The 115,343-nt window shown below is 38.3% G+C and carries 102 protein-coding genes, 9 tRNA genes and 1 pseudogene (1 of these 112 running past the window's edge); 63 read left to right on the top strand and 49 right to left on the bottom strand.

Annotation, left to right across the window (positions count from 1 at the left end; translation table 11 throughout):
- Together LW139_RS05745 and LW139_RS05740 are read right to left on the bottom strand one after the other, a co-directional pair.
- Positions 1–464, bottom strand: partial view of a DUF637 domain-containing protein gene (locus tag LW139_RS05745; protein WP_247850736.1) — the beginning only. Its footprint begins 4,831 nt before the window's first position; 464 of the gene's 5,295 nt are visible here — the first part of the coding sequence; the start codon lies at positions 462–464; its stop codon lies off the left edge, out of view.
- Positions 465–479: 15 nt separating this feature from the next.
- Entirely contained in the window at positions 480–2,021 is a 1,542-nt protein-coding gene (locus tag LW139_RS05740; RefSeq protein WP_247850735.1) for a ShlB/FhaC/HecB family hemolysin secretion/activation protein, read from the bottom strand.
- Positions 2,022–2,214: 193 nt separating this feature from the next.
- Here LW139_RS05740 and modF point away from each other — a divergent pair, with 193 nt between their 5' ends.
- From modF to LW139_RS05720, 4 genes are all read left to right on the top strand, one after another.
- Positions 2,215–3,681 (top strand): molybdate ABC transporter ATP-binding protein ModF, encoded by a 1,467-nt coding sequence (modF, locus tag LW139_RS05735; RefSeq protein WP_247850733.1) that lies wholly within the window; start codon positions 2,215–2,217, stop codon positions 3,679–3,681.
- Positions 3,682–4,070: 389 nt separating this feature from the next.
- Positions 4,071–4,823: a 2,3-diphosphoglycerate-dependent phosphoglycerate mutase gene (gene gpmA, locus LW139_RS05730; protein WP_247850732.1), complete on the top strand. Its 753-nt coding sequence runs from the start codon at positions 4,071–4,073 to the stop codon at positions 4,821–4,823.
- Between the two features lie 279 nt (positions 4,824–5,102).
- The gene (locus LW139_RS05725) at positions 5,103–5,243 is read left to right on the top strand and encodes a hypothetical protein (protein WP_166541046.1); all 141 of its coding nucleotides are present in this window, start codon (positions 5,103–5,105) and stop codon (positions 5,241–5,243) included.
- A gap of 20 nt (positions 5,244–5,263) precedes the next feature.
- The gene (locus tag LW139_RS05720) at positions 5,264–5,653 is read left to right on the top strand and encodes a hypothetical protein (RefSeq protein WP_247850731.1); all 390 of its coding nucleotides are present in this window, start codon (positions 5,264–5,266) and stop codon (positions 5,651–5,653) included.
- Between the two features lie 364 nt (positions 5,654–6,017).
- On the opposite strand, the pseudogene LW139_RS05715 reads toward LW139_RS05720, so the two are convergent.
- Positions 6,018–6,485, bottom strand: a pseudogene (locus LW139_RS05715) (Hcp family type VI secretion system effector).
- Between the two features lie 89 nt (positions 6,486–6,574).
- Here LW139_RS05715 and LW139_RS05710 point away from each other — a divergent pair.
- Complete coding sequence (locus tag LW139_RS05710; RefSeq protein ID WP_166541044.1) at positions 6,575–7,381, top strand: tetratricopeptide repeat protein; 807 nt, start codon at positions 6,575–6,577, stop codon at positions 7,379–7,381.
- 78 nt (positions 7,382–7,459) lie between these two features.
- Here LW139_RS05710 and aroG read toward each other — a convergent pair whose 3' ends face one another.
- Positions 7,460–8,512 carry a 3-deoxy-7-phosphoheptulonate synthase AroG gene (aroG, locus tag LW139_RS05705; RefSeq protein ID WP_088493400.1) on the bottom strand — a complete coding sequence of 351 codons (1,053 nt, stop codon included), beginning with the start codon at positions 8,510–8,512 and terminating at the stop codon, positions 7,460–7,462.
- Positions 8,513–8,757: 245 nt separating this feature from the next.
- Positions 8,758–9,486 (bottom strand): nicotinamide riboside transporter PnuC, encoded by a 729-nt coding sequence (gene pnuC / locus LW139_RS05700; RefSeq protein WP_109410029.1) that lies wholly within the window; start codon positions 9,484–9,486, stop codon positions 8,758–8,760.
- Positions 9,487–9,739: 253 nt separating this feature from the next.
- Between pnuC and LW139_RS05695 the strand changes: the two genes are divergently transcribed.
- Entirely contained in the window at positions 9,740–10,627 is an 888-nt protein-coding gene (locus LW139_RS05695; protein WP_166541043.1) for an aminoglycoside 6-adenylyltransferase, read from the top strand.
- Positions 10,628–10,789: 162 nt separating this feature from the next.
- On the opposite strand, the gene LW139_RS05690 is transcribed toward LW139_RS05695, so the two are convergent.
- From LW139_RS05690 to LW139_RS05640, 11 genes are all read right to left on the bottom strand, one after another.
- Positions 10,790–10,865 (bottom strand) — tRNA-Lys (locus LW139_RS05690).
- Positions 10,866–10,896: 31 nt separating this feature from the next.
- A tRNA-Lys gene (locus LW139_RS05685) sits at positions 10,897–10,972 on the bottom strand.
- A 154-nt stretch (positions 10,973–11,126) separates the two neighbouring features.
- Complete coding sequence (gene cpoB / locus LW139_RS05680; protein ID WP_227336570.1) at positions 11,127–11,894, bottom strand: cell division protein CpoB; 768 nt, start codon at positions 11,892–11,894, stop codon at positions 11,127–11,129.
- A gap of 9 nt (positions 11,895–11,903) precedes the next feature.
- Entirely contained in the window at positions 11,904–12,398 is a 495-nt protein-coding gene (gene pal, locus LW139_RS05675) for a peptidoglycan-associated lipoprotein Pal (RefSeq protein ID WP_247850730.1), read from the bottom strand.
- A 46-nt stretch (positions 12,399–12,444) separates the two neighbouring features.
- A complete protein-coding gene (gene tolB / locus LW139_RS05670; protein WP_023581196.1) occupies positions 12,445–13,740 on the bottom strand; it encodes a Tol-Pal system beta propeller repeat protein TolB in 1,296 nt (431 codons plus the stop codon).
- 142 nt (positions 13,741–13,882) lie between these two features.
- Entirely contained in the window at positions 13,883–14,950 is a 1,068-nt protein-coding gene (gene tolA / locus LW139_RS05665) for a cell envelope integrity protein TolA (RefSeq protein WP_109410026.1), read from the bottom strand.
- Between the two features lie 27 nt (positions 14,951–14,977).
- Entirely contained in the window at positions 14,978–15,403 is a 426-nt protein-coding gene (gene tolR, locus LW139_RS05660; RefSeq protein ID WP_072070589.1) for a colicin uptake protein TolR, read from the bottom strand.
- 22 nt (positions 15,404–15,425) lie between these two features.
- Positions 15,426–16,112: a Tol-Pal system protein TolQ gene (tolQ, locus tag LW139_RS05655; protein ID WP_072070590.1), complete on the bottom strand. Its 687-nt coding sequence runs from the start codon at positions 16,110–16,112 to the stop codon at positions 15,426–15,428.
- The gene (gene ybgC / locus LW139_RS05650) at positions 16,112–16,507 is read right to left on the bottom strand and encodes a tol-pal system-associated acyl-CoA thioesterase (RefSeq protein ID WP_166541040.1); all 396 of its coding nucleotides are present in this window, start codon (positions 16,505–16,507) and stop codon (positions 16,112–16,114) included. Before ybgC ends, tolQ begins: the two co-directional genes overlap by 1 nt.
- Before the next feature lie 310 nt (positions 16,508–16,817).
- Positions 16,818–17,225: a DUF4440 domain-containing protein gene (locus tag LW139_RS05645; RefSeq protein WP_166541039.1), complete on the bottom strand. Its 408-nt coding sequence runs from the start codon at positions 17,223–17,225 to the stop codon at positions 16,818–16,820.
- The gene (locus LW139_RS05640; protein ID WP_247850729.1) at positions 17,215–18,585 is read right to left on the bottom strand and encodes an MFS transporter; all 1,371 of its coding nucleotides are present in this window, start codon (positions 18,583–18,585) and stop codon (positions 17,215–17,217) included. Before LW139_RS05640 ends, LW139_RS05645 begins: the two co-directional genes overlap by 11 nt.
- Positions 18,586–18,674: 89 nt before the next feature.
- On the opposite strand from LW139_RS05640, the gene LW139_RS05635 reads away from it, so the two are divergent.
- Positions 18,675–19,562, top strand: coding sequence for a LysR family transcriptional regulator (locus LW139_RS05635; RefSeq protein ID WP_166541037.1), 888 nt, complete (start codon positions 18,675–18,677; stop codon positions 19,560–19,562).
- A 90-nt stretch (positions 19,563–19,652) separates the two neighbouring features.
- On the opposite strand, the gene ybgE is transcribed toward LW139_RS05635, so the two are convergent.
- From ybgE to sdhC, 12 genes are all read right to left on the bottom strand, one after another.
- Entirely contained in the window at positions 19,653–19,937 is a 285-nt protein-coding gene (gene ybgE, locus LW139_RS05630; RefSeq protein WP_166541036.1) for a cyd operon protein YbgE, read from the bottom strand.
- Positions 19,937–20,050 carry a cytochrome bd-I oxidase subunit CydX gene (gene cydX, locus LW139_RS05625; RefSeq protein ID WP_069370099.1) on the bottom strand — a complete coding sequence of 38 codons (114 nt, stop codon included), beginning with the start codon at positions 20,048–20,050 and terminating at the stop codon, positions 19,937–19,939. Before cydX ends, ybgE begins: the two co-directional genes overlap by 1 nt.
- Before the next feature lie 12 nt (positions 20,051–20,062).
- Complete coding sequence (gene cydB, locus LW139_RS05620) at positions 20,063–21,220, bottom strand: cytochrome d ubiquinol oxidase subunit II (RefSeq protein WP_166541035.1); 1,158 nt, start codon at positions 21,218–21,220, stop codon at positions 20,063–20,065.
- Positions 21,221–21,234: 14 nt separating this feature from the next.
- Entirely contained in the window at positions 21,235–22,803 is a 1,569-nt protein-coding gene (gene cydA / locus LW139_RS05615) for a cytochrome ubiquinol oxidase subunit I (RefSeq protein WP_166541034.1), read from the bottom strand.
- A gap of 1,474 nt (positions 22,804–24,277) precedes the next feature.
- Positions 24,278–25,147: a succinate--CoA ligase subunit alpha gene (gene sucD / locus LW139_RS05610; protein WP_072070202.1), complete on the bottom strand. Its 870-nt coding sequence runs from the start codon at positions 25,145–25,147 to the stop codon at positions 24,278–24,280.
- Positions 25,147–26,313 (bottom strand): ADP-forming succinate--CoA ligase subunit beta, encoded by a 1,167-nt coding sequence (gene sucC / locus LW139_RS05605; protein WP_072070203.1) that lies wholly within the window; start codon positions 26,311–26,313, stop codon positions 25,147–25,149. Before sucC ends, sucD begins: the two co-directional genes overlap by 1 nt.
- 161 nt (positions 26,314–26,474) lie before the next feature.
- The gene (odhB, locus tag LW139_RS05600; RefSeq protein WP_109410020.1) at positions 26,475–27,680 is read right to left on the bottom strand and encodes a 2-oxoglutarate dehydrogenase complex dihydrolipoyllysine-residue succinyltransferase; all 1,206 of its coding nucleotides are present in this window, start codon (positions 27,678–27,680) and stop codon (positions 26,475–26,477) included.
- Between the two features lie 13 nt (positions 27,681–27,693).
- Positions 27,694–30,498, bottom strand: coding sequence for a 2-oxoglutarate dehydrogenase E1 component (sucA, locus tag LW139_RS05595; RefSeq protein WP_166541033.1), 2,805 nt, complete (start codon positions 30,496–30,498; stop codon positions 27,694–27,696).
- Positions 30,499–30,741: 243 nt separating this feature from the next.
- Positions 30,742–31,458, bottom strand: a complete 717-nt coding sequence (locus LW139_RS05590; protein ID WP_006537662.1) for a succinate dehydrogenase iron-sulfur subunit — start codon at positions 31,456–31,458, stop codon at positions 30,742–30,744.
- Positions 31,459–31,492: 34 nt separating this feature from the next.
- Positions 31,493–33,259, bottom strand: coding sequence for a succinate dehydrogenase flavoprotein subunit (sdhA, locus tag LW139_RS05585; RefSeq protein WP_109410018.1), 1,767 nt, complete (start codon positions 33,257–33,259; stop codon positions 31,493–31,495).
- Complete coding sequence (gene sdhD, locus LW139_RS05580) at positions 33,259–33,603, bottom strand: succinate dehydrogenase membrane anchor subunit (RefSeq protein WP_006537664.1); 345 nt, start codon at positions 33,601–33,603, stop codon at positions 33,259–33,261. The genes sdhA and sdhD overlap by 1 nt, the downstream gene beginning before the upstream one ends.
- Positions 33,597–33,977, bottom strand: a complete 381-nt coding sequence (sdhC, locus tag LW139_RS05575; protein ID WP_247851203.1) for a succinate dehydrogenase cytochrome b556 subunit — start codon at positions 33,975–33,977, stop codon at positions 33,597–33,599. The genes sdhD and sdhC overlap by 7 nt, the downstream gene beginning before the upstream one ends.
- A 630-nt stretch (positions 33,978–34,607) precedes the next feature.
- On the opposite strand from sdhC, the gene LW139_RS05570 reads away from it, so the two are divergent.
- The gene (locus LW139_RS05570) at positions 34,608–35,891 is read left to right on the top strand and encodes a citrate synthase (protein WP_166541032.1); all 1,284 of its coding nucleotides are present in this window, start codon (positions 34,608–34,610) and stop codon (positions 35,889–35,891) included.
- Between the two features lie 87 nt (positions 35,892–35,978).
- Here LW139_RS05570 and LW139_RS05565 read toward each other — a convergent pair whose 3' ends face one another.
- A complete protein-coding gene (locus tag LW139_RS05565; RefSeq protein ID WP_109410015.1) occupies positions 35,979–36,740 on the bottom strand; it encodes an AraC family transcriptional regulator in 762 nt (253 codons plus the stop codon).
- Positions 36,741–36,841: 101 nt separating this feature from the next.
- On the opposite strand from LW139_RS05565, the gene LW139_RS05560 reads away from it, so the two are divergent.
- The 6 genes from LW139_RS05560 (at position 36,842) to LW139_RS05535 (ending at position 49,157) form a co-directional block, all read left to right on the top strand.
- Positions 36,842–37,972 carry a multidrug effflux MFS transporter gene (locus LW139_RS05560; RefSeq protein WP_247850728.1) on the top strand — a complete coding sequence of 377 codons (1,131 nt, stop codon included), beginning with the start codon at positions 36,842–36,844 and terminating at the stop codon, positions 37,970–37,972.
- A 430-nt stretch (positions 37,973–38,402) separates the two neighbouring features.
- Entirely contained in the window at positions 38,403–42,131 is a 3,729-nt protein-coding gene (locus LW139_RS05555) for a DUF4132 domain-containing protein (RefSeq protein WP_247850727.1), read from the top strand.
- A gap of 25 nt (positions 42,132–42,156) precedes the next feature.
- Positions 42,157–43,266 carry an ATP-binding protein gene (locus LW139_RS05550; protein WP_109410011.1) on the top strand — a complete coding sequence of 370 codons (1,110 nt, stop codon included), beginning with the start codon at positions 42,157–42,159 and terminating at the stop codon, positions 43,264–43,266.
- 98 nt (positions 43,267–43,364) lie between these two features.
- Positions 43,365–45,947: a DUF5682 family protein gene (locus tag LW139_RS05545; protein WP_166541041.1), complete on the top strand. Its 2,583-nt coding sequence runs from the start codon at positions 43,365–43,367 to the stop codon at positions 45,945–45,947.
- Positions 45,934–47,088: a VWA domain-containing protein gene (locus LW139_RS05540; protein ID WP_247850726.1), complete on the top strand. Its 1,155-nt coding sequence runs from the start codon at positions 45,934–45,936 to the stop codon at positions 47,086–47,088. The genes LW139_RS05545 and LW139_RS05540 overlap by 14 nt, the downstream gene beginning before the upstream one ends.
- Positions 47,085–49,157 (top strand): SWIM zinc finger family protein, encoded by a 2,073-nt coding sequence (locus LW139_RS05535; RefSeq protein WP_166541027.1) that lies wholly within the window; start codon positions 47,085–47,087, stop codon positions 49,155–49,157. Before LW139_RS05540 ends, LW139_RS05535 begins: the two co-directional genes overlap by 4 nt.
- 73 nt (positions 49,158–49,230) lie before the next feature.
- On the opposite strand, the gene LW139_RS05530 is transcribed toward LW139_RS05535, so the two are convergent.
- From LW139_RS05530 to seqA, 7 genes are all read right to left on the bottom strand, one after another.
- The gene (locus LW139_RS05530; RefSeq protein ID WP_166541026.1) at positions 49,231–49,974 is read right to left on the bottom strand and encodes a type 2 GTP cyclohydrolase I; all 744 of its coding nucleotides are present in this window, start codon (positions 49,972–49,974) and stop codon (positions 49,231–49,233) included.
- A gap of 225 nt (positions 49,975–50,199) precedes the next feature.
- Positions 50,200–50,406, bottom strand: coding sequence for a YbfA family protein (locus LW139_RS05525; RefSeq protein WP_072070216.1), 207 nt, complete (start codon positions 50,404–50,406; stop codon positions 50,200–50,202).
- A gap of 372 nt (positions 50,407–50,778) precedes the next feature.
- The gene (locus LW139_RS05520) at positions 50,779–51,072 is read right to left on the bottom strand and encodes a type II toxin-antitoxin system RelE/ParE family toxin (RefSeq protein ID WP_166541025.1); all 294 of its coding nucleotides are present in this window, start codon (positions 51,070–51,072) and stop codon (positions 50,779–50,781) included.
- Positions 51,065–51,307, bottom strand: coding sequence for a type II toxin-antitoxin system ParD family antitoxin (locus LW139_RS05515; protein ID WP_166541024.1), 243 nt, complete (start codon positions 51,305–51,307; stop codon positions 51,065–51,067). Before LW139_RS05515 ends, LW139_RS05520 begins: the two co-directional genes overlap by 8 nt.
- A 155-nt stretch (positions 51,308–51,462) precedes the next feature.
- On the bottom strand, positions 51,463–51,945 hold the full coding sequence (locus LW139_RS05510; RefSeq protein WP_166541023.1) for a DUF1456 family protein: 483 nt from the start codon (positions 51,943–51,945) through the stop codon (positions 51,463–51,465).
- Between the two features lie 146 nt (positions 51,946–52,091).
- A complete protein-coding gene (gene pgm / locus LW139_RS05505) occupies positions 52,092–53,732 on the bottom strand; it encodes a phosphoglucomutase (alpha-D-glucose-1,6-bisphosphate-dependent) (protein ID WP_166541022.1) in 1,641 nt (546 codons plus the stop codon).
- A 74-nt stretch (positions 53,733–53,806) separates the two neighbouring features.
- Positions 53,807–54,358, bottom strand: a complete 552-nt coding sequence (gene seqA / locus LW139_RS05500) for a replication initiation negative regulator SeqA (protein WP_072070220.1) — start codon at positions 54,356–54,358, stop codon at positions 53,807–53,809.
- Positions 54,359–54,819: 461 nt separating this feature from the next.
- Between seqA and ybfF the strand changes: the two genes are divergently transcribed.
- The 4 genes from ybfF to fur all read left to right on the top strand — a co-directional run bounded on the left by ybfF (position 54,820) and on the right by fur (position 57,549).
- Positions 54,820–55,602: an esterase gene (gene ybfF / locus LW139_RS05495; protein ID WP_227336560.1), complete on the top strand. Its 783-nt coding sequence runs from the start codon at positions 54,820–54,822 to the stop codon at positions 55,600–55,602.
- A gap of 203 nt (positions 55,603–55,805) precedes the next feature.
- Entirely contained in the window at positions 55,806–56,114 is a 309-nt protein-coding gene (gene ybfE, locus LW139_RS05490; RefSeq protein WP_109410031.1) for a LexA regulated protein, read from the top strand.
- 271 nt (positions 56,115–56,385) lie between these two features.
- On the top strand, positions 56,386–56,913 hold the full coding sequence (gene fldA / locus LW139_RS05485) for a flavodoxin FldA (RefSeq protein WP_109410002.1): 528 nt from the start codon (positions 56,386–56,388) through the stop codon (positions 56,911–56,913).
- Positions 56,914–57,102: 189 nt separating this feature from the next.
- On the top strand, positions 57,103–57,549 hold the full coding sequence (gene fur / locus LW139_RS05480; RefSeq protein WP_006537692.1) for a ferric iron uptake transcriptional regulator: 447 nt from the start codon (positions 57,103–57,105) through the stop codon (positions 57,547–57,549).
- A gap of 78 nt (positions 57,550–57,627) precedes the next feature.
- On the opposite strand, the gene LW139_RS05475 is transcribed toward fur, so the two are convergent.
- From LW139_RS05475 to nagE, 4 genes are all read right to left on the bottom strand, one after another.
- A complete protein-coding gene (locus tag LW139_RS05475; protein WP_166540961.1) occupies positions 57,628–58,467 on the bottom strand; it encodes a DUF817 domain-containing protein in 840 nt (279 codons plus the stop codon).
- A gap of 482 nt (positions 58,468–58,949) precedes the next feature.
- Positions 58,950–60,344: a chitoporin ChiP gene (gene chiP, locus LW139_RS05470; protein WP_099075900.1), complete on the bottom strand. Its 1,395-nt coding sequence runs from the start codon at positions 60,342–60,344 to the stop codon at positions 58,950–58,952.
- 640 nt (positions 60,345–60,984) lie between these two features.
- Positions 60,985–62,652 carry a glutamine--tRNA ligase gene (glnS, locus tag LW139_RS05465; protein WP_109410000.1) on the bottom strand — a complete coding sequence of 556 codons (1,668 nt, stop codon included), beginning with the start codon at positions 62,650–62,652 and terminating at the stop codon, positions 60,985–60,987.
- Between the two features lie 197 nt (positions 62,653–62,849).
- On the bottom strand, positions 62,850–64,892 hold the full coding sequence (gene nagE / locus LW139_RS05460; RefSeq protein WP_166540959.1) for an N-acetylglucosamine-specific PTS transporter subunit IIBC: 2,043 nt from the start codon (positions 64,890–64,892) through the stop codon (positions 62,850–62,852).
- Positions 64,893–65,246: 354 nt separating this feature from the next.
- Here nagE and nagB point away from each other — a divergent pair, with 354 nt between their 5' ends.
- From nagB to fghA, 13 genes are all read left to right on the top strand, one after another.
- The gene (gene nagB, locus LW139_RS05455; RefSeq protein ID WP_109409532.1) at positions 65,247–66,053 is read left to right on the top strand and encodes a glucosamine-6-phosphate deaminase; all 807 of its coding nucleotides are present in this window, start codon (positions 65,247–65,249) and stop codon (positions 66,051–66,053) included.
- A 126-nt stretch (positions 66,054–66,179) separates the two neighbouring features.
- On the top strand, positions 66,180–67,343 hold the full coding sequence (nagA, locus tag LW139_RS05450; RefSeq protein WP_109409531.1) for an N-acetylglucosamine-6-phosphate deacetylase: 1,164 nt from the start codon (positions 66,180–66,182) through the stop codon (positions 67,341–67,343).
- 9 nt (positions 67,344–67,352) lie between these two features.
- Entirely contained in the window at positions 67,353–68,585 is a 1,233-nt protein-coding gene (nagC, locus tag LW139_RS05445) for a DNA-binding transcriptional regulator NagC (protein ID WP_166540957.1), read from the top strand.
- Between the two features lie 412 nt (positions 68,586–68,997).
- Positions 68,998–69,074: transfer RNA gene (locus LW139_RS05440), tRNA-Met, on the top strand.
- A gap of 8 nt (positions 69,075–69,082) precedes the next feature.
- Positions 69,083–69,167, top strand: a tRNA-Leu gene (locus LW139_RS05435).
- A 27-nt stretch (positions 69,168–69,194) separates the two neighbouring features.
- Positions 69,195–69,269 (top strand) — tRNA-Gln (locus LW139_RS05430).
- 41 nt (positions 69,270–69,310) lie between these two features.
- Positions 69,311–69,385, top strand: a tRNA-Gln gene (locus tag LW139_RS05425).
- 20 nt (positions 69,386–69,405) lie between these two features.
- Positions 69,406–69,482: transfer RNA gene (locus LW139_RS05420), tRNA-Met, on the top strand.
- A gap of 5 nt (positions 69,483–69,487) precedes the next feature.
- Positions 69,488–69,562, top strand: a tRNA-Gln gene (locus tag LW139_RS05415).
- A gap of 50 nt (positions 69,563–69,612) precedes the next feature.
- Positions 69,613–69,697: transfer RNA gene (locus LW139_RS05410), tRNA-Leu, on the top strand.
- Positions 69,698–69,935: 238 nt separating this feature from the next.
- Complete coding sequence (locus tag LW139_RS05405) at positions 69,936–70,211, top strand: metal-sensing transcriptional repressor (protein ID WP_166540956.1); 276 nt, start codon at positions 69,936–69,938, stop codon at positions 70,209–70,211.
- A 21-nt stretch (positions 70,212–70,232) separates the two neighbouring features.
- A complete protein-coding gene (locus LW139_RS05400) occupies positions 70,233–71,345 on the top strand; it encodes an S-(hydroxymethyl)glutathione dehydrogenase/class III alcohol dehydrogenase (protein WP_109409529.1) in 1,113 nt (370 codons plus the stop codon).
- Between the two features lie 54 nt (positions 71,346–71,399).
- Positions 71,400–72,230 carry an S-formylglutathione hydrolase gene (gene fghA, locus LW139_RS05395; protein ID WP_227336558.1) on the top strand — a complete coding sequence of 277 codons (831 nt, stop codon included), beginning with the start codon at positions 71,400–71,402 and terminating at the stop codon, positions 72,228–72,230.
- A 53-nt stretch (positions 72,231–72,283) separates the two neighbouring features.
- Here the strand turns inward: fghA and ubiF are convergent, their stop codons facing one another.
- Positions 72,284–73,471, bottom strand: a complete 1,188-nt coding sequence (ubiF, locus tag LW139_RS05390) for a 3-demethoxyubiquinol 3-hydroxylase (protein ID WP_247850725.1) — start codon at positions 73,469–73,471, stop codon at positions 72,284–72,286.
- Between the two features lie 205 nt (positions 73,472–73,676).
- Between ubiF and miaB the strand changes: the two genes are divergently transcribed.
- From miaB to LW139_RS05360, 6 genes are all read left to right on the top strand, one after another.
- Positions 73,677–75,107: a tRNA (N6-isopentenyl adenosine(37)-C2)-methylthiotransferase MiaB gene (gene miaB / locus LW139_RS05385; protein ID WP_166540953.1), complete on the top strand. Its 1,431-nt coding sequence runs from the start codon at positions 73,677–73,679 to the stop codon at positions 75,105–75,107.
- A 28-nt stretch (positions 75,108–75,135) separates the two neighbouring features.
- Positions 75,136–76,197, top strand: coding sequence for a PhoH family protein (locus LW139_RS05380; protein ID WP_247850724.1), 1,062 nt, complete (start codon positions 75,136–75,138; stop codon positions 76,195–76,197).
- Positions 76,190–76,657: an rRNA maturation RNase YbeY gene (gene ybeY, locus LW139_RS05375; protein WP_075671597.1), complete on the top strand. Its 468-nt coding sequence runs from the start codon at positions 76,190–76,192 to the stop codon at positions 76,655–76,657. Before LW139_RS05380 ends, ybeY begins: the two co-directional genes overlap by 8 nt.
- A gap of 71 nt (positions 76,658–76,728) precedes the next feature.
- A complete protein-coding gene (corC, locus tag LW139_RS05370; protein ID WP_023581153.1) occupies positions 76,729–77,610 on the top strand; it encodes a CNNM family magnesium/cobalt transport protein CorC in 882 nt (293 codons plus the stop codon).
- A 7-nt stretch (positions 77,611–77,617) separates the two neighbouring features.
- On the top strand, positions 77,618–79,141 hold the full coding sequence (gene lnt, locus LW139_RS05365; RefSeq protein ID WP_166540952.1) for an apolipoprotein N-acyltransferase: 1,524 nt from the start codon (positions 77,618–77,620) through the stop codon (positions 79,139–79,141).
- Between the two features lie 71 nt (positions 79,142–79,212).
- Positions 79,213–79,899 carry a hypothetical protein gene (locus LW139_RS05360; RefSeq protein WP_247850723.1) on the top strand — a complete coding sequence of 229 codons (687 nt, stop codon included), beginning with the start codon at positions 79,213–79,215 and terminating at the stop codon, positions 79,897–79,899.
- 8 nt (positions 79,900–79,907) lie between these two features.
- On the opposite strand, the gene LW139_RS05355 is transcribed toward LW139_RS05360, so the two are convergent.
- The 4 genes from LW139_RS05355 to LW139_RS05340 form a co-directional block, all read right to left on the bottom strand.
- The gene (locus tag LW139_RS05355) at positions 79,908–80,411 is read right to left on the bottom strand and encodes a protein disulfide oxidoreductase (RefSeq protein WP_166540950.1); all 504 of its coding nucleotides are present in this window, start codon (positions 80,409–80,411) and stop codon (positions 79,908–79,910) included.
- Positions 80,411–81,142 carry a DsbA family protein gene (locus LW139_RS05350; RefSeq protein ID WP_109409522.1) on the bottom strand — a complete coding sequence of 244 codons (732 nt, stop codon included), beginning with the start codon at positions 81,140–81,142 and terminating at the stop codon, positions 80,411–80,413. Before LW139_RS05350 ends, LW139_RS05355 begins: the two co-directional genes overlap by 1 nt.
- On the bottom strand, positions 81,142–83,181 hold the full coding sequence (locus LW139_RS05345; protein WP_247850722.1) for a protein-disulfide reductase DsbD family protein: 2,040 nt from the start codon (positions 83,179–83,181) through the stop codon (positions 81,142–81,144). Before LW139_RS05345 ends, LW139_RS05350 begins: the two co-directional genes overlap by 1 nt.
- Positions 83,182–83,266: 85 nt before the next feature.
- A complete protein-coding gene (locus LW139_RS05340; RefSeq protein ID WP_109409520.1) occupies positions 83,267–83,656 on the bottom strand; it encodes a metal resistance protein in 390 nt (129 codons plus the stop codon).
- 365 nt (positions 83,657–84,021) lie between these two features.
- Between LW139_RS05340 and LW139_RS05335 the strand changes: the two genes are divergently transcribed.
- From LW139_RS05335 to nadD, 8 genes are all read left to right on the top strand, one after another.
- Entirely contained in the window at positions 84,022–84,915 is an 894-nt protein-coding gene (locus tag LW139_RS05335; RefSeq protein WP_109409519.1) for an amino acid ABC transporter substrate-binding protein, read from the top strand.
- A 114-nt stretch (positions 84,916–85,029) separates the two neighbouring features.
- Positions 85,030–85,770, top strand: a complete 741-nt coding sequence (locus LW139_RS05330) for an amino acid ABC transporter permease (protein ID WP_109409518.1) — start codon at positions 85,030–85,032, stop codon at positions 85,768–85,770.
- A complete protein-coding gene (gene gltK, locus LW139_RS05325) occupies positions 85,770–86,444 on the top strand; it encodes a glutamate/aspartate ABC transporter permease GltK (RefSeq protein ID WP_072070241.1) in 675 nt (224 codons plus the stop codon). Before LW139_RS05330 ends, gltK begins: the two co-directional genes overlap by 1 nt.
- The gene (locus tag LW139_RS05320; protein WP_166540948.1) at positions 86,445–87,170 is read left to right on the top strand and encodes an amino acid ABC transporter ATP-binding protein; all 726 of its coding nucleotides are present in this window, start codon (positions 86,445–86,447) and stop codon (positions 87,168–87,170) included.
- Positions 87,171–87,497: 327 nt separating this feature from the next.
- Positions 87,498–90,080: a leucine--tRNA ligase gene (leuS, locus tag LW139_RS05315; protein WP_166540947.1), complete on the top strand. Its 2,583-nt coding sequence runs from the start codon at positions 87,498–87,500 to the stop codon at positions 90,078–90,080.
- Between the two features lie 12 nt (positions 90,081–90,092).
- Entirely contained in the window at positions 90,093–90,641 is a 549-nt protein-coding gene (lptE, locus tag LW139_RS05310; protein ID WP_109409515.1) for an LPS assembly lipoprotein LptE, read from the top strand.
- Complete coding sequence (gene holA, locus LW139_RS05305) at positions 90,638–91,672, top strand: DNA polymerase III subunit delta (protein WP_166540946.1); 1,035 nt, start codon at positions 90,638–90,640, stop codon at positions 91,670–91,672. The genes lptE and holA overlap by 4 nt, the downstream gene beginning before the upstream one ends.
- A complete protein-coding gene (nadD, locus tag LW139_RS05300; RefSeq protein ID WP_247850721.1) occupies positions 91,665–92,336 on the top strand; it encodes a nicotinate-nucleotide adenylyltransferase in 672 nt (223 codons plus the stop codon). The genes holA and nadD overlap by 8 nt, the downstream gene beginning before the upstream one ends.
- Positions 92,337–92,346: 10 nt before the next feature.
- Here the strand turns inward: nadD and LW139_RS05295 are convergent, their stop codons facing one another.
- Complete coding sequence (locus LW139_RS05295) at positions 92,347–93,093, bottom strand: YbgA family protein (protein ID WP_247850720.1); 747 nt, start codon at positions 93,091–93,093, stop codon at positions 92,347–92,349.
- Between the two features lie 514 nt (positions 93,094–93,607).
- On the opposite strand from LW139_RS05295, the gene rsfS reads away from it, so the two are divergent.
- The 10 genes from rsfS to crcB all read left to right on the top strand — a co-directional run bounded on the left by rsfS (position 93,608) and on the right by crcB (position 102,567).
- On the top strand, positions 93,608–93,934 hold the full coding sequence (gene rsfS / locus LW139_RS05290) for a ribosome silencing factor (protein WP_006537732.1): 327 nt from the start codon (positions 93,608–93,610) through the stop codon (positions 93,932–93,934).
- 2 nt (positions 93,935–93,936) lie between these two features.
- Positions 93,937–94,407: a 23S rRNA (pseudouridine(1915)-N(3))-methyltransferase RlmH gene (gene rlmH / locus LW139_RS05285; RefSeq protein ID WP_004246050.1), complete on the top strand. Its 471-nt coding sequence runs from the start codon at positions 93,937–93,939 to the stop codon at positions 94,405–94,407.
- A 39-nt stretch (positions 94,408–94,446) separates the two neighbouring features.
- Positions 94,447–96,342: a peptidoglycan DD-transpeptidase MrdA gene (gene mrdA / locus LW139_RS05280; RefSeq protein ID WP_227336553.1), complete on the top strand. Its 1,896-nt coding sequence runs from the start codon at positions 94,447–94,449 to the stop codon at positions 96,340–96,342.
- 5 nt (positions 96,343–96,347) lie between these two features.
- Positions 96,348–97,460, top strand: coding sequence for a peptidoglycan glycosyltransferase MrdB (gene mrdB / locus LW139_RS05275; protein ID WP_072070249.1), 1,113 nt, complete (start codon positions 96,348–96,350; stop codon positions 97,458–97,460).
- 10 nt (positions 97,461–97,470) lie between these two features.
- Positions 97,471–98,508: an endolytic peptidoglycan transglycosylase RlpA gene (gene rlpA / locus LW139_RS05270; protein ID WP_247850719.1), complete on the top strand. Its 1,038-nt coding sequence runs from the start codon at positions 97,471–97,473 to the stop codon at positions 98,506–98,508.
- Between the two features lie 121 nt (positions 98,509–98,629).
- Positions 98,630–99,841, top strand: a complete 1,212-nt coding sequence (gene dacA, locus LW139_RS05265) for a D-alanyl-D-alanine carboxypeptidase DacA (RefSeq protein WP_210812886.1) — start codon at positions 98,630–98,632, stop codon at positions 99,839–99,841.
- 200 nt (positions 99,842–100,041) lie between these two features.
- Positions 100,042–100,305, top strand: a complete 264-nt coding sequence (gene ybeD / locus LW139_RS05260) for a DUF493 family protein YbeD (protein ID WP_036912266.1) — start codon at positions 100,042–100,044, stop codon at positions 100,303–100,305.
- A 162-nt stretch (positions 100,306–100,467) separates the two neighbouring features.
- The gene (lipB, locus tag LW139_RS05255; RefSeq protein ID WP_109409508.1) at positions 100,468–101,109 is read left to right on the top strand and encodes a lipoyl(octanoyl) transferase LipB; all 642 of its coding nucleotides are present in this window, start codon (positions 100,468–100,470) and stop codon (positions 101,107–101,109) included.
- A 104-nt stretch (positions 101,110–101,213) separates the two neighbouring features.
- Positions 101,214–102,179, top strand: a complete 966-nt coding sequence (gene lipA / locus LW139_RS05250) for a lipoyl synthase (RefSeq protein ID WP_198630170.1) — start codon at positions 101,214–101,216, stop codon at positions 102,177–102,179.
- Positions 102,180–102,192: 13 nt separating this feature from the next.
- Positions 102,193–102,567: a fluoride efflux transporter CrcB gene (gene crcB / locus LW139_RS05245; RefSeq protein WP_109409507.1), complete on the top strand. Its 375-nt coding sequence runs from the start codon at positions 102,193–102,195 to the stop codon at positions 102,565–102,567.
- 242 nt (positions 102,568–102,809) lie between these two features.
- Here crcB and cspE read toward each other — a convergent pair whose 3' ends face one another.
- Together cspE and LW139_RS05235 are read right to left on the bottom strand one after the other, a co-directional pair.
- Positions 102,810–103,019, bottom strand: coding sequence for a transcription antiterminator/RNA stability regulator CspE (gene cspE, locus LW139_RS05240; RefSeq protein ID WP_023581133.1), 210 nt, complete (start codon positions 103,017–103,019; stop codon positions 102,810–102,812).
- Positions 103,020–103,216: 197 nt separating this feature from the next.
- Positions 103,217–103,690, bottom strand: a complete 474-nt coding sequence (locus LW139_RS05235) for a methylated-DNA--[protein]-cysteine S-methyltransferase (protein WP_109409506.1) — start codon at positions 103,688–103,690, stop codon at positions 103,217–103,219.
- A 283-nt stretch (positions 103,691–103,973) separates the two neighbouring features.
- On the opposite strand from LW139_RS05235, the gene LW139_RS05230 reads away from it, so the two are divergent.
- From LW139_RS05230 to LW139_RS05195, 8 genes are all read left to right on the top strand, one after another.
- Entirely contained in the window at positions 103,974–104,198 is a 225-nt protein-coding gene (locus LW139_RS05230; protein ID WP_072070255.1) for a glutaredoxin family protein, read from the top strand.
- A gap of 11 nt (positions 104,199–104,209) precedes the next feature.
- Positions 104,210–104,629 carry a class Ib ribonucleoside-diphosphate reductase assembly flavoprotein NrdI gene (gene nrdI / locus LW139_RS05225; protein ID WP_166540939.1) on the top strand — a complete coding sequence of 140 codons (420 nt, stop codon included), beginning with the start codon at positions 104,210–104,212 and terminating at the stop codon, positions 104,627–104,629.
- 5 nt (positions 104,630–104,634) lie between these two features.
- Positions 104,635–106,761 (top strand): class 1b ribonucleoside-diphosphate reductase subunit alpha, encoded by a 2,127-nt coding sequence (gene nrdE / locus LW139_RS05220; RefSeq protein ID WP_247850718.1) that lies wholly within the window; start codon positions 104,635–104,637, stop codon positions 106,759–106,761.
- A 24-nt stretch (positions 106,762–106,785) separates the two neighbouring features.
- Positions 106,786–107,754, top strand: a complete 969-nt coding sequence (nrdF, locus tag LW139_RS05215) for a class 1b ribonucleoside-diphosphate reductase subunit beta (protein ID WP_109409503.1) — start codon at positions 106,786–106,788, stop codon at positions 107,752–107,754.
- Positions 107,755–108,374: 620 nt separating this feature from the next.
- Positions 108,375–109,574 (top strand): glycine betaine/L-proline ABC transporter ATP-binding protein ProV, encoded by a 1,200-nt coding sequence (gene proV, locus LW139_RS05210; RefSeq protein ID WP_109409502.1) that lies wholly within the window; start codon positions 108,375–108,377, stop codon positions 109,572–109,574.
- Positions 109,567–110,766 carry a glycine betaine/L-proline ABC transporter permease ProW gene (proW, locus tag LW139_RS05205; protein ID WP_247850717.1) on the top strand — a complete coding sequence of 400 codons (1,200 nt, stop codon included), beginning with the start codon at positions 109,567–109,569 and terminating at the stop codon, positions 110,764–110,766. The genes proV and proW overlap by 8 nt, the downstream gene beginning before the upstream one ends.
- Positions 110,767–110,887: 121 nt before the next feature.
- Positions 110,888–111,883 (top strand): glycine betaine/L-proline ABC transporter substrate-binding protein ProX, encoded by a 996-nt coding sequence (proX, locus tag LW139_RS05200; protein ID WP_166540936.1) that lies wholly within the window; start codon positions 110,888–110,890, stop codon positions 111,881–111,883.
- Positions 111,884–112,171: 288 nt separating this feature from the next.
- The gene (locus LW139_RS05195) at positions 112,172–112,522 is read left to right on the top strand and encodes a ribonuclease G (protein WP_109409499.1); all 351 of its coding nucleotides are present in this window, start codon (positions 112,172–112,174) and stop codon (positions 112,520–112,522) included.
- 83 nt (positions 112,523–112,605) lie between these two features.
- Here the strand turns inward: LW139_RS05195 and LW139_RS05190 are convergent, their stop codons facing one another.
- The gene (locus tag LW139_RS05190; protein ID WP_166540935.1) at positions 112,606–114,939 is read right to left on the bottom strand and encodes a TonB-dependent hemoglobin/transferrin/lactoferrin family receptor; all 2,334 of its coding nucleotides are present in this window, start codon (positions 114,937–114,939) and stop codon (positions 112,606–112,608) included.
- Positions 114,940–115,343: the final 404 nt, after the last annotated feature.

Below are 115,343 nucleotides of genomic sequence, written 5' to 3'. Positions count from 1 at the left end.
GTAATTGCTGGGGTATTTATAAACGAACAACCATCACACGTAATACCATTTGGATTAGCAATAACAACTTTCGCTTGTTCTCCCGCAACTTCTAATTTTCCTTGTAATTGTGAGCGCCCATTTCCTACCACTTCATTAATAATTAAATGAGCAGCACTTCCTTTTAAATTAGTATTGGCATTCACTTGTTTGGCTAATTGTGTATTAACAGAAGTTGTCGCATTATTAATTACAACACCTTGCTTGCTAACATTGAACGAATGAAACTTATTATGAGAAATACCAAGATCATTAGGTGTTGAAATATTAATAATAGGAACAGTATTTTGCTGATTGACTTTAATCGTTTTATCGGAGGGCGTAATTGCTAAACTCCAAGCTGGATGTAATGGATAAATAGCAATTACATAAGCTATGCTATAACTTATTAAACGTTGTTTCCAAGAAATATCCTTTTCACACATAAAAACTCCTAACATTTAAATAGCAAGAGAAATGGACCAATATAAAGACCAGCAATCTGGCTTTAATGATTTGGGATAAAACACAGGTTTATTAATTAAAATTTGAGAAGAAAAAGTGGAATGATAAAAAGAAGCACCTATTGCACTTCCAATTATTTTATTCTTTTCTGTTTCATATTGATCTGAATGGGCGACACCATAATCAAGTGCAAAAATAAAATTCCATTTACTTAAAAACGAAGTTATTGGTGATATATTTATTTCATTGCGCCAATAAAACCCACTATTAGCATTAAAATTTATTTCTTTATATCCACGAACAGCTTTTATTCCATCTATTGCTATTTTTTCCGAACCATAAAGATTATCAGGCGTATATTGACTATGAAATGAAGTAAGATAGGAAAACTGATCAGTGAATAAATATTGATAGCTTAAATTTAAACTTAGTTTTCGATAATGACTACGAGGTGAATTGTCAGCAATATAATCAGGTGTCGCGCCAAAAAGAGAGATCCCAAACTCAGCAGTTGGATTAATGATTAAATATCCATTATGTAAACTTAAAGTATATTCAGGGCTAAATGATAAAGAAGTCAATGTGGGACTATTTATTAATAATTTTTGTTGTGCTAACTGCGTTTTTGCTTTCTTATGCTTTAACGTTCCCTTTAGTGTTACTCGTTGTTTATTATCTCGATAGACTAAACGACTAATATCAAATTGCTGATCTTTATTTTTGTTTTTATAAATATATTTGTGATTATTTTGGAAGGAATAAGATGAACTACTATCAGATAACTGGTATTGATAAAACCAATAACCATAAGGGATATTAACACTTGCAGTATAAGCACGAGAATAGTGAGCATGAGGGAAATCTGTATTTGTTTTTAGTGAAAAAATCCACTGCTCACCCAAGCCAAACAAAGAATCTATTGTTGTTGTATTAGTAAGTAAGATCTTTCCTGTTGTTTCTGTTCCCGAATTATCAATTGTTAATCGATTCTTTAAAGGAAGTTTTTTAGCTTTTCGATTAATGGTTACAGATGAATATCCCACACTATCGCTTGGTTGAATATCCAATGTATATTGCGTTGTTGTTAATCGATTAAGCTGTTCTAATCCATGTTCTAAATCTCGTAGATTTAAAATTTTTTCTTTAAAGGAAGGAAAAATAATATCAATTAATCTAGATGAAACACCATTGATAGAAATATCTTTTATTCTACCTTCAATAATCTTTATTACTAACTTATGATTAGAAAGATCTTGCTCTGGAATAATAGCTTGTGAGGTAACATAACCTTTTTCAATATAATTATTAGTAATTGATTTAGCGACCTCATGCATATCATTTAATGTTAGACATTGTTGTAGATACGGTGAAATTACTTTAGATTTCTGTCTATAATCTAATAAAGTATTTTCTGTAATATCAACTTTATTAATAAGAAAGCATTTATTATTTACATTTTCATCATTCAAAGAAAAACTATTTTTGCTAACGAGTAAAAATATAAAGAAGAATAAGTTTATTTTTTTAAATTTATGCATATATAAGTCATCCTTAAAGAGATGTTTATATATTTACATAGGAAACGCATTTTAAAGGTTATCATTAAATAGTAGGTGTATAAGACTTTTGGAAAAAGTTCTTTCAGCAAATATTGACAAGTTTCTATTAACCCTATATTGCTAGATACTTAACTTGCACTTAGCTTACATTAAAAAAATAAGGCTAATAATAATGAAACACTTACAACTCAACAAAACACAATTCCGCTTAAGCGATAAACTTTGTTTACAAATTGACAATTTAGCCATAAATGAAGGTGAGAGTTGGGCATTTGTAGGCAGTAATGGAAGCGGCAAAACCGCCTTAGCAAATGCATTATGCCAAGAAGGTATTTTGCTCTCTGGTGAATTTATCAGCACATTTTCTCGTCCAATTAGTCTCTCTTTTGAAAAACTGCAAAAAATGATTGAAGAAGAGTGGCGTCGGAATAACACAGATTTATTAAGTGAAGGTGAAGAAGATACTGGCTTAACTGTTACTCAAGTTATTCAAATGCAGGTAAAAGATGATGACAGATGCTTTTTATTAGCAAAGCAATTTGGTGTTGAATACCTTTTATCAAGACGTTTTAAATATCTATCTACAGGTGAATCTCGAAAAATATTGCTTATTCAACTTTTAATGAATAAACCTGATTTAATCATTTTAGATGAGCCTTTTGATGGGTTAGATGTTGATTCTCGCCGTGCTTTAAATGAATTGTTAACACTATTACATCAACAAAATCTGACTATCGTACTCATTCTAAATCGTTTTAATGATATTCCTGATTTTATTCAGTATGCAGGTCTACTCATTAATTGCGAACTAGTCGCCAACGGTGAGAAAGAACAGGTTTTATCTGACTCTGTTATTGGGCAATTATCTCACAGTGAAACTCTTGAAAATCTCACATTACCTGAACAAGATTCGCCTGATGCCATTCCTCAATTATCACCGACACTTTCCCCTATCGTGCTAAAAGATGGAGTAGTGAGCTATAACGATAAACCTGTTCTTCACCATTTAAGCTGGGAGGTAAAACCTCAGCAACATTGGCAGATTTTAGGCCCTAATGGTGCAGGAAAATCGACATTATTAAGTTTAATTACGGGCGATCACCCTCAAGGCTACAGCAATGACTTAACGCTATTTGGTCGTAAAAGAGGAAGTGGTGAAACAGTATGGGAAATTAAACGCCATATTGGTTATGTCAGTAATGCCTTACATCAGAGTTACCGTGTTTCTTCAACGGTAAAAAATGTCATTATTTCAGGTTTCCATGACTCTATTGGCATTTATCAAGCGATTACAGATAAACAGCTAAAACTTGCTGATGAATGGTTAGCGTTAATTGGTTTAACTGCACATGCTAATCATCCATTTCATGCCTTATCTTGGGGTCAGCAACGCTTAGTGTTAATTGTTAGAGCATTAGTTAAACACCCTACCTTACTTATTCTTGATGAGCCATTGCAAGGATTAGACACAACGAACCGGCTCTTAGTACAGCGTTTTATTGATATCATGATAAGCCACAGTAATACGCAACTTTTGTTTGTGAGCCACCATCAAGAAGATGCGCCATCGTGTATTACTCATCGATTGACTTTTATTAAAGAAGGCGAAATTTATCGTTACCAGCAAGAAATTTGTTAAATGTTGATTTTTACTGTCATAATCAGGGCAATGATTTTAGAAATTAACGCTAAACTTAGGTCTGAATTTTTATTTAAATCGACATTTTCTTGCTTATTATTTGAACAATAATAAATAAAGAATGTGTCGTTTTTACAGGCGCTATTTTCGTCTATTTTTTATACAAAACGGATATTTTGTTTTTTTACGCCGATCCCGCTAGATTAATAGCTTGAACGATTAAGCAAAAGGTGTGACAACTGTGCAATAATTCATCGAACAAACGACATTTTTGACTTAATCCCCCTTGTTTTGTCACTTATGTTTGGCGTTCTTGTCGATGATCCATATAATGATTGAAGTGCTAATTTTAAACTTATATTAAGAAAGTAATTATAGGAGTCTAAACTATGGCAGTAACTAAGCTTGTGCTAGTTCGACACGGTGAAAGTGTATGGAACAAAGAAAACCGTTTTACAGGCTGGACTGACGTTGAGCTGTCCGAAAAAGGCCGTAATGAAGCGCAAGAAGCAGGTAAACTGCTGAACGCTGAAGGTTTCGTTTTTGACTATGCATATACTTCTGTTCTGAAACGCGCAATTCACACCCTGTGGAACATTCTTGATCAAGTTGATCAACAATGGCTGCCAGTTGAAAAATGCTGGAAATTAAACGAACGTCATTACGGTGCTCTGCAAGGCTTAAACAAAGCTGAAACTGCTGAAAAATACGGTGACGAGCAAGTTAAACAATGGCGTCGTGGTTTTGCTATCACTCCACCAGAATTAACTAAAGACGATGAACGTTTCCCAGGTAAAGATCCTCGTTATGCATCTTTAACTGCGGCAGAACTGCCATTAACAGAAAGTCTAGCATTAACTATCGACCGTGTAACACCATACTGGGAAGAAGTTATCAAACCACGTGTTGCTTCTGGTGAGAAAGTTATTATTGCAGCTCACGGTAACTCACTGCGTGCTCTGGTTAAATACCTAGACAACATGAGCGAAGACGAAATTCTTGAGCTGAATATCCCAACAGCTGTACCTTTAGTTTACGAATTTGATGAAAACATGAAACCAATCAAACGTTACTACTTAGGTAATGCTGACGAAATCGCAGCAAAAGCAGCCGCTGTTGCTAACCAAGGTAAAGCGAAGTAATTTTGCTTTAAATCTATTAATTTAGGTTTATATGATAAATACCGCTAGAAATAGCGGTATTTTTTTATATTAAATTTCTAAATTTCAATTTTTTCATATTATTTTTTATTTTATATAAAAAATATAATATTTAACTCGATAGCCTTAATTAAAAAATATTAAATTATCACTTACAGTTATTAAATATTTAATATATTGTCACCATTGGATTTTAAGTCATTTAATTATTTATAAATATAAAACGCTTATAACAAACGCATATTAAAATAGGGATATTTTATGTCTGAGTGTAATTATAACTCTTATGGAGCTTGGTGGTATTGTTCTCCAGAAGGGCGAATTTTAGAACTTCATGAACAACCTTTTTATACAGAAAGGCAGCACTATCTCGCTCACTCAGAAAAGGGTATGAAAATCTAAAAAATAAATCATTAGAAGAAATGGCTGAGGCTATTTCAGATCAAGCCGTATCAGGTACTCTCGGCCTAATTGAAACAACAGCACTAGGTCTAGATAGATTATCTGATGTTTATCTTTATCACCATTTATTACGAGCACCTCCCTCAAAAAATCTCGTTTTTGATAGAGATGTCGAAGCAATACATCTTTTAGTTTATGCTAAAAATCCTTCTGAAGTTGTAAATATTGCAGGAACTATTATTGGTGAGTATATTTATGAAAATTTAGACGAACAACAAAAAAATGAATTAAATAAAATACTAAATACAAGAGAATTATCCATTGATACAGGTGCAACAAAATATAAAGTTAATGAACTTGCATACTATAATGGATTTAACGAAGTACCATCCTTTATAGAAATACCGTAGTAAGAAAATTACTATTATCCATAATTATTTATCTAATTACCAGAAGTGCAATTTTAAGATTAAACATATTTAAATCGAAAGCAAGTTTAAAAAACAAAAAAAAATTATCAAAAGGATGGATAGATATTACAGTTGTTTTAGTGAGCTCTTATGGTTTTATAGAAAAATTAGATAGAGCATCTAGACGATTACGTGCTCTTAGCCCGGAGTTATATTATAGATTAGATAATAAGCAACTATCTCTAACTTATCTTTTTTTTGAAGAGGATATTAGCCCTATTCTAAATATAATAGAGAATAAAAACTCGCATGATACATACGAGCTTTTACAAGCTTATGTTACTTTATTAAATTCAAAAAATAATTAATCTGCGATACTATATCCTGATGTTCCTGCAATATGGTGACTACAAGTTATGTCCCTATATTGCACAAGAACAGACTCTTCCGGTTGGGAACTATTACTATCTATACTATGTGGGTAACGAGTAGAATAATCGACAATAGAAGCTTGATTTAATACGATAGTATAATATTTTTCATTTTTACCGTGCTGTGAAGTTCTATAAAAATCAAAGGTTAATTTAAGAACTTCATTATTAGAAATGGCAACTAATAACAAAGGTGATGATTTATCAATATTTTTAATAAACTCTATTGGATGATGGGATACATTTTAATTTCTTGTTATCGTGCTACTATATTCAATAATAATAATTTCATCTTCCTTTCCTTCTTGGCATTTATTCCCAATAGAGTCAATTGTTCCACATCCTCTTGAAATTAATCCTTGTTGTTTCCCTTCAATTATTAAATAAATTAAGTTTCCCATTTTAATTTTTTAATCCTTTAATTATAATAACCTTAAATATACTACTATAATAAAACATTAAAAATCAAATAAAGAATAGGGATATTAATATGAAATTAAAAATAGTTACCATTCTATTTATTATTATTATGTTTATAATAATGTTTGTTTTATTTCCGTTTAAGGAGGATAAAATAAATAATCCTTCTCCCTCTCTATTTAAACAAAGCCTTTCACATTATCAGCTTTACTTAGGCGATATTTATTTTGATAAGAATGATAAAAATAAAGCCCGCAAATTTTATTTATTATCTGCTTATAACGAGAATGCGGAGGCTCAAGCAAAAATAGGTTCTTTCTACATTAATGGAAATTTATATTTCCCTAAAGATTATGAATTGGCCATGAAGTGGCTACTAAAATCGTCTAGTAAAAATAATCCTACTGCACAGTTTTATATAGGATATATGTATGATGATGGTTTAGGTGTTATACAAAATTACTATATAGCAATTGAATGGTATTTAAAATCTGCAGAGCAGAATTTTAGTAGAGCACAGAATAATCTAGGTCTTTTATATTTAGATGGTCTTGGTACTAAACAAGACTACGAAAAAGCAATGGAGTGGTATTTAAAAGCAGTTAGTAATGGGCATATCAAAACAAACAATAATATTGCTTATTCATATCAACATGGCTTAGGAGTTGATCAGGATTATCAGAAAGCAATGATCTTCTATTTAAAGGCGGCTGAAGATAATGATCCCTCAGCTATTTATAATATTGGTTATTTATATGAAAAAGGATTGGGTGTCATTGCTGACAAAGAAAAAGCATGTGAATGGTATCAAAAGTCATATGAGCTTGGATTTAAACCCGCTAAATTTAGACTTGATCTATTAAAGATACATGACTAACTTACTTTCTTTTTCATAAAAAAATACCGTTGATTAATTATCAACGGTATTACAGTTTGTATATTAAGATAATATCAGTTAACCGCGACGAGCAACAACCGCATCTGCTAGTTGGCGTAACAGTATTTCAGTATCATCCCAACCAATACAAGCATCGGTGATACTTTTACCGTAAACCAAAGGTTCACTGCTTTCTAATGACTGGCTACCTTCCACTAAATGACTCTCAATCATAACGCCGATTAATGCTTTTTCACCTGAGCTAATTTGTTGGCAAATATCAGCACCAACTTCCATTTGTTTCTCAAATTTCTTGCAACTATTGGCGTGACTGAAGTCAACCATCACGTTTTGTGGTAAACCTGCTTTTTTAAGCCCTTCTTTTACCGCTGCTACATGTTCAGCGCTGTAATTTGGTTCTTTACCACCACGTAAAATAATGTGGCAATCACCATTACCTGCAGTACGTACAATGGCTGAATGACCCCATTTAGTGACAGAAAGAAAACAGTGTGGCGATCCCGCAGCATTGATTGCATCAATAGCAACTTTAATAGTTCCATCTGTGCCATTTTTAAAACCAACAGGACAAGACAAACCAGACGAAAGCTCACGGTGTACTTGAGATTCTGTAGTACGAGCACCAATTGCACCCCAACTCATTAAATCAGCAACATATTGAGGCGTTATCATATCTAAAAACTCGCCAGCTGTTGGCAAGCCACTATCGTTGATGGTTAATAAAAGATTACGAGCAATACGTAAACCTTCATTAATATCAAAGGTATGATCCATATGAGGATCATTAATTAAACCTTTCCAGCCTACTGTTGTACGTGGTTTTTCAAAATAAACACGCATAACAATTTCAAGTTTATCTTTAAGCTCTTCTCTAATGAGACTTAAACGTTGCGCATACTCCAACGCAGCTTTCGGATCATGAATAGAACAAGGTCCAATTACCACTAATAGACGATCATCTTTTCCTGCTAGGATTTGATGAATAGCTTCACGGGCATGACGAACTGTAAAAGCCGCATTATCAGTTGCTGGAAACTTTTCCAATAAAGCAACTGGCGGTAAAAGTTCATTAATTTGTGTTATTTTAAGGTCATCATTTTGATAATTCATTCCCGTGTATCCACTCTTTTATGTTATCTAGTCAATGTTATTATTGCTTTCCCAATCTAACCATTCGTTTTCTATCTGTAAACACCCTTTCACCTTAAAGCTCCTATAGTTGTTTTTCTAAAAAATCGTCAAAAATGGAAATAGCGCATTTAAGCAAAATAATGATTCAAAATTGCGTTAAGTATAAGAATAAAAACAATGAATAGTAAGGCTGGAGAGAAAGATAACTCTACCAGCCTTTTTTATTAGGAGAGATAATTATTTCTGCTAGAGCGTTTTGCTGTTTTGATCCACAAACGAGAACCGTTAATAGCGATAGCCAGTAAAATGATATATTCAACAGACATGGCATAAACACCTTGCTTGTAAAATATAACAACACTAATCACGTTGATAACCGACCAAACTAGCCAGTTTTCAACTAATTTCCGTGTCATTAAAATCATCGCCACAATCGACAGGACGGTCATTGTAGAATCCCAGAATGGGTAAGCATCAGGTTCAAGCACTGGCGTAGCTAAATTTGTACCAAAGACATTTAGTATATCAACAGCAACAACAGCTAAATAACCAAATACAGTATCAATATTAAAGGTCAAAGCGACAATAGCAGCTATTGAAACAACAATTAAAAAGAGACGATGGCTTGGTTTTAACCAACGAATTCTTAGTTCCGCTTGCTCAAAATCATTTACTCTACTCCATGCGTACCAGCCATAAATATTAGCTGCAAAGAAGAAAATTTGAAGGAGTAAGCTTGCGTATAGCTGAATTTGGAAAAAAATAATGGCAAATAAAGTGACGTTAATCAGTCCAAATAAGTAATTAATTATTTTTTCCTGACTTGCAAGCCATATACACAAAAGACCAGCTATAGTGCCCACAGCTTCAATCCACGAAAGTGGGTATCCACCTTGCCCAAGTGGAATATTGACTAAAATATTATTGATACTAAACCAACTCATGACATCCATTTTACAACCCCGACTTAATCATAGAAAAAAACAAAGAAAATATGGGTTATTGCGACATCTTTGCAAAGTAGTAAAGATATATTATAAATTCATATTTATAATGGTACTTAGTTTTTAATATTAAACATTATGTTTCTGATTTAAAAAAATAACAAACAAATGTTTTATATACTAAACAAATTATTCTAATTTTACTTTTTAAACAATAAAAACGACAAATAACTTTATTACATTTTACTTATTAGAGAGAAATATGGAGCCAACAACACGTTTAATCGATCGCATACTATCTTTTGCTCTCCTCGATCCTAGAATTGAGGCAGTAGTACTAACAGGATCGCTAGGACGCAATAGAAAGATAGACAGTTATTCTGATATTGATATAGAGCTTATCGGTTATGGTGCGACAGAGCTCGCAAAAAACCAACATTGGTTATCACAATTCGGTGATGCTCTTGTCAGCTTACAGTTGGAGTGTGAAGATCCCAAAAGTAAGTTTTGGCCTATTTATTTACATGTTTTAGCTCAAGGTCGCAAAATGGACATTATGATGGCTGAACCTGAGCGTATTTTTAACATGAAAACAGAAGGACTTAGCCCAGTTTACCAGCGTGGATATCAAATCTTACTTGATAAAACGAGTTTATGTGACGGGCTTCCTGAAATTAGCGCTATAACGCCTCCTACGCTTTCAAAAGAGCAAGCATGTAACAATGCTCAAGAATTCTGGTTTGAGGCGACACAAGTCGCTATAGCCATTCTACGCCATGAGTTTTGGTTTGCTAATTATCGTATCAGTGATATGCGTGAATGGCTGATAGCATTACTTGAACAAGTTGCACTGCACGATACCCCAACACAAGATGTGTGGTATCAAGGGAAAAACTTAAAAGAATGGCTACCTAAATTTTATTCATTGCGTTCATTGGAAAGTACTCTTGCAATGAGTACTCCCTATGAAGCGGCAGCAACACTTTCAATTATGATGGCATTTTTTCTTGATGCATCGAAACGCCTCAATTACCCTATTGATACAGCAATAAAAACACAAGAATTAGTCAGCAATTGGTTAATCGATAATGAATTTTTGACTGAAAATGAATACACCCAAATCACGTCATCAATTATTTGTCATTACTGATTTGAATGTCATTTCAAATTAAGACTAGGTAGTTTTTTCATTTTGAGAAAACTATCTTTATTGTTTAATAAAGCAATGAATTGCACTATCAAAAAATAGAAAAATAACTAAGAGTTTGTTTACTGTTTAGGGAATGATAAATATATAGGAAGGAGTTTGAAATGGTGGGCCGTGGGCGATTCGAACGCCCGACCAATTGATTAAAAGTCAACTGCTCTACCGACTGAGCTAACGGCCCATTTCAATAAAAACGGATTGGTGTTCGAAAATGGTGGGTCGTGGGCGATTCGAACGCCCGACCAATTGATTAAAAGTCAACTGCTCTACCGACTGAGCTAACGACCCTTTTTCGAACTTGCCACATTCTCTGTGGCAACGGCGGGTAATAATACTGATTTAATGTTTTTGTGCAACGTTTTTTTTCAAAAAAAAGTTCAACCGTTGAAAAAACAATCATTTAACCCCGAAAATGCAACATTTTACATTACGGGGTCAATAATTAGAGTGCCGCTAGCTGCTTTTGTGCTAATTTAGCGCCCGCACTATTTGGATATTGCTTAATCACTTGTTGATAAATAGCTTTAGCATTATCCTTTTGCCCTTTCTCTTGCATGATCAAACCAATTTTATAAAAGGCTTCACTTGCTTTTTGAGATTTTGGATAGTTTTTAACAACAATAGCAAATGTACTTGCTGCCTGATCCTTATTACCTTTTAAGTAATACATCTGACCCAACCAAAAATGTGCATTTGATTGATAGCTAGATTTTGGATAGTTATTGATAAAGTTGTTTAATTCAACAATTGCTTTATCGTAATCTTTAGAATTCAATACGATATCAATTGCTGCATTATAATCGGCCTTCTCATCACCTTGTCCTGAGCTAGTTGCAGCAGGTGGTGTTGAAGAAGCAGTATTATCAGGTTGAGTGGCTTCAGTTGATGTTGAAGCTCCGCCACTAAGGCCATCTAACTGTTGATAGATATTGCGTTGGCGTTCAACAACTTGATTTAACTGGTATTGATTTTCCTGAATTTGACCACGTAACATATCAATATCACGCTGAGAATCAGCGAGTTGTTGCTGTAATTGGGTCAAAAGCTGGCTGTGAGCATTTGAAAAACGCTCAAGTTGGGCGAGTCGTTCATCGGTCGAACCTGAACCGATATTACTGATTGGCGCTTGGGCAATAGCGGCTACAGGAGCCGCTACGCCAACCAGTAACAACAGACTCATCAAGAAAGGTCTGAAGTTACTGTTGTTCATGCCGTTCTCTTAGTAATCCAGTACTGCACGACGGTTTTTCGCGTAAGCGGCTTCGTCATGACCCAGTACAGCTGGTTTTTCTTTACCGAAAGAAACGATTGACAGTTGATCAGCAGATACGCCTTTACCTTGCAGGTACATTTTCACAGCGTTAGCACGACGTTCGCCCAGAGCGATGTTGTATTCTGGAGTACCGCGTTCGTCAGCATGACCTTCTACAGTGATACGTACTGATGGATTTGCACGCAGGAATGCAGCGTGTGCGTCTAACAGGTTAGCGTAGTCTGAGCTAATGTCATATTTGTCGAAACCGAAGTAAACGATGTTTTGTTGTTTCAGTTGTTCTAATTGCTGACGTGCTAATTCTTCAGCAGTAGGACCTTGTTCAACAACTGGTACATTGTTTGTATCAGTTTGATCTTCGTTTTTGTTTGAGCTACATGCTGCAACAGCAACGAGTGGTAATGCTAACATCAACCCTTTAAACACTTTGTTTAATTGCATCTCTATTTGTTCCTTTATTTTGTTTGCCATACATAATTTTTATGCATCACATAAACGGTGACCAGGCAGGTGATTTAACCTGACCATCAGTCGCCGGAAGACGCGCTTTGAAACGTCCATCAGTCGATACTAGCTGCAAAATGGTGCCTAAGCCTTGTGTAGAGCTATAAATAACCATTGTGCCGTTAGGCGCGATGCTTGGCGTTTCATCCAGAAACGTATCTGTTAGATATTGTACGGAATTCGTTTCCAGATCCTGCTTAGCGATATGTTGCCTACCGCTTTCAGAACTCACCATAACTAAGAAACTACCATCTGGGCTTACTGCAGGATTTTGGTTTTGTTTACCTTCCCACGTAATACGCTCTGGTGTTCCACCGTTAATATTAACTTTGTATATTTGTGGACGTCCACCTTGATCTGAAGTATAGACTAAGGTTTGTCCATCTGGCATCCAATTTGGCTCAGTATTATTGCTTCTGCCATTGGTTACCTGTGTCATATTCCCACTTGCTAAATCCATAACATACAGATTTAAGCTACCACTCTTAGAAAGAGCAAAGGCAAGTTTAGAGCCATCAGGTGAAAACGAAGGTGCACCATTATGTCTTGGGAATGATGCAATTTGGCGAATTTCACCTGTTGCTAATGTTTGTACCACTAAAGCAGATTGACCGCTTTCAAAAGTTACATAAGCCAGTTTAGCACCATCTGGTGACCATGCTGGTGACATTAATGGCTGTGATGAACGATAAACACGATCTTGGTTAAATCCATCATAGTCAGAAACGCGCAATTCATAAGGATATGCGCCCCCATTAGTCACAACAACATAAGCAATACGTGTACGGAATGCGCCACGAATACCAGTCAGTTTTTCGAACACTTCATCACTGGCCGTATGAGCAGAATAACGTAGCCATTTAGATGGGACTTTAAACTCGCTTTGAGATAAAACCGCGCCTGGAGAACCAGCAACGTCAACTAACTGATAGCTTACTAAATATTGGCCATCCGCTGACGGTTGTACGCGTCCAACAACAACAGAATCAATCCCTAATGCAGTCCATAATGCAGGTTGGACTTCAGAAGCCGTGACAGGCTGTTGAGGTATACGTGATACATCAATAGGATTAAATTTTCCGCTATTACGTAAATCAGCTGCAATCACACCAGCGATATCTTCTGGCATTTGACCAGTGCCTTCCCATTTAAAAGGAACGACACCAATAGGGCGTGCAGTATTCACCCCTTGTGTAATTTCAATTCGAACTTCAGCGTTAGCCAGAGTGGTTACGCATAAAATTAAAAGTCCGAAGATAACATTTAATGCCTGCTTCATCATGTCTCCCTTTTATTATTGCGGTTATTACGCAATAACGCACAGAATAGTAACAAACGCTTTTCAACAACACCATACAACACATCAATAACATTCTAAAATAGCTATAAATTAGTGTATGTTTTCCTACTATCAGACAGTTTTATGGCTTAAACTCAATTGTCGATGATTTTACTTGTTCATAAACATCTTTTGGTGGCTTAGGTAATTTAGCGGTATTTGCTGCTCTTAATGCCACTTGGCATAATGCCGCGTCACCACCTAAAATTTTCGCATTAATTAACATCCCATCAGGTGCAATACTAATTCTTAGTTCACAAGTTTTACCTTTGTATAACTCTGGATCAATGAACTTCTGTTCTATTGCAACTTTCAGCTGACCTTTATAGCGATCTACACCTTCACCATTTGCACCAGTGCGGTTTCCACCACCTTGCCCTGCTGCAGAGGCACCGCTTTGTTTATTACCATCAGCCATTAAACCATCGAGCAAACTATCAACGGCTTTACTCTGCTGTTGAGCAGCGGCTTTCGCTTTAGCTTCTGCGGCCGCTTTAGCTTTTGCCTCTGCGGCTGCTTTTGCTTTAGCGTCTGCTTCAGCTTTCGCTTTTGCATCAGCTTCGGCTTTTGCTTTAGCATCTGCCTCGGCTTTAGCTTTCGCCTCTTCCGCTTTTTGTTTTGCGGCTAACTCAGCTTGTTTTTTTGCTTCGGCTTCAGCTTGTTGTTTAGCATCCGCTTGTTCTTTTAAGATGCGATCACGCTCTGCTTTCGCTTGCGCAGCCGCTTCTTCTGCCACTTTTTGTTCTTCTTTCGCTTTGGCGGCAGCTAACGCGGCTTCACGTTTTTGAGCTTCTGCTGCCTCTTTTGCTTGTAAACGTTCAACTTCTAACGTTTTCAAACGTTCTTGTTCTTTCATTTGCTGCTGACGCAACTCTTCTTCTTGTTGCTCTGCACGCGCTTTACGTTCTTGTTCTGCTTTTTGGACGTTAGCCTGTTGCGATTTTTGCTGGTTATACTGTTGTACTACAGCATTAGGATCGACCATAATAGCATCAATAACTTGCCCACCTTCACCACCGCCACCACCTAAATCCCACTTCTGAGTTAATGACCCCCAGATAAGCAATGCGATAACAAGCAAATGCAAGGCAGTAGACAAGATAACTGAACGGCTCAATTTACTTCGGATTGGCTTCGTCTTCTTTCCCACGCTATTATCCAAACTTATTTCAACCTATTACATAGGCTGAGTCATTAAACCTACAGATTTAACACCTGCTTGACGTAACATGTTGAGCGCTTTAATTATCTCATCATAAGGAACATCTTTAGCACCGCCAATCAGAAATATAACTTTCGGATTTTTTTCCAATTGCCGTTTAGCTTCAGCCATAATCTGTTCTTGAGGCAATAATTCTAATACTTCTTGATCAACACGAATATTATATTGCCCAATTCCTGCAACCTCGACAATCACCGGAGGATTATCACTGGTTGAAACAGTTTGTGTATCTGTTGCTTCAGGAAGATCAACTTCAACACTTTGCGAAATGATAGGCGCTGTTGCCATAAAAATAAGCAAAAGCACTAACAATACGTCAAGCAAAGGAACAATGTTAATCTCTGATTTTACGCCTCGGCGGTTACTGCGACCTCGTGCCATCAGCTATCTCCTTCTGCGTTAACTATTTCTTTTCTGCTGAGGCAAAAGCTTGGCGATGTAAAATCGTCAGGAACTCTTCCATAAAGTTATCGTAACTTTGTTCCAGTTTAGTTACACGCTGCGTAAACCGGTTATAAGCCATAACTGCGGGGATTGCCGCAAATAAACCGATAGCCGTTGCAATCAACGCTTCAGCAATGCCGGGTGCGACCATTTGTAATGTTGCTTGTTTAACACTACCTAATGCAATAAATGCATGCATAATCCCCCATACTGTACCAAATAGACCAATATATGGGCTGATAGAACCAACAGTACCGAGGAAAGGAATATGAGTTTCTAGTGATTCTAATTCACGATTGAAAGAGACACGCATTGCTCTTGATGCACCATTTACAACTGCATCAGGGGCATGAACGCTTGCTTGATGTAAGCGTGCAAACTCTTTAAAACCGGAATGAAAAATTTGCTCTGAGCCTGATAACTCATCACGACGAGCTTGGCTATCTTTATATAAACGAGCCAAGTCAGTACCTGACCAGAATTTATCTTCAAAATCTGCGGCTTCACGATCAGCGGCATTCAGAACTTTAGTTCGCTGAATAATAATCGCCCAAGATGCAATAGAAAATCCGATTAAAATCAACATGATCAACTTAACTAAAAGCCCAGCTTTTAGAAAGAGATCGATAACATTCATATCAGCCACTACTTAAACTCCGCGATAATGGACTTAGGAAGCGCTACAGGCTTCATTTTTAATGAATCTACACAGACAACGAGCACATCTGCGCTACACAAAACACAACCATCTTGATTAATAAGCTTTTGAGAAAATGTCATTGAGGCACCACGTAATGTGGTAATTTCACTTTCTACTTGTAAAAGCTCATCAAGTCGAGCTGGTGCAATATATTCTATTGATAATTTACGTACAACAAATACAACATGATCATACTCCCGTAAATCATGCTGATGAAAACCTTTTTCTCTGAGTAGTTCTGTTCGGGCGCGTTCAAAATATTTTAGATAGCTGGCGTGATAGACCACACCACCGGCATCAGTATCTTCATAATAAACACGAACAGGCCAAAGAAACTGCATAATATCTTCCTTACATTTTCTGAGTTAAGTCCATAAATAATTAAGCTATAAGTCACTTAACTATACTTAAGAGGTAGCTCTAAGGGAATCATAGTAACGTAAAGAATAGAAAACACAGTTTTCAGGCGCCAATCATAAACTCTTCTTTGCAACACGCAATATGCTTTGTGCTCTGAATAGAAAAAATATTTTCATTAAGACAGCATAAAAATGCTTGCTAATTAGAAATTCATAGATTGTCTTATTTATTAGTATTATTTTTAATGGCCTAAAAAAACCAGTTTAAAAACTGGTTTTTCATATAAATCAATTAATTATTTATGATTGGTGTCTCATGGAGGTAGTGCCACTGCCAACTCGTTTCATGAGAATTGCGTCTCAATAACGCCACTGACTCCCGCATAAGAATTTTCTTATTTTCACTGTGTATTTCTTGATATCTGACAACCACCAAACAATCTGATTGATAAATTATTTTATAATCATCTGTTTTTATTTTCAGTCCACTTCTTTTTCCTGCATTTTGTCTGAACATCGCAATAACATCATCATAACTCACTGCTTTTCCATTGATCCCAACCATAGAAAACTCACTAGATAAAAGATTTTCTATCTTAGTTATTGCATCAATAGAAAGAGGAAATTGCGTAAAAACAGCTTCAATCTCATCATGTAAAGATCTAATGCTTTCTATAATTAAATCTGTATTAAATTTCATCTTGTATTTCCTGTACAATATTTTTTTTCTTTAATGTAAATAATAATGTGATAGGCAATATGCCAATTAAAGCACATATTAAAAACGTCATGTTATAAGCGGTTTGTGGTAAGTAAAAAAGTGAAAGAATATTAAATAACATAGCAACAACGGTTGCTCCGACACTAAAAACGACCTGCCTATTAATATTCCAAATAACACTGGCCTGAACTAATTTCTGTGAGTTAAAATCATATAATGCTGTTGTTTGCGCAGTATTAGCACCAATTCCGCCACCAATCCCGATAACTAAATAAGCAATAATTAATAAAGGTATATCCGTATTACTATTTACAAATATTAATAAAGCAATACCTATACTGTGTAATAACAGCGCGAAAATAAATAAACGTTTCATGCCTAATTTATTATAAAATACACCACTTATTGTCATTGAAATAAAAGCCCCAAGTGCATATAACAACATGAAAACACCTGTGCCTTGAGCAGTAAATTTTAAATATTGTTGTAAATAAAATATCGCAAGAATATTTACACCAGTGAAAACACCAGGAATACAGTAATAAACAAAAATAGAGATCGATAAATTTCTATTTTTTAATAATGATAAATTAATAACTGGAGATATATGGCGTCGATAATGATAATAATAAAGTACTGCAAAACATGCCGATAATGCCGCTATGACTAATGCAAGTAATGTTGAGTGATACTCACCATAAGCCGATAGAGCAAACAATCCTGAAACAATAACCAAACTAATAAGAATGATACCTTTGATATCAGGTATAGCGTTTTCTTTAGGTAAAGGCTCTTTTACCCAAATAAAAGCTAAAAGTGCGGTTAGTAATGAAAAAGGAATATTGCTATAAAATACCCAACGCCAAGAAGCCATATCAACAATAAATCCACCTAATGTAGGTGATATTGCTGGAGCGATTAAAGCTATCGCCATAATGATCGTTGATATTTTGCTTCTTTCATGTCCTTGAAAATATTGAAAAGTTAGTGCTTGTCCAATTGGGATCAATAATCCACCACTAACACCTTGAATAAAACGCCACAAAATAAGTTCACTAAATGAATGTGAGTCCCCTACTAGCGCCACAGACACACTAAACATCAGCATTGATGTCACCATCAATGCTCTAATACCAAAACGTTGTGATAACCAATGACTTAATGGAATAATTAACGTCAATCCCAAAATATAGCTATTTGAAACCCAAGTCACTGAAACAATGGAAATTTGCATATCATCAGCGACTGCGGGTAATGCAATGGCTGACATAAAAATGTTGATACAATCTATAAAGAAGCCCAGCAAAAATATAGATGCAATTCGATAGCGGTAAGTCATAAAAATCCTCCGCGCATAGAGTACGGAAGATTGACGAATTTCGTCTATCTGACAAAATAGAACTTATTGTTTAATCAGAGTAAACAATCATGCAAAATCAAATTGATCGAATTCGCTCTTTTATTGCTGTTGTTGATACAGGATCTTTTACTCAAGCAGCAAAATATTTACGCTTGAGTAAATCAATGGTGAGTATTCATATCAAAGCATTAGAAACCGAGTTAAATGTCTCATTACTCAATCGCAATACTCGTCGATTTTCACTGACAGAGACTGGAGAGATGCTTTATCAAGATTTTCGTCAAGTGTTAATTCAATTAGAGCAAACATTAGATAAAGCGAGATTGGGTCAGCAGGAACTACAGGGATCATTGCGATTAAGTTCAACCGCTGAATTTGGTGAATATTATATTTTGCCGTTACTTAGTCAATTTATGCAATTACACTCAAAGTTGAAAGTACAGTATGCGTTTAATTCTTCTATTGAGGATTTAATAAATCATAAGTTAGATTTAGCTATTCGTTTAGGCACATTAAAAGACAGTAATTATCGCTCTACCAAATTGGCTAATTACGAGATAAGTTTAGTTATTTCACCTGATTTGTTACAAAAATTCTCGATAAAAACTATCAACGATTTAAGCGCTATTCCTTATTTAGCAAACAGTAATTTACGTCAAAGTAAGCTTTCATCATCTTCAGAATTTAATACCCTACTCTCTCAGTTAGCTCAAGATGCTTATTTTGAAACTAACACCATTGCCGCATTAAAAAAAATGGCTCTTGCGCACTCAGGGATGACTATTTTGCCACATTGGTATATTCGTCAAGAATTATTAGAAGGCCAATTGGTTGTACTGTTTCCTGAACATGCACTTTTAACTCAATCCGTTAATATTATTTTCCCTTATAGCGAACATATCCCAAGAAAAACACGTCTCTTTATTGATTACTTAAAAGAAAATATCCAGCTATAACGCTAGATGTGCGAGAGAATTTAGAAGAAATAGTTAGGAAATAAAATACCTTATTTCTTTCTCATACACTGAGCAGAAATAAGGTATTTTTTAGAAGAAAAAGTAACTTAGCCCAACAACTAAAATAATAATTGCAGGGATTGGATGTAATAAACATTTTGCAACAACATGTTTAGGGCGAAATGCTAAACCAAAAGTTGCACCAGCACACACAGACCAAATAAGAAGGACACCTTGCCAAATTGCAAGTGAACTGGTGTTCGCTGCAAATCGACTAGGATCCCACATGATACAAAATGCCATTACCAACGCCATGATTAAAACAAGAGCCCTAATAGGGCCCTTGTCTAGTAGTTGGTAGCTTTTATCCAACATTATTCTTCACTTTCTGAAGCTTTTTTCGCTTCAGCGTGCTCGAAAGCTAGTCCTGCGATCACCGCAATACTACAAGCGAAGAGCGTTCCGAGAAGCCATGCAAAATACCACATTCTCTATGCTCCTTAGTACAGAGTATGATTATTGCCTTCGATAAATTTCTTATCGAGGCGACCATGCATTTTCCAGTAACACCAGATGGTGTAAAGGAGAACGATAGGTACAAAGATAATCGCAACAACTGTCATTACCTGAAGAGTAAACAGGCTAGAAGTTGCATCCCACATTGTTAAGCTCACATCTGGGAAAGTGCTTGAAGGCATCACAAATGGGAACATAGTCACACCACAAGTCAGGATAACACAAGCAATTGTCAGTGAAGTGAACAGGAATGCCCAGCCACCTTTATTTGCTTTAGTAGCAACAATCGCCAGTAAAGGACATAACAGACCTAATGCAGGCAGAGCCCATAATACTGGATAGTTGTTGTAGTTAGTCATCCAAGCACCAGCTTCGTGAGAAACGGTTTTCAGTAGTGGAGATGAAGGACCAGCTGTATCAACAGTACTTGTAATAATGAAGCCATCGATACCATAGATTAACCATACACCAGCTAATGCGAAACCAACGAAAGTGATTAATGAGGTAATGTAAGTTGTCTTACGAGTACGCTCATGTAATTCACCAGTAGTACGCATTTGAAGATAGCTTGCACCGTGTGCAACAATCATCATTAAGCTAATTACGCCAGCTAATAAACCGTATGGGTTTAGTAGGTACAGCAGGTTAATGATACCGTTAGTTGTACCATTATAAGATACACGTTGCATGCTATCGACTTCTAATGGAACACCTTGTAACAGGTTACCAAAAGCAACACCGATAACTAATGGTGGAACGAAGCTACCAATAAAGATGCCCCAATCCCACATACCACGCCATTTTGGTGATTCTAATTTAGAACGGTAATCAAAACCTACTGGACGGAAGAATAATGCCGCCAATACGAAGATCATACCAAAATAGAAACCAGAGAATGCCGCAGCATAAACCATTGGCCATGCAGCGAATAATGCACCACCTGCTGTGATTAACCATACTTGGTTACCATCCCAGTGAGGTGCAACAGAGTTAATCAAAATACGGCGTTCAGTGTCATCTTTCGCGATAACGCGTAGTAACACACCGACACCCATATCAAAACCATCAGTGACTGCGAAGCCAATCAGTAAGATACCAATCAGTAGCCACCAAACAAATCGCAATACTTCATAATCAAACATAGTGGACTCCTGTGTTACTTACTTTGTGCAGAAGATGCGTTCTTCTGTTCAAAGTGATAGCGACCCGTCTTCAGGCTACTCGGCCCAAGGCGACCAAATTTGAACATCAGGAACATTTCGGCAACTAAGAACAGAGTATACAGACCACAGATAAGACCCATAGATATTAGGATATCAGCCTGTGTCAGTGAAGAAGTTGCTACAGCCGTAGGCAGGATTTCACCAATCGCCCATGGTTGACGTCCATATTCTGCAACAAACCAACCTGCTTCAATCGCAATCCAAGGTAATGGAATACCCAGTAACGCAGCACGTAGTAACCATCTATAGTTACCAATACGGTTTGATAGAACAGTCCAGAAAGAGACAGCAATAATCATTAACATCAGGAAGCCAACGGCAACCATGATACGGAATGACCAGAACAGAGGTGCAACATTAGGAATAGTGTCTTTTGCAGCAGATTTGATTTGCTCTTCTGTTGCATCGACAACATTTTCAGTATAACGCTTCAGTAATAAGCCGTAGCCTAAATCTTGTTTAGCGTCATTAAATGCAGCACGAATAGCAGGATCAGTATTACCTGCGCGTAGTTCGCTTAATAATTCGTAAGCTTTCATACCGTTACGAATACGAACTTCATGCTGACTCATCAGATCGTTAAGACCTAATACAGGCGTATCGAAAGAACGCGTTGCAATAATACCCATGACATAAGGGATTTGTAATGCAAACGAGTTTTCCATTTTTTCTTGATTAGGGAATGCAATCAGATTAAATGCAGCTGGAGCGGCTTCTGTATGCCATTCACCTTCAATTGCAGCCAGTTTGGTTTTTTGCACGTCACCCATTTCGTAACCAGATTCATCACCCAGTACGATAACAGATAATACAGCTGCGATACCAAAAGTAGCGGCAACTGCGAAAGAACGTTTTGCAAAACCGATGTCACGACCTTTGAGCAGGTAGTAAGAGCTGATACCCAGAACAAAGAATGCACCAGTACAGTAACCAGCAGCGACGGTGTGAACAAATTTAACTTGAGCGACAGGGTTTAAAACCAGATCAGCAAAACTCAACATTTCCATTCGCATGGTTTCAAAGTTGAAGTCTGCAGCGACAGGGTTTTGCATCCAACCATTCGCAACAAGGATCCATAGCGCAGAGAAGTTAGAACCGAAAGCAACTAACCAAGTTACCATCAAGTGCTGCTTCTTACCTAAGCGATCCCAGCCAAAGAAGAACAATCCGACGAAAGTTGATTCTAAGAAGAACGCCATCAGACCTTCGATTGCTAAAGGCGCACCGAAGATATCACCGACGTAATGAGAGAAATATGACCAGTTAGTACCAAATTGGAACTCCATGGTCAACCCAGTTGCGACACCCAGAGCAAAGTTAATACCGAATAACTTACCCCAGAACTTTGTCATATCTTTGTAAACTTGTTTACCCGACAGGACATATATCGTTTCCATGATTGCCAGCATAAACGCCATACCTAACGTTAACGGGACAAACAGGAAGTGATACATCGCTGTTAAGGCAAACTGTAACCGTGACAGTTCGACAATATCAAACATCTTGACTCCTTGCTCCTAGCAGGAAGACACCGACTTGCGGCAACCCGACTTTATTAAATTATAAAGCCTCATAACTACCAGCAATAAATGCCTCTAAAAACAACAACGAATATTAAAGACCAAAAACACAATACCTTACAAATAGTACGCTTATATTTACATATAATAAATATATTTTGCGTGACCCAGATTTGAATTCTGAGCTTAGGTCAACAATACGACTTTTAGGTTTGTAACAGCATATTTGATCGTGTGCCAATTTAAGCATATTCAGAAATTTTTGCCACAATTAATAACTTGACCTACATCAAAAAAACACTTTAATGTTAACTAGTTGCGAATAAATTACCCAATAGTTACCATTGTGTTAATGCAATGTTGTTTTTATTTTTAAGTGTAATTTATCTCCTTATATTTTCCATAATAAAATTAACTTTTTATTTTCATAAAAGCCCTAAAAATAAACACTTTTAGTTGTGTTTTATTAATTTTAATATCAAAATCATTTTTTTGCAGGTAAAAAATAAATATTTAAAAAAAATAATCTATTAATTAATAAGTTGAAATTTACAAAAATGTAAATACAGAAAATGACATCTAGTTAATTTATCAAATAAAGATAAAATTAAAATCCAATAGTGATTATCTATTTTTAATATTAATAACTATTTATTTTGTTTTTTATTTCAGATAAGTAAACTGTAATTAATCTATGTTATATACCTAAAATACAAATCAATAATTCAATAAAATTAAAAATAACCTTTTAAATCAATTAAATAAGAAAGCCATCAAACCAGGTTCACGAAAAAGGAAAACAATTTGTCTTTATTGTATTTTATTATTTTTGTGGAACATTTCTTACAACAATCATAAGTGTTTCATCATTACTCTTGATAGGTATAAAAGAGCCTAGTTTCAGCTTTAATCTCCTTTTTGATGCCCTATCATAATAAAAGAATATTTTCTCAGGCACGCTTCTTTACCTGCCCTCCTTTTCACTTATTCATTAACATGTTTAAAAAAACATTTTTGTAGTAAAAATGTGCCTTACAGCGATGCTGAAGGGGGGATTTAGGAACCATTATTACGATACTTATAGGAAAGGTATGATGATCACAACATAAAATAACTACTTACTTTTTTGTTAGTCCGTTTTTCATCTAAAAACATGTATTTAAAATGTTATTTTTAATAACAAAGAATGGATACAAACAGTATTTATCGTTATTTTCATTTTATGTAAAAAGCTTATAAAAAGAAAAAAGAGCGATTTTGCATAGAGATCAATATTTAAAAAAATCAATTAAAAACAAGTAATTACAATTAATTCATATAGATGTTTAATGTGTTAATCACAATACTTGATATAGACATTAATATTTAAATGAAGCTAGATATAAAAATGCCAGCTCCTATTAAGAAACTGGCATTTAAGATAGTATCAACCTGAAATCATTAACAGTATTGTTACTTACTTGATCATTGATTTAATAGCTTCGCCAATATCGGCCAAGCTACGCACAGTTTTAACACCCGCAGCTTCAAGAGCAGCAAATTTCTCATCTGCTGTGCCTTTACCACCCGCAATAATAGCTCCCGCATGTCCCATACGTTTACCTTTAGGGGCAGTCACACCAGCAATGTAACCTACAACCGGTTTAGTCACATGATCTTTGATATAAGCGGCTGCTTCTTCTTCTGCTGTACCACCAATCTCACCGATCATCACAATTGCTTCTGTTTGTGGATCTTCTTGGAATAGCTTCAGAATATCAATAAAGTTAGAACCCGGAATTGGGTCACCACCAATCCCAACACACGTTGATTGACCTAAGCCAACATCTGTTGTCTGTTTAACTGCTTCATAAGTTAATGTACCTGAACGAGATACAATACCTACTTTGCCCGGTAAGTGAATATGACCAGGCATAATGCCAATCTTACATTCACCTGGAGTGATAACACCCGGACAGTTAGGGCCAATCATGCGTACACCCGCTTCATCTAATTTTACTTTTACTGTTAGCATATCCAACGTAGGAATGCCTTCTGTAATAGTAATGATGAGTTTGATGCCCGCCTCAATCGCTTCTAAGATTGAATCTTTACAAAATGGTGCAGGTACATAAATAACTGTCGCAGTTGCACCTGTTGCCTCAACAGCTTCGCGTACAGTATTAAATACAGGAAGTCCTAAGTGCGTAGTACCACCTTTACCCGGCGTAACACCACCAACCATTTGTGTACCATAAGCAATTGCTTGCTCAGAGTGGAATGTTCCTTGGCTACCAGTAAAACCTTGGCAAATTACTTTGGTGTTTTTATCAATTAAAATAGACATTATTTTGCCTCCGCTGCTGCAACAACTTGTTTCGCGGCATCAGTTAAGCTTTTAGCTGCGATAATATTTAATCCACTATCTGCTAATTTTTTGGTGCCTAACTCTGCATTGTTTCCTTCAAGACGAACAACCACAGGAACATTAACGCCAACTTCTTCAACTGCGCCAATAATACCGTCTGCGATTAAGTCACAACGAACAATACCGCCGAAAATGTTGACTAATACAGCACTGACATTTTCATCAGACAAAATAATTTTAAATGCTTCTGTTACACGCTCTTTTGTTGCACCACCGCCTACATCGAGGAAGTTAGCGGGTTCGCCACCGTGAAGTTTAACGATATCCATAGTACCCATTGCTAAACCAGCACCATTGACCATACATCCAATGTTGCCATCTAATGCAACATAGTTCAGTTCCCACTGCGCAGCTTGCGCTTCTCGCGGATCTTCTTGCGATGGATCATGCAGTTCACGCATTTCAGGCTGGCGATATAATGCATTGCTATCTACGCCTAATTTACCATCAAGACAAATCAGATCATCTTCTTTTGTGATAACCAGAGGGTTAATTTCAATTAGCGCAAGATCGCGCTCTAAGAAAATAGTAGCTAATCCCATAAAGATCTTAGCAAATTGGCTGACTTGCTTGCCTTTTAAACCTAGTTTAAAAGCAAGTTCTCTTCCCTGATAAGGCATAGGGCCTGTCAGTGGATCAATAATTGCGCGATGAATAAGTTCTGGCGTTTCTTCCGCCACTTTTTCAATTTCTACGCCGCCTTCAGTTGAAGCCATAAAGACAACGCGACGGGTACCACGGTCAATAACCGCACCAAGATAAAGCTCTTTAGCGATATCAGTTGCAGCTTCAACCAAAATCTGTGTAACAGGTTGACCGTTAGCGTCTGTTTGATAAGTCACTAAACGTTTGCCTAACCATTGTTCAGCAAATGCGCGGATCTCTTCTTTAGATTTAACGACTTTTACGCCGCCCGCTTTACCACGTCCACCCGCGTGAACCTGACATTTCACGACCCAAGGGCCTTGACCGATTTTTGATGCAGCTTCTTCTGCCTCGCGCGGCGTGGAGCAGGCGAAACCAGCAGGTGCTGGTAATCCATACCGTGTGAAAAGCTGTTTTGCCTGATACTCGTGTAAATTCATGATGTTCTATCCATAATCTTGTTGAAAGTCGGGCTTTCTTATTTTTTTGACTATAAGCCAGAGAAATCTGACTTCACGAACACACTGTACTTCTTTGATGCTTGTGTCTGTTGCTAAGTAGGCAGGAGGAGCATCTCCTGCCTAGAAGCGATATTTATTACCTATACATCAAGTAATAAACGGGCTGGATCTTCTAGCATCTCTTTGACGGTTACTAAGAAACCGACAGACTCACGACCGTCAATTAAGCGGTGGTCATAAGACAGAGCCAGATACATCATTGGTAGAATAACAACCTGACCATCAACGGCCATTGGGCGATCTTTAATAGCATGCATCCCTAAAATGGCACTTTGTGGTGGGTTGATAATAGGCGTTGACATTAATGAACCGAAAACACCACCATTTGTAATAGTAAAGTTACCACCCGTTAAGTCTTCAACGGTTAACTTACCATCACGGCCTTTTACTGCTAATGCTTTAATGTTTTTCTCAATATCCGCCATGCTCATTGCATCCGCATCACGTAATACTGGTGTTACCAGACCACGAGGTGTTGATACCGCAATACTGATATCGAAATAGTTGTGATAAACCACATCAGTGCCATCAATAGAAGCATTCACTTCTGGGTAGCGTTTCAGTGCTTCAACAACCGCTTTAATATAGAAAGACATAAAGCCTAAACGGACACCGTGGCGTTTTTCGAAAGCTTCGCCATATTGAGCACGTAAATCTTTGATTGGTTGCATGTTGATTTCGTTAAACGTTGTCAACATTGCAGTAGTGTTTTTCGCTTCTAATAAACGTTCTGCAACACGTTTGCGTAAACGTGTCATTGGAACACGTTTTTCGCTACGATGAGATAACAGCGCTTGAGGCGCTTCTTCAACAGGTTTCGTTGCAGTTTTATTTGCAACATGACCTTCGATATCTTGGCGAGTTAAACGACCACCTACACCACTGCCTTTCACATCAGCAGGATTAACATCGTGCTCTGCAACTAAACGACGTGCTGTTGGACTTAATGCATCGTTATTACCTTTTTCAGCAATATCAGCACTTTGACGTTGTGCTGGTGTACTATCTTGAGCTGGTTTCACATCAGCAGGAATACCGGTGCTATCACCTAAACGAATGCGGCCAAGTAATTGGCGTGAACCAACGGTAGCGCCTTCATCTTCAAGAATACTTTCTAATACGCCCGCTTCACTTGCAGGAACTTCTAAAACAACTTTATCTGTTTCGATTTCAACCAGCACTTCATCGCGTTGAATGCTATCACCAGGTTTTTTATGCCAAGTTGCGACCGATGCGTCAGCAACTGATTCAGGGAGATCCGGTACTAGAATGTCTACACTACTCATTTTCTATCCTTATTTATTCAACTTTCAGTGCGTCTTCAACCAGAGCTTTTTGTTGCTCCTGATGAACAGAGGTATAACCGACTGCTGGAGAGGCTGATGCCGGACGTCCTGCATAACGTAATGTTGCGCCCGTAGGGATCGCATCACGGAAATTATGCTGGCTACAATACCAAGCCCCCTGATTTAAAGGCTCTTCTTGACACCAAACGAAATCTTTCACATGGGAGTAAGATGCCAAAATTTGCGCAATATTTTCGTGTGGGAATGGATACAGTTGTTCAATACGAATAATGGCAACGTTGTTTTGCTCATTAGCACGACGTTGTTCTAATAAATCGTAGTAAACCTTACCTGAGCACATCACAACACGTTTTACATCAGCCGGTTTTAAATCATCCATTTCACCAATTACAGGTAAGAATTTACCGTTGGCTAACTCATCCAATGCAGAAACCGCTAATGGGTGACGTAACAGTGATTTTGGTGACATTACGATAAGTGGGCGACGCATACCACGTAACGCTTGACGGCGTAACATATGGTAAACCTGAGCTGGTGTTGATGGCACACAAACCTGCATATTTTGCTCTGCACACAGTTGCAGATAACGTTCTAAACGTGCAGAGGAGTGTTCAGGGCCTTGGCCTTCATAACCGTGTGGTAGCAGCATCACTAAACCACACATACGACCCCATTTTTGCTCACCTGAACTAATAAATTGGTCTATAACAACTTGAGCAACGTTTGCGAAGTCACCAAATTGTGCTTCCCAAATTGTTAAATCACGAGGTTCTGTTGTGGCATAACCATATTCAAATGCAAGAACAGCTTCTTCTGTTAATACAGAGTCCCAGACATTAAATTGCCCTTGAGCATTATGAATATTAGCCAATGGAACATAAACAGAACCATTAGTTTGATTATGAACAACGGCGTGACGGTGGAAGAATGTACCACGACCAGCATCTTCACCAGAAAGGCGAATTGTGATCCCTTGGTCAACTAAAGTCGCATACGCTAATGTTTCCGCAGCACCCCAGTCGAGTAGTTTTTCACCTTCTGCCATGACAGCACGGTCAGCATAAATTTTCTCAACACGAGATTGCATGACGATTTCTGACGGAACAGTACTCACACGGCGTGCTAAATCTTGTAAACGTGTTTTCTCTACTTTATGTGGATACTCTTCATTCCATTCGTGATTTAAATACGGCTCCCATGTGTAAGAATGCAGCCCCATTGGGCGGTATTCTTCAACGACACAATCACCACGATCCAGTGCATCACGATAGAGATTAACCAGTTCAGTCACATCATTGGCATCAAGCAGTGATTGAGCAACCAGTTTATCTGCGTAAATTTTACGTGGTGTTGGGTGTTTCTTGATTTTTTGATACATCAGAGGCTGAGTCGCATTTGGCTCATCCGCTTCGTTATGGCCATGACGGCGATAACACACCAAATCAATCATTACGTCACGTTTAAAAGTATTACGGAAATCCAACGCAAGGCGAGTCACAAACGCAACCGCTTCTGGATCATCAGCATTAACGTGGAAAATTGGTGCCTGAACCATTTTCACAATATCAGTACAGTATTGTGTTGAACGAGCATCTTTTGGATTTGACGTGGTGAAACCAACTTGGTTATTGATAACAATACGAACTGTACCGCCAACTTCATAACCACGCGCTTGGGACATATTCAAGGTTTCTTGAACAACACCTTGACCAGTTACCGCAGCATCACCATGGATTGTAATAGGAAGAACCATATTACTACGCGCTTCATCTAAACGATCTCGACGAGCACGAACAGAACCGATAACAACTGGGCTAACAATCTCTAAGTGAGAAGGGTTAAAGGCTAATGCTAAGTGAACTTGAGCCCCTTCAGTTGCAAAATCGGATGAGAAACCTTGGTGATATTTAACGTCACCAGTTCCCAAATGCTCTTTATGGATCCCCGCAAATTCATCAAATAAATCAGCAGGTTTTTTACCGAGGATATTAACCAAAACGTTTAAACGTCCGCGGTGCGCCATACCAAGAACCACTTCACGAGTATCTTGTTTACCAGCATGACGGATTAAATCTTTTAACATAGGTACTAGTGCATCACCACCTTCTAAAGAGAAGCGTTTCGCACCTGGGAATTTCGCACCTAAATAACGTTCTAAGCCTTCAGCAGCTGTTAGCTCTGTCAGGAAGCGTAATTTTTCTTCTTTTGTAAATTGGTCTGCAACATTAACTGATTCTAAACGTTGTTGGATCCAACGTTTCTCTTCAGTGTTAGTGATATGCATATATTCAGCACCGATTGAACCACAATAAATGCGTTTCAGGGCTTCGTATAAATCACTTAATTTCATGGTTTCTTTGCCGATGGCAAAAGAACCAACATTGAAAGTTTCTTCAAAATCTTCTTTAGTCAGATTATGGAAAGCAGGATCTAAATCTGGAACAGATTCTTGTTTCCATAAACCAAGTGGGTCGAGGTTCGCATTTTGATGGCCACGGAAACGAAAGGCATTGATGAGCTGCAAAACTTTGACTTGTTTTGAGTCCGTTGCCGGATCGCTTACCGAGGTATGGTATCGAGTGGATTCTTTTGCGAGGCGTCTGAAGTAGTCGCGGGTCTGAGAATGCGACTGCTCTATGCCTTGACTTGCGGGCAGTTGTTGAAAAATCTCTCTCCAACTTTCGTCAACAGAGTTGGGGTCAGTTAGGTAATCTTCATAGATATCTTCTATGTAAGACTGATTCTCTCCTGCTAGAAATGTTGATTCTAGCCAGTCCTTCATTGCGCCGTTCTGCATTATGATCCCTTAAGCTATACAGCTTTAGTTCGCCGTGGATAACTAATACCGTGATTAAACGGTGTCGATTGCAAGGTTCTCTCATGACCCGCTATCTCGCAGGTTCTTTAAATATGGAGCTTTAGCTCTCAAGGAACCTTTAAGCACTGTCTAACAGTGTTTAAAGGTGCCTTACTATTTACCGCAAACGTCTAACTTAGTTTTTCCATTAACCGCCCTAACTATTTTAGGGCGGTTATTATTTTATGCACTACGTTTTAACAACATCGACTTAATATGGCCAATTGCTTTTGTTGGATTGAGTCCTTTAGGACATACGCTGACACAGTTCATAATGCCATGACAACGGAATACGCTGAACGCATCGTTAAGATCATCAAGGCGAGATTCTGTTTCTGTATCACGACTATCAATCAAGAAACGATATGCAGCTAACAATCCAGCTGGCCCGATAAACTTATCTGGATTCCACCAGAATGACGGGCAAGAGGTTGAACAACAAGCACAAAGGATACAATCGTAAAGTCCATCAAGCTTTTCACGTTGTTCTGGTGACTGTAAGTTCTCACGAGCAGGAGGATTTTTGCCATTATTAATTAAATACGGACGAATTTTCTCATACTGTGTATAGAACTGAGTCATATCCACTATTAAATCACGAATTACTGGTAAACCGGGTAACGGTCTGATCACAATTTTCTTACTTCCTTTCTGTAAAGATGAAATAGGTGTGATACAAGCCAAACCATTTTTACCATTCATGTTCACGCCATCAGAGCCGCAAACACCTTCACGACAAGAACGACGGAACGATAAGGTAGGATCTTTTTCCTTTAATTGAATTAATGCATCCAACAGCATCATGTCACGCCCTTCAGGAACTTCGAGGGTGTAATCTTGCATATGCGGCGCATTATCAACGTCGGGATTGTAACGATAAATCGAAAATTCAAGTTTCATATTTAAGTCTCCGCAACTTCAATAACACCGCTAATTAATATGTACGCACTTTTGGTGGGAAGGCTTCACGCAGTTTTGGCTGCATATTGACTTCACGGCGTGTCATTGTTTCGGTTTGCGGTTGATATAATGTATGGCATAACCAGTTCGCATCATCACGCTCTGGGAAATCGAAACGGCTATGAGCACCACGACTTTCTGTACGGAAGTTTGCAGATACTGCAGTGGCATAAGCTGTTTCCATCAGGTTATCTAATTCTAAGCATTCAATACGCTGAGTATTAAACTCGCTTGAATTATCATCCAGTCGGGCATTTTGTAAGCGCTCACGAATAACTTTTAGTTCTTCTAAGCCTTTTGCCATTGCATCACCTTCACGGAATACTGAGAAGTTATGTTGCATACAAGATTGCAGTGCTTTACGGATCTCAACAGGATCCTCACCAGAACGATTGTTTTCCCAGCGATTTAAACGTGTTAATGCTGCTTCAACATCCGACTCGCTTGCATCACGCATCGTGCCTTGTTCCATCAGAGATTCTTTTAAGTGAACCCCTGCTGAACGACCAAATACAACGAGGTCTAACAGTGAGTTACCACCTAAACGGTTGGCGCCATGAACAGATACACAGGCAATTTCACCGACAGCAAACAGTCCAGGAATAACAACATCTTCGCCCTTCTCATTTACACGAATGGCTTGGCCTGTCACTTTTGTTGGAATACCACCCATCATATAGTGGCAAGTAGGAATAACCGGAATTGGCTCTTTGATAGGATCAACGTGTGCGAATGTACGAGACAGATCAAGAATACCCGGTAAACGTGATTCAAGGACTTCTTTACCAAGATGGTCGAGTTTCAATTTCGCATGAGGACCCCAAGGACCATCACAACCACGGCCTTCACGAATTTCAATCATGATAGAACGAGCCACTACGTCACGACCAGCAAGGTCTTTAGCGTTTGGTGCATAACGTTCCATAAAGCGTTCACCGTCTTTATTCAACAGATATCCGCCTTCACCACGACAACCTTCGGTCACTAACACACCCGCACCCGCAATACCGGTTGGGTGGAATTGCCACATTTCCATATCTTGCAGTGGAACACCTGCACGAACCGCCATGCCAACGCCATCACCAGTGTTGATATGTGCATTTGTGGTAGATTGATAAATACGGCCCGCACCACCTGTGGCTAAAATAGTGGCATTAGCTTTGAAATAAACGACTTCACCCGTTTCGATGCAAATTGCAGTACATCCAACAATATCACCATCTTGGTTTTTCACGAGATCCAGTGAATACCACTCTGAAAAGATAGTTGTGTGATTTTTTAAATTTTGCTGATACAGGGTATGCAACAATGCGTGCCCAGTACGGTCAGCAGCGGCTGCAGTACGCGCAGCTTGTTCGCCACCGAAGTTCTTAGACTGACCACCAAACGGACGTTGATAAATACGGCCATCATCTAAGCGAGAAAATGGAAGCCCCATATGTTCCAGCTCTAAAATTGCTTCAGGGCCAGTTTTACACATATATTCGATTGCATCTTGGTCACCGATATAGTCGGAACCTTTTACTGTATCGTACATGTGCCATTCCCAGTTATCCTCATGAGTATTACCTAACGCAACAGTAATACCGCCTTGAGCTGAAACAGTATGAGAACGAGTAGGAAAAACTTTAGAAATTAGTGCGCAAGACAAACCCATTTGGGAAATCTGTAAAGCAGCACGCATACCCGCGCCACCAGCACCAATAACAACGGCATCAAACTCTCTTACTGGCAGATTCATTACACACCCCACACCACAATTGTTCCATAAATAAGATAAACCAACAGCGCAACAACAATAATCAGTTGTAAAGTCAGGCGTAATGCCAGCGGTTTAATATAGTCCGTTAACACTTGCCACATGCCTATCCACGCGTGGATAAGAATAGAAAGCAACGTCAAGATGGTGAACACTTTGGTTAGGGATGAGCTAAAGAACCCTCGCCATACTTCATAGGTAATTTCTGTGGTTGCAATAAAACCCACAAGATAAAGAACATATAAAACGATGATGATGGCTGAGGCACGCAGAAATAACCAATCCTGTATGCCAGTACGACCTAAAGTAGAAGAATTACTTACCATACTAATACCCCCGCCAATATTGATAAAATTACTGTAATAACCATAGATGCAGCCGCTGAATTGCGACCTACAACCAAGGTTTCATCAATAAAGCCGAAGTCCATTAACATGTGACGAATACCACCACAAATATGGTATGCCAATGCCGTTAGGATGCCCCACAAAATAAATTTTGCGAAGAAGCCAGTCATCATTTCAGCAGCTTGCTGAAAACCTTCAGGAGAGGAGAGAGAGGTGCCAAGTAACCACAGTAAGATGCCAACTGCGACTAACATGATAACCCCAGAGACACGATGCAAGATCGATGCGATAGCAGGGAGTGGAAACTGTATCGTCTGTAAATCCAGATTGACAGGTCTTTGTTTTTTCACAATTTATGCCCACACAGCTTTTATAATTTTTCCTTCCTCCGGACCTGGATGGAAATCAAACAGCGAATGGGGTACAAAGGCACATTTTAAGTAAAATGTTAAATCCGTCTATTTTACAAAAATTGTGGATTCGTTACGCTGGTTCTCCATACAACAAAGGTTCCGGAGACCTGCGCGCAGTATAAGTGGTTCACAAACTTATTACAATTACCACACAACTTGTGTGCTGGACATTTGCCTCGAACAGTGAGAGGGATCACTATTTAATATATCCGATGCAAAAATGATTATCATTTTTGACACACGCACAACATTTTTATTACATTTACCACATAATTTTAATGTTTATGTTTTTTTTGTGCGCAAACACGCTTCCAGAAACCTCAAACTTATGTAAAAGTGTTGTCAGTACTAATTCTAAGTGCATTGCATAAAAAAGCACCTAAAAAAACATAACATCAAAAGCTCCTTAACATAAGTGACACACTATAGACCCAGATATGACGGGCATAAAATAAAACCCGACTGGGTACCTTACATCAACTATAGTTTCACTATCGAAGTGCATCTTTATTCTTTATGGAGATACCCTCGACTTTGTTAGGAGACATATAAGCGCTAAGGAGATTATAAATGGCTGATAACAAAGCTAAGCTAACGATTGATGAAACATCTGTAGACTTGGACGTTTTATCCCCTACACTCGGTTCCAAAGTTATTGATATTCGTACTCTCGGCTCCAAAGGTTATTACACCTATGATCCCGGCTTTACCTCAACCGCCTCTTGTGAGTCAAAAATCACTTTTATTGATGGTGATAACGGTATCTTACTTCACCGTGGTTTCCCTATCGGGCAATTAGCGACTGAATCAACATACTTGGAAGTTTGTTATATCCTGCTGTACGGTGAAGCTCCGACCCAAGAGCAATACGACAATTTTAAAACGACTGTCACTCGTCACACCATGATCCATGAACAAATCACCCGTCTGTTCAATGGTTTCCGCCGTGACTCTCACCCAATGGCTGTATTGTGTGGTGTAACAGGGGCCTTAGCTGCGTTCTATCATGATGCATTGGATGTCAGTAATCCGGTTCACCGCGATATCACGGCTTATCGCCTGTTATCCAAAATGCCAACCGTGGCAGCAATGTGTTACAAATACTCAATTGGTCAACCTTTTGTGTATCCAAAAAATGACCTATCTTATGCGGGTAACTTCTTGCATATGATGTTTGCAACACCATGCGAAGAGTATGTCATCAATCCAGTACTTGAGCGTGCTATGGATAGAATTTTCATCCTTCATGCTGATCACGAACAAAATGCGTCAACATCTACAGTACGTACAGCAGGCTCTTCAGGTGCAAATCCATTTGCCTGTATTGCTGCGGGTATCGCGTCACTTTGGGGACCCGCTCATGGCGGTGCGAACGAAGCGTGTTTACGAATGCTGGAAGAGATCAAAACAGTTGAACACATTCCTGAATTTATTAAACGAGCAAAAGACAAAAATGACTCCTTCCGTTTAATGGGCTTTGGTCACCGTGTTTACAAGAACTACGATCCTCGTGCAACAGTTATGCGTGAAACTTGTCATGAAGTGTTAAAAGAATTAAACCTCAATGACAGCTTGCTTGAAGTGGCAATGGAATTAGAACGCATCGCATTAAACGACCCGTACTTTATTGAGAAAAAACTGTACCCTAACGTAGATTTCTACTCTGGTATTATCCTTAAAGCGTTAGGTATTCCATCCAATATGTTTACTGTTATTTTTGCGATTGCACGTACAATTGGCTGGATTGCTCACTGGAATGAAATGCACGAAGATGGTCTGAAAATTGCGCGTCCTCGTCAGCTTTATACTGGTTATAATGAGCGCGATTTTAAAAGTGAAATTAAAAAGAAATAATTGAGTTCTATTAATTATTTATCTTGATAAGCCCCGTTTTAAATCGGGGCTTTATAATTTTAGCTACTATTAGCGACTAAAAGTTAATCAGCTTTTTAAATATTCTTGTGGCGTCTGCCCTGTCATTTTCTTAAAAAATGTAATAAAGGCACTGTCACTAGCAAATCCTAATATCTGACTAATATCTATATAACGATGATGAGTAGCTAATAATTCAATGGCTTTCATTAATCGCCACTGTTGACGCCATTGTTGGTAACTTAAACCTGTTTCTTTATAAAATAAACGCGTGATCGTTTTTTCACTCGCTCCCACATATTTCGCCATTTCTTGTAACGGTGGAGGTAAATCATCAAACGATAAACGTTTTAATCGCCTATCTTTCGGCATAAATAAATGATTGGGTTGTCGTTGAGCCTGCATGATTTCATCAAAGAAAACAGCTAATAGATTCGCATAACGCCCTTCTTCCCATTGCGTATCAAAATCAGCCACAGAAATACGCTCAAGAATTTCTCGCAAAAGAGGAGAAAGCGTAAATATCTCACTCTCACTTGGAAATTTATCATGATATTTATCGGAAATATAAACAGAACGATATCCCACAGAGGCATACATTTCGACTCGATGTTCCAATTTTGCAGGGATCCACGCAATTCTCATGGGAGGCAAAACAGAAACCCGAGAGGCTAAAGTAATTCGCATACATCCTGACTGCGTAAATAATAATTGTCCTCTATCATGAGAATGAAATCCTGAATCGTGCTTTCCCATTTCTGCTGCAATACCCACTACTGATGCAAGATGCTCTTCTGGCACAAAGTGGTCGTATTGATTAAGCCAAGCCATCACTTGTCCTATTTAAAAAATAATATGTCTTTATATTTATAACAAGACATTCATTATCTCTGTATTCTGTTCATCAAGATTTAAGGATGTAGGATAAAAAGATGAACAAAAAACTCTCTTTATGGTTAGCAATTGCGTTAATGATGTTTCCACAAATTGCAGAAACCATTTATAGCCCAGCACTTACTGATATTGCAAACGGCTTTTATGTCAGTGCAAACGAGGCTGGACAAACACTTTCGCTCTATTTCTTTGCATTTGCATTGGGGGTCATTATATGGGGTCGGTTATGTGATGTCATTGGTCGTCGTCCGACAATGTTAGCTGGGTTGTTTATTTATGCTATTGCTTGTCTTGGTGTTTTCATGACACAAGATTTTTCAGTATTACTTGGATTGCGCATGCTTTCCGCTTTTGGTGCTGCGGTAGGCTCGGTCGGCACACAAACCATTATGCGTGATGTCTATAATGGTGATGAGTTAGCAAAAGTATTCTCAGTTATGGGAGCGGCTATCGCCTTAAGTCCAGCAATAGGTATGTTAAGTGGTTCATTATTAGTGAGTTATGCAGGCTACCAAGGTGTATTTAGTGGCCTAGCCTTTCTTGCTGTGATTTTACTGTTATGGAGCACTTTTTCTTTACCTGAAAGCCGTCCTGAAACAGTAAAAACAGCGCCGTTAGGGGAAACTGCAATAAAAATGCTTAAAGATAAGCAAATTGCTAAAACAGTATTATTAATTGCTTTTTTTAATATCAGCCTCTTTGCTTATTATCAGTTAGCACCTTTTATGTTTGATAAACAAGGTTATAGCGCAAGCACTTTTGGATATAGTGGCATTGTGTTAGCAATAGGTGTCGGTATTGGCTCTTATATTAATAAAGCATTATTAAATCATCATTGGTCATGTGGAAGACTAGTTTTACTCGCGAGTTTTATTGCATTAGTCAGTGCTGTGGGTGTTTATTTTTTACGTGACCACATTAGCTTTATTATTCCGATGATGACGAGTGTTATTGCTTATGGCATTGCTATTCCAAATATCTTAGCCACAGCATTAGTACAGTATAAAGATCGCTTAGGTACTGCGGGGGCATTATTAGGCTTGTTCTACTATCTATTAATTGGTGGTGGGCTTGTACTTGCAGGATGGGGACAAAGCTTAGCAATCACCTTACTAATCTGTAGTCTAAGTTCATTGCTACTCTCTTTTTCTCGTCAAACGACAAAATAAAAAGGAATAAACTGACTAATATTACCTTGGTAGACGCTATTCATTGATGATTCTCTTATCCCGTACTAAATGAAAAGTACGGGATTATTTCTAGCAATATTAAGTTTCGTTTTTTGCTGTTAATTCTCAATCAATTTAACTAAGGGTTAATGCTTATTTTGTTAAACAGACAATTCTTAAATTTTTCAAATACCACAAAAAATGCCTTTATTATCACTTCTTCATTTTCAGCACTTTTTCCTGATATAGCGTTTTATATATTGCAGAATTGAATATTAATAAAGCTAGGGTAGCTTTTTTAGCGTTTATATCTATAAATTTAACAAATGATATATCTTGCCATCGTTTCTAGTAGTGATAATCAAATTGTTCGTTTCGCTATTTCATGGTAAAAAAAACTGTTTATCCATACATAGCTTAAGGAACTGGCGTGATAAAAAAAATCTTAGACATTTTCCCTATTTTTGGGAAAAAAGACGTCGATATTACTGAGAAATATCTCCAAGAATCTCTTGTACTGCTTGCTATATTTGATGAAGGGTTACCTAAACGTGCATTAGATTATGTACTTACAGGCAAAAACCCTGAAATTCTTTTTGAATTAAATAAATTGGATGCAGCAAAAGCAGCCGTTTATTTTCATCGTGCAGGAACATTAGAATGGTGGTATGCCAGTAATGTTGATACAGGAAAATATAGTAAAGTTATCACCCAAGGTCTTAATGCCCGCCATAAGCTCTACTCTAAAGTTGGCGAAAGCTTTTCCTTAGAACAAGCCGCTCGTTATGCAAAAGTCATTGCAGCTGCATGCCAAGATATCAATATCAAAGTGACAACAACTGAAGTGCCAACTTGGGTTATTTACCTGTTAGTTGATGCGTTTTACACCACTTATGATAATGCACGTAATCTTAATTTAGAGCATCGTAAACATTGGAGTATGGAATTTATCGCTAATATGGTCGAAGCAGAGGCCAATATTCCAGGCGAAAATGCATTATTTGCAGTATTCGATAGAAAAGATATCTCTGAATATTATGCTTCTAATCTTAAACGTATTTATGAACTTCATGATTTAAAAGATTATCTACTTTCACATCAAGAATTTATTAGAACAGAATTAATCGAAAAACTGTCAGCAAATGGTTTAGTTGAGCTAATTAACTATCTAAATAAAAATACGATATTACGCGATACTTTTGCAGATATTATTGTTTTACTTGCCACCAGCAGTTTAAAAACAGTAAAAAAAGCCGCAGAACCTATTTTGAATACCTTACCGGCTGAAATTGTAAAAGAAAATTTAACTCATGTTTTAATGAATGGTACACCAAAACAACGTACACAAGCGGCTGATTTATTTGCTCGCCAAGGTGAAAACCGTGATGTGCTTGAAGAAGCGTTAAAACATGAAACCTCAAAAGCAGTCATCAAAAGCATTGAAAGTGCCCTACAACGTTTTAGCGTTGTTGATAACGCAAACACCGTTGATGCCATCGAAGCGCCTGATTTTACACCATTAGAAGATACGCCATTACCTGATAGTGCCCGTGATATTATGGTCAATAACTTCAATGAGATGTTAGCTAAAGCGAAAGAAAATGCTGAATGCGAAATTGAAGAAAATAAAACATCGAAGCACTCTTATAATTGGGCACAACGTCATTATAAAGATTTATCTAAGATTGATGAAAAACAATGTCGTGCATTAGTTGATAAACTCAATAGTGGGCAAGGCACTATTCAGTCGAATGAAATCCAAATTATTAAACACAAAAATCGTATTCCTAATTTGCCAGAATACACATTCTTCCATGCTGTGCGGGTGATAACTAACAACCGCCAACATGCCGATCACTTCTCCTCTCACTACTTTAATGGTGATATTCCTGAGCGTTTATTTAGTGATATTGAATTACGACAAGTTGAAAATGTATTAGAAAGATGTAGCTTCAAACGCGCAGCCCGTGTCACAGCGGCACTATGCTTAGAATCTTATCAAGATGGTTTACGCCGTTTTCGTAAACCAGAACAAGTTTGGCCATTCTTCTCTCAGCATACTGATTATATTGCTGAAGCTCTAAACTTAATGCCAAACCAAAGCGAACATCGCTATCGTCAATTTGAAACATCACAAGGTATTGAAGTATTAGGTCGTTTCCCAACAATTCCTGCACAATTTATTCCGCGCATCATGGAATTGGCATTAGGTGAAAACAAAACACACCGCGTTTCTGCACAAAAGTTATTAGAAACACTGCCTAATATTCATTTAAGTGCACAAGAAGGATTAACCTCTAGTAAACAAGAGATCCGTGTTACAGCCATTGAATGGCTAGCTCGCTTAAATAATCCGGATTCCTTACCTGCGCTTAATACCTTATTGAAAAAAGAGAAACGCGAAGTAGTACGAGCCTCTTTACTCACTGCATTAGAGCAATTAGGTGAAGACATTTCGAGCTACTTATCGCCAAAAACGTTATTAGCAGAAGCTGAAAAAGGCCTTAAAGCCAAAGCACCAGCAAGTCTTGCTTGGTTTAATTTTGAGGCAATCCCTGCATTAACATGGGAAAACAAGAAAGCGGTTGATCCTGCGATTATTCGTTGGTGGATTATTCTGGCAGTAAAATTAAAAATGCCAGGAGGCAACGCGCTATTACAACGTTATATCGGCCTGCTTTCTACAGATAGCCAACATAAACTTTCTAGCTTTATTCTACATACCTTCGTTGCTCAGGATATTAAAGGGCCATCACTGGAAGAAGCCATGGTAGAAGCGCAACGTGAAGCGCCGGGACGTTTAAGTAATTATCAAAACTGGGCTAAACGTTATCCTGAATATTATGCTAAATATGAAAACTTCACATTAGAACAAGTGGTTGAAGAGATTAAAAACGAGGTATTACGTCGTTATTTAGGCTCAGCAATCAGTGATAAAGGTATGCTTGCGCTTATCTGTGGTATTGAAGGTCATGTTGCGGTATCTGTACTACGCAACTACATGCGCGATCATTATCAGCGTCGTGCTCAGATTGAAGCGATGATCGATGCTGTTGCTTCAAGCAATGATCCTATTATCATCCAGCTTCTTCTTTCGCTATCTCGTCGCTATCGCACTGCATCTGTTCAGGAGAAAGCCCGTAATTTAGTTACGCAAATCGCAGAGCGTAATGGCTGGAGTGCAGATGAATTAGCCGATAGAACTATTCCAACCGCAGGTTTTGATGATACTGGAACATTAGTGCTGGAATATGGTGAACGTATTTTCACTGCAAAAATGGATGCAAAACAAAAACTTGCTCTGTTTAATCCAGAAGGCAAAGAAGTTAAAGCGTTACCTGCTGCGCGCAAAAATGATGATGCAGAGCTGATTAAAGAAGCGAAAAAACTTTTCACTTCAAGTAAAAAAGAACTTAAACAAGTTATTGAATTACAAAGTGTGCGTTTATATGAAGCTATGTGTGCTCAACGTCAATGGTTAAGTGCAGATTGGCAAGAATATATTTTAGCTCACCCAATTATGCATAAATTAATCGAACAATTAGTTTGGCAGGAAGTTAAAGATGGCGAAGTGATCAATACGTTCCGCCCTTCTGATGATGGCGCATTACTTAACCTTGAAGATGACGAAATCACTTTACAAAACGATTCATTTATTCAATTAGCCCACGCGGCATTAGTTAATGAAGATGAACGTAAAGCATGGATCGCGCATTTTAAAGATTACAAAGTGAAGTTTTTATTCTCACAAATGGAACATAAAATCCCAGAGTTAGATCTAACGCAAACAGAAGTTGAAGACCGAAAAGGCTGGATCACTGACACCTTCACTTTACGCGGTATTTTAACCAAAATGGGTTATCAGCGTGGCCCAGCAGAAGATGGAGGCTCGTTCTCCCACTATTACAAATTCTTCTCTAGTTTAAACTACTACGTCAACATCGGTTTCAGTGGTAGCTATGTGCCAGAGGAAAACATTCCTGCCGTCTTATTCGATTTAAGTTTTGAGAAAAATCAGCAAGATTACTGGGATCGCAATAATGTTGAGCTAAAAGAAGTTCCGCCAATTTTATTAGCTGAAAGCTATGCTGATTATCTAAAAATCGCTGAAGCTTGTGCAGGATTCGATCCTGAATGGGAAAAGAAAACACCTTGGTAATAATTAGGGATAACTAGGAAAGAATATGGCTAAAAAAGCACCCGCAGAACAACAAGCAATCAGGGAAAGTGCTGAGGTTCGATTTGCTCAAGAGTTAGAGTGTTTAACAAAAGCAGATGTAAATAATCCTAAACCACAAGGATGGCTTCGCTCTCCTCGTGCTGTACGCCAATTTATTTTAGGTGATGATGCATTAGGTATCACACCTAAGTTTTTCGGCGACGATGCCTTGGTTGATCGCGCAATTGTCACATTATTAGGCAAGCAAGGTTTAATGCTAGTTGGTGAGCCAGGTACAGCAAAATCAATGCTCTCAGAGCTTTTTGCTGCCGCCATCAGCGGTGATTCAGGATTAACTATTCAAGGCACTGCGGGCACTACAGAAGATCACATCAAGTACTCATGGAACTATGCGTTGTTATTAGCAGAAGGCCCAACAGAGCGCGCTTTAGTGGGATCGCCGCTTTATCAAGGTATGTTACAAGGTAAAATTGTTCGTTTTGAAGAGATAACCCGTTGTCCCCCTGAAATTCAGGATGTACTGGTTTCTTTGATGTCAGAAAAACAGTTAATGATCCCCGAAATGGGTGATGGTGCGCGTATTAGTGCAAAACCTGGGTTTAACCTTATCGGTACAGCAAACTTACGTGATCGTGGTGTCCACGAAATGTCTGCCGCATTAAAACGTCGTTTTAATTTCGAAACGGTAAAACCCATTCGTGATCCGGCATTTGAAATCAGCTTAATTCAATCACAGCTAGAAAATGAATTAGGCTCTTTAGCTAATGAAGTGACGGTACCTGTTGATGTAGTGGAATTACTGGTAACCACATTCCAAGAATTACGTTCAGGTAATACACAAGATGGCGGTAATATCAAAACCCCTGATGCAGTTATGTCTACCGCAGAAGCGGTGAACATTGCTTATGCTTGTGCCTTAGAAGCACATTATTTAGGTGATGGCGTAATGAATGCTGGTGCGATTGCACGCCAATTAATCGGTGTTGTATTAAAAGATAATGCTGATGATATTAAACGTATTCGTTATTACATGGACAATGTAGCTAGAGAACGCGCAAGAAACAGTAAAGAGTGGAAAGCGTTCTTTGATGCATCAAAAGAGTTTTGGCAATAACACGCTGAGATTAATTGCTACACAATAAATACGTTATTTATCAATTAAAGGCAGAGTTTACTGACTCTGCCTTTTCACCCAGAAAAGGGATCGACACGGTGACGCTACCTTCAATACCTTTGCCAGAAAGAATTGACCAAGCACGACTGAAATGGACGTCGTTACAGCAACAACATCTCTATTTTGCCCCTGTACGCCATCACAGCCCCGCTTGTTCTTATGCTGTTTTATCACTAATTAATTCGGTAAAGCCTGACTATATATTAATTGAAGGCCCTGATACCTTTAATTCTCTTATTCCAAGCCTGACTGATAAAGACACCCTGCCTCCGGTGGCTATTATGGGGCAAGCAGAATATTTGCATAATGATGGTAACCAAGAAGAGCGAGAAAAATCACTGCACTCTGCCTATTTTCCATTTTGTGAATATTCTCCTGAATGGCAGGCATTACGAGTTGGTTTACGCATCAATGCAAAAACACGCTTTATCGATTTGCCATGGGCGGCTCAAGTTAATAACGAAGAGTATAGTGATTCACAAAGTCGCAGCTTACAAAAAGAACGTTATTTAGCCCATAGCCAATTTATTGCACAATTAGCCAAAAAATGTCATTGCCGTGATCATGATGATGTTTGGGAGCATCTTTTTGAGCTACGCAACATTGAAGCTTTAGCTGATTGGCAAGCCCTCTTTAATGATACCTTTATTTGGTGTGCTCTTGCGCGTCTTGATTATGAGCCAGAAGTACTTGAATCAGAAGGTTCTTCGCAACGTGAAGCACATATGCTCACTCATATTAAAACCATCAAACAACAAGAGCCCAATGCCAAGATTTTAATTGTAACAGGAGGATTTCATACCCTTGCATTAATTGAAGGTCTAGCTGATTCACAATCTCAATCTTTCGCCATTTCTAGCACAGAGCAAAAACAATTCACTAAAATGCAAAGAATGGCCGAAAAAGAACAAGCTTGGCTTATTCGTTACAGTTTTGACAGATTAGATGCACTTAATGGCTATGCTTCTGGTATGCCATCTCCGGCTTTTTATCAACAAGTTTGGCAAAGTTTGATGCTACAACATCATGATAAATTAGAAAATAATGCTCTTGCTAAACAGCCAACACAAATTTATCGCAATAAAATGGGGATCGCATTTTTAAGCTCAGTGGCTCAATCTATTAGAGAAAAACAATTTGATAATCCACCTAGCTATTTAGCCGTAAAACTGGCTGCCGAGCAAAGTTTACGCCTTGCTTTACTTAGAGATCATGCTGGTATGGGTCGCTATGATTTGCTTGATGGTTTACAAAGTGCCTTTATTAAAGGCAGTTTAGATGATAGCCAAAGCGAGTTATGGACAGAAATTAAAACCTGTTTTTCCGGCTATCTATTAGGCAAAATTCCATTAGGTACAGCAACACCACCGTTGGTAAATGAAACCTATGAACGTGCCAGAGGTTTTCGTTTTAAACTTGATGATACATTAGCAAAAACCACTAAATGCGATGTTTACCGCAACCCTCAACATCGCTTAAGAAGTCGTTTTTTACATTTACTGGCTTTCTTAGAAATCCACTTTGCACATCGAATCAATGGCCCTGACTTTCTTTCTGGTCATCAATTGGATTTATTGTTTGAAGAGTGGCAATACGCTTGGACACCCAATGTGGAAGGAGAGCTGATTTCATTATCAGAGAAAGGCTCACAACTTGAAGCTATCGCCTTAACTAAGTTGTTATCTATGGAAAAACAGCTTGAAGAACAAGGCCAAGGTCGCTCAAGTCAAAGTGCTGTCACTTTATTAACACAAGCAGCATTAATAGGCCTCCACCAGCGCATTCCATCACTCTTTAAACTATTAGATAGCTATATTCAGCAAGATTTTCGCCTTGAGTCATTAACTCAATGTGGACATAAATTGATCCATTTATGGCGAGGTCGTCAATACCTTGATATTACCGATGAGCTAGCACTGGAAAATCGACTACATCACGTTATCCCTCAAGCATTTTTTTGCTTAGAACAACTCGCTCAAGGTGATGAACAACAACAAGAAAGCAATTTACAAGCTTTGCTCTCTTTACGTGAACTGATTGAATTTATGCCATCACTCAATAATCCTCATGATTACAAAAGCGATTTCTATCAGCAACTTAATCGCCTTGATGGTCAACTAGATGCAGTTCCTTTATTAAAAGGTGCTGTTGATGCATTGCGCTATTTAGGCTCATATATTGATGAAACCACGCTGACAAACGCATTAAATGCCACGTTTAGTACAGGAAGTTCTCCTGAACAAGCTATTGGTTATTTTGTCGGGATTATGCGAACAGCACCAGAGCTTGTGATCCGCTTACCTTTATTGGTTGATCACTTAAATACCCTGTTACAACAATGGGATGAAGAGCGTTTCATTCAGATCTTACCTGATCTGCGTTTTGCATTTAGCCAACTTAATCCCAAGCAAAATGCAGAGCTTGCACAATATATTGCCAACGATATTGGTTTAGATACACAAGCGTTATCATTATGGCAGTCAGAATTTAGTGCCAAACAAATGATTGAAGCCACTAAACTCAATCAAAAACTGCAACAGCGTATAACAGAGCAAGGCATAATTTCTTGGTTTGATACTAAGAAAGCAGAGAAAGGAGACAATGCCTATGAGTCAGCATAATGGCGATATGCCTGAAGATAAAATACAACAAGCAAAACGCTGGCGCCTGATTTTAGGTCAATATGCGGATGATGCTCTTGGGCAAGCGACTTTTAATGCTGATGATTTAAAAGTTGAACGTACACTCGACTTTCTCTATCGCCGAGAATATCAGCGCCGAGGGCTTCGCCAAGAGCGAGGACGCCATGGTTCACTCGATGCATCGCAACTTACTGCGGTAAACTGGCTAAATCAAGCACGTAAGCTATTTCCTAATAGCACCTTTGAACGTATGCAATCACAAGCTATTGAACGTTATCAAATCAGTAGCTTTCTTAAAGATCCTAATACGTTAAAAGCAATGGAGCCCACAAAAGCGTTAGCCAAAACACTATTAAGCTTACGTGGACGAATGAGCGAAGAAACACGAGATGCTGTTAAAACTATTATTCGCAAAGTGGTTGAAGATATTTTACGTCAAATTCGTAATAATTTTCGCCAATCATTAACGGGACGTCGTAATCGCTTTAGACGCTCTTTGGTGCCTAATAGTCGCAACTTTGATTGGCGCGCAACTATTGCTGCAAATTTAAAACATTACGATACCCAAAATCGTCGCTTAGTCATTGAAACACCTTATTTTAACTCACGGATGCAACAACATTTTCCGTGGGATGTTATTCTCTGCGTTGACCAAAGTGCGTCAATGTCTAGTTCCATTATGTATGCTGCTGTTTGTGCCAGTATTTTAGCTTCATTGCCTGCCGTTAAAGTCTCTTTAGTGGTTTTTGATACTCAAGTTGTCGATTTATCTCATTTAGCAGACGATCCTGTTGAGGTTTTAATGACCGTACAATTAGGAGGCGGTACTGATATTGCTGGTGCAATGCAATACTGTGAAAGTTTAGTCAAAAACCCTAAACGTACCGTTATTTCACTAATCAGTGACTTTGAAGAAGGTGGCTCATTAAACCGATTATTAGATTGCACACAACGTCTTAATAGCCAACAAGTTAAATTATTAGGGCTTGCGGCACTTGATGATGAAGCTCAACCTGTTTATGACTCTGCGATTGCACAAAAACTTGCGGACAGAGGTATGCAAGTTGCCGCCTTAACACCAGAACATTTCGCACAATGGCTAGCAGAGGTAATGCAATGAGTTGGCAAACCGTTTACTTTCATTACGATGAAGATGCGCTCACTGTATTTGCTAATGCAGGATTATTAAGACGCGCAAGAAAAGACGTTGATAACGAAAAAGTATCACTCACTGATGCCAATACAGGGCAATTCAGTAGTGATGGACAAAGTGTTGTTTTACACGAAGCAGGTATTCAACAAGCCAGTTGCGATTGCTCTGCATCTGGTTGCTGTAAACATATTTTAGCCGCCGTTTTATGGCTACAAGCTAATAATAATGCTGATAATTCAAATAACGATAATAGTGATGAAATATCATCAGAAACCATTACTGAACCTGTTGAAATCATCCCTCTGCTACCCACATTATTTGCTCTTGATCCAGAAGCATTAATCAAAAAAGCGGGTAAACCAGCCTGTCGGACAGCAATTAAATTAATTGAGCAATGGGAAAATATAACATTCAATCTAGAAGACACAGGAATTCAGTTAAAAATTCAACTTCCTGATGTTGATGAGCCTGTTATTTTCTTACAAGCGAGTGGTTACGATGGCATGTTATCACCATTTTCCGACTCACATAAAAAAGCCTTTCATCTTGCTATCGTGGCTAAATTATTTGAGCAATACACGAAACCTTGGGCATGGCCTGAAGATTTAATGACGGTGCAATCTTCTAAACGTCCCCTGAATGATGAAGAAATAGCGCTAATTAATACCATTGAACAATTTATTTATGATTTATTACGCCAAGGGCTATCACATATTAGCTTAAGCAGTGCCACACAGTTGCACTTATTAAATATGTCCGCTCGAGCAGAAGGTTTACCTCGTTTAGCGTCTTATTTACGAACATTAAGCACTCAAGTCAAACTGTTGGCAGAAAGACATTTCACCATGGATGAAAGCAATGTCTTGCGTTTATTAGCCCATATTTCTGCCTATCTATTCCAATTATCTAATGCGACACCAGAACAGTTAAAAGTGTTACGAGGGCAACTTCGTCGTCAATATGATGATAAAAAAAATAGCCTTTCTCTTATTCCGGTTGGGGCAAATTGGTGGACAGCACAAAGTGGCGCATTAGGAGCAACGTTTACCTTTTGGGATAGCGAAGAAAAACAGTTATTACAAGCGACACAAGCGCGCCCTAATCAGCTCGATACCTTGTTTAATCGTTATGGTGTTTGGAACAGTTTGTCATTATGGAAACAAACTGCGGATAAATTAATGCGTCGTCCTTTTTTATTACAAGAGCCTCGTATTTCTGATGAAGGAAAACTCGCCACTATTGGTGATAGTTTTGCTCAAAATCAAGCAGACTTTCTTGATATGACGGACTACAACAATTTACAAACTGAGCTAGGCATCAATAATTGGCGAGATTTGCCCGATTACTTTGCCCATCAAACAGAAGGTTTTCTTTCCCCTCTTGTTTTGCATATCAAAAACTATAAACCTTTAATTTGGTATGAAGTAGAGCAATGCATAATTTGGGAAGTGTCAGATAATCATGAGAATTCAGCATTCTTGCGCCTTTATTGGGAAGGAACAACACAAAATAATCTAGAAGAGTTGCGCTTTCTTACCAAAAAAGAGTTAGAAATTGTCGCAATCACGGTGCAACCCGTTCGACGTGATCTCAATATAGACTTGTTACCAACGACTATTTGGATCAAAACAGAAAAAGGCATTGAACTGTTTTATCTCGATTTTGACCAATTTCCACGTAAGAAAAAACAATCAGGCTTTATTAGCCGTATTCAAGAATATATGGCTAAACGTAAGCAACAAACAGCAATGCATCACAGTGAACCGACTCTAGCACAAAAGTTCTGTCGCCCTATTTTATCGGTATTAGAAGCTCAAGCGTGTACTGGACGGGAATTACTTTCAGAAATGCAAAAAGAGCAATTAGAAATAAGCAAACATACCGCAGATGATTTAGGAATGACATTAATAGCTGATCAATTGGCTTATTATTTGGCGTTAACTTCCCGCGACTCACGGACGTTATTACAGTTAATTTGGCTATGCGATAATCTGCAACAATTACAAAGTCCGTTACCTATTCAACTTAACGAATAATTGGTATTAGCGAAAAAAAGCTATCTCTCAAATTAAAGAGAGATAGCTTTTAAGATAAGAATAAATAATGGGTTTATGCTGGATTATCAATATCAACAAATGTCACATCTAAATGATGTGTTTGAGCCAGCCATTCACCTAATGCTTTAATACCATAACGCTCTGTTGCATGATGCCCAGCAGCAAAGAAATGAACCCCCATTTCTCTTGCGATATGAATTGTCTGTTCTGAGACTTCACCTGTCACAAAAGCATCTACACCTTGCTCTGCAGCATCTTGAATAAAGCCCTGTCCGCCGCCCGTACACCAAGCAATATTACGAATAGTTTCAGGGGCATTATCACCACAATGTAATACATTGCGTTGTAACGCTTTTTCTAAACGTTCTTTTAATTCAAGAGGTGTTAAAGGTAAATCAAATACGCCTTTAGGCAATAAAGGTAATATTTCACCTTCAACTTTAACCCCCATTTTTAATGCTAATTGAGCATTGTTACCTAAGATTGGGTGAGCATCTAACGGCAGGTGATAACCAAAAAGATTAATGTCATTGCAAAGTAATGTCTTTAAGCGGTTACGCTTCATTGAACGAATAACAACGGGCTCATTTTTCCAAAAGTAACCGTGGTGTACTAAAATTGCATCAGCGTTTAATCGTACTGCTTCATCGAGTAATGCTTGGCTTGCAGTCACACCCGTGACTATTTTTTGAATATGAGGGCGTCCTTCGACTTGAAGTCCATTAGGCGCATAATCTTGAAAGTTCTCAATGCTTAACTTCTCATTAATCACTAATTCCAGATCAGTATTCTTCATTTCATTTATTTCCCTGTTATCACGAATACCACTATTTATATAACAATAGTAAAAATAGCAATAGGTTAGTGGCATTCGTTTAAATGACTCATTATTGTTTATTGTAACGTAAAAATTGAAGATTATTTGAAGTTAAGAAAAAACGAGAAGATAGCATTACAAAAATGCTTAAAAAAGAGGAATAAAAATAACGCCTACTTATGTAAGCGTTATTTTGATGTTCTGTTATTTGTGGCTATTTAATGCCACTTCTGATTTTGCCAGCCAAACTGGTTTATCACTTGTTTTAGACCATACACGGTGTATATAGCTATAAAATTGTGCACGTTTAGGATGGAAAACCATAACAGGAAATGCCGCAACACCTAGCGCAACAGCACCAGTACGACGGGCCAAAACATGTTTTTTTGTATATTCGTTATAAGCTGGCATAGTGCTCTCCTGTATAGAGATTAATTTGATGTTGAAATTTTACCTCATTTGATGAAATTTTACTACTGATCAGACCACTCAATTCGTGCGAAAAATCACCTTTATTTTGCTTGATATGTAATTAAATTTCAGAATAGAAACAAAAATGAAACATAAGTGACATAATTGTTAACAGAATTAGATCGGTATTTTTACTTAATAAAAGTTGTAGTAAATAATTTCGAGGATAAATTATCAAAAAAGAAAAAATCAAATAAGAGAAGAGAAGAGAAGTAGAATATTCAAGAATGCAGGTTTTAGTATTAACAACATAGATCTGCTACTAAATAATATACGACTGAATAATACATTTAGCAGTGAGTAATGAAGTATTTATTCAGGAAAATCAAGAAAATCAACGTCCATTGAATGATGGATAAGGCGAGCGATAAATAAGGCATCATTTTTTGGTAGATAATAAATTGAGTGTTTTTTAAACTCAAATCGTCTCATGCCATCACACACCCAATTGCACTCTCGCCCAATCCAAGGTGCTCGAGCAAGTAGCTCAAATGTCTGTTTTAACTCATTATGGTATTTTTTTGCCTGAGTCACACCAAATTGCTGAATGGTATAACGTGCAATTTGATAAATATCTTCTTCTGCTAATTTAGAAAGTTTATACATTTAAGTCCTTTTCAGCTCTTGTAAAAATATCATCCATGTTATTTTCACTTTCTGGTGAATTCACACCATCTAGTACCATTTTACGAATTATTTGGATCCGTTCTTCTCTGATTTCCATCATACGTAAAGCATCTCTGATTACCTCGGAGGTATTTCCATAACGTCCTGAATTAATCATTTCACCAACAAAATCATTAAAATGTTCACCCAAAGTTACGCTAGTTACTCGTGCCATAAATCCTTCCTACATTGTATTACTTAGTAATACAACAGTAGCAATAAATTTATTAATTTGCCATCTAATACCATAAAAAAACACCCCACTATTGAAAACCAATTTTGAGGTGTCATCAGTAAATAGAGAATTTTATAGCTTAAAATACCCTGAACTTATTTCTTAACTGCTTTACCTTTACCACGTAGGGTTTCGGTTAATCCTTTCAGGAAATATCTTACAAGCTGATCGCCACAATTACGGTAGTTTTTATGCCCTGGTTTACGAAATACAGCACTTAATTCAGGCTTAGAAACACGGAAATCCGCAAGCTCATAAATATTTAGAATATCCACATCTTTTAATTCAAAAGCGACACGCAGTTTTTTTAGGATAATGTTATTTGTGATACGCTTTTCAACTTCAGGTGCTGGGAAGTTTTCATCTTTTCCACGACGATAAAAAATTAGTCCATTTAAAAAATGTCCCATCGCATTATCGTCACACTCGACAAATTCAGGTTCATCGTCTTTTTTCAGCCAGCTATTTACTAACTCTTTTGTAACTGTAAAATCAGCCAATTTCATGATTTCAACAACATGTGCATCACTTAGATCCAGCATGTAGCGTACACTTCGTAAAACAAAATTATTTTGCATTGTATTGATTATCCACTCTATTTTTAATTCTAAATCAACCTCAATGATGGATATCAATGCTGTGATCTAAAAATATTCAATAATTAAAAAAATACACTCTACCTTTGGGTAGAGTGTATTCTATATAAATAGTTTATTGCACTAACTTATTTGTTAGCAAAAACATTATTTACTATTTCAATCGCTTCTTTTTCAATTAATTCACGATGCTCAGGGCCTCGGAAGCTTTCACAGTAAATCTTATATGCTTCTTCAGTACCAGAAGGACGAGCAGCAAACCAACCGTAATCAGTCATCACTTTTAAGCCACCAATAGATGCGCCATTACCTGATGCATGTGTTAAACGTGCAGTAATCGGATCGCCTGCTAATGTGCTTGCAGTCACCATTTCAGGTGATAAGCGTGACAACAGCGCTTTTTGTTCATGAGTTGCTGATGCTTGAATACGATTATAGCTTGGTGAACCAAAGCGTTGTGCTAATTCGTTGTAATGCTCTTGCGGATCTTTGCCTGTTACCGCTTTCATTTCAGCAGCTAACAGACATAAAATGATGCCGTCTTTATCGGTTGACCATGGTTTGCCATTAAACCGTAAGAAAGATGCACCTGCGCTTTCCTCACCACCAAAGCCAAACTCACCACTAAATAAACCTTGAACAAACCATTTAAAGCCAACTGGTACTTCAACAAGTTCACGACCTAAATCTGCCACAACACGATCAATCATTGCACTTGAAACCAGTGTCTTACCCACTTTTACATCTTGAGCCCATTGTGGACGATGACGGAAAAGATAGTTAATTGCAGCCGCTAAGTAGTGGTTAGGATTCATTAAACCAGACGGTGTCACAATACCATGGCGATCGTAATCAGGATCGTTAGCAAAAGCTAAATCGAATTTATCACGCAGTTGTAATAGACCTTCCATTGCCCAAGGTGATGAACAGTCCATCCGAATAACGCCATCATGATCGAGCGTCATAAAACGGAATGTCTGATCGACTTGATCGTTAACTAATTCAAGATCAAGGCCATAATATTCACCAATGCGTTTCCAGTACTCGATACCAGAACCACCTAATGGATCAACACCTAATTTTAAGCCTGCTTTCTTAATGGCTTCCATATCAACAACGTCACCTAACGCTTTGACATAAGGCATAATTAAGTCTTGAGCTTCAATATAATCACTCGCCAAGGCTTCATCATAAGAAAGACGTTTGATCCCTGCTAAATTACTTTCAAGCAGTTCATTAGCACGTTTTTCAATAACAGAAGTTAAATCGGTATCAGCAGGCCCGCCATTTGATGGGTTATATTTAATACCGCCATCTTCAGGTGGGTTATGTGATGGCGTGATCACAATACCATCAGCAATATCTTGATGTGCATCGTTGTAAGTCAAAATAGAAAAAGAGACTGCCGGTGTGGGTGTATAGCCATTATTTTCTTGAATAATCACTTTCACTTTATTAGCAGCGAGTACTTCTAAAACAGAAATAAATGCAGGCTCTGACAGTCCATGAGTATCTTTACCCACGTAACATGGCCCTGTTACTCCATTTTTTGCACGTACTTCAGCAATAGCTTGTGCAATTGCCAAAATATGGGCTTCATTGAAGCTATGGCGATTTGCACTTCCGCGATGGCCAGATGTACCGAACTTCACACGATGAGCATTAATGCTAGCTTGTGGTTTAAGTGAATAATATTGCGACGTTAATTGTGCCACATTAATCAGATCACTTTGACAAGTATGCTGCCCTGCTCTTGGATGAATTGCCACAAATCTTCTCCTATTTGACATCACAAGCACGCTTTAAACAAAAGCCTTTGCAATGCATCAATTAACAATAGTGGTTAGATAGTTCCACACACCTTATCAATCTCATTCGCAGGGAATTGCATATCCTGCATGATGCTTTGTACCATTGTTCTTTTACGCTCTGTATTGGAGTTAGTAATAACCCAAAATGGCGTGCCTGAAATATGGCGCGGTTTTGTATGACGTCCACTATCGAGTAATGTTTGTTCATCACCAGCAAAATAGATGCGTGTTCGTCCATGTACTGTTTCAGCAGATTGAGTAAAAGTAGCACTATCTAGGCTATATAACGTAGAAAGGATCTGTAAAAAACGATCAACTGATTTTGTTTTTTCTGCATAGCTGTCAGATAACAACAGTTCTCGCATTTCACGGACCGGATTTTTTGCTGGTGTAATCGATTTAGGTTCAGCTTCCTGTTTAATAACAGGTGCTTGTACTGACTCAGTGACAACGACTGGCTGTACGGGCTGTTTGGCATCAAGCTTCAGTAGACGCCTTAAAATATCTGAAGCGCTTTCACCGATATGTCTAGTTTCGCTAGCAATATAGCGGTAAAGTTCGTCATCAATTTCTATCTTTTTCATTGCTACCCAGTACTGTTTTCAAAAAAAAGTAATTAGGATTATAAGATATAATCTTTAAAAACAAAATAGGTAAAATTTCAATAACTTAAAGAAGATCTATACAAGATCCAGCCATTTCAATGGCTAAGCTTGGTATTTATCCTATTGTTTATCTCGGTATCATCTTCTATTCTTTGAACTTATTCAAACAAAGCCTGCTTCAAATACCGCCTTCTCACACTACACCAACCATCAAATAATATAAAATTCTAAATATTTATTTTTGAGCAATATCAAGATTTCAACTTTTTAAATAAGTTTAGAATAAATATCTAGATAATGTCACTTATCTAGTTTTTTATAAATTTCCCTTATCAATTATTTCTGCTCTTAATCACTCACGCATATTATTACGATAAGTTGGCTTAGCACCTTGTGCATGTCATCATAGAAAAAATCGCAATTATTTTTTGGTCATTAACATGAAACTCAATACATTATTAAATTATCAATTACATCAACCTGAAACAGCACCTGCATCCGATTTACCTATTGTTTTGATCCACGGTCTTTTTGGTGACTTAAATAATTTAGGCATATTAGGGCGTGATCTACGCAAAGACCACTCCGTGATCCAAATTGACGTGCGTAATCATGGACATTCTCCTCATAGCGAAAGTATGAACTATCAAGATATGGCACAAGATGTACTTACATTACTTGATAGTTTACATATCTCAAAAGCCATCATTATTGGGCACTCCATGGGGGGAAAAATAGCAATGGCAATGACGGCATTAGCACCAGAGCGAATTGCTCGCATTGTCGTAATAGATATGTCACCTGTAGCTTACAATGTCCGTCGCCACGATAACATTTTTGCGGCACTCGAAGCCGTCAGTAAAGCTCAAGTTACACGACGTCAAGATGCAGTAGAAATTATGAGTCCCTTTATTAAAGAAGAGGGAGTTATTCAGTTTTTACTTAAATCATTTAAAAGTGGTGAATGGCTATTTAATTTATCTGCAATCAAAAATGCTTATTCAGACATTATTGGTTGGAAAGAAGTTCCTGCTTGGAATTATCCGGTGCTATTTATTCGCGGTGGTTTATCACCTTATATATTAGATGAATACCGTAATGATATTGCACGCCAATTTCCGCAAGCTAGCGCTTTTGTCGTAGCAAATACTGGACACTGGGTACATTCAGAAAAGCCTAGCACTGTTATTAACGCTATTCGTCGTTTTTTATCCAAAGCTTAATTTATTGCCTAAAGTGACGCCATTAAGAAAGTAATAATTTAGCTGAATGTATAATTATTGTACTTAATCACGCAATCTGTCGATAAAAAGACCAAATGACAATAGGTTAAACTCAGGAAGCAGTGGCAGGACGCCACTATGTGGGGTATTATTGGGCGTTTCGCAATTTAGTCATTGGTATACGCCCTTTCACAGCAAAATTTATGGCAAAAGAACAAACTGATCGCACCACACTGGATTTGTTCGCAGATGAACGCAGACCTGGGCGACCTAAAACAAACCCGCTTTCTCGGGATGAACAGCTTAGAATTAATAAACGCAACCAATTAAGACGAGACAGAGTCAATGGTTTACGTCGAGTTGAGTTGAAATTAAATGAGGACGCTGTGAATGCACTTAATGAGTTGGCGACTGCAAGAAATGTTAGCCGTAGCGAGCTTATTGAAGAAATATTACTAGAACAATTGGCGCAAAATCACGCCTTGAAAATACATCAAAATGAGAATAGCTAGCAGCTAAACCACACAAATTCGACAGAATTACACTGCTATTTTCGTCAAAATACGTTTTTTAGTTTTCTATTATGAAAACAAGATGTTTATTTTTCACTAGTAATTGTTCAAACACAGACAAATATACTCTAACTATTTTGAAGTGTGGCTAGGTGGTAAGTAAAGGCGTTACTGGTACATACAAAGTATGTAATTAGTACGAATTAACGTAGCCAACAACGCAACAATTTGAAGTATAACGAATATAGAATAAAAGAGGTTATCTCACTTTATGGCAATCATAGGTATATTCTTCGGCAGTGATACCGGCAACACTGAAAATATTGCCAAAATGCTTCAAGAAAGACTGGGGGCTGATAATGCCGAAGTTCATGATATCGCAAAATCCAGTAAAGAAGATATCGAAGCATTTGATATTCTGTTACTAGGTATTCCTACTTGGTATTATGGTGAAGCACAATGCGATTGGGATGACTTTTTCCCAACACTAGAAGATATTAATTTTGACGGTAAGCTGGTTGCACTGTTCGGTTGTGGCGACCAAGAGGACTATGCAGAATACTTCTGTGATGCAATGGGCACAATCCGCGATATTATTGAACCTCGTGGTGCTGTCATTGTGGGTCACTGGCCAACAGAAGGTTACCATTTTGAAGCCTCTAAAGGGCTTGCAGATGATAATCACTTTATCGGCCTTGCGATTGACGAAGACCGTCAACCAGAATTAACCGAAGAGCGTGTTGATGCTTGGGTTGCTCAAATCAAAGAAGAAATGAGCCTAGATGAAATTCTGGGATAAATAAATACTCAATATTGAGAATGATAATTATTCAATGGTGTGCTAAGATAGTGTGATAGGTAGGGGTGTTTATTTTTAAATATCATGCCTATAATCAATAAGGTTATTTATTCACCCGAGTGTTAATGAATCAACCCTATTAGTGAGCACAAAAATTAAATTCACCATTAGCAACAGGATTAAATCCGCATGACCGACAATAATAAAGCGTTAAAAAATGCTGGGTTAAAAGTTACACTTCCTCGCTTAAAGATCTTGGAAGTGCTCCAGGATCCTGAGTGCCATCATGTCAGTGCTGAAGATCTCTATAAAAAACTCATCGATATCGGTGAAGAGATTGGTCTGGCAACCGTGTATCGCGTCTTAAACCAATTTGACGATGCTGGTATTGTTACCCGACATAATTTTGAAGGTGGTAAATCAGTATTTGAATTAACTCAACAACACCATCACGATCATTTAATTTGTCTTGATTGTGGTAAAGTTATCGAGTTTACAGATGATGCGATTGAAGTGCGCCAAAGAAACATCGCTGAACGTCATGGTATCAAGCTTTCCAATCATAGCCTTTATTTATATGGCCACTGTGCTGAAGGCAATTGTAAAGAAGATAGCCACGCACATGATGAGAAATAATTCATTCTGGATAATCTCTCAGTAAAAAAAAGGAACTGTCTACAGTTCCTTTTTATTGCCTAAAATCCGAGGATAACTCTACTTAGCCACACTGATACTGTGTTTAATATGTTTTAAATGAACCACGATAGTAAATGTAACAATGACTAACAGTGACCAAGAGCCCCATTTTCCTGCATGTACAGCAGACCAAGCACCAATTTGGTTAGGATATTGCCATACGCCAAAAAATGTACCGAAATTCTCAGCAAGCCAAATAAAGAAACCTATCAGAACAAAAGCCAATAATAGTGGCATTTTTCGCTCTGTATCATAAGGCGTAAAATAAACCACACTACGGGCATAAAGACCTAAAATAAAGGCAGTTAAATACCAGCGATAATCACCGATAAAGTGATGAGAAAAGAAATTAATATAGATAGCGAGCGCAACCAAAGTTGCCATCCAATAAGGTGGATAATGTTCAATTCGTACTTTTAAAAAACGCCATGCTTGAATTAAATAACTTCCTACCGCGGAATACATAAACCCTGTAAATAAAGGGACTTCCCACAATTTAGTGTAAGCAAAATCAGGGTATTTCCACGATCCAATTGCCGCTGATGTTTTAAATAATTCCATCACAAAACCAACAATGTGGAAAAAACAGATCGCTTTTAATTCATCCCATGTTTCGAGTTTTCCCCATACCATCCATAATTGGAAAGCAATAGCGAGAATAAGTAAAACGTCATAACGAGGTATCCCTAATATTCCTTTACTTGGTGTTACAAATAAAATAAAAAAGAAAAATCCCGCAAATAAACAAGAACGCGCTTCTTTCACACCAAAAAAAAGAAATTCAACAATAAATCGTTTTATACCTTTAAAAGGCTTCAATGGTGGTTCTAATAAAAAATCATCCAATCGCTTTAACATGCTTCTTCCTGAAAACGTGCATTATTAAATAGTATTCAATGCAGAATAATAAATTAAGGAGAGATAAAATGAATGAGAAGAAATTTGCCATAGAATGAAAAAACGCACAAGGATGAAAAGGACGAAAAAGAAAGGATTTAAAAATAAAGGTATTTACCCCCCACTACGATACCCACTCTGACTGCCTTTTAGGGTAAATACCTTACGCAAATTTTGCGAAATAACTGAAGCTCAAGAGATAAACATAACCCACTCACATTTATCTCAGACGACATAACATGACATGACGACTTTACTTCTACTTTTTACTACTGCTGACAACTTCACTTTATTAACGAGGCTAATTTTTGAGAATAATATTTATTCTTTTTAATTTATCCCTACTCTTTCTATTAGTTATTTTTACTTATCGTAATCGTATTTAGCTTTTTATTTTTATTCAGGATAAAGTGCAATTAATACACTTTATCCTCACTCTGATATTAGAAAATAGTAAATGGCATAATTACGTTAAATTTAACGTCTTTTTCATCTTGGAAGATATTACCAAAACCACCTTCATAACTTGGGATATCGGAATGGTTATCATAACGGGTATAATGAAGCTTAAAGAGTGTCCCTTTAGCGCGACCTTCTTGAACCGTATACATAATATCCGCATTCCACGCACTTTCTCTGATGCGCTGACCTTGATCATAAATGGCTTTACCACTTGGTTTAGCATCCCATGCATAAACATAAGAAGTACCTACCGCCCAGCCAGATAGATCCCAATTTTTCAGGTCGTACATTACACCCGCATAAAGTGCTTTTTCACCGTTGGCGTTAAAGTCAGAACGACCATCCCACCACACATCAAGACGACCATTTGATGTCGCCCAACCCGGAGTCATACGTTGTAAGAAATAACCTTGATTACCTTCAGCTTTAACCCATGTTCCTTCTACTTTGAAGTCAAATACATTGTAGGTATAACCAAAAGTCAGTGCTTGTAACCATGCCAGCCCATCATAAACATCATTAACGCCACCACCGGTCACTTTATCTTTAGCACCGTAGAATTGGTAAGACGTTCTTAATGCATTGTCAGCAATTGGGAAATCATAAGAAACTTTACCAAAATACTGATCGATATAACCATCAGCCTGACCAAATGCAGCTTCTAACACAAGGCTGTTTTTAAAATCATATTTGGCGCCGAAAGAGTGAAGATAGCTGATATTCGTTTCTAGATCAGCTTTACGGAAGTTATACATATTCCGATACCATGGTGCTTTGTATTCATCTGTCCACATATAGGAGAAAGATAATTCACCACTTTTATCGAAATCGAAGACTGCACCAGCTTCAGCACCGCGGTAAGTTCCTGGTAAGAAGCTCCAATGTGGACGCAATAAACTTTGGCCTTTAGGTTGAATATACCCACCTTGTGCCCAGAAGTTGCCTAATTTGAATTTCGCAGCTGCTTTATAAACGCTCATACCACTGCGATCGCCAGTCCATTTTTCATCCCAGCGACTTTTTGCATCACTAAAACCGATTTCATTAGGTGCAGCAGGGCCACTATTATTCAATTCAGCCGCACCAAAGGCAGCTAAATCAATACCAATAAAATCACCTAGGTAACCTGATGAGAAGTCTAGATTAGCGTTGAAAGTAGAATGGTGTAGGTTGGCTTTGTATTTACCGTAATCAGGACTATTTGGTGTTAACTCTTTTCTATCACGGTCACGTTGCCAATAAAAAAGACCACCTGTTAAGGTTGAGTCATCAATAAATCCTTCAGCATGAGACATTTTTGCAGGTAGTGCAGTTACAAGCAATGCGCCCATAACGGCAAGTGCCACCCTGCCTGGTTTAGCATGTTGCATAACCATAGCATTGTTTCCTCTTTGACTTTGACTAAAAAAGAAATAAGCACAATGCCTATTTCCAAATATAAAACCCCAAGTGGGGAAAAAACCTAAATTAGGTTAGAAACAGCATATTTTTCGCGACGCGAATTATCAACCAAAAAAAAAGAATTTTTATCAAAATATGACCAAGGGCACATAACTAAATGATCGTTTCATTTTCTTGCTTTTATAAGCTCTCATTAAAAATAAACATAACAAATTGATTTAATTTAATTTTTTAGACTAATCTTTAAACGATATTAGATTTCGTTTTTATTAAAAGGAATAATAAGTAGTGCTTATAAATAATCTTTTTTAACGTTGTAAAATATGTGCTTTAAATCACACTTTTCTTACTACAGTCTTATTGAATGAAATGTTATGAAAAAACGGAAGAATAAAGTGATAACAAGTTAATTATTTCAAATGAAATAAATAAAAAGTTATCGTTTGGAATGAAAAACTTGAGATTAATTGATCCTAAAAGAATAAATACTAAATATAAATAGATGAAAAATTGTACAAAATTAGAAAAAAACAGATAAAAAAATGCTCGATAACTAATTACCGAGCATTCTATTAATTTTGGTGCTAACTATTGCGACTCAAAATAAGGTTTAAATCAACCTTGTTGAGAAATCTTAGCCCAAGTGTCACGTAAGCCTACTGTACGGTTAAACACTAACTTATCCGCTGTTGATAGCTTATCAGCACAGAAGTAGCCTTCACGCTCAAATTGATACGCTTTTTCGATAGCTGCATCTTTTAAGCTACGTTCAACAAAACCTTCACGAATAACTAAAGATTCAGGGTTAATTGTTGATAAGAAATCATCTTCTGCCGCTGGGTTTGGTACGCTAAACAGACGGTCATACAGACGTATTTCAGCAGGAACAGCATGTGGAATACTTACCCAGTGAATAACACCTTTTACTTTACGACCATCAGCAGGATCTTTATTTAAAGTCTCAGCATCATAAGTACAGTAAATGGTCGTAATTTCGCCTTGTTCGTCTTTTTCGACACGTTCTGCTTTAATCACATAAGCATTACGTAAACGGACTTCTTTACCTAGCACCAGACGTTTATATTGGCGGTTTGCTTCTTCTTTGAAGTCAGCACGATCAATATAAATTTCACGGCTAAATGGCACTTCACGCGTTCCCATTTCCGGTTTATTAGGGTGATTCGGCGCAGTTAAAATCTCTTCGCCTTCTGGCATATTTTCAATCACTAAACGAACTGGATCGATAACAGCCATTGCACGAGGTGCATTTTCGTTTAAATCATCACGAATACAAGATTCTAATGCAGCCATTTCAACATTATTTTCTTGTTTCGTTACACCAATACGTAAACAGAATTCACGAATAGAGTCTGCAGTATAACCACGACGACGTAAGCCTGAAATGGTTGGCATACGAGGATCATCCCAACCATTGACGATGTTTTCTGTCACAAGCTGATTCAGCTTACGCTTTGACATCACAGTATATTCAAGGTTAAGACGAGAGAATTCATATTGACGAGGATGACAAGGGATAGTGATATTATCCAGCACCCAATCATATAAACGACGGTTATCTTGGAATTCTAACGTACATAAAGAATGAGTGATATTTTCCAAAGCATCTGAGATACAGTGGGTAAAATCATACATTGGATAAATGCACCATTTATTTCCAGTTTGGTGGTGTTCAGCGAATTTAATACGATAAAGCACCGGATCACGCATAACAATAAATGGTGATGCCATATCAATTTTCGCACGTAAACACGCTTTACCTTCTTCAAAGCCACCAGCACGCATTTTTTCAAACAGTGCTAAGTTCTCTTCTACGCTACGTGAACGATAAGGACTGTTTTTACCTGGCTCTTTTAATGTACCGCGATATTCACGAATTTCTTCAGCGCTCAACTCATCGACATAAGCTAAGCCTTTATTAATCAACTCAATCGCATATTGATAGAGTTGATCAAAATAATCTGAGGAGTAATGAACGCTACCTTCCCATTGGAAACCTAACCACTGAACATCTTTTTGAATTGAGTTGATGTACTCAATATCTTCTTTTACTGGATTGGTATCATCAAAACGTAAATTACATTTACCCTGGTAATCTTTAGCAATACCAAAATTCAGACAAATTGATTTCGCATGGCCGATATGAAGATAGCCATTAGGTTCAGGTGGGAAACGCGTATGCACGCTATCATGTTTCCCTGTTGCCAGATCTTCGTCAATTATTTGACGAATAAAGTTAGTTGGGCGGGCATCTGCCTCATTCATGGTCATTTTTTCCTCAAAGCAAAACGCATAATTAACCCACTATAATCCAATAAGCAGGTTTCATAAATACCTTAGCTAAATACACCCCTGAGATATTTATCAAAATAGAGATAAAAAAACGGGAAGTTTGAAAGACTCCCCGTTTTATCGTCTTATTTAACCATCTCTTTATAGAGGATTAAATATCTGTATAGAATTTATTTTAATACTTTGTAGATAACGGTTTTATTTCCAACCACATCACCTGTAACTTGTTCAGCAATTTTATCAAAATCATCAATATTGCTTACAATCACAGGACTTATCATCGATTTAGCATTAGCGTTCAGATATTCAAGATCTAATTCTAAGATAGGTTGACCGACTTTAACGTTCGCACCTTCTTCAACTAAACGCTTAAAGCCTTTACCGCCTAATGCGACAGTATCAATCCCCATATGAACGATGATTTCAACACCATTATCGGTTTCAATACAAAATGCATGGTTAGTATCAAAAATCTTAACAACCGAGCCTGTTGCAGGTGCCATTACAATATTAGAGGTTGGTTTAATCGCAAGCCCATCCCCTACAACACCACTTGAGAAAGCTTCATCAGGCACATCTTTTAATGCTACAACTTCACCATCAAAAGGCGCAATCATTTCAAGTAATACTTTTGCATTAGCATTAGCTTGTTTTATAGGTGTTTTTTCAGTAGACACGGTTGAAGTAGATGTACCTTCATAAGCGGCAACTGGGCCTTGTGTTAATACATCGCGCATTGCGTTAGCCACAAGTTCTGCACGCGTACCCACAATCACTTGAACACTTTGTTTATTTAAACGAATAACACCTGATGCGCCTAAACGTTTTGCGTATGCATCATTAACTACAGAAGAATCTTTTACATTGAGGCGTAGGCGAGTAATACAAGCATCGATACCCGTTAAATTATCAGAGCCACCAATAGCGGCGATATATTGACGAGCTTCTTGCTGGATGCCTGCTTTGCTATTCGCAGGGGCTGTTGTGATATCTTCATCATAACCATCTGCGGTTTCATCATCAGACACTTCATCTTCACGGCCTGGTGTTTTTAGATTGAATTTCGTAATAGTGAAACGGAAAATACCGTAATAGATAAAGAAAAACACAATACCTTGGACAATCAACATATACCAGTGTACAGCAAGTGGGTTACGAGATGATAAGAACATATCCACTAAGCCTGCACTAAAGCCAAACCCTGAAATCCACTCCATACTAGCAGCAATATAAACAGAAATTGCCATTAAGAATGCGTGAATAACATAAAGCACTGGTGCAACAAACATAAATGAGAATTCAAGCGGTTCAGTGATACCTGTGAAGAATGCAGCAAATGCACCCGCCATCATAATACCAGCAACTTTTGCTTTATTTTCTTTACGTGCACAGTGATAAATCGCCAGTGCAGCACCTGGTAAACCAAACATCATGACAGGGAAGAAACCCGCTTGATAACGACCAGTTACACCGACTGTCGCTAAACCAGCATCAATAGATTTCTGACCAGCAAGGAAATTAGGAATATCATTGATACCCGCAACGTCAAACCAGAATACAGAGTTCAATGCGTGGTGTAGACCAACAGGAATTAATAAACGGTTAAAGAATGCGTAAATACCGGCACCTAATGCCCCCATATCTTTAATACTTTCACCGAAGCTGACTAATCCGCCATAAATAACAGGCCAGATATACATCAAAATAAAGGCAACGATGATCATGAGGAATGACGCTAAAATAGGAACTAAACGTCGACCACTAAAGAATGAAAGTGCAAGAGGCAATTCTACTTGGCTAAAACGGTTATAAAGTTCCGCTGAAAGCACACCCACTAAAATCCCCACAAATTGGTTCTCTATTTTACCAAATGCGGCAGGTACAGCCTCTAATGGGATCCCCTTGATCATAGACACTGCTGCTGGCGAACAAAGTGTTGTGACCACCAAGAAACTCACAAAACCCGTTAGAGCGGCAGCACCGTCTTTGTCTTTTGACATGCCATAAGCGACACCAATGGCAAATAAGACTGACATGTTTTCGATGATAGCAGCACCAGATTTGATAAGTAAGGCAGCAAGCGCGTTATCGCTACCCCAGCCTACTGGATCAATCCAGTAGCCAATCCCCATCAGAATTGCAGCTGCAGGTAATGTAGCAACAGGCACCATTAGTGCCCGTCCTATCTTCTGCAGATAACTTAAAATATTCACAAACTCCCCCTTGGATAGCCCCTATACGGGATCTTATTCATACTCATTCATATTTTATAAAAAAATTGATGAGCTAATTATTTAATTCCATTTTCAGTCTAAAAAAATTATTTCGTATCGCAAATTAATTAGTCATAATTTGTGATTGAAGTCACCAATATCGTATATTTTTTAGCTGAAATGCTGGCTAAGTCAGAAAGCTTATTTTATGATTAAAAATATCTTTTGGCGGGACAATTGAGTCATCGACTAAAAATGAAAAGAAATTCGTGTTATAGATGAGCCACTGATAATCACACAATGAAATAACATGTTCCTGAATTATCAGATTTGTCTTTTTTCTAAGAGGTTACTATGAGGTTAATCCCCCTATCCACGGCAAAACAAGTTGGTAAGTGGTCTGCAAATTACATCGTTGAAAAGATCAACGCATTTAATCCAACCGCAGATCGCCCTTTCGTGCTTGGTTTACCAACTGGTGGCACGCCATTGGCGACATATAAAGAGTTAATTGAATTGCACCGTGCTGGAAAAGTCAGTTTTCAACACGTTGTGACATTCAATATGGATGAATATGTTGGTATTCCATCAGATCATTCACAAAGTTATCGTACATTTATGTATGAAAACTTCTTTAATCATATTGATATTAAAGATGAAAATATCAATTTATTAAACGGCAACGCAGAAGATCCACAAGCAGAATGTGCACGTTATGAGGCTAAAATAAAGTCTTATGGCAAAATCAATCTGTTTATGGGCGGTGTAGGTAACGACGGTCACATTGCATTTAATGAACCTGCGTCATCACTCTCTTCACGCACTCGTATGAAAACGCTCACCGAAGACACCCGTTTAGCAAATTCACGTTTCTTCGACAATAATGTTAATCATGTTCCTAAATACGCACTAACTGTCGGTGTAGGCACATTATTAGACGCTGAAGAATTAATGATTTTGGCAACAGGTTTTAATAAAGCGCAGGCTGTGCATGCCGCCACCGAAGGTGCAGTTAACCATTTATGGACAATTTCCTGTGTCCAGCTTCATCCAAAAGCAATTATAGTGTGTGATGATCCTGCCACAATGGAATTACGAGTTAAAACATTGCGTTATTTCCAACAAATTGAAGCGCAAGAGTGTCAAAAATACCAAGACTAAGTTTAGTAAAATAAGTACCTACTGATTAAGTAGTGGAAAAGGCTAAGCTCTCTTACTTATCAGCCAGAATTTACTGGCTGATATCGGCTTTTTTTAGATTGACTTCCCTTATCAGGAGACAAAGGTATGTTTGCCTTAACAAATGCTGTTATTTATACAGGTTACGACCGTTTAGAAAATCACGCCATTATTATTAACGGCTCCCGTATTGAGCAGGTTTGCCCACAGGATCAACTGCCAAAAGATATCACTGTTCGTGATATGAAAGGTGCAATTGTCTCTCCCGGTTTTATCGATTTACAAGTTAATGGTTGTGGTGGCGTGCAATTTAATGACACACCAGAAAATGTCACCGTTGAAACGCTAGAAATCATGCAAAAAGCAAATGAGCGTTTAGGCTGTACCAGTTATTTACCAACACTAATTACCTGTTCTGATGAATTGATGAAGATAGGCATCGAAGCAACTCGCGCCTACATGAAAAAACATGAAAACAAAGTACTGGGATTACACTTAGAAGGCCCTTACATCAATGTGATTAAAAAAGGGACACATGATCCGCAATTTATTCGTCAACCAAGTGCTCAGATGATTAGCTATTTGTGCGATAACGCTGATGTCATCGCTAAAATCACCCTTGCACCAGAAATGGTTGATGAAAAGTATGTTCGTCAATTAATCAAAGCAGGTATCATTGTTTCGGCAGGCCATTCCAATTCGACTTATGAAGAAGCTCGTAAAGGATTCCGTAATGGAATTTCATTATCGACCCATCTTTATAATGCAATGCCTTATATTACAGGCAGAGGCCCTGGCCTTGTTGGCGCTATTTATGATACACCTGAGGTTTATGCAGGTATTATTGCTGATGGTATGCATGTTTCATGGGCTAATATTCGCAATAGTAAACGTTTAAAAGGCGATAAATTACTATTAGTCACAGATGCAACTGCGCCTGCGGGGCTTGATCCTAATAAAAATGAGATGGATAGCTTCGTTTTTGCAGGAAAAACCATATATTATCGTAATGGATTGTGTGTCGATGCTGATGGCACATTAAGTGGATCATCACTTACCATGATTGGCGCGATTAAAAATAGCGTGATTCATGTAGGTATTCCATTAGATGAAACATTACGAATGGCTACACTTTATCCCGCTCGTGCGATTGGGATAGAAAAAGAACTCGGTACAATTGAAGCAGGAAAAATTGCTAATCTCGCTTCTTTTGACAAGGACTTCAACCTTTGCACAACATTTGTCAATGGTATTGAAATAACTGATAACTAATGGATGTATATGCTGATGAGTCATAACAACACTGAAACGCAAATTGGCAATATCGATCTTGTTAAACAACTTAACAGTGCGATTGTGTATCGACTGATTGATCAACACGGGCCCATTTCCCGTATCCAAATAGCCGAACAAAGCCAACTAGCACCTGCCAGTGTGACTAAAATTACTCGTCAGTTGCTTGAACGTGGACTGATTAAAGAAGTTGACCAACAAGCATCAACAGGTGGACGCCGTGCGATTTCCATCATTGTTGAACACCGTAATTTTAATACCGTCAGTGTGCGACTAGGACGCAATGATGCGACTGTCGCACTCTATGATCTGAGTGGTAAGGTCATTATTGAGCAACACTATCCCATAGAACAGAGCACACAAAATGAAGTTGAAGCTCTGCTTATTAATGCAATTGATGATTTTATTAAACAAAATCAACGTCGTATTCGTGAGCTGATTTCAATTTCTGTCATCTTACCCGGCCTTGTTGATCCCAATAAAGGCGTTGTTCGCTATATGCCTCATATGAAAGTGGATAATTGGGCTTTAGTAAACAGTCTTGAAAAACGCTTTAGCCTTCCATGTTATGCTGGTCATGATATTCGAAGCCTCGCATTAGCTGAAAACTATTTTGGTGCTACCAGAGATTGTGAAGATTCGCTATTAGTGCGGATTCACCGTGGTGCGGGTGCCGGGGTTATTATTAATAATAAAATTCTCCTCAATCAGCGCGGTAACCTTGGGGAAATTGGCCATATTCAAATAGACCCTCTAGGCGAGCGTTGTCATTGTGGTAATTTTGGCTGTTTAGAAACAATTGCATCCAATACAGCAATTGAAGCCAAAGTACGCTATCAATTAGAGCAAGGCTACCCAAGTCAATATTTATCATCGACACAATGTCAAATCCAAGATATCTGTCATGCGGCAGTTAAAAATGATCCATTAGCGGTGGAAACAATTAAACAAGTTGGCCTACATTTGGGTAAAGCCATTGCGATCGCAATTAACTTATTTAACCCACAAAAAGTTGTCTTAGCGGGTGAATTAACCGAAGCTGCTGAAATTTTGCTACCGTCCATTCAAAGTTGTATTAATACGCAAGTCTTAAAAGAATTTAGAGAAGAGCTTCCTGTAGTCACATCAGAGCTTGATCATCGTTCTGCAATAGGGGCTTTTGCATTAACTAAACGAGCAATGCTTAACGGAGAATTGCTTCAACAGCTATTAGAAAAGTAAGTTATTGCTGATAAATTATACTTTTTGAGTTAAATACATACTTTTTCTTAGTTAAATAGAAAAATGAGTCTAAATTTCAAACAGTAATAGATTAAGAAAAAGAAATGTTGCGTGATTTTCTCACTACATTTCTTTTTTTATACCTTTTTATCTCTACATTTTAATAGTGTTTATTCATCTCCTCTCTTCTTACTGCTTTGTTTTTTCTTTTTATTCACACTTTACACTCTCTTATTTTTGAGTATATTTTTTATCAACAAGGTTGTTTTTTGGATCTTTTTTCGACAAAATGATTAACCATCGAGCAAACGGACACGTTTCTCGAAAATTAATGCAAAAAGCAGTTGACGGATTTGTCTGTAATACGCATAATGCGCCCCGCAACGCCGACGAAGGTTATGCAAAAAAAGATGGCTATGTAGCTCAGCTGGTTAGAGCACAACACTCATAATGTTGGGGTCACAGGTTCGAATCCCGTCATAGCCACCATCTTTTTTGCGGGAGTGGCGAAATTGGTAGACGCACCAGATTTAGGTTCTGGCGCCGCAAGGTGTGCGAGTTCAAGTCTCGCCTCCCGCACCATTTTAACCTCGTCAAGAATTTATCAGTTGGGATATCGCCAAGCGGTAAGGCACCAGGTTTTGATCCTGGCATTCCCAGGTTCGAATCCTGGTATCCCAGCCATATTTCTGATAAATTAGTGTGTTGACAATTGAATTAGCGGATGGGATATCGCCAAGCGGTAAGGCACCAGGTTTTGATCCTGGCATTCCCAGGTTCGAATCCTGGTATCCCAGCCATCTTTCGCTAGATTCAATATGGCTATGTAGCTCAGCTGGTTAGAGCACAACACTCATAATGTTGGGGTCACAGGTTCGAATCCCGTCATAGCCACCATTTTTTGGGATATCGCCAAGCGGTAAGGCACCAGGTTTTGATCCTGGCATTCCCAGGTTCGAATCCTGGTATCCCAGCCATATTTTGAAAGAGAGACTCGCAAAGCGAGTCTTTTTTTCTCCAAGTTGTTGCGGGAGTGGCGAAATTGGTAGACGCACCAGATTTAGGTTCTGGCGCCGCAAGGTGTGCGAGTTCAAGTCTCGCCTTCCGCACCATTGATTATTAACGTGTTTATCACGAAATCAACGATTAAGACTCGCAATAGCGGGTCTTTTTTGTTTCTGCGATCCTATTTTCCCCAAACACAATTTCCCCCTTTGTACTTCTCTTTACTTTCCTGCATTCAAAACGATTTTTTTAATTCCATCTTTATTTTTCCAAGCCTTTTTGATCTCTCTGTACATATATTCACTCAAATACTATACTCCCCTATAGTATATTTAAGGATTATATATGCCACACTCACCAGCAGAAAAAAAAGCCGCGTTAACTCGCGTGAGAAAAATCAAAGGGCAACTTCTTGCATTAGAAACTGCTCTTGAAAATGAAAATGAATGCGGTCAGGTATTACAACAAATTGCTGCCATTCGGGGCGCTATCAATGGCCTAATGGCAGGTGTACTCGAAAGTCATTTACGTGAAGGTCTAATGGATGCTGTCGCTTCTCCTGAAGATCAAAAAAATTCCGTTAATGATGCCATTTCACTTATCCGCACTTACCTGCGTTAATAACAAAAAAAAGGATACACCATGAAATCTCGTGCTGCGGTCGCATTTGGACCAGGAGAGCCTTTAAAAATTGTTGAAGTTGATGTGATGCCACCAAAAGCTGGCGAAGTGCTCATAAAAATTAGCCACACAGGCGTTTGCCATACAGATGCCTTTACGCTCTCAGGTGATGATCCTGAAGGCGTCTTCCCAGCAATTCTTGGTCATGAAGGCGCAGGCGTTGTTGTTGAAGTAGGTGAAGGCGTCACTAGCGTAAAACCTGGCGATCATGTTATTCCCCTGTACACAGCAGAATGCGGTGAATGCCTATTTTGTAAATCAGGCAAAACAAACTTATGTGTTGCAGTCAGAGCAACACAAGGAAAAGGCTTAATGCCTGATGGAACAACACGCTTTTCCTATAATGGACAACCTATTTATCACTACATGGGATGTTCTACCTTTAGTGAATACAGCGTTGTTGCTGAAGTTTCACTAGCAAAAATTAATCCTGAAGCTAATCACGAAGAAGTCTGTTTATTAGGATGTGGTGTAACAACAGGTATTGGTGCAGTTCACAATACGGCAAAAGTACAAGAAGGTGATTCAGTCGCTGTCTTTGGTTTAGGTGGTATTGGTCTTGCTGTTCTGCAAGGTGCAAGACAAGCCAAAGCGGGCCGTATTTTTGCCATTGATACTAATCCTGAGAAATTTGCATTGGCACGTCAATTTGGTGCGACAGATTGTCTAAATCCTAATGATTACGATAAACCTATCCAGCAAGTCCTTGTCGAAATGACCCAATGGGGTGTTGATCATACTTTTGAATGTATCGGAAACGTCAATGTGATGAGAGCCGCATTAGAAAGTGCGCATCGTGGTTGGGGTCAATCTGTCATCATTGGTGTGGCAGGTGCAGGACAAGAGATCTCAACACGTCCTTTCCAATTAGTGACGGGTCGTTCGTGGAAAGGTACTGCTTTTGGTGGTGTAAAAGGCCGTAGTCAATTACCCGGCATGGTTGAAGATGCAATGAAAGGTAATATCGAACTTAAACCTTTTGTTACCCATAAACTGCCATTAGAAAAAATTAATGAAGCTTTTGATTTAATGCACGAAGGTAAATCAATCCGCACTGTTATTCATTTCGATTAATCATCCTCAAACCTATGTCTCATCGGTTTGTCTTTGTTTTTTAAAGGAGTCAAAATGGAAAGGATTGAACGTCACGCCTGTTTTGGTGGTTGGCAAGAAGTTTATCAACATACATCAAAGGCGTTAAGTTGTGAGATGAAATTTGCCATCTATCTTCCTCCGATGGAAGAAGGGCAAAAATACCCTGTTTTATATTGGTTATCAGGTTTAACTTGTAATGAACAAAATTTTATTACTAAAGCTGGTGCTCAACAATTTGCAGCACAACATAGCATTATTTTAGTTGTGCCAGATACCAGTCCTCGTGGTGAAAATGTCGCTGATGATAGTGCTTATGATCTAGGGCAAGGTGCAGGCTTTTATCTTAATGCCACCCAATCGCCTTGGAATGAACATTACAAGATGTATGACTATATTGTTGATGAGCTACCGACACTGATTGAAACACACTTTCCTGTCACGGATAAACGCGCAATTAGCGGACATTCAATGGGAGGACATGGCGCCTTAACGATTGCCTTACGAAATTCAGCCCGCTATCGCAGCGTGTCGGCATTTTCTCCTATAGTGTCACCCTCTATTGTTCCTTGGGGTAAAAAGGCGTTTAGCGCCTATTTAGGGAATGATGTGGCACAGTGGAAACAATATGATGCGGTTGAATTAATTAACCAAGCAGAAAGTGTATTACCTATGCGTGTTGATGTCGGGCTTGATGATCCGTTCTATCAAGAACAGCTTAAACCTGAATTATATGCGCAAGTTTGTGACAAAAAACAGTTCCCTTATCAATTGAATTTACATCAAGGGTACGATCACAGTTACTATTTTGTGGCAAGTTTTATTGGCGAACATATTGCCTTTCATGCAAAGCACTTAAACGCTTAGCGATAATGCGATGATCTCTTTAGGGAGAACATCGCATTACTTTATTACTTAAATCACTTAATGCCTAATGCATAACGTAGCGCCGCTTCTTTAGCCTTACCTGCATGTTGAGCTACTAAAAGACCGATATTTCTAACAACTTTTAATCCCGGTAATTGGTGACTAAAGGCGTGATAAAAAACATCCATTCCCGCTTGCATCACTAAGTTATCAGGCATACGTCGACGCTGATATTTCTTCAATAACGCCATTGAATCCCAAGGTTCAAAATGTTTTTTGGCATCAGCCACTAAGTCTAAGAAACAATCCACATCACGGTAACCTAAATTGACGCCCTGCCCCGCTAAAGGATTGATGGTATGAGCCGCATCTCCCAACAAAATAATCCCTTTATCAACATAACGGCTTGCATGTTGACGCGTTAATGGGAATGAACCGGCTGCAATAGGTGTCGCTTTACCTAATCGCTCAGGAAAAGCATGTTGAATTTCTTTTTCTAACTGCATCATCGACATGTTTTGCAGTTTTCTAATTCGATCAGGTGAGTCATACCAAACCAAACAAGCCCAATTATCAAAAAGCGGTAAATAAGCACGAGGCCCAGAAGGGTAAAAACGTTGCCATGTTCCCTTTTCTGGTGGTAATTCTGTTTTTACTGTAATCAACATACAAGATTGGCGATATTGCCAGCCATTGCTACCAATACCTGCAAATTGGCGTACTTGAGAATTCGCACCATCGGCACCCACCACTAAATTTGTGGTCACTTCACTGCCATCAGAAAGTGTTACCTTCCATTTATCATCTAAATAGATCATTTTACTTAGACTGTTTGGGCATAATAAAGTGATATTGCTATAACGTTCAGCTTCTTGCCAAAGCGCTAATTGCAAAATACGGTTTTCAACCATATACCCCAATTCGGGCAATCCTAAGCTTTTTGCATCAAAAACAACATGAGCGTTTTCTTCTTCCCATGTTTCAAGAGTGAGATAAGGCGCAGAACGCATAGCCAAAACATGTTGCCATGCACCTAGTTGTTTTAATAGACTAACGGACGCACAGCTAATCGCAGAAATACGGATATCAGGATGAGATGACGCATCAAAAGGTGCTGGAGACTGTCGTTCAATCATTGCGACACGCAATCCTTCTTGCGCCAGCCCAATTGCAACAGCAGCGCCAATCATCCCGCCACCCGCGATGATTGCATCAAAATCGTTTTTTACATTACTCATCATTGTTATGTCATAACTCATTACTTTAAATAATAGGTAAGCGCTGTTTCTGTTTATTTTGATTAAACTAAACGCCATAAAGAATTAGCGCCGACTTACTCTAGTCACTGACCACACAAATGACTACAATAACCGCCTTATTGGCTTATTACACGCAACGTTTTCCAGTGATTAGCTATTGTCTCACTGAAAATACCGGATTTACACAATGTCGACGATAAAAAAACTGTACATTAAAACTTGGGGCTGTCAGATGAATGAGTACGATTCATCCAAAATGGCAGACCTACTCGAAAGCACCCACGGTTATCAGTTAACCGATGTCGCCGAAGATGCGGACATTCTACTGCTAAATACCTGTTCTATCCGTGAGAAAGCACAAGAAAAAGTCTTTCATCAGTTAGGACGTTGGAAATATTTTAAAGATAATAAACCCGATATTATCATTGGCGTTGGCGGTTGTGTTGCCTCTCAAGAAGGTGAATACATTCGTCAACGTGCGCAGTGTGTCGATATTATCTTCGGACCACAAACCTTACACCGCTTACCTGAAATGATTAACCAGGTTAAAGGTACTAAAAGCCCAGTTGTCGATATCAGCTTCCCTGAAATCGAAAAATTTGACCGTCTGCCAGAGCCTCGTGCTGATGGCCCTTCCGCTTTTGTTTCTATCATGGAAGGCTGTAACAAATACTGCTCTTTCTGCGTAGTTCCTTACACTCGCGGTGAAGAAGTTAGCCGTCCTTGTGATGATGTGCTATTTGAAATTGCTCAATTAGCTGCACAAGGTGTGCGCGAAGTAAACCTGTTAGGTCAAAACGTTAATGCCTATCGTGGCGCCACTTTTGATGGTCAAATCTGTAGCTTTGCTGAATTAATTCGCTTAGTGGCAGCAATTGATGGTATTGACCGCGTTCGCTTTACTACTAGCCACCCTATCGAATTTACTGACGATATTGTTGCAGTTTATGAAGATACACCAGAATTAGTCAGCTATTTACACTTACCAGTGCAAAGTGGTTCTGACCGCATTCTAACATTAATGAAGCGTAACCATACGGCACTTGAATATAAGAGCATCATTCGCAAATTACGCAAAGCGCGTCCTGGTATTCTGATAAGCTCAGACTTTATCATCGGTTTCCCAGGTGAAACACAAGACGACTTTGAAAAAACGATGCAATTAATTGCAGATGTTAATTTTGATATGAGCTTTAGTTTCATCTATTCCGCTCGTCCCGGTACGCCAGCCGCTGACTTACCTGATGACGTTAGTGAAGATGAAAAGAAACAGCGTTTATATCTGCTACAACAACGTATCAATCAACAAGCCATGAACTTTAGCCGAGCGATGCTAAACAGTGTGCAACGTATTCTTGTTGAAGGCCCTTCACGTAAAAATGTGATGGAGCTTTCTGGTCGTACTGAAAATAACCGAGTGGTTAACTTTGAAGGTACACCGGATATGATTGGTAAGTTCGTTGATGTTGAGATTGTGGACGTTTATGCCAACTCCCTACGTGGTAAAGTGGTTAGAACGGAAGATCAAATGGATTTACGTATCCATGAATCACCAGAATCCGTCATTGCACGTACTCGTAAAGAAGATGAATTAGGGGTAGGTGTTTACCAACCTTAATTAATCAGATTTAACAAAAGGATAATCAGTGACAGTAATAGCACATGCACAAGTAGCGACCCAAGAAATTTTCTTAGAGCCAGCTGAAAATGCCCGTTTAATGAGCCTATGTGGTCCATTTGACGATAATATTAAGCAACTTGAGCGCCGTTTAGGTATCGAGATTAATCATCGTGATAACCGTTTTAAACTCACGGGTAAATCATTATGTGTCAATGCAGCAGCAGGAATTTTACGTCGCCTGTATGTGGAAACCTCGCCAATTAAAGGCGTGATCCCCGATATCGACCCTGAACAAATTCACCTTGCAATCAAAGAAAGCCGTGTGCTTGAGCAAAGTGATGAGCATGTTCCTGAATTTGGGAAATCGACCAATATTCGAACTAAGCGAGGTGTGATAAAACCTCGTACACCGAATCAGGCACAATATATTGCCAATATTCAAACCCATGATATTACTTTTGGTATTGGGCCTGCCGGTACAGGGAAAACTTATCTGGCTGTTGCTGCCGCTGTTGATGCTCTTGAACGTCAAGAAGTGCGTCGTATTTTATTAACACGCCCTGCGGTTGAAGCCGGTGAAAAACTGGGCTTTTTACCGGGCGATTTAAGTCAAAAAGTCGATCCCTATTTACGACCACTTTATGATGCGTTATTTGAGATGTTAGGTTTTGAAAAAGTTGAGAAACTAATAGAGCGTAATGTCATTGAAGTCGCTCCTCTCGCTTATATGCGTGGGCGTACACTCAATGATGCCTTTATTATTCTTGATGAAAGCCAAAACACCACCATCGAACAGATGAAAATGTTCTTAACGCGTATTGGCTTTAATTCTAAAGCGGTTGTTACTGGGGATATTACCCAAATTGACCTGCCAAGAGGCAATAAATCAGGCTTACGTCATGCCATCGAAGTTTTATCCGATGTGAATGACTTAAGTTTTAACTTTTTCCACAGTGAAGACGTTGTTCGCCACCCTGTGGTTGCCAAAATTGTTATCGCCTATGAAGCTTGGGAAACGGAAGATCAAAAACGTCGCCAAGCTATCAAAGCAGAAAAAGAGAAGCTTCAGAGAGAAAATCATGAGTGAAGTTATCCTTGATTTACAAGTAGCTAGTGAAAATACACAAGGGCTTCCTACTGAAGCCCAGTTTATGACATGGTTGGAAGCGGTATTACCGCAGTTTCAACCTGTAAGTGAAGTGACTATTCGCATTGTGGATGAAGCAGAAAGTCATGAACTGAATCTCACTTATCGCGGTAAAGATAGACCCACTAACGTGCTTTCTTTTCCTTTTGAAGCACCACCTGAAATTGAACTGCCTCTATTAGGTGATTTGATTATTTGCCGACAAGTGGTAGAAAAAGAAGCCGTTGAACAGAGTAAGACCGTCGAAGAACATTGGGCACACATGGTTATTCATGGTTGTCTGCATCTTTTAGGTTATGATCATATTGAAGATGATGAAGCCGAAGAAATGGAAGGTTTAGAGACAGAAATCTTACAAAATTTAGGTTATGCAGATCCCTATTTAATTGAAAAAGAGTAACAGTTCTCTTATTTTTATGATAAATACTATATCTAATTAACCATTCAATGAGGAAAAATAGTTAAAACGCCATGAGCGACGACCAATCTTCGAGTAACGATAACCCTGGTCCTAAGAAAGGGTTTCTCACACTGCTTAATCAGTGGTTCCACGGTGAACCTAAAAACCGTGATGATCTGATGGAGCTTATCCGCGATTCTGAACAGAAAGAATTAATTGATCCTGATACCCGCGACATGCTTGAAGGGGTAATGGATATTGCTGAACAACGTGTTCGGGATATTATGATCCCACGCTCCCAAATCGTTACACTAAAACGTAATCAAACTCTTGATGAATGTTTAGATGTAATTATTGATTCAGCACATTCCCGTTTCCCAGTCATCAGCGAAGACAAAGATCATATTGAAGGCTTATTAATGGCAAAAGATTTACTGCCATTTATGCGTACTGACGCAGAGCCATTTAGTATGGATAAAGTCTTACGTTCAGCGGTTGTTGTACCTGAAAGTAAACGGGTCGATCGCCTATTAAAAGAATTCCGCTCACAACGCTATCATATGGCAATTGTGATTGATGAATTTGGAGGTGTATCAGGGCTTGTCACAATTGAAGATATTCTAGAACTTATCGTAGGCGAAATTGAAGATGAGTATGACGATGAGGATGATATTGATATTCGTCCACTGAGTCGCCATGCTTACTCAGTTCGAGCTTTAACCCAGATAGAAGATTTCAATGAAGCGTTCGGTACACATTTCAGCGATGAAGAAGTTGATACTATTGGCGGTTTAGTTATGCAAGCCTTTGGTCATCTTCCTGCTCGTGGTGAAACTATTACCATTGATAATTACCAATTTAAAGTTGTTATGGCAGATAGCCGTAAGATCATTCAGGTTTATGTGCATATCCCAGATGATGCGCCCATTCCTGAACTAGGTAATGATGCATAGGATCTAAATGAATAATACCTCTTTCTTAAACCGCCAGTGGGTTCGCGCCCTTCTGGCGGTTTTTTTCGGTGCTATCGGCACCTTCGCGTTTTCGCCTTTTAACTTTTGGCCTGCGGCCTTAATTTCACTGCTGGGCCTATTACTGATAATCACGCAACGTACAACCCGACAAGGTGCATTTCTTGGCTTTGCTTGGGGCTTTGGATTATTCGGCACCGGTGTAAATTGGGTTTATGTCAGCATTGCTGATTTTGGCGGTATGCCATTTGCAATAAATATCTTTTTAGTGATTTTATTAGCACTTTATTTATCACTCTATACCCTACTTTTTGCCGGCTTATTAAATAAGTTTTTCCCAAACCCGACTCTATGGCGATTTGTTTTTGCTGCACCCGCACTATGGCAAATTACAGAATTCTTAAGAGGTTGGGTATTATCGGGTTTCCCATGGTTACAATTTGGTTATAGCCAAATTGACGGCCCATTAAAAGGTATTGCACCTATTTTTGGTGTCACAATGATAACGTTGCTACTGACTGTTATCAGTGGCCTTATCGCATTTGCTCTCTTTCGAAAATCAATTTATAGCCTTGTTGCAGCACTCCTATTATTGGTGCTGCCTATCAGCTTTAAATCTTATCAGTGGTATCAACCATTACCAGATGAAACACAAGAGATAGCACTTGTTCAGGGGAATATTGCGCAATCATTAAAATGGGAACCCGGTACATTAGAAAGTACACTAAAAACCTATCTCACTTTAAGCCGTCCTTTTATTGGTAATGCAAATCTTATTATTTGGCCTGAATCGGCGATCCCTGATATTGAAATTCAACAGCAAGGCTTTTTAGCTGAGCTTGATAAGCAATTGAGAGAGCAAGATACTCATTTAATGACAGGAATTATTGATGCTCGGCCGACATTAGAAGGTTATCGTTTCTATAATAGTGTCATCACATTAGGTGAACACTATGCTTATCAATATCCAGCCACAGATCGCTATAATAAACATCACCTTGTTCCTTTTGGTGAATATGTACCATTAGAATCACTATTACGCCCACTGGCACCTTTCTTTAATTTACCGATGTCATCATTAAGCCAAGGCGAATATGTACAACCTCAACTGACTATCAATGATGCCAAAATTACCGCGGCTATCTGCTATGAAATTATTTTAGGTGAGCAAGTTCGTGCTAATTTCAAACCTGATACACGATTCTTATTAACGATTTCTAATGATGCGTGGTTTGGCAATTCAATCGGCCCTTGGCAGCATTTTCAAATGGCGAGAATGCGCTCTCTTGAGTTAGGAAGACCATTATTACGTTCGACAAATAATGGTATTACAGCCTTTATTGCCGCCAACGGTGATGTAATTTCTCAACTTCCTCAATTTGAAAAAGGTGCTTTAGCGGAAAAAATGACACCAACAACAGGATTAACCCCTTATTATAAATGGGGTAATACACCATTGTGGATACTGGTTGGATTATTTTTTATTATCGCCTTTATTAAACGCCGTAATTAAAATGAATAAAGCCCAACCTTATTAAGTTAATATTAATTAGGTTGGGCTTTCTCTAATAAAAGGGCTTTATCATGGAACATTACCCTGAATATATTCTCGATATTATTTGGCAAAGAGCTAAAAAAATATCAACAGATAATGAAACAAAGGGTTTCCGTACAGATAAAGAAAATAAATGGATCCAACGCCAAATGTTCAATCGGCAACAACATGAATTTGGCTGGGTATTATCAAAACACCCAGAGTCAATTAATCAACTTATTGAAGATAAAACCATTGTACCTGTGCATTGGAAAACTGCGATTAATATTCAACAAAAACAAGAGGTTGAATCTAAACGCCTTAATGTCTCCTTACTTGAACCACCAGCACTATCTCAATTAATTCATTCATCAGCCGATATTCAATCTTATTGGCAATATGCTCATAAGATTTCCAGTGATAACGAAGAAAAAGGTTTTCGTAAAGATTATTACGGTTATGTTATTGAGCAAAATGCGTTCGGAAATAAACAACATCAATATGGTTGGACATTAGCCCAATTAACACCTGTAAATAAAAATAATCAAACCGCTATCCCTATTAATATTGTGCCGATACATATTAATACTTCAAAACGTATTGCCAATGAAAAAGTGTTAATAGCTCAAAACACTCAAGAAGCAAAAATTGAGCGTAGACGTAAAAATGTTATTTATGAGGTGATCTACTTTATTGCCAGCTTACCCGGTATCATTTTTTCTTTACTAAAATTCTGATAACTGATTTAAAAAGAAGCCCACCATAAACGTAGTTTCAATCCCCATGAGGATGACCAACCACTCGTAAAGCCCACCATTTCCCCTTTATAAACAATAACAAATGAAGGTGTTGCACTAATTTCCCACTGCTGAGAAATATCGCCTCGATTATCATTTATTACAGGAAAGACCAGTTCTTTAGACTGAATACCACGTGCGAGTTTTGCATTATCACCAGAACGGATCGCAACTGATGTCACGTTATACCCATCTTGCGCTAACGAATTTACTGCGGGTGTTGTTAGTTTACAAACACCACACCATGTTGCCCAAAAATAGATTAATAAGGGTTTTTCAGCACTCAATTCTGTTAATGAAACAACTTTATTATCAACAGTATAAAGTTCAGGTAAATTCGTTAAAGAAGGTGGCGTAGGTTGTCGCCACCAATCCATCGCGAAAGAGGCTATACCGAAAATGACCACCAGAACAATAAGTTCTTTACTCCACTTTCGTAAGCGACTACGCATTATTTTTTCACTTTAGCCAGTTGCTCTTTCACAATCACTTCTAGCTGAGCATAATCAACGGCGCCTGGGATAACCATATCGCCAACAACAGTTGCAGGTGTACCTTGAATACCTAATTTACGAGAAAGATCTAGGTTATTTTGTAACGCTTTTAAGCTGTCATCCGTTAATTTTACTTTGCTTGTATTGGTAGTTTTCATTGCATCATCAATACTTGCATTATCTAGCATTGTTTTCTTCTGCATTAAACGTTGATGTAACGCTAAGAACGCTTTTGGATCTTCTTTCCATACAGAAAGCACAGCTTGGGAAGCTTTGGCCGAACTTTCGCCTTTAAATGGTAATGGTTTAATTACCACAGCTACTTCTGGATAATCTTTTGTGATTTGTTCTAATAATGGGTCGAAACGTTTGCAGTATGGGCAGTTATAATCAGTAAAAGAAACTAACACTAACTTCGCGTCTTTTGCACCAATACGAGGGCTTGCTGCATCGTTATATAATGCGTCGTGTTCTGCCTTTAATGCAGTACGAAATTGTGCTTGTTGCTCATCGGCTTTTTGTGCTTGTAATGCAGTGATTGCTTCTTCCAGAATTTCTGGATTTTTGATTAATGTATCACGAACCAGCGCGCGAACTTCTTTTTCCTGATCAGCACTTAATGCCGCGGCTTGCACATTTGCACCAAAAAGTAATGACGAAATAACCAGTGCAGAAAGTGTTTTTTTCATTATTGGGCTCCTTTAGCCTCTGAAAGAACAGTCAATGTTGAATCTTTATTTAAAAGAGGGGGTAAAACCACGCCATCTTTATGGCAAGGTCCATAAACTTGGTTAAAAGGTACAGCAACTTGACCACGTTGTTTTAAAAACTGAGTGATCTTATCAGAGGGTTTAGTCCAATCCCCTCTTAATGCAACAACATCAGGTGCTGACAGTGCAGCCTGAATATCTTCTCGCAATAATACATTGTATTTGTTTGCTTTGCAGGTCACACACCAATCTGCCGTGACATCAACAAACACACGTTTATTATCAGCCAAGGCTTGATGTATTGCTTCTTCAGATAAAGGTTGCCAATTTACCGTGTCTTGACCTGCAAGTGTATGGCTTTCTGGTTGAGCAACAAATAAATAAGTACTTCCCGCCAAAAATAAGGCAATTACAGTAGAAATAAGAGCCGTTTTTTTGCCATAGTGCCGTGTAATTGCGAGTAATAAAAGCAAAGTAATAACAATAAAAATGCCAGCAACAATTGCCATCCCAAAATGAGGAATTAAAAGTGTAATAAGCCAAATGCTAGACAATAGCATCATAAAACCTAAAACAACTCTTAGGCGATTCATCCATTTACCGGGTTTTGGTAGCACTTTTGCAACAGATGGAAATATTGCCACTAAGATCCAAGGCAAACTCATTCCTATCCCTAATGCAGTAAAAATAAGCCATAACTCACTTAACGGAGCAATCAAAGCATAAGCGACTGCGGTACCTAAAAATGGTGCAGAACAAGGGGTAGCAAGTAAAGTAGCAAAAGCACCTTCCCAAAAATGACGACCATATCCCTGCCCACCAGCCGTTGCCATTTTAGTATTCATATTGCTACTTAAACGTAACTCAAATAGACCAAATAAATTAGCGGTAAAAATAGCCGTCACTAACACCATAAATCCAATAAACCAGGGGCTTTGAAACTGTATTCCCCAACCTAAGGCTTCTTGGCTATAGCGTAAACCCGTCATAAATAGAGCTAATGCCCAAAAAGAAACTAAAATACCTAAAACAGACACCGAAAATTGCTTACGAATAACCCCTTTATCTCGATTTTCAAGGTGTAAAATCGAACCCAACTTCATCGCGAGTACAGGTAATACGCAAGGCATTAAATTTAAGATCAATCCACCTAATAGCGCAAAAGCTAGAATACTCCATAATCCAACACTTGAATGAGATGGAGGAGCAATACCTGTTTTCCCCAGTCCTATTGTGTCATTAACTTGACGAGAGAAATCTTGGTCAGTAATAACAAATGAGAGTGCTTTACCCGAAATATCACCCGCAGCATCACCCCAGTCATCAGTTACATCAACAGTGACAAATAAATTATTATCTTTATGATTTAAATGCGGAATACCATAAAGCATACCTTCGGGAGGATCGAGATAAATATTAGGTTTAACCCACGAACCTTGCTCTTTTTGTAAAGAGATAGTGAGCTGGCTATCGTTATAATCAGAAGAAACCGAGGAGATAAGTCCTGTGCCAACTGGGATTTTTGCCATCGCCTGACTATATTGCCATTCAAAATCAGCAGGTGCTGGCTCTGTAAGATCCAAGTCTAAAGTGTAGTCAGTCAAAATACAGACATTACTGCATGTTGATAACGTTAAAACGCCTGTTAAACGATCCGCATCAACAGAGGTTAATTCAATCGGAAAAACAACTTGCTTGTCATAGCCTTGAGTGTGAATACCTGCGACATCAAAAGCAGAAGGTGACGGCCAATGCCATACCATTGTACTCACATCTTGTGACCAATTAATTTCAGGTGCAACACCACCTTCTCCTGGTGAGCGCCAGTAAGTTTTCCATCCAGACTCAAGTTGCACTTCAAGTAACATTTTCACATCGCCTGTTGGTGACTTTTGTGCTGTCGCCCTAACTTGTGCGTGAGAATTATCAGGCATGGTTAACCAACCTGTATCTGCTGCTTGAGATGTAGATAACGTAAATAGCGTTAATACCAACGCCATAACAAAAGAACGAAACATAACAACTCCCTAAAAATTCCTACAACGCTACACACAAAGCTACGCCCAAAGATAGACGTGCAAATTTTTAGCTAAAAGGAAATTTCTAATCCCTCAAAATACAATAATGAAGGTGAAGTCTTATCGGAGGAGGTGGATGATGGTGTTTTTTCTGGCTACGCTGACGCGAAACATAGATAGCGGCCATACTTAACAGTAATAGTACAGCCCACGAATGGAAAAAAGGCTCTATTGTTAGTGGAGGAACAGATAATAATGATTTAGCACTTAATTCACAGGTAGAGAGTGAATAAGTATGTTCTGTTGCGCTATTCTCATCAGTAATCGGTGTTGATAGTGGATATTGAGTTTGAGAAACAGCCGTCGCTAAGCGCTCACTAATGACGTGGGCACCTAATGAACGCTGAACAATGCAACACAAGATCAGCAAAACTGTTATCACCACTAGCCAGCGACCTGACCGCCAATTACTCATAGATGTTCCTCATCAATATGACCCGCTATCTTAACGGTAATCCACAGACAAACAACTCCTTAAGACAAACTTTACAAATCCCTACTTATTTTATTTTTACTATTATCTCAATTTTTCATCTTTAACCTTTATTTCCGTAAGGTTTCTACTACAATAATTTTAAATATTGAAAACAACTTCCAAAAAAATAATCAACCACATTTGATTTCATTCTTTTATTGAGAGATACCTCTCGTATTTCACAAATTACACTTCCCAACGGTATGTTATTTGTTCTATCTATTAACATTATCAAAACAAATTAAAACAAAAAAGCAACACAAGGCAAATCACAAATATCATTTATCACCACGACAGGAGTTATTATGCGCATGCGTAAACTAGCATTATCATTAATGATTTTAGGGGCTGCAGGAGCTGTGCAGGCAGAAGAACTCACTGGAACCTTAAAAAAAATCAACGACAACGATATTATTATTGTTGGACATCGGGAATCCTCTGTTCCTTTCTCTTACTATGACAACCAACAAAAAGTGGTTGGTTATTCTCAAGACTATTCCAATCTGATTGTACAAGCAGTAAAAGACAAAATAGGCAAACCTAATCTGCAAGTTCGCCTGATCCCTATTACATCTCAGAATCGCATTCCATTATTACAAAATGGTACATTTGATTTTGAATGTGGCTCAACAACCAATAATGAAGCTCGTCAGCAACAAGCTAGTTTCTCTAATACTATTTTTATCGTAGGTACACGTTTACTGGCGAAAAAAGACGGTGGAATAAAAGACTTCTCTGATCTATCCGGTAAAAACGTAGTCGTAACATCAGGAACAACATCTGAAATGTTACTCAACAAACTTAACGATGAGAAAAAAATGAATATGCGCATTATCAGCGCAAAAGATCATGGAGACTCATTCCGTACACTTGAATCAGGTCGTGCTGTCGCTTTTATGATGGATGATGCATTACTTGCTGGTGAACGCGCTAAAGCGAAAAAACCAGGTCAGTGGGAAATTGTAGGAACCCCACAATCTGAAGAAGCCTATGGTTGTATGTTGCGTAAAGACGATGCTCAATTCAAAGCATTAATCGATGAAACTATCGCTAACGCACAAAAATCAGGCGAAGCAGAAAAATCCTTCAATCGCTGGTTCAATGCCCCTATTCCACCTAAAAACCTTAACCTAGAATTCACTATCTCTGATGAAATGAAAGCCTTATTTGCATCACCAAATGATAAAGCATTGAATTAAAAATACATACGAAGTTGATGCAAACAAATAATTATAAAGTATCTGTTGGACAGACAGATCAGTGAAGTTTGGGGCAGTCGTTCCCTGCCCCTATTTTTCACCGGAGGTGAAATCATGTCGATTGATTGGGATTGGGGGATATTCTTCCAAGAAGCTCCTTTCGGAAACACCACATACTTAGGATGGCTGATTTCAGGCTTCCAAGTCACCATTGCCTTATCTTTATGCGCTTGGGTTATTGCCTTTCTTGTTGGTTCTTTATTCGGAATTTTGCGTACTGTACCTAATCGTTGGCTTTCGAGCTTAGGTACAATTTATGTTGAGTTATTCCGAAACGTACCACTTATTGTTCAATTCTTTACATGGTATTTAGTTATTCCTGAACTATTACCTCAATCTATTGGCGACTGGTTTAAAATGGACTTAGCGCCAAATGTACAGTTTTTTGTCTCTTCAGCACTCTGTTTAGGTTTGTTTACTGCAGCACGTATGTGCGAACAAGTCAGAGCTGCAATTAATTCATTACCCCGTGGGCAAAAAGCTGCTGGACTTGCCTTGGGTTTAACTTTACCTCAAACCTATCGTTATGTTTTATTACCCAACGCTTACCGTGTCATTATTCCACCAATGACCTCCGAAATGCTTAATCTCGTAAAAAACTCAGCGATTGCTTCCACTATCGGGTTAATTGATATGGCGGCACAAGCAAACAAGCTACTCGATTATTCAGCGAAAGCGTATGAGTCATTCACAGCAATTACCCTCGCCTATGTTTTTATCAACGTCATCATTATGTTAATCATGAGTTGGCTTGAAAAACGTGTGCGTTTACCAGGCACAACAGGAGGTCAATAATGTACGAATTTGACTGGAGTTCTGTTGTTCCAAGCCTACCATTTTTAGTCGATGGTATGGCAATCACTTTAAAAATCACTATCACCGCTATAGTAGTTGGTATTTTATGGGGAACGGTGCTTGCTGTTATGCGCCTTTCTACGTTTAAACCTATTAGTTGGTTTGCGGCTGCTTACGTTAATACCTTTCGTTCAATCCCATTAGTCATGGTATTACTGTGGTTTTATTTAATTGTGCCTAACATATTACAAAATGTTCTAGGACTTTCACCGAAAAGTGATATCCGTTTAATTTCAGCAATGATAGCGTTCTCATTATTTGAAGCTGCGTACTACTCTGAAATTATAAGAGCAGGTATTCAAAGTGTTAGTAAAGGACAATTCTCTGCCTCACTTGCATTAGGAATGACTAAATCACAAACGATGCGCTTAGTGATTTTACCTCAAGCATTTAGAGCCATGGTTCCACTTTTACTCACTCAAGGAATTGTCTTGTTCCAAGATACGTCCTTAGTTTATGTATTAAGTCTCACTGACTTTTTCAGAACGGCGGCAAATATTGGTGAACGCGATGGCACACAAGTTGAGATGATCCTCTTTGCAGGTTTTGTTTATTTTGTCATTAGCTTCGCAGCTTCAATGTTAGTGAACTTTCTTAAAAAAAGGACTACCTAGATGATTTCCCTAAAAGACGTATCCAAATGGTATGGTCAATTTCAAGTACTGACTGAATGTTCCACTGAAGTTAAAAAGGGGGAAGTTGTTGTTGTCTGTGGGCCTTCTGGTTCAGGTAAATCGACACTGATCAAAACAGTGAATGGTCTAGAACCAATACAGCAAGGTGAGATCCTTGTTAATGAAATCAAAGTAAATGATAAACGTACCGATCTTGCTAAATTACGAGCAAAAGTAGGTATGGTATTCCAACATTTTGAACTTTTCCCTCATCTTTCTATTATTGAAAATCTTACACTCGCACAAGTTAAAGTACTTAATAGAGAGAAAGGCGCAGCAAAAGAAAAAGGCTTAAAGTTATTAGAACGCGTTGGTCTATCCAGTCATGCGAACAAATACCCAGCTCAACTTTCTGGTGGTCAACAACAGCGTGTCGCCATTGCTCGAGCTTTATGTATGGATCCTATCGCAATGTTATTTGATGAACCTACATCCGCACTTGATCCTGAAATGATTAACGAAGTACTCGATGTAATGGTAGAGCTTGCAAATGAAGGCATGACGATGATGGTAGTAACCCATGAAATGGGTTTTGCTAAAAAAGTTGCTGACCGTATTATCTTTATGGATGAAGGTCGAATTGTGGAAGATAGGCCTAAAAATGACTTTTTTGATAATCCAAAATCAGACAGGGCAAAAGATTTCTTAGCTAAAATCTTGCATTAATACTTTATATCTCCTCTGCTGGCGTGCTTTCTTAGCACGTCAGCCTCAAATAATAATTTTGAAAAACCTCGCAACCAAATATCAAGCAATCTTCTTTTCTCGCAATATCACCAACGTTTTTCTAGAAAACACGCATTTATTCTCTTTTTGTTTTAACTCGTTCCAAGATATCTCGCAATTGTCTTGAAAAAGTTATGCAAACAGTGGCTTTCATTGAGATCAATAGTTGTGGCTATTAGACAAAATCAGCTATGCTATGCAAGACTTAATTTCATAATAGCGGTTACCCTCCGGTAGCCATTAATTCACCATAGGATTATCGGTGCCATGCAAGAACAATATCGTCCCGAAGATATAGAGCAAACTATCCAGGAACACTGGGAAAAGAACAATACATTTAAAGTGACAGAAGATAATAACAAAGAAAAATATTACTGCCTGTCAATGCTACCTTATCCTTCTGGCCGACTACACATGGGACACGTCCGCAACTACACCATTGGTGACGTGATTTCCCGTTATCAACGTATGCTGGGTAAAAACGTCTTACAACCTATCGGTTGGGATGCGTTCGGTTTACCAGCAGAAGGTGCCGCAGTAAAAAATAAAACCGCTCCAGCACCATGGACTTACGAAAACATCGATTACATGAAAAACCAGTTAAAAAAACTGGGTTTTGGTTACGATTGGGATCGTGAAGTCACTACTTGTACACCTGAATATTATCGTTGGGAACAGTGGTTCTTTACTAAGTTATATGAGAAAGGCTTAGTTTATAAAAAGACCTCTGCTGTTAACTGGTGTCCACATGATTTAACCGTATTAGCTAACGAACAAGTTATTGACGGCTGTTGCTGGCGTTGTGATACCCCAGTAGAACGTAAAGAAATTCCACAGTGGTTTATCAAAATTACCGATTACGCAGAAGAGCTGTTAAACGATTTAGATACGTTAGATGAATGGCCTGAACAAGTTAAAACCATGCAACGTAACTGGATCGGTCGTTCAGAAGGCGTCGAAATCACATTTGATGTTGCGGATAGCGACGACAAAATGACGGTTTATACAACACGTCCTGATACCTTTATGGGTGTTACTTATGTGGCCGTTGCAGCTGGTCATCCATTAGCGCAAAAAGCAGCTCAAAACAATCCTGAAATTCAACACTTCGTTGATGAATGCCGTAACATGAAAATGGCAGAAGCCGATATGGCAACAATGGAGAAAAAAGGGATTGCTACTGGTCTTTATGCCATTCATCCATTAACTAAAGAAAAAGTAGCTATTTGGGTCGCTAACTTTGTCTTAATGGAATACGGTACAGGTGCCGTGATGGCGGTTCCTGGTCATGATGAGCGTGACTGGGAATTTGCAACCAAATATAACTTACCTATTAAAGCTGTTATTGCTGATGCTGAAGGTAATCAACCTGACTTATCTGAAGGTGCATTAACCGAGAAAAATAGCCTGATCAATTCTGGTGAATTTTCAGGTTTAGATAACCAAGCTGGCTTTAATGCTATTGCAGATAAACTTGCACAAATGGGTGTTGGTGAACGCAAAGTTAATTACCGTTTACGTGACTGGGGTGTTTCTCGTCAACGTTACTGGGGTGCACCAATTCCAATGGCAACCTTAGAAGACGGTACTGTTGTTCCTGTTCCTGAAGATCAACTGCCTGTTATTCTGCCAGAAGATGTAAAAATGGATGGGATCACCAGTCCAATTAAAGCCGATCCTGAGTGGGCAAAAACCACCATTAATGGTCAGCCAGCACTGCGTGAGACAGATACTTTTGACACCTTTATGGAATCATCTTGGTATTACGCTCGTTATACCTGCCCTGATTACGATAAAGGCATGTTAGATCCAAAAGCAGCTAACTATTGGTTACCTGTTGACTGGTATATTGGTGGTATTGAACACGCCATCATGCACTTAATGTATTTCCGCTTCTTCCATAAACTGATGCGTGATTCAGGTTTAGTGAACTCTGATGAACCAGCAAAACGTTTACTGTGCCAAGGGATGGTATTAGCTGATGCGTTCTATCACACAGGCGAAGATGGTGCTCGTCATTGGGTATCTCCTGCTGAAGCTATTGTTGAACGTGATGAGAAAAACCGCATCATTAAAGCGACGGACAGTGCTGGTCATGAACTGACTTATGCTGGCATGAGCAAAATGTCTAAATCTAAAAATAACGGTATCGACCCACAAACAATGGTTGAACGTTATGGTGCAGATACCGTCCGTTTATTTATGATGTTTGCAGCTCCACCAGAATTAACACTTGAATGGCAAGAGTCTAGTGTTGAAGGTGCTAACCGTTTCTTACGTCGTTTATGGCGTTTAGTTCATGAGCACACTCAAAAAGGATCGGCACAATCACTTGATCTGTCTGCATTAACAGAAGAACAAAAAGATTTACGCCGTGACTTACATAAAACTATCGCAAAAGTGTCTGATGACGTAGGTCGCCGTTTAGCTTTCAATACCGCGATTGCAGCTATCATGGAGTTAATGAATAAATTAACTCGTGCAAGTCAAGAAACAGAACAAGATCGTGCATTAATGCAAGAAGCATTAGAAGCCATCGTTCGTATGCTTTCTCCAATCATTCCTCACGCTTGTTTTGTAATGTGGCAGGCATTAGGTGGAAAAGAAGACGTTGATGTTGCGCCATGGCCTGTTGCTGATGAAGAAGCTATGATTGATGACACTAAACTGATTATTGTTCAAGTGAATGGTAAAGTCCGTGGTCGTGTCACTGTTCCGGCTAATTCAGAAAAAGAATATGTTCAGGAAATGGCGACAAAAGAGTACAGTGTTGCTAAATACTTGGAAGATGTGACTATTCGTAAAGTCATTTATGTTCCAGGAAAATTACTGAACATCGTTGTTGGCTGATAAGGAGGCCTAGTGCGATATCTATTTTCGCTATTTTTCGGTTTAGCGGTGTTAATCACCGCTGGCTGCGGTTTTCACTTACAAGGGAAAACTCAGGTTCCAGCAGAATTAAAAACGCTTTATCTTAGCTCTGGTGACCCTTATGGCCCATTATCTCGTGTAATGCGCCAACAACTCAGACTTAGTGGTGTTCAGCTTGTTGAAAATCCAACAGCAGATATCCCTATTCTCAAAATTGTGGGCTCGTCAGAGAGTAAAGAGACCGTTTCTGTGTATCAAGACGGTAAATCAGCAGAACGTCAGCTAACATTTGTGCTAGATGCGCAAGTGATTATGCCAGATGGAACGATTTATCCTATTTCATCACAGGTTTCACGACCATTCTTCGATAACCCATTAGAAGCATTAGCAAAAGATGCTGAAAATGACATTATCAAACAAGAAATGCGTGAACAAGCGACAGCAATATTAGTGCGTAAATTATTGGTTGTTCACAATGCTGAACGCCAAAAAGCCGCACAAGCTGAGCAAGCAAAACAGATAATCTCTCCGGCCAAATGATCCGCTTATATCCAGAACAACTGAATGCGCAGCTCCAAGAGGGGTTGCGCCAAAGTTATCTACTCTGGGGCAATGAACCTCTATTGCTCCAAGAGTCTCAAGATGCCATCCAATCTGTTGCTAAAGCCCAAGGGTTTATTGAACACTATCAATTTACTCTTGATAATAATACGGACTGGAATGAAATTTACTCACTTTGTCAATCGCTAAGCCTTTTTTCTCAAAGACAATCTCTTTTACTGCATTTGCCTGAAAATGGCCCTAATGCAGCCATGTCAGAGAAACTCACAAGGTTATCTCAAGAGTTACATCAAGATTTATTGTTGGTTTTACGTGGCAATAAACTCACCAAGGCTCAAGAAAACAGTGAATGGTTTAAAACATTAAGCCAGAATGGAACGTATGTTTCTTGTCTCACACCTGAACTTGATAAATTGCCTAATTGGGTTGCTCGTCGAGCAAAACAAAAAGGATTAGCGCTGGATGAACAAGGTAACCAACTACTTTGCTACTGCTATGAAGGTAATTTGCTCGCATTGGCACAAGCGATAGAGCGTCTTTCCCTACTTTACCCTGATGGTAAATTGACATTACCTAGAGTAGAAGCAGCCGTTAATGACGCTTCTCATTTTACCCCTTATCACTGGGTTGATGCATTGCTTGCAGGTAAAACACAACGCGCATGGCATATTTTGCAACAACTCAAAAGAGAAGATAGTGAACCTGTTATTTTACTCAGAACGTTGCAACGTGAATTAATGCAATTAATTACGCTACACCGAGAGTCTAAAACAGCCGCTTTAAAAACGATTTTTGATAAACATCGAATTTGGCAAAACCGACGTCCAATTTTTACAGCAGCATTACAACGTTTATCCGAGCATCAACTGCTAACTGCAATACGGTTATTAGCCAGTATCGAAATGACCATTAAACAAGATTATGGTCAAACTGTTTGGCCATCTCTTAGCGCGTTAGGCTTATTGCTTTGTGGGAAAGCATTACCAGAAGGATTTGTAAGTCATGCCTAAAAATAATGATCCTACACCTTTAATTAATCAAGCTATCGCCTTATACGGTGGCACATTTGATCCAATTCATTATGGGCATTTACGTCCAGTTGAAGCACTTTCAGGATTAATTGGCTTAAAAGAAGTGGTATGGCTACCCAATAATATTCCCCCTCATCGCCCACAGCCTGAAGCATCTTCTCAGCAACGTCTGGATATGGTACGTCTTGCTCTTGAGCCATATTCTTCATTTAAAGTGGATACTCGTGAGCTTGAAAAGCCGACACCTTCTTATACTATTGAGACATTAAGAGACTTCAGACAAGAAATTGGTAATAACCAACCTTTAGCATTTATTATTGGTCAGGATTCATTACTTTCAATTAATACGTGGCACCAATGGGAAAAACTATTAGATATATGCCATTTGTTAGTTTGTGCTCGCCCTGGTTATCAAACTCATTTCGAGTCACCTCAAATGCAGGAATGGCTAAAAAAACACCAAACCAATCAACAAGAAGATATTCATTACCTACCTTCTGGCAAAATTTTTCTGGCTGATACACCTCTTTATAATATTTCAGCAACAGATATTCGTGCTCGCCATAAAGCAGGAATTGGTTGTCATGATTTGCTACCCAGTTCTGTTGAAGACTATATTCGCCAGCAACAACTCTATAAATAATGAATTAAGGCTAAAGTTGCTCTCTTAAATAATTAAAAGTGAACGGATAAGGCGAAAAATAGCGTTGATGACTCAAATACTCATCAGGATAAACAGTTAACCAATATTTGAGTAAATCATAAGGTTTAGATAAAGGCACAATACCTTGACGATATTGTAAAATTGTCTGTGCCATTTCTTGTTTTTGTTGTGAGTTTAGATTTCGCTTAAAATACCCAGCCATATGCATTAACGCATTAGTTTGTCCTTCTCTATTTGCTGCAACACTGAATGCCTTCATTAGCTTTTCCTGATATTTCGATGCAACTTCTCCAAGGGGAATAGCATCAGAAAAATTAGCAATATCACGCCCCAACTCTCGATAAGCCACAAGTGAATAAGCCATAATTAAATATTTGTATCGGCTATGAAATTTAACTAAAGCCCCTTTAGTTAATGATTGATAAACCTGTTGTTGATAATCAAACAGTGTGAAAAATTGGGTAAGAAAATGGTCAAGAACAATAGGCTGTAAAAGTTGATCAATATTTAATTGAGGTAAAGCAAAATTCAAGGGTGAGGTAAGGCGGTCTCCTTTTTTTCCAACATAACCATAAAGTGGTAACAGGTTATCTCTATTTTGAGCCTCTATCTGCATAATACCTATCTTTTCCGCCTGAACAGTATCGCAAAGCAATGCTAACTTTTCTTGTAATTGGTGATTGGTGTTACTCATAATTTCTGAAGATATCCCGAGATAATTCACTTTTCTTTCCATTCTTTTTTTCTCCAATTAAAAAGTCTAAGCATTACACGGTATAATCTGACGCTAACAAAGTAAAAACACACCTAATTAGGTGTTTGATGAGCATTGACAGACGATGTTTAGCTGTTATTCTCACCCTCTGTTCCCTTAAGGGAACTGTAAGGTAAAACTGTCGTCTAACTGAAAAGTTCTTATGCGCCTTCTTTTTATTATTGATTATGACGCAGTTAATGGGCATATATGAATTTTTCTAAATCAAACGTCGAAAAACAAAAGAATGAGGTTTATGTTCTTGTTATCGCTAACTGGAATTACTCATCGAGTAAAATAGATTTATTGGTGTAAATTCCTTTAAAATAGCGTTCATGCTCTAAATAAATCGAGATGCAGTAAAACGACAAGTAAATTGGTCACTAAAAGCAGACAAAAGTCTGTAACTAGTACAAATAAACATAGTTAACAATACTGCAAACTGACGTATAACGAGTATAGTATTTTTCGATTGAATTAACTCATTAGATTAAAGGTGATCCTTTTGCAAGGTTCTGAATTACAACAATTTATTATTGATAAACTTGAAGATTCTAAAGCTCAAGACATCATTGCATTAGATGTCCGTGGAAAATCAAGTGTAACGGATTACATGATTATTTGCACAGGTACATCCAGCAGACATCTTATGTCTGTGGCAGATAATCTCGTTGATGATTGCCGCGAAGCGGGATTACAACCTTTAGGTGTGGAAGGACAAGGTGTTTCTGATTGGATTGTCGTCGATCTTGGTGAAGCCATGGTACACGTAATGCAAGAAGATAGCCGTCGCATGTACGAACTTGAAAAACTCTGGAGCTGAGTTTGAAATTACAGCTCATTGCCGTTGGTACAAAAATGCCGGACTGGATACAGACCGGCTTTATGGATTATCTTAATCGATTTCCCAAAGACATGCCTTTAGAACTTATTGAGATACCCGCAGGTAAACGCGGAAAGAATGCCGATATTAAACGAATTCTCGAAAAAGAAGGCGAACAAATGTTAGCAGCTGTTGGTAAAGGGAATCGTATTGTTACTCTTGATATTCCTGGCGCTCGCTGGGATACGCCAAAACTTGCAGAACAACTTGATCGATGGAAGCTTGATGGTAGAAATGTCAGCTTATTAATTGGTGGCCCTGAAGGGTTAGCGCCTGCTTGTAAAGCTGCAGCTGAACAAAGCTGGTCTTTATCTCCTTTAACAATGCCACACCCCCTTGTTCGTGTCGTAGTTGCAGAAAGTCTTTATCGAGCATGGAGTATTACGACAAACCATCCTTATCATCGTGAATAATCAATAAAATTGGCGGGTCAGTAAGTGAAGTCAAATGGGATGAAGAGAAAAAAACGTACCCCGTTTCGAGATTATACTGCGGAATCAAAATTGTTTATCCGCCGTGTGATCGTCGCATTTTCAGTAATTATTATATTAAGTGGTGTTTTGGTTTTTAACCTCAATCACTTACAAATCGCTCGCCATGACGATTATCAAACACGTTCAAATGATAACCGAATTAAACTCGTCCCAATTGCACCTAGTCGTGGCATTATTTACGATCGCAAAGGGATCCCTCTTGCGCTCAATCGTACTATCTACCAGTTAGAAGTCGTACCTGAAAAGGTAACAAACTTACAAGAAACGCTTGAAAGTTTGAGAGAAGTTGTTGACTTAACTGATGAAGATATCACAGCTTTTGAAAAAGAGCGTAAGCGCTCTCGTCGATTTAGCTCTATTCCCTTAAAAACTACACTTAGCCAAGTGCAAGTTGCGCGTTTTGCTATCAATCAATATCGTTATCCGGGCTTAGAAATCAAAGGTTATCAACGCCGTTATTATCCTTATGGCTCAGCATTAACACATGTAATTGGTTATGTTGCAAAAATTAACGATAAAGATGTTGAACGCCTTGATAAAGAAGGTTTATCACCTAATTACGCCGCTACTCATGATATCGGTAAATTAGGTATTGAACGTTATTATGAGTCTGTATTACACGGAACAACTGGCTATGAAGAAGTTGAAGTCAATAGCCGTGGTCGCGTTATTCGCCAATTACATGAACAACCGCCACAAGCAGGTAAAGATATTTACCTTACCGTTGATCTTGAATTACAGACCTATATTGAAACATTACTCACCACAAGCCGAGCTGCTGTTGTAGTGACTGATCCTCGTAATGGTGAAATTTTAGCCCTTGTCTCAAATCCAAGTTACGATCCGAACTTATTTGTGGGCGGTATTTCTAATACTGATTATCAAGGATTGCTAAATAACCCTGATAGACCGCTAATAAATCGAACAACACAAGGCCTTTATCCACCAGCCTCAACGGTTAAACCCTTTATGTCTGTTGCTGCATTAAGTGAAGGGGTTATTACTGCGAATACGACTATCCACGATCCTGGCTGGTGGCAACTTCCAGGCTCTGAAAAACGCTATCGTGACTGGAAACGCTGGGGGCATGGTAAACTCAACGTTACCAAGTCCATTGTTGAGTCTGCGGATACATTTTTCTACCAAGTTGCTTATGATATGGGAATCGATCGTATATCAACTTGGATGGGGCGCTTTGGCTATGGCGAATACACAGGAATTGATCTATCCGAAGAACGTAATGGCATCATGCCAACGCGCGAGTGGAAACAGCAACGTTATAAAAAACCTTGGTATCAAGGTGATACGATCCCAGTCGGAATTGGTCAAGGTTATTGGACAGCAACGCCAATTCAAATGGCAAAAGCGTTAATGACATTGATTAATGATGGTCAAGTTAAAACCCCTCACCTACTTTACGGTACGAAACTAGGTAATGAAATGTTGCCTTATGTTGATACTGAAACCCGTCAAATTGGTGATATTAACTCTGGCTATTGGGAATTAGCAAAACATGGTATGTATGGTGTGGCTAACTTCCCTAATGGCACAGGTCGTCGAAGTTTTGCTGATGCTCCTTATAAAGTGGCAGCTAAATCAGGAACTGCACAGGTGTTTAGTTATGAAACATACAACGCAAGCCAATTAGCTGAACATCTTCGTGACCACAAACTGATGATTGCCTTTGCGCCTTATGATAAGCCGACTGTTGCTATAGCAATTATTTTAGAAAATGGTGGTGCTGGCCCTTCTGTCGGTGATATTACAAGACAAATTCTTGACCACATTCTCCTAGGTGATAACAACACAGTGTTACCTGATTCGCCAGCTGCTCCACGCGGTTCAGAGGAATAATCATTATGACTGAAAATAATAAGAAAAAATCCTTCTGGACCCGAGTCCATATAGACCCTCTATTCTTGCTCTGTATTATTGCTTTATTGGGATACAGCGCATTTATTATGTGGAGTGCAAGTGGCCAAGATCCAGAAATGATGCAACGCAAATTAGGCCAGATTGGTATGGGGTTTATGATCATGATAGTCATGGCTCAAATCCCACCACGAGTCTATGAGAGTTGGGCTCCACATCTCTATTTCTTTTGCGTTATCTTGCTTATTCTTGTTGATGTCTTTGGTCAAATAAGTAAAGGTGCTCAACGCTGGTTAGATTTAGGTATTGTACGTTTCCAACCTTCAGAAATTGCTAAAATTGCGGTGCCATTAATGGTAGCACGATTTATGAACCGCGATATCTGCCCGCCTACGTTGCGTAATACAGCTATTGCTTTGGTACTTATTTTTGTACCAACGTTATTAGTTGCGGCACAGCCCGATTTAGGAACATCAATTCTTGTTGCCGCATCGGGTTTATTTGTTCTTTTTCTTGCAGGAATGAGTTGGCGCCTTATCACTGTAGCCATAGTTCTTGTTGCTGCTTTTATCCCCATACTCTGGTTTTTCCTTATGCATGATTACCAACAAGCTAGGGTAATGATGCTGCTTGACCCTGAATCTGATCCGCTCGGCGCCGGATATCATATCATCCAATCTAAAATTGCCATTGGTTCTGGCGGATTACATGGAAAAGGATGGTTACAAGGCACGCAATCTCAATTAGAATTCTTACCAGAGCGCCATACAGACTTTATTTTTGCTGTATTGGCTGAAGAACTCGGATTAATTGGTGTTTTGATACTGCTAGCTCTTTATATACTCTTAATTGCGCGAGGCCTTTACCTTGCAACGAAAGCACAAAATACATTTGGTAGAGTAATGATTGGCGGATTAATGCTAATCTTCTTTGTCTATGTCTTTGTCAACATAGGAATGGTGAGTGGTATTCTTCCTGTTGTCGGTGTTCCGTTACCGCTAATGAGTTATGGAGGCTCTGCCCTAATTGTCTTAATGGCAGGATTTGGCATTGTTATGTCTATTCATACACACCGAAAACTATTATCGAAAAGTTTATAATGAGGTTTCTATGCGTCTGCAATGGGTTTTGATAGGTATCAGTGCATTGCTACTTTCAGGGTGTGTTGTTGATAAACCGAACACTAATAAACAGCCAGCACCATTACCCAATGTGCCTGTTCAACGTGTTCTCGGTGCTGAACCTCGTTACGAGCCTTATCACCCAACGGCAAATCAAGATTACCGAAAAAATGGTGTGGTCTATCGTATTGTGACTGATCCCGCAAACTTTAGTGAGCGAGGAGAGGCTATTGTTTATGATAGCTTAGCTATGAGTCGTTTAACGACTATTGGTGAACGTGTCAATCCCTATGAATTTGCAGCTGCACATCCCACATTACCCATTCCAAGTTATGTAAAAATTACAAACTTACACAATGGGCGCACAATGGTTGTCAGGATCAATGACCGTGGCCCTTACGTCAACGGTAAACAAATCCAAGTCACTCCCGCCGTTTCTGATAGTTTGCGTTTAATGCCAACAACACCATTGCAAATTGAAGGGATCGTCGTCGATCAAAATGGCCATATGAGTGGTATTGGTACACATGGGGCTCAAATTGAGAAGAAAACAACAGCCTTACCCGAACGCCCTAATTTTAATGCTCAATCAACAACATCTACGCCATTAACAACATCAGCACCTGTTAATATGCCTATTGAGCCACCAGCACAACCAGAAGCCAAAGTTTCAGCTCCAACTTCAGTTCCAACTTCAGTTCCAGCTCCAGCTCCAGCTCCAGCTCCAGCTCCAGCTCCAGCTCCAGCTCCAGCTCCAGCTCCAGCTCCAGCTCCAGCTCCAGTATTACTATCAAACTCCATAGCACAAGGCTTTTATGTACAAGTTGGCGCACTCAGTAACGAAAATAATGCTCAGTTTTGGCTCAATGATTTATCGTCATCATTTGGTACTCAAGGCGTGATTAATAAAACAGATGGACTATATAAGGTACAACTCGGCCCTTATTCCTCTAAAGATCAAGCCGAAGCAATAAAAAACAAACTGAAACAAGTTAAAGATATCTCTGGGTTTATTATTACTCAATAAAGGTAAGATGCCGTAAAATCCTTTTTATATCAGCAAATTCAAGCGTAGAATTGCCTGGTTTTGCTGATATTTTATTTATCAGCCCCTATTTTTCCCTGAATTTTCGGATTAAACAAACAGAATGAAACAGACACTCCCAGCTAAATTACTAAGAACGAGCCTATTAAGTGCCACTTTTGCTTTATTGACAGTAACGCATCAAAGCTTGGCTGATGATTCACTAAAAACAATGATACCCGCTGTTCCTAATATCGAAGCCGAATCTTATATTCTTATTGATTATAATTCTGGGAAAGTGCTGGCTGAAATGAATGCTGATGTTCGTCGCGATCCTGCAAGTTTAACCAAAATGATGACCAGTTATGTTATTGGACAGTCTATTCGCGCAGGCAAAATTACTAATAACGATATCGTGCCAATTGGTGAAGAGGCATGGGCAACGGGTAACCCTGTTTTTCGTGGCTCCTCTTTAATGTTCTTAAAACCTGGCGACCAAGTTACTGTCGCACAATTAACCCGTGGTATTAATTTGCAATCAGGTAATGATGCTTGTGTTGCAATGGCCTCTTATGTCGCAGGTAGCCAAGATACATTTGTCACCATGATGAACGATTACGTTAAACGTCTCGGCTTAAAAAACACCCAATTTCAAACAGTTCATGGACTTGATGCTCCAGGGCAATATAGCTCTGCTCGTGATATGGCGTTAATTGGAGCCGCATTAATTCGTGATGTACCTGACGAATATGCCATCTACAAAGAGAAAGAGTATACCTATAACAATATCCGCCAAACGAATCGAAATGGATTGTTATGGGATAGCAGTTTAAATGTGGATGGTATTAAAACTGGCCACACTGCCTCAGCAGGTTATAACTTAGTTGCCTCAGCAACCGAAGGCAATATGCGCTTAATTTCAGCAGTAATGGGTGGCCATTCATCTAAAGGTCGTGATGCTGAAAGTAAAAAATTGCTGACTTGGGGTTTTCGCTTCTTTGAAACAGTAAAACCACTCCAAGTAGGTAAAGAGTTTGCAGCTGAACCAATTTGGTATGGTGAAACAGATAAAGTACAATTAGGCGTAGATAAAGATGTTTATTTAACTATCCCTCGTGGTCGATTAAAAGACTTAAAAGCAAGCTATGTACTTGATAATGTAGAATTACATGCCCCAGTGACTAAAAACCAAGTTGTCGGAACCATTAATTTCCAACTTGATGGGCAAATTATTGAACAACGTCCACTCGTGGTGATGAATGAAGTAAAAGAAGGTGGCTTCTTTAGTCGCATTATCGATTACATCAAATTATTATTCTCACACTGGTTTGGCTAAGACTTGAAAAAGATAAATGTGACCACATATAACTTACATATAGATATTGGCATAAACACATTTACCATTCCCCTATTTACCCTAATTACCAGTATCGCATTCCTTAATAATTAAGGAATGCGCTTTTTATTTGTCAAGATTAGGTGTAGATATAGATAATTAAAACAACAGTGTCTGTTGTCTTAAGGAATTACATTATGATGAAAACAAAATTAAATGAACTGTTAGAGTTCCCATGTTCTTTCACTTATAAAGTGATGGGTCATGCAAAACCAGAATTAGTGGATCAAGTCGTTGAAGTTATTCAACGCCACGCACCAGGTGATTATACTCCTTCTGTAAAACCAAGCAGCAAAGGCAATTACCATTCAGTTTCTATTACGATCAATGCAACCCATATCGATCAAGTAGAAACACTGTATAAAGAGTTAGGTGAGCTTGAACTAGTTCGTATGGTTCTGTAATCCCTTCATTTAAAATGATGAATTTTTCAAAAGCGCCTTTTACTCAGGCGCTTTTTCTTATCTTAATATCTTTCATTTTTCTCTCCTCTTCGGAAAAAAAACATCTCAATCTGGTAGTTCATTTACTGGGGCGTTATACTGCTCTTCACAATTACGCTACAAATGAAGATTTTCACGGTGCAAGACAAAACAATCATTATTCGCCAATTAGGTGTGAAACCCTACTTACCGGTTTCTGATTCTATGCATCAGTTTACGGAAAAACGGGAAAGTCACACTCCTGATGAAATATGGCTCGTTCAACATGAACAAGTTTTTACTCAAGGCCAAGCAGGTAAAGCTGAACATTTATTAAACACAGGAACTATTCCTGTTATTCAATCTGATCGTGGCGGTCAGGTGACCTATCATGGCCCAGGCCAACAAGTCATGTATGTTTTAGTGGATTTAAAACGTAACCATATTGGTGTTCGCCAATTAGTCACTGCACTTGAAAATACCGTTATTGATACGCTAGCGGAATTTAATGTAGAAGCTTATGCTCGCGCTGATGCACCGGGCGTATATGTGAAAGGCGATAAAATCTGTTCGTTAGGGCTACGTATTCGTAAAGGTTGCTCTTTTCATGGTTTAGCCCTCAATATTGATATGGATTTATCCCCTTTTTCACGAATAAATCCTTGTGGTTATTCTGATCTGAAAATGACACAGTTAATTGATTTTGCTCCTAATACGACAACGACACAGGTAGCACCATTATTAGTTAAGCATTTTTGTACACAACTAGGATTCCAACCACAGTAATAAAAATGCTATAATTTTTTTAACATTTGTCATTTTTTTTTAAAACCCTGATTACCTCAGTCACATCGTGTTAATCACTCTAGATAACTGGAACTGGCACAATTATGAGTAAACCTATTCAGATGGAACGCGGAGTTAAATATCGCGACGCCGATAAAATGGCACTTATTCCTGTTAAAACAGTCGCTACAGAACGTGAACAACTGCTACGCAAACCTGATTGGATGAAAATAAAGCTGCCCGCTGATTCAAGTAAAATTCAGGGCATCAAAGCAGCAATGCGTAAAAATGGCCTTCATTCTGTCTGTGAAGAGGCATCTTGTCCTAACCTTGCAGAGTGCTTCAATCACGGAACGGCAACCTTTATGATCTTGGGCGCAATCTGTACACGTCGTTGCCCATTTTGTGATGTCGCTCATGGCCGACCAAATACTCCCGATCCACAAGAGCCAGAGAAGCTCGCACAAACCATTAAAGATATGGGATTACGCTATGTTGTTATCACCTCAGTAGACCGTGATGACTTACGTGATGGCGGTGCCCAACATTTTGCCGATTGTATCGCCGCTATTCGTGCAAAGAATCCTACTATTCGTATTGAAACACTAGTGCCAGATTTCCGTGGTCGTATGGATAAAGCACTTGAGATCCTGACAGACACTCCACCAGATGTCTTTAACCATAACTTAGAGAATGTACCTCGCGTTTATCGTCAAGTACGCCCAGGTGCTAACTATCAATGGTCATTGACGCTATTAGAACGCTTTAAACAAGCACACCCTGATATTCCAACAAAATCAGGCCTGATGGTAGGTCTTGGGGAAACCAACGAAGAAATTATTGACGTTATGCGTGATCTGCGTAAACATGGGGTAACGATGCTGACATTAGGGCAATATTTACAGCCAAGTCGCCACCATCTTCCTGTTCAACGCTACGTCAGTCCTGACGAGTTTGAATATATGAAAGAACAAGCACTTGCAATGGGCTTTACTCACGCAGCTTGTGGGCCTTTTGTTCGCTCATCTTATCATGCCGACCTTCAAGCTCAGGGGATTGAGGTTAAATAACGATTAATCTCTCATGCTTAACATTGCAATTGCTGTATTTATAGGTGGTGGTTTAGGTAGCGTATTACGCTGGCTAATTAGCTACCGCCTAAATTCTATTTTTCCTCATTTTGCCACAGGCACCTTTGTTGCTAACTGTATTGGTGCATTTATTATTGCCTTTGGTATCGCTTGGTTTAGCAAAGCACCACATATTGATCCTATTTGGAAAATTATGCTGACAACGGGCTTTTGTGGCGGTCTGACAACTTTTTCAACCTTTTCGGTTGAAGTGGTTTCTCTCTTAACAGAAGGGAAAATTGGATGGGCATTAAGCACCATGGGGGCTAATTTAGCGGGCTCATTTTTAATGACAGCATTTGCATTTTGGTTATTACGTGAAATGTAATATTAGAGACATAATAGCCTATTCAATAATAGGTTTAACTCTAGAAACATTAAAACCCGTTAAAAACGGATTTGCTATATAAAATACAAACCCGTTAAAAACGAGTTTGCTATATAAAATACAAAACCCGTTAAAAACGAGTTTTGCTATATAAAATACAAAACCCGTTAAAAACGAGTTTTGCTATATAAATATAAAAACCCGTTAAAAACGGGTTTTTACTGTCTCAAAGAAGTCGTTAATTAGATAGCGACAACGTTTGCAGCAGATGGCCCTTTCGCGCCGTCAGTAACTTCAAACTCTACTTTTTGACCTTCAGCAAGGGTTTTAAAGCCTTCTGATGTAATAGCGGAAAAGTGTACAAATACATCTTTGCTGCCATCTTCTGGAGTGATAAAACCAAAACCTTTAGTTTCGTTAAACCACTTAACGTTACCTTTTAATTTAGACATCAAGTTTACCTTTAAAATAGAAAATAAACGCAAGCGTTTTGCGTTGGCTATAGTAAAACAAAAATGATGATTCCCTGTCCACAGCCTAGATCACGAAACTCACATTTTTTTTCTGCTAAATGATTAATATTCAGACAAATCCCATGCCTTAACGCATAGTTCACTTAAGAAACAATACTTAATACTTACAATCTGAACTATTCATCAACTTCTACTTTTTCATATTGAAGTAGCCAACGCTTAATATCTAACCCGCCGGTATAGCCAACTAACTTGCCGTTATGACCAATAACTCGATGACAAGGAATAATTAAAGAAATTGGATTGCGTGAATTTGCCATTCCGACCGCCCTGCAATAATTGACCGAACCTAATGTAAGTGCCAATTTTTTATAACTCCAAATTTCACCATAAGGGATTGTCTGTAATGTCTTCCAAACACGGCTTTGAAACTCCGTTCCTTCTGGTGCCAGTGGCACAGAAAAGGCGGTACGTTTACCCGCAAAATACTCTTTTAATTGTTTTATACATTGATTAATTACGGGGCTTGAATTCACAGCAACATCTTTGTCATTTACAAAATAGAGGCTGGTGATCCCTTTTTCATTGGCTGTAATAGAGATATAAGGTTTTGGGAAGCCAACAGGTGCATCGAGATAGTCTTGGTACATAATATTTTCTCTGCTGATTTGTCTGTAGCACTAAGAGTAAATCATGCGTGATTGATAATGCAATCATCTAATTACTTGTATATCTAATAAAAATGGATCAATAGCGAGATCGAAAAATAAAATTAGTGCGCTAACTGTTTAATTTTAATGATAATCATTATCAAAATAGAAAAACACCATATATTGTGTGGTTGAAAATAAATAACTCTATATATAGTATTTAAGTACTTCTCATTATGGATGTGAAAACAGACGCATCCATATTTTTATAAGGGTTATTTTTATGTCTGTTATCCTCTATACCAAACCGAATTGCGTTCAATGTAGTGCCACAGAACGCGCATTAAAACAGAAAAATATTCCGTTTGTTGCTGTTGATCTCACCCAAGATACACAAGCCTTAGCTCAAATAGTCTCTATGGGATATCGCCAAGTTCCCGTTGTTGTTCATGGTGATCAACATTGGTCGGGTTTCTGCCCTGATAAGATAAGACAGATTACGCTCTAAAGGAGCCTTTCATGCAAACTGCACCTTTGATCTATTTTTCAAGTCGTTCGGAAAACTGCCATCGCTTTGTACAAAAGCTTCATTTACAGGCGACTAGAATTATTGAAGATGAAATATTACTTGCAACACAGCCATTTGTGTTGCTTTGCCCTACTTACGGTGGTGGCGGTACTAAAGGTGCAGTTCCTAAAGCGGTTATTCAGTTTTTAAATATTCGTGAAAACCGCCAACTAATACGCGGTGTTATTGCTTCTGGAAATACAAATTTTGGTACAGCTTATGGGTTGGCTGGAGACATCATTGCACAAAAATGCCAAATCCCTTTTTTATATCGATTTGAGCTATTAGGCACACCAGAAGATGTAAAACGTGTAAAGACTGGTTTAAGTACGTTTTGGTCAAACCTAGCAGACCACTGCGTCACGAGATAATTAACATGACACAATCAATAGAACAACTTGATTACCATGCCTTAAACGCCATGCTAAATCTGTATGATGAGCAAGGTAATATTCAGTTTGATAAAGACAAATTAGCGACACATCATTTTTTTCGTCAACATGTAAATCAAAACACAGTGTTTTTTCATGATTTAAAAGAAAAACTCGAGTTTTTAGTACAACAACACTATTACGAAGCTCAAGTATTAGAACAATATGAATTTGCCTTTATCAAACAGCTATTCAAACATGCTTATAGCAAAAAATTTCGCTTTCAATCTTTTTTAGGTGCTTTTAAATACTATACCAGTTACACCTTAAAAACCTTTGATGGTGAGCGTTATCTTGAACGCTATGAAGATCGCGTCTGTATGGTAGCGCTTACTCTTGCACAAGGTGATACCAACCTTGCCATTCATCTCGTTGATGAAATTATTAGTGGTCGTTTCCAGCCCGCAACACCAACTTTCCTAAATTGTGGAAAACAACAACGTGGTGAATTGGTTTCCTGCTTTCTATTGCGTATTGAAGATAATATGGAATCTATCGGTCGATCGGTCAATTCTGCATTACAGCTTTCTAAACGTGGCGGCGGCGTTGCATTTTTGCTTACTAATTTACGTGAAGCCGGTGCCCCTATTAAGCGTATAGAAAATCAATCTTCTGGCGTAGTTCCCGTCATGAAAATGCTTGAAGATGCTTTTTCCTATGCAAACCAATTAGGTGCAAGACAAGGCGCTGGCGCTGTTTATCTTCATGCTCACCATCCTGATATCTATCATTTTCTTGATACCAAAAGAGAGAATGCAGATGAAAAAATCCGAATAAAAACTCTCTCTTTAGGCGTTGTTATCCCTGATATCACGTTTGAATTAGCAAAACGTAATGAAGATATGTATCTCTTCTCACCTTATGATGTAGAACGTGTTTATGGCGTACCAATGTCAGAAATCAGTGTTAGCGAAAAATACAGTGAGATGGTGAATAACGCACAAATACGTAAAAAGAAAATTAAAGCGAGAGAGTTCTTTCAAACATTAGCCGAAATTCAATTTGAGTCTGGCTATCCTTATATCATGTTTGAAGATGCGGTAAATCGCGCAAATCCTATCGCAGGTAGAATTAACATGAGCAATCTCTGCTCTGAAATTTTACAAGTCAACAGCGCAAGTGAGTATCACCCAGACTTAAGCTATCGCCATATCGGTCATGATATCAGTTGTAACTTAGGTTCTATGAATATTGCTATGGCAATGGATTCTCCTAACTTTGCACATACCGTCAACACTGCAATTAGGGCATTAAGCAATGTCTCTGAAATGACGAAAATTGAGTCAGTTCCTTCTATTGAAAAAGGTAATCTCGCTTCTCATGCGATTGGTTTAGGACAAATGAATTTGCATGGCTATTTAGCGCGTGAAAGAATTTATTACGGCTCTGAAGAAGCATTAGATTTCACCAATATCTATTTTTATACTGTCACTTATTATGCGTTATTAGCTTCAAACCAATTAGCCATTGAAAAAAAACAACACTTTAAAGGTTTTGAAAACTCAAAATACGCAACAGGTGAATACTTTAATAAGTATGTATCACAACAATGGCTGCCAAAAACACAGAAAGTCCACCAGTTGTTTAGTCAATCGAATATCCATATTCCTACACAAGAAGATTGGCAAACACTCAAGCACTCTATTATGACGCATGGGATCTACAACCAAAACTTACAAGCGATACCACCTACTGGGTCTATTTCCTATATAAATCATTCCACATCAAGCATTCACCCTATTGCAGCACCAATAGAAATTAGAAAAGAAGGCAAGATTGGACGTGTTTATTACCCAGCCCCATTTATGACTAATGAAAATCGCCAATATTATCAAGATGCGTATGAAATTGGGGCAGAAAAGATTATCGATACCTATGCAGAAGCGTCACAACATATCGATCAAGGCTTATCACTGACATTATTCTTTTCAGATGAAGCCACAACTAGAGATATTAACAAAGCACAAATTTATGCTTGGCGTAAAGGAATTAAAACCTTGTATTACATTCGTATCCGACAATCCGCATTAGCAGGCACTGAAATAAAAGGCTGTGTTTCGTGCGCACTTTAATAATTACAATAAGGAGAACATAGCATGTCATCACCTTTATTAAGTCATGTTAATGCGATTAACTGGAATCGTATTGAAGACGAAAAAGATTTAGAGGTTTGGAACCGTTTAACCATGAATTTTTGGTTACCTGAAAAAATTCCACTCTCTAATGACATTCCTTCATGGAACACATTAACTCAAGCCGAAAAGCAGCTCACTATTCGTGTTTTTACTGGGTTAACGTTACTGGACACAATCCAAAATACAGTAGGCGCGCCAACATTGATGCCCGATGCATTGACGCCACATGAAGAGGCGGTGTTATCCAACATCTGTTTTATGGAAGCTGTTCATGCTCGCTCTTACAGTTCGATATTTTCCACACTCTGCTTAACAACAGATGTTGATGAGGCATATCGTTGGAGTGAGGAAAACCCTTACCTGCAAAAGAAAGCAGATATTATTCTGCGCTATTATCAAGACAGCGATCCTTTAAAGAAAAAAATTGCCAGTGTATTTTTAGAATCTTTTTTATTTTATTCTGGATTCTATTTACCTATGTATTGGTCAAGCAGAGGAAAATTAACCAATACAGCCGATTTAATTCGTCTCATTATTCGTGATGAAGCCGTTCATGGTTATTATATTGGCTATAAATTTCAAAACCAGTTATTAAATAAATCTGAATTAGAGAAACAAGATATTAAAGATTTTGCATTCTCATTATTATTGGATTTATATGACAATGAAGTTAAATATACTGAAGATCTTTATGATACTGTTGGTTGGACAGAGGATGTAAAAAAATTCCTTCATTATAATGCAAATAAAGCATTAATGAATTTAGGTTATGAAGCATTATTCCCTGATGAAATAACAGATGTCAGTGCAGCGATCCTTTCATCATTGTCGCCTGATGCTAATGAAAATCACGATTTCTTTTCTGGCTCAGGTTCATCTTATGTTATTGGAAAAACCATTAATACTGAAGACGATGATTGGGATTTTTAATACAAAATAATACAACTAAGTGTATTAGAGACAATAAAATACATTCAATTTAATTATATATTTCGATTTTAACGTAACGCACTGAAAAATAGATATTATTTTTTTGTGCGTTTTTTTACGTTCAATAAACCACCTAATTGTATGATTTTTACCGTTTGATTTATTCAAATAATCAATTTTTTACGAATGGTTTTAGCTTATTTAAAATATTCAAACCGATAACAAGCTAAAAATCATTACATTTACTAATGTATATGGATTTTTTTTCATTTATTTTTTCCTTATTTTTTCCTCAATTTAGTTATTTAATGCCTGTTTTTATTGAGATCCTAATCAAAATAATAATATCTTTAAAAACAACTGTATTTCAGTAAGTTAAAAGAAATATCATCTTTTAATAAAAAAGTTTTATTTCACTTTATTTAATTGTTAATCATTATAAAAATAAAGAAAAAACATCCCGATTTTTTAATTAATTATAATTAACATAGGGTTGTCAGATGCAATCATTGTGGTAGGGTATTTCCCTTACTAAAAATCTTATTTAGGAAAACAACAATACTGATTTAATTAAATTTAATTTATTCCTTTCATTATTTAAATAGGAAATAATATATTGCATGGCAATTAAACTCGAAGTGAAAAATCTCTATAAAGTATTTGGCGAGCACCCCAAACGAGCCTTTGAATTATTAAAATCGGGTATGAATAAAGATCAGATTTTTGATAAAACAGGTTTAACCGTTGGTGTTCAAAATGCAAATCTGGCAATTGAAGAAGGCGAAATATTTGTCATCATGGGATTATCTGGCTCAGGTAAATCCACCCTAGTCCGCCTTCTCAATCGTCTGATCTCTCCTACAAAGGGAGAGGTGCTTATTGATGGTGAAAATATTGCCACCATGTCTGATAAAGAATTACGACAAGTTCGACGTAAAAAAATCAGTATGGTGTTTCAGTCATTCGCCTTAATGCCACATATGAATGTGCTTGATAACACAGCTTTCGGAATGGATCTTGCTGGATTAAGCAAAGACGAACGTTATAAAAAAGCAATGGATGCGTTAGAGCAAGTCAATCTTGGTAGCTACGCAAACTCTTGGCCTGATGAGCTTTCTGGTGGGATGCGTCAACGTATTGGTCTAGCTCGTGCACTTGCCAATGATCCCGATATCTTGTTAATGGACGAGGCCTTTTCAGCACTTGACCCATTAATTAGAACTGAAATGCAAGATGAGTTATTGAGCTTACAAGGCGATAAACAGCGTACTATTGTGTTTATTTCTCATGATCTTGATGAAGCCATGCGTATTGGTGATCGTATTGCCATTATGCAAGGTGGGGTCGTCGTCCAAATCGGCACACCTGATGAAATACTAAATAATCCAGCTAATGATTATGTACGCACATTCTTCCGTGGGGTTGATATTAGCCATGTATTTAGTGCAAAAGATATTGCCAAACGTCGCCCTGAAACCTTATTACATGTTGCTCCCGGTTTCGGCCCTCGCTCAGCATTAAAAGTGCTTGAAGATGAAGATAGAAATTTTGGTTATCTCATTGAACGAGGTAGGAAGTTTATTGGTATTGTTTCTGTGAACTCTCTTGAAGAGGCTCTAAAAAATAAACAACCTATTGAATCAGCCATTTTATCCGAACCTTGCGCTATAAATGGTGATACACCATTAAATGAGCTGATTTCAACTGTTGCACAATCTCCCTGTGCTATTCCTGTTATTGATGAAAAAAACCGCTATATCGGTTTAATTTCTAAAGGAATGTTACTACAAGCACTGGATAAGGAGACGCCAAATGAGTAATACAACAAATCAAGATACGGTTTTAGATACAAATATCCAAGAAACCGCAACAAGCGAGACAGCTCAGGAGACAACCCATAGCGTAAATGATGATCCTTGGGCTACAACCGATGCCAGTACAACAGAAAGTGATCCTTGGAGCAGTGCTGACAGTTCATCGGCAGATGCCGATCCATGGGGAGCTGGCAGTGGTAGCGACACTATTGATACATCATCCGCAGGGAGTGATTGGCTAGATGCAACACCTACTGATGTTGCGCCAGACTCTTTTAATCTTATGGACCCCTTTCATAATACACTGATCCCTTTGGATTCGTGGGTTACCGACGCAATTGATTGGATAGTATTGCACTTTCGTCCTGTGTTCCAAGGTATTCGAGTCCCCGTTGATTTTGTGTTAAGTGGCTTTGAGAATTTCTTAACCTCAATGCCAGCACCTGTTGCCATTATTCTATTTTCACTGATTGCATGGCAACTCTCAGGCAAAGTGATGGGCATCACCTCGTTTATTTCATTGATATTAATTGGTGCGATTGGCGCTTGGTCTGAAGCAATGGTTACGCTTGCTTTAGTACTAACTTCGTTACTGTTCTGTCTGATAATTGGACTTCCCTTGGGGATATGGCTTGCCAATAGTGATAAGGCATCAAAAATTGTTCGGCCTTTACTTGACGCAATGCAAACTACCCCTGCATTCGTTTACTTAGTGCCTATTGTAATGCTATTTGGGATTGGTAATGTGCCAGGTGTTGTAGTCACTATTATTTTTGCTTTGCCGCCTATTGTGAGACTGACCATTTTAGGGATCAAACAAGTTCCTGAAGATTTAATTGAAGCAGCTCAATCATTTGGGGCAAATCCACGACAAATGTTGTTTAAAGTGCAGTTACCACTCGCCATGCCAACAATTATGGCTGGTGTAAACCAAACCTTGATGTTAGCGCTTTCAATGGTTGTTATTGCGTCAATGATAGCCGTTGGTGGATTAGGTCAAATGGTATTACGTGGTATTGGTCGCCTTGATATGGGACTTGCTGCTGTAGGGGGTGCCGGTATTGTTATTCTCGCGATTATTCTTGACCGATTAACGCAATCCTTGGGGCAGAATAGTCGTCATAAAGGCAATCGATGCTGGTATATGACAGGCCCTATTGGCTTAATTTGCCGACTATTTGGCAAAAAAGCATCGTAATAAATATTTTCACTATTAATTAAAAATCTATAAAGAACATAACGTTCAATCAATATAAGAAATAGAGGCGACAGTTCGCTGTCGCTATTTATCTCTTACTATCACAACAGAAGGAAAAACTATGCGTAATCCAGTTATCTGGGCAACCGTATTGTCCGCCACACTGATAAGCACCCAGTTATCCGCTGCTGATTTACCCGGAAAAGGGATTTCGGTTCAACCTGTGCAAAGTACAATTTCGGAAGAAACCTTTCAAACCTTAATCGTCAACAAAGCACTCGAACAATTAGGCTACACAGTTCAACCGATCAAAGAAGTCGATTACAACGTTGCTTATTCCTCTATCGCCAACGGTGATGCCACTTTTATGGCGGTAAGTTGGGTTCCACTTCATAACTCGCAATATGAAGCAGCGGGCGGTGATAACACTTTTTATCGTAAAGGCGATTATGTCGTTAATGCAGCTCAAGGCTACTTAATTGACAAGAAAACAGCTGAAAAATACAACATCACCAATATTGAGCAATTTAAAGATCCTAAAATTGCCAAACTCTTTGATGCCAATGGTGACGGTAAAGCCGATTTAACAGGTTGTAACCCAGGCTGGGGATGTGAAGAAGCCATCAATAATCACTTAAAAGCCTATGATTTAGAAAAATCAGTTACACATAATCAAGGTAATTACGCGGCTATGATGGCAGATACCATTACTCGCTACAAAGAAGGTAAACCTATTTTTTATTACACATGGACACCATATTGGATAAGTGATGTATTAAAACCGGGTAAAGATGTTGTTTGGTTACAAGTGCCATTTTCATCTTTACCAGGTGATGACAAAACAGACACCACATTAGCAAATGGTAAAAACTATGGCTTCCCACCAAGTACCATGCATATTGCAGCAAATAAAAAGTGGGCTGAAGAAAACCCTGCTGCGGCAAAACTCTTTGAAGTCATGAAAGTGTCTGTTGCCGATATCAATGCGCAAAACTTACGTATGCATAATGGTCAAAAATCACAGGCTGATATTGAACGTCATGCAAATGCGTGGATCAAAGCTCATCAGAAAACATTTGATGGTTGGGTTGAACAAGCTCGAAGTGCCGCGCAATAACATCATAAAATAACAAAGACTCTAAAATAGAAATTATTATTAAACAGGCTACAATATTGTGGCCTGTTTTTATTTATAAAATAACTAGAATGATAGGTAATTAAACAAAATACGTTTATACAATAAAAAATCTTACTCCTACTCTATTATTAAGATTATTCTTCTTATTAATCACTTAAATACCCCTTCCTTTCATTCATTGAATTCTTCAATTATGATTATCTTTTTCTCCAGTTGCCATTTTGGCATTCTCATTTTTATATTGAAGATTTAGATAAGGAATAAATTGTGTCTTACACTAACAAACCTGTACCTGAAGAAATTAAACGTTGGAACTGGGGTGCTTTCATGTTTAATATTATTTGGGGTTTTGGTAATAAATCCTATCTTCCATTATTAGCACTCGTTCCTTTACTTAACCTTATCTGGATTTTTGTTTGTGGTATTAAAGGTAATGAATGGGCTTGGAAAAGTGGTGATTACGATTCTGTTGAAACCTTTATGAAAGTACAAGAAACATGGAATAGAGCTGGCTTTGTTTATTTTATTATCAGTATCGTTATGGCTGTTCTTTTCTTTATTTTCTTCTTCACTACCATGATGGCAATGATTGCAACATCTGCATCATACGGTTATTAATTCAATATTTTGAATATTGAACGCTTAATGACAATAAACCCCATAATATCTATGGGGTTTATCTTTTTTTATTTTTAGTAATATTAGAAACGTTTTACCACAGTAAATCGATAATCACGTCCTACACCTGAAACTGATTCACCTAAATAAGGATAGTAATCACGGTTAAATAAATTTGCGACAGTAAAACGAACCTCAGTATTATTTATAAAAGAAGGTTCCCAATTTGCAAATAAACCGTGGATTGCATAACCTTTACTTTTTGGTAATGACCAATAGCCAGCATCAGGATCGGCATCCATTGGTGAACGGCGTTGAGCACCAATAAAATCCCCCGTCCATCCCATATTGACATTAATACTTGGTACTTTTACACCAAGAGTGGCATGTAAAGCATCAGGTTGAATTTCGGCAATCCATGTTTTCTGACCAAACCATGGGTCACGCGGTGATTGATCGCGCTTTCCTTTCATTGTGGAATACGCTAATCGACCAAATACATTAGGGCTATTATAAAAGGCTTCGATTTCCAACCCTTGAATATGGTATCCCGGTAAATTACGGTAGTTACCAATTGATGGAGGGCAATTTCCATTATGTCCATCCACCTTTTGACTTTCACAATAGACACCACGACGACGGAAAATTTCGTCTTTACCACGAGTATCAAACAGTGTTGTTCTTAACTGCAGTTGGTCTTCTTGTTGAATAACACTTTCAAAGTCTGCAATTGCGCCAATTCGTGCGGCTCTTACCGTTTCTTTATCTAGATGACGGCTCGTGCCAGTTAAGCTAGAAATACTTCCTTGTACTTCATATTGCTCATCAATCAATGGTGCTCGCCATGTATAGGTTAAATCACCAAAGAATCTGAAATTTTTGTTCATTTTCCATAATAAACCTAAATGAGGTGTTGCTCCGCTATAAGTTACATCAGAGTAATCATGACCATAATAGGGATCAGGATCTTGATAGGTAATAGCTCGACTTCCCTTACCTTGGTTTTTAACGATATCGTAACGAACACCCGGTGTTATCGTCAGATTTCTATAACTCATCGAGTCTTGAAGATAGAAACTGGTTGTCGTTTGCGTACCTTCAGGCATATAAGGAGGTGCATAATATCCATAGTTATAATTTGGATTCTTAGCTTTATCGCGTGTAAACATTAAGACATCACGATCATTACGATGCCAACGTGTTCCTACTAATACCTTATGCTCTAAAGCACCTTGCATAACCGTGCTTTCATTTTTAATTTCAATTTGATGATTACGATAATCGACCCAACTTTGATTGCCCATGCTGCCACTAAAATAGGAGCTAGCTGTCTCTGGGCGACTATCGTTTTGTTTGGTTTTTGAATAACCGTAAGTCAGTGTTAAATTAATTAAATCTGAATCAACTGGCTGAATATTCCATTTCACACTGAAGGTGTCATCTTTTTGATCACGATAAACTAATTTACGTTTCATCGCTGCATCAAAGCCATATTTATCTACGTCAGCTTGGCTAGGTTTAGCTAATTCATCCCGTTTAGCAGCCCAAGGTGTCCAGCCGTCACTTTCTGATCGTGATGCTGATAACGTTAATGTTTGTGCTTCGGTTAGATAGATATTGGTTTTAATTAAAAAAGAATCTTGATCGGATTGTGAATAGCCAAATTTAGTTCCATCAGGACGTCGCAGATCATCACTTTCACGACGGTTAAAATAGAATAATCCATCTGCTTGCCCATCGAGTAATTTACCGTATACCGCACCACTATAACGATTTTGTCTATCATTCGTATGGTGACCATATTTTAAAAACATCCCAATATTCTGATCAGGTAATAATAAATCATCAGGATCTTTGGTTTCAATTCTCACCGAACCACCAAATCCACCATTACCTTGAGTAATATTATGAGGGCCTTTATCAACATCAAGACGGCGTATTAATTCGGGATCAATAAAAATTGAACCTTGGCGATATTTTTCAAAGGTTTTGGGTGTGCCATCAAGTGTGATTTTAATATCTTCAGGATTACCCATTCCCCAGATATTTAATGTTTGACCGCCAGGTCTTGGTGAGCCAGATGATGAAATTCCCGGTAACTTATCCACCAGCTCTGCAATATTATTAGGCTGAATTCGGTCGATATCTTTTAATGTCAGAACCGTACTCCCTGCATCAACACTTGAATTGAGTTCACCTGATACGTAAATAGGTTCAATAATAATCTTTTCACGCGATTTAGGTTGCGCAGGACTTTCTGATTTTGTGGATGCCGTTATTTCTGGTTTAACACTTTCAGCCGCATAGCTATTTAACGAAGTGAGTGAAGTCAATAATAATGCTATCGCTGATGATGAAAATGAAAATATCCCAATTCCCTGACGATAAGCATCATTTTTTGCTAAGAAATGGATCATAATAGTAGTATCTTTTTGTATGGTTATTAGTTTGATAGATGATTAATGCTGTAACTAACAGCGCTAATCATGATAATGATAATAATTATCATTATCTAGTTTTTTTGCACTTATCACTCAATACAGATAACTACACTATCGATACACTCTTGTTAGATTTAAATTTCACCTAAAATAATATTTATAATAAATTAAACTAATTTCATTAGTTATTATAAGGTATTTAATATCTCTTATTTTCATTTTCCTCATTTAATTCACTAATTATAATTACGTACATATTACTAAAGAAAATTTAATCATTTTTAAAATAAAAAGAATAGAGCAGACACAGAACAGTCTGATAATTACAGTTTTGCGGATCTTATTTTCTCTTTATTTTGAGAGCTAAATAATTATTAACT

It is taken from the genome of Proteus vulgaris, from assembly GCF_023100685.1.
In the GTDB taxonomy this organism is placed as follows: Bacteria; Pseudomonadota; Gammaproteobacteria; order Enterobacterales; family Enterobacteriaceae; genus Proteus.
This window is presented reverse-complemented; position numbering and strand designations above follow the sequence as displayed.

Coding starts and splice junctions, on each gene's coding strand:
- mrdA (WP_227336553.1), top strand. CDS start 94,447: ATGAAGAGAAAAAAACGTACCCCGTTTCGAGATTATACTGCGGAATCA.
- LW139_RS05540 (WP_247850726.1), top strand. CDS start 45,934: ATGAGTCAGCATAATGGCGATATGCCTGAAGATAAAATACAACAAGCA.
- lipB (WP_109409508.1), top strand. CDS start 100,468: ATGAAGATTTTCACGGTGCAAGACAAAACAATCATTATTCGCCAATTA.
- ubiF (WP_247850725.1), bottom strand. CDS start 73,471: ATGATGAGTAATGTAAAAAACGATTTTGATGCAATCATCGCGGGTGGC.
- nrdE (WP_247850718.1), top strand. CDS start 104,635: ATGACACAATCAATAGAACAACTTGATTACCATGCCTTAAACGCCATG.
- fldA (WP_109410002.1), top strand. CDS start 56,386: ATGGCAATCATAGGTATATTCTTCGGCAGTGATACCGGCAACACTGAA.
- ybfE (WP_109410031.1), top strand. CDS start 55,806: ATGGCAAAAGAACAAACTGATCGCACCACACTGGATTTGTTCGCAGAT.
- crcB (WP_109409507.1), top strand. CDS start 102,193: ATGCTTAACATTGCAATTGCTGTATTTATAGGTGGTGGTTTAGGTAGC.
- nagA (WP_109409531.1), top strand. CDS start 66,180: ATGTTTGCCTTAACAAATGCTGTTATTTATACAGGTTACGACCGTTTA.
- LW139_RS05520 (WP_166541025.1), bottom strand. CDS start 51,072: ATGTATAAACTTTCTAAATTAGCAGAAGAAGATATTTATCAAATTGCA.
- fghA (WP_227336558.1), top strand. CDS start 71,400: ATGGAAAGGATTGAACGTCACGCCTGTTTTGGTGGTTGGCAAGAAGTT.
- miaB (WP_166540953.1), top strand. CDS start 73,677: ATGTCGACGATAAAAAAACTGTACATTAAAACTTGGGGCTGTCAGATG.
- pnuC (WP_109410029.1), bottom strand. CDS start 9,486: ATGGATGTCATGAGTTGGTTTAGTATCAATAATATTTTAGTCAATATT.
- LW139_RS05405 (WP_166540956.1), top strand. CDS start 69,936: ATGCCACACTCACCAGCAGAAAAAAAAGCCGCGTTAACTCGCGTGAGA.
- aroG (WP_088493400.1), bottom strand. CDS start 8,512: ATGAATTATCAAAATGATGACCTTAAAATAACACAAATTAATGAACTT.
- LW139_RS05235 (WP_109409506.1), bottom strand. CDS start 103,690: ATGTACCAAGACTATCTCGATGCACCTGTTGGCTTCCCAAAACCTTAT.
- LW139_RS05530 (WP_166541026.1), bottom strand. CDS start 49,974: ATGAAGAATACTGATCTGGAATTAGTGATTAATGAGAAGTTAAGCATT.
- LW139_RS05475 (WP_166540961.1), bottom strand. CDS start 58,467: ATGTTAAAGCGATTGGATGATTTTTTATTAGAACCACCATTGAAGCCT.
- LW139_RS05535 (WP_166541027.1), top strand. CDS start 47,085: ATGAGTTGGCAAACCGTTTACTTTCATTACGATGAAGATGCGCTCACT.
- LW139_RS05695 (WP_166541043.1), top strand. CDS start 9,740: ATGGAGCCAACAACACGTTTAATCGATCGCATACTATCTTTTGCTCTC.
- LW139_RS05190 (WP_166540935.1), bottom strand. CDS start 114,939: ATGATCCATTTCTTAGCAAAAAATGATGCTTATCGTCAGGGAATTGGG.
- lnt (WP_166540952.1), top strand. CDS start 77,618: ATGAATAATACCTCTTTCTTAAACCGCCAGTGGGTTCGCGCCCTTCTG.
- leuS (WP_166540947.1), top strand. CDS start 87,498: ATGCAAGAACAATATCGTCCCGAAGATATAGAGCAAACTATCCAGGAA.
- ybeD (WP_036912266.1), top strand. CDS start 100,042: ATGAAAACAAAATTAAATGAACTGTTAGAGTTCCCATGTTCTTTCACT.
- cydX (WP_069370099.1), bottom strand. CDS start 20,050: ATGTGGTATTTTGCATGGCTTCTCGGAACGCTCTTCGCTTGTAGTATT.
- LW139_RS05720 (WP_247850731.1), top strand. CDS start 5,264: ATGGCTGAGGCTATTTCAGATCAAGCCGTATCAGGTACTCTCGGCCTA.
- LW139_RS05635 (WP_166541037.1), top strand. CDS start 18,675: ATGCAAAATCAAATTGATCGAATTCGCTCTTTTATTGCTGTTGTTGAT.
- tolB (WP_023581196.1), bottom strand. CDS start 13,740: ATGAAGCAGGCATTAAATGTTATCTTCGGACTTTTAATTTTATGCGTA.
- LW139_RS05550 (WP_109410011.1), top strand. CDS start 42,157: ATGGCTAAAAAAGCACCCGCAGAACAACAAGCAATCAGGGAAAGTGCT.
- chiP (WP_099075900.1), bottom strand. CDS start 60,344: ATGGTTATGCAACATGCTAAACCAGGCAGGGTGGCACTTGCCGTTATG.
- LW139_RS05340 (WP_109409520.1), bottom strand. CDS start 83,656: ATGAGTAATTGGCGGTCAGGTCGCTGGCTAGTGGTGATAACAGTTTTG.
- LW139_RS05740 (WP_247850735.1), bottom strand. CDS start 2,021: ATGCATAAATTTAAAAAAATAAACTTATTCTTCTTTATATTTTTACTC.
- cydA (WP_166541034.1), bottom strand. CDS start 22,803: ATGTTTGATATTGTCGAACTGTCACGGTTACAGTTTGCCTTAACAGCG.
- rlpA (WP_247850719.1), top strand. CDS start 97,471: ATGCGTCTGCAATGGGTTTTGATAGGTATCAGTGCATTGCTACTTTCA.
- LW139_RS05335 (WP_109409519.1), top strand. CDS start 84,022: ATGCGCATGCGTAAACTAGCATTATCATTAATGATTTTAGGGGCTGCA.
- LW139_RS05345 (WP_247850722.1), bottom strand. CDS start 83,181: ATGTTTCGTTCTTTTGTTATGGCGTTGGTATTAACGCTATTTACGTTA.
- cpoB (WP_227336570.1), bottom strand. CDS start 11,894: ATGAACAACAGTAACTTCAGACCTTTCTTGATGAGTCTGTTGTTACTG.
- ybgC (WP_166541040.1), bottom strand. CDS start 16,507: ATGCAGTTTCTTTGGCCTGTTCGTGTTTATTATGAAGATACTGATGCC.
- seqA (WP_072070220.1), bottom strand. CDS start 54,358: ATGAAAAAGATAGAAATTGATGACGAACTTTACCGCTATATTGCTAGC.
- gpmA (WP_247850732.1), top strand. CDS start 4,071: ATGGCAGTAACTAAGCTTGTGCTAGTTCGACACGGTGAAAGTGTATGG.
- modF (WP_247850733.1), top strand. CDS start 2,215: ATGAAACACTTACAACTCAACAAAACACAATTCCGCTTAAGCGATAAA.
- LW139_RS05710 (WP_166541044.1), top strand. CDS start 6,575: ATGAAATTAAAAATAGTTACCATTCTATTTATTATTATTATGTTTATA.
- LW139_RS05525 (WP_072070216.1), bottom strand. CDS start 50,406: ATGCCAGCTTATAACGAATATACAAAAAAACATGTTTTGGCCCGTCGT.
- LW139_RS05515 (WP_166541024.1), bottom strand. CDS start 51,307: ATGGCACGAGTAACTAGCGTAACTTTGGGTGAACATTTTAATGATTTT.
- proX (WP_166540936.1), top strand. CDS start 110,888: ATGCGTAATCCAGTTATCTGGGCAACCGTATTGTCCGCCACACTGATA.
- tolR (WP_072070589.1), bottom strand. CDS start 15,403: ATGGCACGAGGTCGCAGTAACCGCCGAGGCGTAAAATCAGAGATTAAC.
- LW139_RS05590 (WP_006537662.1), bottom strand. CDS start 31,458: ATGAAACTTGAATTTTCGATTTATCGTTACAATCCCGACGTTGATAAT.
- ybeY (WP_075671597.1), top strand. CDS start 76,190: ATGAGTGAAGTTATCCTTGATTTACAAGTAGCTAGTGAAAATACACAA.
- nagB (WP_109409532.1), top strand. CDS start 65,247: ATGAGGTTAATCCCCCTATCCACGGCAAAACAAGTTGGTAAGTGGTCT.
- LW139_RS05400 (WP_109409529.1), top strand. CDS start 70,233: ATGAAATCTCGTGCTGCGGTCGCATTTGGACCAGGAGAGCCTTTAAAA.
- LW139_RS05360 (WP_247850723.1), top strand. CDS start 79,213: ATGGAACATTACCCTGAATATATTCTCGATATTATTTGGCAAAGAGCT.
- LW139_RS05320 (WP_166540948.1), top strand. CDS start 86,445: ATGATTTCCCTAAAAGACGTATCCAAATGGTATGGTCAATTTCAAGTA.
- LW139_RS05560 (WP_247850728.1), top strand. CDS start 36,842: ATGAACAAAAAACTCTCTTTATGGTTAGCAATTGCGTTAATGATGTTT.
- proV (WP_109409502.1), top strand. CDS start 108,375: ATGGCAATTAAACTCGAAGTGAAAAATCTCTATAAAGTATTTGGCGAG.
- lipA (WP_198630170.1), top strand. CDS start 101,214: ATGAGTAAACCTATTCAGATGGAACGCGGAGTTAAATATCGCGACGCC.
- fur (WP_006537692.1), top strand. CDS start 57,103: ATGACCGACAATAATAAAGCGTTAAAAAATGCTGGGTTAAAAGTTACA.
- corC (WP_023581153.1), top strand. CDS start 76,729: ATGAGCGACGACCAATCTTCGAGTAACGATAACCCTGGTCCTAAGAAA.
- LW139_RS05295 (WP_247850720.1), bottom strand. CDS start 93,093: ATGGAAAGAAAAGTGAATTATCTCGGGATATCTTCAGAAATTATGAGT.
- sdhD (WP_006537664.1), bottom strand. CDS start 33,603: ATGGTAAGTAATTCTTCTACTTTAGGTCGTACTGGCATACAGGATTGG.
- LW139_RS05725 (WP_166541046.1), top strand. CDS start 5,103: ATGTCTGAGTGTAATTATAACTCTTATGGAGCTTGGTGGTATTGTTCT.
- sucD (WP_072070202.1), bottom strand. CDS start 25,147: ATGTCTATTTTAATTGATAAAAACACCAAAGTAATTTGCCAAGGTTTT.
- nrdI (WP_166540939.1), top strand. CDS start 104,210: ATGCAAACTGCACCTTTGATCTATTTTTCAAGTCGTTCGGAAAACTGC.
- nagC (WP_166540957.1), top strand. CDS start 67,353: ATGCTGATGAGTCATAACAACACTGAAACGCAAATTGGCAATATCGAT.
- nadD (WP_247850721.1), top strand. CDS start 91,665: ATGCCTAAAAATAATGATCCTACACCTTTAATTAATCAAGCTATCGCC.
- nrdF (WP_109409503.1), top strand. CDS start 106,786: ATGTCATCACCTTTATTAAGTCATGTTAATGCGATTAACTGGAATCGT.
- LW139_RS05565 (WP_109410015.1), bottom strand. CDS start 36,740: ATGGCTTGGCTTAATCAATACGACCACTTTGTGCCAGAAGAGCATCTT.
- sucC (WP_072070203.1), bottom strand. CDS start 26,313: ATGAATTTACACGAGTATCAGGCAAAACAGCTTTTCACACGGTATGGA.
- pal (WP_247850730.1), bottom strand. CDS start 12,398: ATGCAATTAAACAAAGTGTTTAAAGGGTTGATGTTAGCATTACCACTC.
- ybgE (WP_166541036.1), bottom strand. CDS start 19,937: ATGTTGGATAAAAGCTACCAACTACTAGACAAGGGCCCTATTAGGGCT.
- mrdB (WP_072070249.1), top strand. CDS start 96,348: ATGACTGAAAATAATAAGAAAAAATCCTTCTGGACCCGAGTCCATATA.
- dacA (WP_210812886.1), top strand. CDS start 98,630: ATGAAACAGACACTCCCAGCTAAATTACTAAGAACGAGCCTATTAAGT.
- sucA (WP_166541033.1), bottom strand. CDS start 30,498: ATGCAGAACGGCGCAATGAAGGACTGGCTAGAATCAACATTTCTAGCA.
- sdhA (WP_109410018.1), bottom strand. CDS start 33,259: ATGAATCTGCCAGTAAGAGAGTTTGATGCCGTTGTTATTGGTGCTGGT.
- holA (WP_166540946.1), top strand. CDS start 90,638: ATGATCCGCTTATATCCAGAACAACTGAATGCGCAGCTCCAAGAGGGG.
- cspE (WP_023581133.1), bottom strand. CDS start 103,019: ATGTCTAAATTAAAAGGTAACGTTAAGTGGTTTAACGAAACTAAAGGT.
- LW139_RS05330 (WP_109409518.1), top strand. CDS start 85,030: ATGTCGATTGATTGGGATTGGGGGATATTCTTCCAAGAAGCTCCTTTC.
- cydB (WP_166541035.1), bottom strand. CDS start 21,220: ATGTTTGATTATGAAGTATTGCGATTTGTTTGGTGGCTACTGATTGGT.
- glnS (WP_109410000.1), bottom strand. CDS start 62,652: ATGAATGAGGCAGATGCCCGCCCAACTAACTTTATTCGTCAAATAATT.
- odhB (WP_109410020.1), bottom strand. CDS start 27,680: ATGAGTAGTGTAGACATTCTAGTACCGGATCTCCCTGAATCAGTTGCT.
- LW139_RS05510 (WP_166541023.1), bottom strand. CDS start 51,945: ATGCAAAATAATTTTGTTTTACGAAGTGTACGCTACATGCTGGATCTA.
- LW139_RS05570 (WP_166541032.1), top strand. CDS start 34,608: ATGGCTGATAACAAAGCTAAGCTAACGATTGATGAAACATCTGTAGAC.
- LW139_RS05645 (WP_166541039.1), bottom strand. CDS start 17,225: ATGAAATTTAATACAGATTTAATTATAGAAAGCATTAGATCTTTACAT.
- gltK (WP_072070241.1), top strand. CDS start 85,770: ATGTACGAATTTGACTGGAGTTCTGTTGTTCCAAGCCTACCATTTTTA.
- proW (WP_247850717.1), top strand. CDS start 109,567: ATGAGTAATACAACAAATCAAGATACGGTTTTAGATACAAATATCCAA.
- LW139_RS05350 (WP_109409522.1), bottom strand. CDS start 81,142: ATGAAAAAAACACTTTCTGCACTGGTTATTTCGTCATTACTTTTTGGT.
- LW139_RS05355 (WP_166540950.1), bottom strand. CDS start 80,411: ATGCGTAGTCGCTTACGAAAGTGGAGTAAAGAACTTATTGTTCTGGTG.
- ybfF (WP_227336560.1), top strand. CDS start 54,820: ATGAAACTCAATACATTATTAAATTATCAATTACATCAACCTGAAACA.
- LW139_RS05230 (WP_072070255.1), top strand. CDS start 103,974: ATGTCTGTTATCCTCTATACCAAACCGAATTGCGTTCAATGTAGTGCC.
- LW139_RS05640 (WP_247850729.1), bottom strand. CDS start 18,585: ATGACTTACCGCTATCGAATTGCATCTATATTTTTGCTGGGCTTCTTT.